This window comes from Bacillus sp. T17B1, from assembly GCF_026796395.1.
Classification (GTDB): Bacteria; Bacillota; Bacilli; order Bacillales; family Bacillaceae; genus Bacillus; species Bacillus spizizenii_A.
Genome location: NZ_JALAYA010000008.1, coordinates 1 through 115,343, shown reverse-complemented (window position 1 = coordinate 115,343; position 115,343 = coordinate 1). Strand labels below are relative to the sequence as shown.

Here is a 115,343-nt window from a genome sequence, read left to right as displayed (position 1 = left end):
AGGGCGTTTGGCAAATACTTTGGCAGTGATCGTTTTGATAAAAAATTGCATTTTGGCGGTTCCTATAAAAATAACCGCGGACATTACGACCTGATTTCAAGCAATGGCAATGATTATATCATGCTGTACATGGGGTGGGGCATTACCAATGAAGACATCGCGTGGATGAATCAGGTACTGAAGAAGCACCCTGACCGGATGGCTGTTTTAGCTTTTCATGAGTATTTGCTGGTTAGTGGAAACAGAAGCCCGATTGGAGAGAAAATATTTAAAAAAATCGTGAAGCCGAATCCAAATGTCGTGATGGTGTTAAGCGGACATTATCATAGTGCGATGAGAAAAACTGATGAGCTTGATGATGATGGTGATGGAAAACCGGATCGCCTCGTGCATCAAATGCTGGCCGATTATCAGGGGGGGCCAGAAGGCGGGCAAGGGTATTTGCGTTTGCTGCAATTTGACCAGGCGAATGATATGGTGCATGTGTCGACGTACTCTCCACATTTACAAGATAAAAACTATTATGATACTGATACCTATGGCAACAAGGATGAGTTTACCCTTTCGCTTGATTTGAAGCCGAGGATCAAAAAGGTGGAAACCGATTATTTTGAGTGTAATGTATATACCAATGAAGAGCTTGGAAAACGGGAGCAAGTGAAGAGCGGGGATACTGCTGAATTCCGCTGGGATCATCTTGAGCCGCATTCGGTTTATTATTGGTATATCTTTGTAGAAGACAGTTTTAACGGCAAAACGAAATCACCGATCTGGAAGTTCAAGACGAGAAAAGAAACATATCGTCCTGCGCCAGACCAGTTAGATTTTCGCCATGTCTCCAATCCTTAAAAAAGGTTGGAGATTTTTTTATGAAAGCCGATCCATATAATGGACAAATGTATAACGATCGCCTCTGTATACAGATTTGGCGTGTTCAAAAGCAGTTCCGTTCTGTAAATATGTTGTTCGTTTGATTAATAGGACAGGCGCCTCCTTTTGAATGCCGAGAATACTTGCTTCTTCAGATGTCGCAACGCTTGGTTCAAGCTCCTGTTTTGCACTGGAAATCGGTATGCTGTTATACCTTTCAATATGCTCGTAAATCGAAGACTGAAAATGCGATTCGTTTAATTCACCTGCAAGCTCAAACGGAATGTGCGATGATTCGATCGCCATCGGAATATCATTTGCCAGTCTCACCCGAGTGATTTTATGGATTGGGGAGGGGTGCCCGCAACCTAATATAGCGGCAAGCTCCTCCGTTGAATCAATAAGCTGGTAATCAATGAGCCTGCTGCCCGGTGTCATCCCGCGGCTTTTCATATCCTCGGTAAAGCTTGTCAGCCCTTGGAGTGCTTGTTCCATTCTTGGCTTGCTGACAAAGGTGCCCCTCCCTTTTAAGCGATAGAGAAAGCCTTCATTGACTAAATTAGAAAGAGCCTGGCGAACCGTCATCCGGCTAATCCCAAATTGTTCGGCATATTCACGCTCAGAGGGAAGAGGCATATCCGGCAGCAGCTCTCCGCTCTTCATTTGAGCTTTTAATTGTTCCATAATCTGATAATAAATCGGAATAGGTGATTGTTTATCGATCTTCATAAGTCAGCATGTTCCTTTCAAGGTCTTAATGTCGCTGCTTCACGATCAATCAAAACCGTTACATCGGAATGCAGGTGCAAAGCAGATGCAGGGAAATCTTCACTTATGTCTCCTTCTAACAGCTTTTTCACAGCTTCTGCCTTGCTTCTTCCGGAGATAAGCAGCAGAATGCGCTTGCTTGAGAGAATCGACTGGATTCCCATTGTGAGCGCTTGTTTAGGCACACTGTCTATTGAAGGAAAATATCTGGCATTCGCCTGCCGGGTTTGTTCATTTAAGGTCACAACGTGTGTTCGCGACTTGAAAGGCGTTCCCGGTTCGTTAAAGCCGATATGTCCATTTCGGCCGATGCCAAGAAGCTGAATGTCAGTGCCGCCGAGGGATTCGATTACTTGTTCATACCGTCTGCATTCGGCGTCCAGGTTGTCTGCATTACCATTCGGGATAAAATGCCGGCTTGGCTGGCTATCGATATGCTGAAAAAAACGATGATTCATATAGAAGTGATAGCTGTTCGGGTCATTGCTTGAAAGTCCGGCGTATTCATCCAAATTAACCGTGGTGACGTTTTGAAATGAGAGATTCTCAGTTTGGTGCAGGCGGATCAGCTCGCGATACGTGCCTTCCGGTGTGCCGCCTGTCGCTAAACCGAGAACGGCGTCAGGTTTTTCCTTGATTGTGTCTGCCACTATTCTGGCTGCTTGTTTGCTTAGCTCTTCATATGTTCGACATTCCATTACTTTCATATCTGGTCAGCCTCCTTGGATATAAATGCAATGTTTCCGCGGCAAATGGTGAGAATCACCTCGCAATCACTGCTGACAATGACAAGGTCCGCATCTTTTCCTTCTGTCACACTGCCTTTTCGGTCAAAGATGCCCAGCTGTTTGGCCGCGTTTGCAGAAGTTATATTAGCTATATCCGTCCAAGAACAGTTTGTAAACTCACGCATATGCCGTGCACCTTCGTTCATTTTGAGGATCGAACCGGCAAGTGTTCCGTCTGAAAGAAGAGCTGTTTCTCCTCTTACCGTCACACTTTGGCCGCCGAACTCATATACGCCGTCTTTCAGGCCTTTTGCCCTCATGGAATCGGTAATTAAAATGAGTCTGCTGCTGCCTTTTGCCAGAAAAGCTAGCTTTGCCGCTAAAGGGTGGGAGTGGATGCCGTCGGCGATAAGCTCTGTCACAAACCCATCATGGGCCAGCGCTGTTCCGATTACCCCGGGCTCTCGGTGATGAAACGGGCTCATCGCGTTGTAAAGATGGGTCATATGGCTCGCGCCTGCTTTCGCGGCCTCCGATAGTAATGCGGAGTCAGCATCTGAATGCCCCATCGACGCAATAATCGATTCGTCTTTCAAATAGCGGATCAGTTCAAAATGCCTGTCCTCTTCCGGCGCGAGAGTGACAATTTTGATCAGTCCGCCCGCCTCCTTCTGCCACTTTTTGAAAAGCGCAACATCCGAAGGCCTGATCCATTCCTTTGGCTGCGCCCCGGCTCTTTTAGGTGAAACAAAGGGGCCCTCTAAATGGATGCCGAGCAGTTCCGCGCCTAAAGAGGATTCCTCAGCTGCTTTCCAATCTCTTGTATTCACCAAAGCTTGAGAAATGTGCCCATGTTCCTGAGTAATCGTTGTTGCTAAAAAGCTCGTCGTGCCTTCTTCGGGCAGCCTTGACGACATGGTGTCAAGGGCTGAAAAGCTTGAATCCATTGTATCTGCGCCATAGCCGCCGTGAATATGAATGTCAATCATCCCGGGAAGCAAAACGGAATCTGCCGGTGCTTGAATCTCTTTTGAATAAGGCTCTTTAGGCCGTTCTGTTGAGACTGTGCTGATTTTTCCTTCGTTGATTCCGACATAACCATTTTGGATTACTTCATTTTCTGTCACGACCGCGATGCCTTTAATAAGAAGACTTTCTGCCATACATGATCCGCCTTTCTGGAATATGAATACATTTATTTTACTCCTTTTCAGACTAGTGATCTAGACCAGCTAAGGCATTTTCCAGTCTTTTATAAAATCTGTTTTAGGTTCAAGCGCGAAAGTGATAAAATGAAATTATTGTGAGCAAGCTCGGGGAAGCCCGGAACAGGAGGAACATATCGTGGCAAAGGTTCGCACAAAAGACGTAATGGAACAGTTCAATTTGGAATTAATCAGCGGAGAAGAAGGAGTTAACCGCCCGATTACAATGAGTGACTTATCTAGGCCAGGCATTGAAATTGCCGGTTATTTTACATATTACCCGAGAGAGCGCGTGCAGCTTCTCGGAAAAACAGAGCTTTCTTTCTTTGAACAGCTGCCGGAAGAGGATAAAAAGCAGCGAATGGATTCTCTGTGCACGGATGTAACACCAGCTATTATTCTTTCTAGAGATATGCCTATCCCGCAGGAGCTGATTGACGCTTCTGAGAAAAACGGCGTGCCTGTCCTCAGATCGCCGCTGAAAACGACAAGGCTGTCAAGCCGGCTGACCAACTTCCTTGAGAGCAGGCTTGCGCCAACCACAGCCATTCACGGTGTGCTTGTGGATATATACGGCGTCGGCGTACTGATCACAGGAAAGAGCGGCGTCGGAAAAAGTGAAACTGCGCTGGAGCTTGTGAAAAGGGGGCACCGTCTTGTTGCCGATGATTGCGTTGAAATTCGGCAGGAGGATCAGGATACCCTTGTCGGAAACGCTCCTGAATTAATTGAGCATCTCCTTGAAATCAGAGGGCTTGGCATTATCAACGTAATGACACTGTTTGGTGCCGGCGCGGTCAGAAGCAATAAACGAATTACGATTGTCATGAATCTTGAACTTTGGGAGCAGGGCAAGCAATACGACCGTCTCGGGCTTGAGGAAGAAACCATGAAAATCATTGATACAGAAATTACAAAACTGACGATTCCTGTCCGTCCGGGCCGAAATCTCGCAGTCATTATCGAAGTGGCAGCAATGAACTTCAGATTGAAGCGGATGGGGCTGAACGCCGCTGAGCAATTTACCAATAAGCTGGCGGATGTCATTGAGGACAGTGAACAAGACGAATAGGAGTTGGCGTTAAATGAATGAAGCGATAGAACCACTCAATCCGATAGCGTTTCAGCTAGGGCCGTTGGCTGTCCATTGGTACGGAATCATTATCGGTCTCGGCGCTTTGCTTGGGCTTTGGATTGCGATGAGGGAAAGTGAGAAACGGGGGCTGCAGAAAGATACGTTTATCGATCTTGTCTTGTTTGCCATTCCGATTGCGATTATTTGCGCACGAATTTATTACGTTGCATTTGAATGGGATTATTATGCGGCACATCCCGGAGAAATCATTAAGATTTGGAAGGGCGGCATTGCCATTCACGGCGGATTGATCGGCGCCATTTTAACAGGCTATGTATTTTCAAAAGTGAAAAACCTTTCGTTCTGGAAGCTTGCGGATATTGCCGCGCCAAGCATTTTACTCGGCCAGGCGATCGGCCGCTGGGGAAACTTCATGAATCAGGAAGCGCACGGTGAAGCAGTCAGAAGAGCCTTTTTAGAAAGCCTGCACCTGCCTGAATTTATCATCAATCAAATGTACATTGATGGACAATATTATCACCCTACCTTTTTATATGAATCACTATGGAGCTTAGTCGGCGTCATCATTTTGCTATTTTTGCGTAAAGCAAATTTGCGTAGAGGCGAGATGTTCTTGATCTATATCATTTGGTATTCAATTGGACGATACTTTATTGAAGGAATGCGGACTGACAGCCTTATGCTGACAGATGCTCTTCGCATCGCTCAGGTGATTTCAATCGTATTGATTGTTTTGGCTGTGGCTGCCATCATCTTCAGACGCGTTAAGGGATACTCGAAGGAGCGATACGCGGAGTAGACGTCAACAAAGGGGGATGAGGGATGAAGAAGATCTTTCTGGCCGGTCTTTCGGCGGGTCTTCAAACAACATGGACACTCGGTAAAGTCATTTTCCCGGTAACACTATTGGTCACTTTGCTTCAGCATACGCCTGTCATGGATTGGCTGATACGTCTCATCACACCGGTTATGGGCTTTTTCGGGCTTTCAGGTGAGGCAGCTATTCCGCTTGTATTGGGAAATATGCTGAATCTGTATGCCGGAATTGCCGGAATTTTGACATTGGATTTATCTGTGAAGGAAGTCTTTATTTTAGCTGTCATGCTTTCATTCTGTCATAACTTGATTGTCGAATCGACAGTTGCCGCGAAGGTCGGCATCAGAATTGGCGTTATTTTGGCGGTGCGTATCGGTTTGGCTGCTGTGTCAGCGATTGTCATCAACCTCATCTGGCACGGCGGACAGGAAACGGCACAGTACGGTTTTATCACCGCGAAGAGTGCGGCGCCTGACGGCTGGCTGGCAATGTTGGCCGAAGCTTTAACGAAAGCTGGACTTGGTGTTTTGCAGCTGGCGGCAATAGTGATCCCGCTAATGATCATCATTCAGTATTTAAGAGATTTAGGCTGGCTGCATCGGTTTTCGAGATGGCTGTCCCCGTTTACGCAGCTGCTCGGCATGAATAAGAATACATCCATGACGATGGTGGCGGGACTGACGATCGGTCTGGCCTATGGAGCGGGTGTCATGATCAAAGCTGTCGAGGATGACGGCGTGAGCAGACGGGATATGACATTGGCATTTATTTTTCTCGTTGCCTGCCACGCGGTCGTAGAAGATACACTTGTCTTTATTCCGCTCGGTATACCGGTCTGGCCTCTTCTTCTCATACGTGTCACCACCGCAGTGCTGCTGACAATGGCTATTGCGCATACATGGAAAAAATGGAAACCCTCAGCGGTTGGAAAGGAAGCAATATGAGTGACAAACAAATAACGACGATTCTGTTTGATTTAGACGGAACTCTTATTAATACGAATGAATTAATTATCGCGTCCTTTTTGCATACACTGGAGCATTATTATCCGAGCAAGTATAAACGAGAAGACGTTCTAGCGTTTATCGGGCCGTCCCTTTTTGACACATTCTCCTCCATGGACGCTGATAAATGCGATGATATGATCGCCATGTACAGAGCGTACAATCATGACATGCATGACACACTTGTGACTGAATATGAAACGGTGTATGAAACCCTGGATGCATTAAAAAAGGCCGGCTTTAAATTAGGGATTGTGACAACGAAATTAAGAGATACTGTCAATATGGGCCTCAAGCTGACTGGAATCGGCGAATTCTTTGAAACGGTCGTTACCCTTGATGATGTGACGATGGCAAAGCCTGATCCCGAGCCTGTGCTATTAGCGCTGAAACAGCTAGGAAGCGAGCCGGCGGAAGCCATTATGGTCGGAGATAATTACCATGATGTGCTGGCAGGGAAAAACGCCGGAACAAAAACGGCCGGAGTCGCATGGACGATTAAAGGGTCGGAAACACTGGCGAAGCATGAGCCAGATTATATGCTAGAGAAAATGAGTGATCTACTACAAATCGTTGGAGTGAAGTAATCTGTGAGAAAAACAGATCGTCATCCGGTCTCGGGGGCTAACTCACTATGGCATGTCTATCAAACGGTGCCTTTTTCAAAGGTTGTCAAAAATTTCATTGTCATTCAAATGGCGAGATATACACCGTTTATAGGGATGAAAAACTGGCTGTACCGTACATTTCTGCGGATGAAGGTTGGAAAGCAGACTTCCTTTGCCCTCATGGTGATGCCGGATATTATGTTTCCGGAAAAGATCTCAGTCGGAACAAATACAATCATCGGGTACAATACGACCATTTTGGCCCATGAGTATTTGATTCACGAATACCGGATCGGCAAAGTCCTGATCGGAGACGAAGTGATGATCGGTGCCAACACGACCATTCTGCCCGGTGTGGAAATAGGGGATGGTGCAGTTGTGTCCGCCGGAACACTTGTCCATAAAGATGTGCCTGCCGGGGCTTTTGTCGGCGGAAATCCGATGAGGATCATCTATACGAAGGAAGAAATGCAAGAAAGATTGAAAAAGCCCGCTGAATAAATATCAGCGGGCTTTTTTATTGTTAAAATTGAGTATTATTGTTTTCGTAAATATGCTGAACGCCAACCCATTTTTGGCCGACATTTGAGTAGCGTGTATTTGTCATTCGAACCGTGCTTGTTTTGCTGTCTGTCCGGAATATCGCTTCTTTCATATTCGTGATGGTGCACTTGTCAATGATCACATCGACGTGGAAGGTTGAACCGCCAAGCTGTCTAATGAACTTTCCGCCATTGTCCGCCGTGAAGTTTTTCACTGTGAATGTGCTGGCTTTATTGATTTGGAAAATTTTATCTGACGCTTTTTGGGCTGAGCCGCCGTCAATGGTCACTTTTCCTTCCTTCTTCACCGTTAACGCATCCTCGCCAACATCTTCCCACTTCACATTCTGAATGTTAACGTTACCATAAGTGTGCACGCCATCAGCAGCAGGTGTGCCGAGCACCACATTTTTTAGTGTTGCTCCATCCTCCACACGGAAAACAGGTTTCTGGTTCTCGGACTGGCTTCCGTCACCTAGTTCTTGCCCTGCTACAAACCGCTGTCCCTTCCCGTCATATGTTGTGTTTTTTGGTACGATAATTGTTTCGTGCACCACATTGTCAGCTGCAAAAGCAGTTGATGACTGAAACTGGCTGAAACCCATAACCAAACTGAACATAAATAGGATAGACACGATTTTTTTCAATGATAAATCCCCCCCGGATCGCTTTAATTTTTGCAAGAGAAGCTTCAGCGTCCTGCACCGGCTTCTCTCACATAGATCGGGGCAAGGCTGAATCTGCTTCAATCATAAAAACAGACAGCCTGAAAGTAAAGATAATTTTGGATGATAACTGGAAAATGAATCGATATTACCGATTGAAACAAAAAGCGTGAATATTGTCGTATTTGCTCAGGATAGAGCATACGTATTGTCAAAACGAACGGTTGTCAGCTGTTTATTTTTGAATCACAACGGCCTGGCTGCCCATCTGTTCCCACGCTTTTTCAAAGCTGGTTCTGTCGGTTTTTCTGTTTTTATATCCATACGGATCATTGAGATAGACATAGGTTTCATCATATCCCGTAACGGCGACGCTGTGTTCACTGTACGTAATATTAATGGTTCCGTTTGGTGTTTTCCAGGTCTGCATGTTGTCAACTGGCGTAAAGTTGGAGGTTGTAATGACCCAAACAGGATTGCCTTTTTCAAGCTGTTCATAAACAGCAGAAATGCTTTTTCCAGTCAGATCAGACACTTTGTCTCCGGCATAGGTTTTCGCCAGCTGATAGATTGGTCCATGGTAGACACCGAGACCCGGTCCATTCTCCATATCTCCGACAAATCCGTCATTCGGATCACCTTTTAATCCGCTGCTGTAAGTCAAAGGCACTGTGGCTATCTGGTTAGCCAGTGTGTTTTTTGTCACGTTGTATCCCGCGAAATTCAGCACCATCGCAAGGCTTGTTACTTCACAGCCGTTATAGAGCCGAGGCGCGTCCATCTGATTGTAAAGGACGACATCAAGTGGTTCTGCGTTTCCTTTCAGCTCCTTTTTGCTGTTCGCAGCTGTTTCTGATTCGTTCTCAGCCTCTTTTTTATCTTGATTGAAAAAAGGAATATCTATATCTTTTGCATATATTTTAAGCCCGAAAAAAATGACGCCTGAAAGAATGATCAGTACACATAGAGTTCGCAGTGTTTTCATCTTTATCTCCTTGTTCTCTATTTGATTTGTATTATAGCATGCCAAACATAAAGAATTTGAGATATTAAGTACCTTTAATCATTTATTCATGATTTTTTCATAATTTGGAGGAGGACATCCGAACTAAAAATATCCTGACTGAAGTTAAGCATTGATTTTCACTCTTTCATCTGCTAACATATTATCATATTAGCGAACTAAAGGATTCGGAATTTTCCTTCTAACAATGCAATGGAGGTGCTCGGGTTAATGTTTATGTTTGAGAAACCGCACGGTATGAGAGATACACTGCCCGGTTTATATGAAACGAAAAAAAAGGTGAGGCAATCGTTAACCGATTTGATAGATAAATGGGGATACCGATTTATGGAAACGCCGACATTGGAGTTTTACGATACCGTTGGCGTACAGTCAGCGATTGAAGAGCAGCAGCTGTTTAAGCTTCTTGATCAGGACGGCAATACGTTGGTGCTTCGCCCGGATATGACAGGACCGATTGCAAGGGTTGCGGCATCAAAACTTCTGAAACACGATCATCCTCTCAGGGTAGGCTATGCGGCAAATGTATTCAGGGCTCAGGAACGCGAAGGCGGACGTCCCGCCGAATTCGAGCAGGTCGGAGTGGAATTAATTGGTGACGGCACGACGAGCGCGGATGCAGAGGTTATTGCATTAGTAATAGGCGCGTTAAAAAGCGCCGGACTTGCTTCCTTTAAAATTGCCATCGGACACGCTGGCATTGCGGATGCCCTGTTTGTTGACGTACTCGGAAACGTTGAACGCGCTGATGTGCTGCGGAGGTTTTTATTCGAGAAGAACTACGTCGGCTACAGAGAACATGTCAAGTCTCTCCCGCTTTCTTCCATTGATAAAAGCAGGCTGCTTGAGCTTCTTGAACTGCGGGGCGGCATAGAAGTTTGCGGACGTGCTGAGGAAATCGTCGATTCTGCACAAGGAAAAAGCGTGGTTGATGAGCTGAAGGCGCTGTGGGACATTCTTGAGGATTACGGATGTACGGAAAATGTGCGTCTTGATCTGAATATGGTCAGCCACATGAGCTATTACACAGGGATTTTATTTGAGGTGTACGCCCAGGATGTCGGCTTTGTCATTGGAAGCGGCGGCCGTTATAACAAGCTTCTGGGTCATTTTAATTCACCTGCACCTGCGACTGGCTTCGGGCTTCGGGTCGACCGGCTGATTGAAGCGCTTCATATGAAGGATAAACCTTGTAAGATTTACGCTGTTATTTTCAGCAAAGAGCAACGGGCGCAAGCCATCGCTTATGCGAATGAAGAACGTATGAAAGGGAATAAAGTGGTTCTTCAAGATTTATCAGGTATTGACAATATCGATCAGATGACAAAATCTTTTGCAAATGTCACCTATTTCATCGGTGCCAGAAAGGAAGAGCAAAATGGGTAAGTTACTCACAATGGCGATGCCAAAGGGCCGGATATTTGAAGAGGCGGCAGGGCTGCTGCGGCAGGCTGGCTACAAGCTCCCTGAGGAGTTTGAAGATTCGAGAAAACTGATCATCGATGTGCCGGAGGAAAATCTGCGTTTTATATTAGCTAAGCCGATGGACGTGACCACATATGTGGAGCATGGCGTGGCAGACGTCGGAATTGCTGGCAAGGATGTCATGCTGGAGGAGGAACGCGATGTATATGAAGTACTGGATTTGAAAATCAGCAAATGCCACTTGGCAGTAGCCGGGCTTCCGAATACAGACTGGAGCGGCGTGGCGCCAAGGATTGCGACAAAGTATCCGAATGTGGCTTCTAGTTATTTTAGAGAACAGGGAGAACAAGTCGAAATCATTAAGCTCAACGGTTCAATTGAGCTGGCACCGCTTATTGGGCTTGCAGACCGGATTGTGGACATCGTTTCCACTGGACAGACGCTGAAAGAAAACGGGCTTGTTGAAACAGAGCACATTTGCGACATTACTTCCCGATTTATCGTCAACCCGGTAAGCTATCGCATGAAAGACGATGTGATTGACGAAATGGCATCCCGCTTATCTCTCGTTGTGGAAGGAGAAACGGCAAAATGAAGATCAAAACCATCAGCGGCGCTGAACGGCTTTCTCTGAAGAGGTCTATAGATGCTGGCACGGAAGAGCAAAGAAAAACAGTCCGATCCATTATTGAAGATGTCAAAGCAAACGGTGATCAGGCGGTTCGGACCTATACGGCGAGATTTGACGGCATCGAAATAGACAGCCCGCTCGTCACAAAAGAAGAAATTGAGGAAGCATACACCTTACTGGATTCACAGCTGCTTCAGGTGATTAGGCAGGCCATCGAAAATATTAGAGAATATCATGAAAGACAGCTGCAATCCTCATGGTTTTATCACAGAAAGGACGGCACAATGCTGGGGCAGAAAGTGACAGCGCTTGATTCCGCCGGCGTATATGTGCCAGGGGGAACGGCTGCATATCCTTCATCTGTTTTGATGAATGTCATTCCGGCGCTGACAGCGGGTGTGGATAGAATCGTTCTTGTGACGCCTCCGGGAAGAGACGGTCAGCTGTCTCCAGGGGTTTTAGTCGCTGCAGCTGAGCTCGGCATAAAAGCTATTTACAAAATGGGCGGCGCTCAGGCGATTGCGGCGCTGGCGTACGGAACCGAGACCATTGAGCCGGTAGATAAAATCACAGGTCCGGGAAACATGTATGTTGCGCTTGCTAAACGAGAGGTGTTCGGCGATGTCGATATTGATATGATTGCCGGACCGAGTGAAATTGTCGTACTGGCTGATGAAACAGCGATTCCGAGCGAAATTGCAGCCGACCTGCTGTCACAGGCGGAACACGATAAGCTCAGCTCGTGTGTGCTTGTCACAAATTCCATGGTGCTGGCCGAGGCGGTTTCAGCTGAGGTGAACGAGCAGCTGAAAACCTTGCCGCGAAGAGAAATAGCGGGCGCTTCAGTGAGTGATTACGGTTGTATCTATGTGGCGGATACAATGGATGAAGCGATTGATACTGTCAATACGCTTGCACCGGAGCATTTAGAAATCATCACACAGTCTCCCGAAGCTTTGCTTGGCAGAATCAAACATGCGGGTGCCATTTTCTTAGGCAGATACAGCCCTGAGCCTGTTGGAGATTATTTTGCCGGACCGAATCACGTGCTTCCGACAAATGGGACAGCGAGATTTTCAAGTCCATTAAACGTAACGGATTTTCAAAAGAAATCGAGCATTATTTCTTACAGCCAATCAGCCTTTGAAGAACATGCCGATAGCATCGCGGCTTTTGCCAGACTTGAAGGATTAGAAGCCCATGCCAGATCAATCGAAGCGAGAGAACGGAGGAGTTCAAGATGAGAATAGCGGAACGCGCCAGAAAAACAAACGAAACAGATATTGAGCTGGCATTTACAATAGACGGCGAGGGACAAGCGGATATCAAAACAGACGTACCGTTTATGACGCACATGCTGGATTTATTCACGAAACACGGGCAATTCGATCTTTCGATTAACGCAAAGGGCGATGTTGATATAGATGATCACCACACGACCGAAGACATCGGCATCTGCTTAGGGCAGGCGCTGCTCGAAGCCTTGGGTGATAAAAAGGGAATCAAACGCTACGGATCGGCGTTTGTACCGATGGATGAGGCGCTTGCTCAAGTCGTCATAGATTTAAGCAATCGGCCGCACTTGGAAATGCGTGCGGACTTCCCTGCGGCTAAAGTCGGCACATTCGATACGGAGCTTGTACATGAATTTTTGTGGAAGCTGGCGCTTGAAGCACGGATGAATCTGCACGTTATCGTTCATTACGGAACAAACACCCACCACATCATTGAAGCTGTTTTTAAAGCGCTGGGGCGTGCGCTTGATGAAGCGACTACGATTGATCCGCGTGTTAAAGGGATACCATCAACGAAAGGGATGCTGTAAATGATCGGCGTGATAGATTACGGAATGGGCAATTTATACAGCGTCTCAAAGGCGCTTGAGCGTGTCGGCGTGCCGTATTTTGTTTCTGAAAAGCCGGAGGAGCTGAAAGAAGCTGATGCCTTCATTCTGCCGGGAGTCGGTTCATTTGGAGACGCGATGGACAATTTGCGCAACGCGAGGCTCGATCAATTGATTCACGATATGGTTTCAGAGGGAAGACTGCTTCTCGGGATCTGCCTCGGTATGCAGCTTTTATTTGATGAAAGCGGAGAAAACGGGATCGCGTCAGGCCTCGGGCTGTTAAAAGGGAAAGCAGTCAGGCTGAAAGCAGAAGATGAAAAAGGAAACAAGTTGAAGGTTCCGCATATGGGCTGGAATCGCCTTTCCTTTCATAACGAATCTCCGTTGCTGGCTGAAACAGAGGAAGGCTACGCTTATTTCGTGCATTCTTATTACATTGACGGGATAGAGGAGGACGCGCTTCTGGCAAGCGCTGATTATGGAGTGCGGGTGCCTGCAGTAGTCGGAAAAGGGAACGTCTTCGGTGCCCAATTTCATCCGGAAAAGAGCAGCTCGGTCGGAATGTCCATCTTAACCCAGTTTACAAAAATGGCAGCAGAACAGAAGGTGAAAAAATGAGTGCTTTTACATTATATCCGGCAATTGACATGAGAAACGGCAAATGTGTCCGTCTTGTCCAAGGAGATTATAATAAGGAAACGATATACGGCGATTCACCGTACGACATGGCTTCGTTATTTGCAAGAGAGGGTGCCGAATGGATCCATCTTGTTGATCTCGACGGGGCCAAAGAAGGAAAAAGAGTAAATGACCGCCATGTGATCGAGATTGCCCAAAAGCTGGACCTGAAAGTCGAGATCGGAGGCGGAATCCGTTCCGAAAGTGACGTCTATGAATACTTATCAGCAGGAGTCGATCGGGTAATCCTGGGAAGCTCGGCTGTTTCTAACCCTCCGTTTGTCAAAAAAATGCTGAAACAATATGGCGAGAACATTGCAATCGGATTGGATGCGAGGAACGGATTTGTTTCAACAGAGGGATGGCTGGAAACATCAAGCCTGAAGGCAGCTGAACTCGGTAAAGAGCTTGCCAATGAAGGAGCGGAAGTCTTTATTTTTACTGACATCGCGACAGACGGAATGCTGTCTGGCCCAAATATTGAAAGCACGGTCGAGCTTGCAAAGGAAACGGGAAAATCTGTGATTGCTTCCGGCGGCGTCAGCTCCGTCGAGGATCTCGAAGCCCTCGCCTGCTATCAGGCGGACGGCGTTTCTGGTGTGATTGTAGGAAAAGCGCTGTATACCAATCAGTTTACGCTGAGCGAGGCGCTTGAAAGGGTGAAGCGCAGATGATCACAAAACGGATTATTCCATGCCTTGATGTCAAAGAAGGACGCGTTGTCAAAGGAATACAATTTCTTGAATTAAAGGATGCCGGTGACCCAGTTGAGCTCGCAGAAGTGTACGATCAGGAAGGCGCGGATGAACTCATTTTTCTTGATATTTCAGCCTCGCATGAAGGACGCAAAACGATGGTTGACGTGGTAGAGCAGGTTGCCGCGAAGCTTGCGATCCCGTTTACAGTCGGCGGCGGCATTAATCAGCTCAGTGATATGAAAACGATTCTGCGTGCCGGAGCGGACAAAGTGTCGGTGAACACGGCAGCTGTTCTCCGCCCTGAGCTGATTACAGAAGGAGCCGAGTTTTTCGGTTCTCAATGCATCGTGCTTGCCATCGATGCCAAGTATGACCAGGAATCTGGCACATATAAGGTCTACACGCACGGCGGCAGAAAGAAAACAGATTGGGAAGTCACAGCATGGGCAAAAGAAGGCGTCAAACGGGGCGCAGGAGAAATATTGCTGACAAGCATGGATTCTGACGGTGAGAAAAAAGGCTTTGATCACAGGCTGACAAAGCTTGTTTCTGAAACTGTCCCCGTACCTGTTATCGCCTCGGGAGGAGCGGGAAACGCGCAGCATATGCTCGAGGCTTTTACAAAAGGAGAAGCCGACGCCGCGCTGGCCGCCTCTATTTTTCATTATAAAGAAACGTCGATTAAAGAAGTGAAATCATACTTGAAAGAGCACGGGGTGAATATGAGATGAAACAGGCAGATGAACTGCGTTTTAACGAGGATGGGTTAATTCCCGCTATCGTGCAGGATGCGGCAAGCAAAGAAGTGCTGACTCTTGCCTATATGAACAAGGAATCGTATGAAAAAACACTGGAAACGAAAGAAACATGGTTTTACAGCCGATCGCGCCAAGCGTTATGGCATAAAGGAGAAACCTCAGGGAACACGCAATCCGTTAAGGGCATCCGGTATGACTGCGACCAAGACGCTTTGATCGTGCTCGTAGAACCGTCCGGTCCGGCATGCCATACTGGCAGCTACAGCTGTTTTACAAAGGAACAAACAGAAGAACAGGCTGCAGGCCGATTTGACATCCTGAACGAGCTGGAGCGCGTGATCGGGGAACGCCAAGCGGAAATGCCTGAAGGAGCTTACACCACCTACCTTTTCCGTGAAGGCGTCGATAAGATTTTGAAAAAAGTCGGTGAAGAAGCATCCGAAGTGATTATTGCCGCGAAAAACCGAGACCACGAGGAACTCAAATGGGAAGCGGCGGACCTGCTGTATCACCTGCTTGTCCTGCTCAGAGAACAAGCGCTGCCGCTGGATGATGTGCTTGACGTATTGAAAAAACGCCATTCTGAATAGTAAGAGTAAAGAGCCGAATGATAACGGCTCTTTTGTTTTGTGAAAAAAGTAATAGGTATTTAGATGTTCATGAGGTGTTTTGCATGATTAGTTAATAAAAGGAGATCAAAACCAAGTCGGATCTCCTATTTATCCAAATTCCGCCATGTTGTAACATGGAAAAGGATAAATGAATCACTCATTAACCAGGTCAATAGAATTATTTTCAGAATAAAAATAGAATACTATTCTCACAAAACCCGTGGAGGTTCGTAATGAAAAAGATTATCTTTATTTGCTTCAGCTTATTACTGGCCCTGACAGGAGGATGCAGTATGAACGACAATGATAAAAACAGCACAAATGACAATAAAACAGAAGCCGTAAAACCAAAAGACTTGGATCCAAAAGACCTGCCGCAGGTTCCGGCGTTTCAGGATGAGAAAATGAGAGAGTACATGGTGTCAACGAAAGAAGAGGAGCCTGGGTATTATTTGCTGGAGTCTAAGTTGAAAGGATTTAGGATGTTGTTTCCGAAGGACGGGGAGTATCTTCCTGATTATTCTACATCAAATGGAAAGAATAGCGAATCGATAGGGTTTCAAAGCTATAATGAAAAATCAAATATACTTTTAGATGCACAAATTAGTTACTATAACAAATCTTCTTTTATTAATAATCCAGAGACAATGCTGCACCAAATTAGTAATGAGAATGGTTACAAAGGAGATTTTAAGAAAGAAAAAGCTGATGGGAAAACACTCTATACAGCATCAAAAAAAAGCACTTTTAAAAACAGTGATCGTAAATACAATTATTCCTTTCGTTATTTTGGATATATAAAATCTAGTGATGAAGAGTACTTGGGAATAGTATATTCTTTTATAGTTCGTTGTAAAAAAGATGATAAACCCTGTACCTTGAATGAAGATCAAGCAAGAGAAAGAACTGATACTCTAATTAATTCTATCACCTTTTTAGGAAATAAGAAGGAGGGTAGAGATGGACAATAAGAATGTTTTCGGAAATGAGAATGTAAAGCTCCGTTTAATTAACTTAGAGTATGCCTATAAAGAAAAGTTTGCATCGGACAATCTAGAAAAAGTAAAAAAAGCCAAGGAAGAGTTTATAGCTGAAGTACGGAGGATTTATAAAGAAGAAACAAACTCTGAACTTCCGAAAGAAATAGATATATATACTTCATATGAACTTATTCAAGAAAATAAGAACATAGATAAACAGATTAAAGATTCTGGTTATGATGGTACAGCAATTTATATAAAAGATAAGAATAATGATATAGAGCAGCTTCATATTATTTCTGAAGGGAGTGCTGATAACGCAGATTGGTCTTATAATTTCTTTGGTTTGTTTTTAGGTATTGATGATAACCAATACAGAGCTACCAGAGAGTTTATACAGATCTCAAAGAAAAAAGCAGGTAATTCCGAGGAATTGAGAACATTTGCGTTAGGACATTCTCTTGCCAATAATAACCAAGTATTAGCCCAGTTAATTGATGGAGAATTTGATGAAGTATATGGCGTAAATGGAGCGCAAATAAATATCGACCAACTATTATTAGCTGATAGAAAATTGGTGGATTTTCTATTGAACAAATATGAACTTAGTCGTCAAGAACTTAAAGAGCTCCCACGTGAGCAGCTAAAAAAAGCAATCACCAAATACTACAGTGACAAAGGCGTCACAGCAAACATCACCCAACGCATCTCCAAAGATGACCCGCTTTATGGCGTTAGCGGAAAGGCTGATTTTATTACATTTGGCGATGTAAAGATGAAAGATACAAACACGGATGTCAAAGGAATCAGAAGCATTATTGATAATATTCCCGATGAGGAAGTCCGCTCTATCCAAACCTTTTTGCGAAAGTATTCGGATGACTATAAAAAAGGTGGGCTAAACGGATTTGTCTTGGCTTCAACCGGTATAGATGCAGAGCTTGTCGGCAGTATATTTAGTGCTGATGGAAATATGGAGAAAGGGAAAATAGTGAAAGACCGATTTGGTGATATACAGGTAATGGTTAAGAATATCGGGGAAAAAATGCCGGCCTTTATCAAATTCTTTCATACTATCTTGAATAATAGCGGGACATTTGTGGATCAGCTTAAAGAGAATGGTTATATTGATGAGACACAAAAGAAGAGTATTAAAAAACAGTTGAAAATTGTTAATAATAAGATAGGCGATATAGAAATTCAATATCAACAGTTAAAATACGCACTTTCTACTAATAATGTAGTTACAATTGTTTATTATGTCTGTGAGTTAGTAGGGAGTGTTAAAGAATTAAAGGCTGCACTAGAAACACTCGACACAGAAACAAAAGACGCATTAAAGCTCATCGTCGACGGCCACAGCATCGTTCAAATGCTGAACGCATTATCAAAGGAAAAAGGCTTTAGCTATAAAGGCTCCGATATTTACTTTTCAGGAAAGAGCGGATCGGGAGAAACGATTCAAGTCAATCTCTCATCAGCCGTCAGAATCTATCAAAACGGTATGAAGATCGTTGAAGATATGGAAGATGCGATTTCTAAGTACCAGAAGGTTTACAGTCAGGAAATTGATGAAGACTTCGCAGACAAAAAACAGGCGATCATCACGGCTATTCATCATATGGAAGAAAATCCTTCGCATTATGCCTTCGATCTTCAATTCCGGCTTGCAGCCAGTTACAATCACACATTCGATAAATTGGAGAAAATCTCAGTTCATGAATCGTTCCACACAGGTGCGCTCCCTGCTAATGATGGAATTGTTGCTGAATTAAAAAAACAGGCAACAGAAAAAAAAGATTTCATCAAAAACATCCGCGAGAGTATTGAAAAGCTGTTTGAAAAAGAAGAAATGATTTCCCAGTTATTTGATTTTCAGCCTTAGGAGGAATATGAAGAGTGACTTCCATATTTTCAGAAAGTGAAACAGAAATTGTATCAACCACCTATATGTTTCTTACCCAAGACGAAATGAAGGGGAAAGCATGCAGCCTCAATAAACCGATCAACGACATTCTCAGCCTGACAAAGAAATTTGAGTCTTCGCTAAAAGAGGAAATCAAAGGAAAAAAAGGGTTGATTGTCAAAAAAATAAAAGAAGAGCTTGAATCAAAAAGCGAAAAACGCAAGGCTGCACTTCAAATGATAAAAGAAGAACATACTGCAAAAGTTGACCGGTACAAAATGATGATTGAAGACCTGCGAAAGCAGGATGTGACATTGACTTACAGAAAAAAGAAGCCTGTTCAAGATGTCTAGTATAAAAAATCTCCTATTCAAACAGTGAGTAGGAGATTTTTATTTTTATCACGGCAAAAATATACTGAAAAAGTCTCTCTCCATTGATATGATTGAGAAAGAGTAAAAATCATCCTTTTGCTATGCCATTTCACCTTTCTGAACGCTGAAACAGGAGGAAACATATATGCCAACCAAGCAACAAAAATCTAAAAGTAAATTGAAACCCTTTTTTGCATTAGTAAAGAAGACCAATCCTTCTTATGGAAAGCTTGCCTTTGCGCTGGCCCTCAGTATTGTGACCACACTGGTCAGCCTGCTGATTCCATTATTAACGAAGCAGCTTGTCGACGGATTTTCCATGTCAAATCTGTCAGGCATGCAAATCGGGCTGATCGCGCTAGTTTTTTTCGTTCAGGCCGGTTTAAGCGCTTATGCCACCTATGCACTTAACTATAATGGGCAAAAAATTATCTCCGGACTGCGGGATTTATTATGGAAGAAATTAATTAAGCTTCCTGTCTCATATTTCGATACAAACGCTTCCGGAGAAACAGTCAGCCGTGTAACGAATGATACGATGGTGGTCAAAGAACTGATTACAACCCATATCAGCGGATTTATTACAGGGATCATTTCTGTTATTGGATCACTGACAATCTTGTTTATTATGAATTGGAAGCTGACACTGCTAGTGTTAGTTGTCGTTCCGCTGGCAGCTCTTATTTTAATACCGATTGGCCGGAAGATGTTCTCCATTTCACGGGAAACGCAAGATGAAACAGCCCGTTTCACTGGACTGCTGAACCAAATTCTTCCGGAAATCAGACTCGTCAAGGCTTCAAATGCGGAGGATGTCGAATATGGGCGCGGGAAGATGGGGATTTCTTCATTATTTAAACTTGGCGTGCGTGAAGCAAAGGTTCAGTCGCTTGTCGGCCCGCTCATCTCACTCGTGTTAATGGCGGCGCTTGTGGCAGTTATCGGATACGGCGGCATGCAGGTGTCATCAGGTGAGCTTACCGCCGGAGCGCTCGTGGCTTTTATTTTATATTTGTTTCAAATTATTATGCCGATGGGCCAGATTACCACGTTCTTCACACAACTCCAAAAATCAATCGGTGCAACAGAACGAATGATTGAGATTTTAGCTGAGGAAGAGGAAGATACAGTCACAGGAAAACAAATCGAAAACGCGCATTTGCCTATTCAGCTTGATCGTGTGTCTTTTGGATATAAGCCTGATCAGCTGATCTTGAAAGAGATCAGCGCCGTCATTGAAGCAGGGAAAGTCACAGCGATTGTCGGCCCGAGCGGCGGTGGGAAAACGACACTGTTTAAGCTGCTGGAGCGTTTCTATACTCCGACTGCAGGGACCATCCGGCTGGGGGACGATCCAGTTGATACTTACTCGCTTGAATCGTGGCGGGAGCACATTGGGTATGTATCGCAGGAAAGCCCGTTAATGGCAGGAACAATCAGAGAAAATATTTGCTACGGGTTAGAACGTGATGTTACGGATGCCGAGATCGAAAAAGCCGCGGAGATGGCATATGCGCTCAATTTTATAAAGGAACTGCCGAATCAGCTTGATACAGAGGTGGGCGAACGCGGCATTATGCTGTCAGGAGGACAAAGACAGAGAATCGCAATTGCGAGAGCGCTTCTTCGAGATCCGAGCATTCTTATGCTCGATGAAGCCACCTCAAGCCTCGACAGCCAGTCTGAAAGATCAGTTCAGCAGGCGCTGGAGGTGCTGATGGAGGGCCGCACAACGATTGTCATCGCCCACCGCTTATCTACTGTTGTAGACGCGGACCAGCTTTTGTTTGTTGAAAAAGGAGAAATTACCGGACGTGGTACACATCACGAATTAATGGCTTCCCATGATCTTTATAGGGATTTTGCTGAACAACAGCTGAAAATGAACGCGGATTTAGAAAACAAAGCCGGGTAAATCTTGGTCGAATCAGCCAGTAAAAAGCGGAGGGATTTTCCCAATCCTTCCTTTTGAACTATTGAGGGGCTTATGATTTATGGTATACTACTGACGGTAATATTGTATAAAACGGAGGGTAGTTGTGGGAAAACACACTTCTGAACATAAAAATCACGCACAAATTGTCCAGCTGCTTCAAGATGGACAATATTTTTTTCATAAAGGCTTGAAAGCGTATAAAGAGCGCAATTTGAAGCGGGCAAGCAAACTGATTCAGCGCGCGGTTCATTTGGAGCCGGATGATTCTGAGATGCTATCGCAGCTTGCGGTCATTTATTCAGAAATGGGCCAGTATCAAGAGTCGAACGATCTTCTTGATTATATCATGGCAAATCTGGAGGACGAAATGCCGGAGTGCCATTACTTTAAAGCGAATAACTTTGCCCATCTGGGACTCTTTCAAGAAGCTTATAAAGAAGCGGCCGCTTATTCAGATGCGGATCCGGACGGTGAATTCGCCGAGGAAAACGATAGTCTGCTTGAATTGCTCGATTTAGGAGACGGCGGCTTTGAGGATTCGTTGTATGATCAGGATGAACTGCTGATGAAACAGGATCGGGCAAAGTCATTGCTGGAAAGCGGCCAGCTTGCTGAAGCGGTTGCGGCGCTTGAGGAAATCACAGCAGAATATCCAGAGCTTTGGTCAGCATACAACAATCTGGCGCTTGCCTACTTCTATTCAGGCAACATCGTAAAAGCGAAGCAAACTGCTTATCAAGTGCTCCGTCATAATGAAGGAAATCTTCACGCTTTATGCAATCTTCTCGTTTTCTACTATTATGAAAGAGAAGACGAAAAAGTGGCGGAATTGAGTGACCAGATTTCTAATGTATATCCGATGCTATTGGAACAGCGCTATAAACTGGGAGCCACTTTGGCGCTTGTCGGCCGTTACGAGATCGGATATAAATGGCTCAAATCATTATATAAAACCAGCTTTGAAGGTGACGATACATTCTTTTACTGGCTCTCGTGCTCCGCTTATTTTACGGGACATACTGAATTTGCCGAGACGATTTGGAGAAAAGTCGAGTCGCAATATCCCGGTGAAGACCGCCCTGCTCCATGGATTGAGCGGAGGGAAGCTCTTCCTTCATCCGTGGAACAGCGTCTCGCTGCCTATTATATCAGCAGCACAAAGGGAGAAACGGAGCATCTTGAAGCGGTGATACGCTCGAAGAGAATTACCGCTCCATTCGAAAATCATTTTGTTAAGCTGCTTTTGAATGGAGATTCCGCGGCGGCTGACGTTTCAGAGGATGCACGTTTCGCCTATCAAACCGTCAAATTACTGGAGCAAGCTGAACAAGAAGAGATGAAAACAGAAGTCATGAGCTGCTGGGTGTTCCATGTCATCCAGCAAATCCGTGCAGCTGCTCCTTTGAAGAATGAGAGAGGCTTGGCAGCGGCGATCTGTTATATTTGGAAAGAAGCCCACGGCAAGCATGACACGAAAAAAGACACAGCGGCCCGATTTGGCATCTCTCCGGCAACTTTGACGAAATATGTGAAATATATTGATGATATTCTAGAATAGAATATTTTGAAGAGTCGATTATACAAATCGACTCTTTTTTGTTTGATAGATTATATTAAGAAAATAATATCGACAGTTTTTTTACTCGTTTAAGAAAAATGACAAATGATGTGCGACTTGACATCTGTTTGAAACACAAATGTAATAAAATTTATCGCTAATTTGTCGAAACTTGATGGTATAATGATTCTCGTACATAAGGAATTAGTGTTTTTTACATATGATGTGAAATAAACGCTATACAACCAGAATAAGAGATGCGCAGAATAATTAACCATAAACGACCATCATTCCTCGTAGAGTATGAGGAACGAAACTTGATGTTCAAAATACAATTCCAAATGAGAACAGGTTCACAGTAAAAGGGAGGATATAAAAAGTGAGAAAGAGTTTATTGACACTTGGTTTGGCTTCCGTCATCGGGACAAGCAGTTTTTTGATCCCATTTACAAGTAAAACTGCATCGGCGGAAACATTAGATGAAAAGAAACAAAAAATCGAAAGCAAGCAATCTGAGGTTGCTTCCAGCATTGAAGCAAAGGAAAAAGAATTAACTGAGCTTCAGGAAAACCAATCAAAGATTGAAAAAGAACTGAAAGACATTAACGCTAAGGCGCTTGATACAAGCAACAAGATCGAAGATAAAAAAGAAGAAAACGATAAAACAAAAGAAGAAATCAAAAAGCTGAAAAAAGAGATTAAAGAGACAGAAGCCCGCATTGAAAAACGCAATGAAATCCTGAAAAAACGCGTTCGTTCTTTACAGGAAAGCGGCGGATCTCAAGGGTACATAGATGTCCTTTTAGGATCAACAAGCTTTGGTGATTTTATCTCTCGCGCCACTGCGGTTTCATCTATTGTTGATGCAGACAAAGATTTAATCAAGCAGCAAGAGCAGGATAAAGCGAAGCTTGAAGATTCTGAAGCGGATTTGAATAAGAAGCTGAAAGAAGTTCAAGCTGCATTGGCTAAATTAGAAACAATGCAAAAAGACCTTGATAAACAGCTTGATGAAAAAGACAAGCTTTTCGACGAAGCAAAAGCAAGCCAGAAGAAAACGGCTGCCGCGATTTCTGAATTAAGATCAGAAGCGTCTGAGCTTGCAAACCAAAAAGCAGATACTGAAGCTGAACAAGCACGCATCAAAAAAGAACAAGAAGCTGCGGCTGCTTTGATCAAAAAGCAGGAAGAAGCCCAAAAAGCATCTGATGAGACACAAACTGCTACAACTGAAACAGCGACAGCAAGCTCATCTCATGATGATTCTTCAAACAATTCTTCTAAGAGTTCATCAAACAGCTCGTCTAACAGCTCATCTTCTAAGAAGAGCAACAGTTCAAACAGCAATTCAGGCGGCACTGTTATCAGCAACTCAGGCGGAATTGAAGGTGCGATCAGCGTTGGTTCGAGCATTGTAGGACAATCTCCGTACCAATTTGGCGGCGGACGCACTCAGTCTGATATCAACAACCGTATTTTTGACTGCTCATCATTCGTACGCTGGGCATACGCTTCTGCAGGTGTCAACCTTGGACCTGTCGGCGGAACAACAACTGACACTTTGATCAATAAAGGAAGAGCTGTCAGCGCGTCTGAAATGAAGCGAGGAGACTTAGTTTTCTTTGACACATACAAAACAAACGGTCACGTTGGAATTTATTTAGGAAATGGAACATTCCTTAACGACAATTCTTCACATGGTGTCTCAATTGATTCTATGAGTAACCCTTACTGGAAAAAATATTTCAATGGCAATGTAAGACGTGTTGTTCAATAATAAATAAGACAAGGGCCTTCTTTAACAGAAGGCTCTTTCTTTATTAATACATATACCCTTTTAAAAAACATTTAATCATGATCAGAAAAAAATGAGCAAAAAAATAGCGTATCACCCTGAGATTTTATAGGATATGGGTAAGGTATACGTTAGATGGGGACTCTTATCATATAAAGAAGCGCCCCAACTTGAAAAAGACGTGTTAAGGAGTGGATAGTGTGTCAGAAGAAAAAGTATATGACGTGATTATTATCGGCGCGGGTCCTGCTGGGATGACGGCCGCTGTATACACATCAAGAGCAAATTTATCGACATTAATGATTGAAAGAGGTATTCCAGGCGGGCAAATGGCCAATACGGAAGATGTAGAAAACTATCCTGGATTCGAAAGCATCCTTGGGCCTGAGCTTTCCAATAAAATGTTCGAACACGCGAAAAAATTTGGTGCTGAATATGCTTATGGCGATATTAAAGAAGTTGTTGACGGCAAAGAGTACAAAGTGGTTAAAGCTGGTTCAAAAGAATACAAAGCACGTGCAGTCATCATTGCCGCAGGTGCGGAGTATAAGAAAATCGGCGTGCCTGGCGAAAAAGAATTGGGCGGCCGCGGTGTATCTTATTGTGCGGTATGTGACGGTGCTTTCTTTAAAGGCAAAGAGCTTGTCGTTGTCGGCGGCGGTGATTCCGCAGTTGAAGAAGGCGTGTACCTAACTCGTTTTGCTTCAAAAGTAACGATCGTTCACAGACGTGACAAACTCCGTGCGCAAAGCATTCTTCAAGCGAGAGCATTTGATAATGAAAAAGTTGACTTCCTATGGAACAAAACGGTGAAGGAAATTCATGAGGAAAACGGCAAAGTCGGTAATGTAACGCTTGTCGATACGGTAACCGGTGAAGAAAGTGAATTCAAAACAGACGGCGTATTCATTTACATCGGCATGCTTCCTCTGTCTAAACCGTTTGAAAATCTTGGCATTACGAATGAAGAAGGCTATATCGAAACAAACGACCGCATGGAAACTAAGGTTGAAGGGATTTTCGCTGCCGGAGACATTCGCGAAAAATCACTGCGCCAAATCGTAACGGCTACAGGAGACGGAAGTATTGCGGCACAAAGCGTTCAGCATTATGTCGAAGAGCTCCAAGAAACGCTGAAAACATTAAAATAAAAAGGCTGTCATACGAGCTTCACATAACGTTACTGGGTTTTAATTCCGCTGTAACAGTTGTGTAATGCATTTCGGTTATGATTAATAAAGTAATTGACCCCCTTTTTATAATGAATACACTTTTTTGGCACGGATTCTCCAGTTATCCGTGTCCTTTTTTTGTCCAAAAATAAAAGACGGATGCCTATTACAGCAAATTACCTGAACTCAGAGATGAATATGCTGTAAAATAGAAGAAAAGATTGTCAATGTCTCTTCATTGTGGGAGACATCTTGAAGCGGTATAATAAAGAGACGATGACAGGACGAGAAGGTTAGGTGAACGTACTTGCAAAGAGTGACAAATTGTGTGCTTCAGACGGATGACAAAGTCCTTCTGCTTCAAAAGCCTAGACGCGGCTGGTGGGTCGCGCCGGGAGGCAAGATGGAGAGCGGAGAATCAGTCAGAGACTCCGTCATCAGAGAGTACAGAGAAGAGACGGGTATCTATATCATAAATCCTCAGTTAAAAGGTGTTTTTACCTTTATTATTAAAGATGGTGACCACGTTGTCTCTGAGTGGATGATGTTTACGTTTGTCGCTGACTCTTATACTGGACAAAATGTAGCTGAATCAGAGGAAGGCAAGCTGCAGTGGCACGATGTCAATGACATTCAAAACCTGCCTATGGCCCCGGGAGACGGCCACATCCTAGACTTTATGATGAAGGGAAAAGGGCTGCTGCACGGCACATTTACGTATACACCGGATTTTGAGCTGCTCAGTTATCGGTTAGACCCGCAGCATATCAAATAGAAAGACAAGTCAGGGGGGAGAAAGATGAGTGTTAGTGAATCACATGATATTCAGCTTGTCATTATAACCGGAATGTCGGGAGCGGGGAAAACTGTCGCTATTCAAAGCTTTGAAGATCTCGGCTATTTCTGCGTTGATAATCTTCCGCCTTCATTGCTTCCGAAATTTTTAGAACTGATGAAGGAATCAAATTCGAAAATGAGCAAGGTTGCGCTCGTAATGGACTTGCGCGGCCGTGAATTTTTTGACCGGTTGATCGAAGCACTGGATGAAATGGCGGAACATCCGTGGATTACACCGCGAATTTTATTCTTGGACGCGAAAGATTCCATTCTCGTCACGAGATATAAAGAAACGAGACGTTCGCATCCTCTGGCAGCGACGGGCCTGCCGCTTGAGGGCATCGCGCTGGAACGTGAGTTGCTTGAGGAATTAAAAGGCCGCTCTCAAATGATTTATGACACATCAGACATGAAGCCGCGCGATCTGCGCGAGAAAATCGTAAAGCATTTTGCGACAAACCAAGGAGAGACATTTACGGTAAATGTCATGTCATTTGGTTTTAAATACGGTATTCCGATTGATGCCGATCTCGTCTTTGATGTCAGATTTTTGCCGAACCCATATTATATCGAAAGCATGAGGCCGCTGACCGGAAAAGATGAAGAGGTATCCTCTTACGTCATGAAGTGGAATGAAACACAAAAGTTCAATGAAAAATTAATCGATTTACTCAGCTTCATGCTGCCGTCCTACAAAAGAGAAGGAAAGAGTCAGCTCGTCATTGCGATCGGCTGCACAGGGGGCCAGCACCGCTCTGTGACACTTGCCGAGAATTTAGCTGATTATTTCAAAAAGGATTACTATACTCATGTCACTCACCGGGACATTGAAAAGAGAAGCCGGAAATAAGATGGGACAAAAGCCGAAAATTGCAATCTTTGGCGGCGGTACGGGTCTTTCTGTATTGCTTCGGGGCTTAAAGCATAAACCTGTTGACATTACGGCCATTGTGACAGTTGCCGACGACGGAGGAAGCTCTGGCCGTCTGCGGAATGAGCTGAAAATTCCGCCTCCCGGAGACATCAGAAATGTGCTTGCCGCTTTATCTGATGTGGAGCCGCTTGTTGAAGATCTCTTTCAGCATCGCTTCAATAAGGGGAATGACTTAACAGGGCATTCTTTAGGGAATTTGATTTTGGCAGCGATGACAAATATAACCGGTGATTTTTTTCACGCTGTCACAGAAATGAGCAAGGTGCTGAATGTAAGAGGAAAGGTTTTGCCGGCAGCCAATGCCAGTGTTGTTCTGCATGCCGAAATGGAGGACGGCCGCGTGGTCTCAGGCGAGTCCACTATTCCGGAGTACGGACAGCGCATTAAGCGTGTGTTTCTTACGCCTGAACATATTGATCCGCTGCCGGAAACGATAGACGTAATCAGGGAAGCGGATTTGATTATTATCGGTCCGGGAAGCCTCTATACAAGCATTCTTCCCAATTTGCTCGTCCCGAAAATTGGGGAAGAAGTAGTGAAGGCGCCGGCGAAAAAAGTATACATTTGCAACGTGATGACTCAGCCCGGCGAAACACTACATTACACCGCAGCTGATCATGTGAAAGCGCTCAATCAGCATATGGGCTGCGGTTTTATTGATACGATATTAGTGAACAGCGAAGACATTCCCGACGAAATAAAACGTAAGTACGAAATGGAATCGGCGCGTCCTGTTGATTTTGATATCGAAGAGCTGAAAGCAATGGGGCTTGAAGTCATCAGAGATCAAATCGTAACGTATAAAAATGACGTAATTCGTCACGATACACATAAAGTGGCCTCTCTTCTTGTCGATTTACTAAAAGAATGAAGCCAGAAATGAGGTGGCTATATGTCATTTGCATCTGAAACAAAAAAAGAATTAACGAATCTGGAAGTGAAAGACTGCTGCATTAACGCAGAGCTGTCTGCGCTTATCCGGATGAATGGAGCATTATCATTTACAAACCGCCATCTCGTGCTTGATGTTCAAACCGAAAATGCGGCGATTGCCCGCCGCATTTATACATTACTGAAAAAACAATATGATGTGTCGGTCGAGCTGCTGGTCAGAAAGAAAATGCGGCTGAAAAAGAATAACGTCTATATTGTGCGTTTTTCAGAAAATGCAAAAGCGATTTTAGAGGATTTAAAAATACTCGGGGAGAATTTTGTGTTTGAACGAAGTATTTCGAAAGAGCTGGTCAAAAAGAGATGCTGCAAGCGTTCTTATATGAGAGGGGCATTTTTGGCAGGAGGTTCGGTCAATAACCCGGAAACCTCCTCGTATCATTTAGAAATCTTCTCTCTTTATAAGGAACATAACGATTCATTATGTGATCTGTTAAATGAGTTTCAGTTAAACAGTAAAACGCTCGAACGGAAAAAAGGCTATATCACCTATCTAAAAGAGGCGGAAAAAATTACTGAGTTTCTGAACGTGATCGGCGCCCACAATTCGCTTCTGCGATTTGAGGATGTCAGAATCGTAAGGGATATGAGAAATTCGGTCAACCGCCTCGTCAATTGTGAAACAGCCAATTTAAACAAAACGATCGGCGCTTCGCTCAGACAGGTGGAGAATATTAAATACATCGATGAAAGAATCGGCTTGGATGCGCTTCCTGAAAAACTTCGGGAAATTGCGCAGCTGCGGATTGATTATCAGGAAGTGACGCTGAAAGAGCTGGGGGAAATGGTAGCAAGCGGGAAAATCAGCAAATCAGGGATCAATCACAGGCTGAGAAAACTTGACGAAATCGCAGAACAGCTGCGGACAGGGCAAACCGTCACTTTAAAATAACCGTAAAGAAAAGGGGAGATCTTATGGTTCAACAGAAAGTGGAAGTTCGATTAAAGACAGGACTGCAGGCGCGTCCTGCTGCTTTGTTTGTACAAGAGGCAAACCGGTTTACGTCAGATGTGTTTCTTGAGAAGGATGGGAAAAAAGTAAATGCAAAAAGCATCATGGGGCTGATGAGTCTTGCGGTAAGCACAGGCACTGAGGTTACCTTGATTGCCCAGGGAGAAGACGAACAAGAGGCGCTGGAAAAGTTGGCTGCTTATGTTCAAGAAGAAGTTTAGGTGATAAGATGAGTGATTTTTTAAAAGACTGCTTTCAGAAAATCGGCTGGGAGAAAGACCATGTCAGCTTCGGTGATCTCCCCCTTTTTCTCAAAGCAATGGCATACCGTTTTCCATTTGAAAACCGTGCCGTGCTCGCAAAAGAGAGTTATAAGGTAACAAAAGAAAATTTATGGCGCCGCCTGGTCAAAGAACAGCACGGCGGCCTGTGCTACGATTTAAATGGTCTCCTTTATTTTGTCCTGATTGAGGCCGGGTTTCATGTGAAGCTCGTTCGGGGAACGGTTTATGCAGGAAAAGAAGAAGAGTGGGCTTTAGACGGAACGCATGCTGCTGTAATGCTGTCTGCGGAAAAAGGTGATTACATCGTTGATATCGGCTTCGGCATCAATCTGGCGCTCCAGCCAATACCGCTTTCCGGAGAAACGGTACAATCACCTGTCGGGTCATTCCGAATCAAAGAAGAAGAGACAGAAAAGGGCAGCCACGTTCTGTTGATGGACAAAGGAGAAGGCTGGCAAATCGGTTACGCCTTTACCCTTGAAGAAAGCGATGCCGGTGATTTAGATGACATGAAGGACATGATTCACTCTCATGAAAAATCTCCTTTTAACAAATCACTGCTCGCCTCAAAGCTGACGCCGAACGGACGGATGGTTATGTCAGACCGCCATTTCACGATTCATGAAAACGGCGGAGAAGGGCAAAAAAGTGACATCGGTCCAACAGAGTTTGAAAAGAAATTAAATACTCATTTTTTGTAACGTGAAAAGCTTGCAGCATGTCTGCAAGCTTTTTCTTATGAACAAGTATTGATTACTACATCAAATGCATCATCTGGAACATACAGTTTTCCCTTTTTATATTGATAAGGGGTTTGATGCTCTTTAAAGCACTCTTTTGTGTATTCAGTTAGTGAATCCCCTATTTCTATGTATTTCCCGGTATAGTTGGGCTGACATGCTGAAAGAATTGACGTTATTGCGAGAAGCAGCATGATTTTCTTCATCACGACACCTGCCTATTATGAAATTTTTACCTTTATCATTCTATCATAACGAAAAGAAAAAGACCGATTTACTATTCCGCACATGCTATAATAATTTTGGAATCTTCTAGAAAAAATCATCATGATGTACATATAAGGGGGATAAGCGTGTATCGGATTTTGCTTGTGGAAGATGATGAGCGGATTGCTTCTTTGCTGGGCGGCCATCTTCAAAAATACGGATATGAAGTGAAAATGGCTGAACAGCTCCATGATATTAAATTGGAATTTGCGGAAATGAAGCCGGATCTGGTGCTGCTTGATATCAACCTGCCTTTTTTTGACGGGTTTTATTGGTGCAGGCAAATCCGTACTATTTCTAATGCGCCGATTATCTTTATATCGGCACGGACCGATGAGCTGAATCAGGTGATGGCGATTGAAAATGGCGGTGATGATTATATCACCAAGCCGTTCCATTTAGAGGTAGTGATGGCCAAAATCAAAAGCGTCCTGCGCCGCACATATGGTGAATATTCGCCCTCTTTATCGCAGGAATCTAGAATAGTGGAGGTTGGCGGGTTGACGATTTATCCTGACCAGAATGAGGCCGAGTGGAACAGCACCCGCATCTTGTTTTCACAAAAAGTATTTCAGCTCTTATCTATTTTCGTGAAAAAGCATAAAAAAATCGTTTCCCGTGATGAATTATTGGAGGCGTTATGGGATGACGTCGATTTTGTCGATGATAATACGCTAACGGTCAATGTCAATCGCCTGCGGAAAAAACTGGAGAATGCCGGACTAAAAGATTGCATTTCAACGATAAGAGGACAAGGCTATCAATTTCAAGTCAATCGGAAGGATGAACCAGAGTGTTAAAGACTTATCTCATCGACCGCTTTGCAATTATTCTATTTTCATTATTAGGGATAGGAGCCGCAACGCTGATTGCGTATTTAAGCATCATAGAGAGCGGCGCAAAACCTCCCGCAGAAAATATGATGTACATATGGATTTTGCCCGATGCTCTTTTAGCTGCCGGTTTTGCTGCTGATTACGTTCGGCAATCTTCCTTTCTGACTTATATCAAAAAACTTGCGGAACAAGCGCCTTTTTCGAATGACATTGGCCAATCTTTGAAAGCCCGAAAGCCAAGAACACGAGAGCAGGTGCTTTGGACGAAAATGGTCAACATGCTCGAGCAGCAATACGAAGGCAGGCTCTTACAATATATCAATCAGCAAAAACAGCATTATATCTTCACCAATCAATGGGTCCACCATATGAAAACACCGGTATCTGTCATTTCCTTAATGATTCAAGAAGGAAAAAACGGAACTTCTTCTTCTTTTCCAACGTTTTTAGAGGAGCTGGAGGATGAAAATGAGAGGTTTCGCCATGGTCTTGATATGATGCTGCAAACGGCCCGGCTGGAGGAATTTGCGTTTGATGTAAGACCGCAAACCTTTGATTTAACCGAGCTTGTCCGTTCACTTATCAATCAGGAAAAACGGCAGTTTATCAAACGGCGTATTTTCCCAACACTACATGTGCCGCCAAACGCCGTTCAGGTTTCAAGTGATCAAAAATGGCTTTCCTTTGTTGTCGAGCAAATCCTTTTCAATGCCTTAAAATATTCAAAGCAAGGTGAGGGAGACCATATTACCATTCGAATTGTAGCAGAGGGACATGAAACGTGCTTGTCGATTGCTGATGAAGGCATGGGCATACCGCCGCAGGATCTGCCGCGGATTTTTGATGCGTTTTTTACCGGGGAAACGGGCGAAGCATGACAGAGGCAACGGGAATGGGTCTTTATTTAGCAAAACAGGTGTGCACCCGGCTGGGCCATCAGCTGTATGCGGAATCAAAAGAAGGGGCTGGCACTGTGATGACCATCGTGTTTTCAAGTGACACCCTAGTGAATGTGACAGCTTTGTAAGGTTGGAGAGCGGAATTGCAAGAAAGTTCGATGGGAGGCTGCAGACTTCCTTTTTATAATAAAGAAAAAGGAGGAGCAGAACATGATTGTGCTACAAACAACAAACCTGTCGAAAACGTACTATTCAAATAAAGGAACGTTATCATATCAAGCGCTCAGCGACTTTGACCTTAGTGTGGCGAAAGGAGAATTTGTCGGAATTATGGGCCCGTCGGGAAGCGGAAAAACCACGCTCCTGAATTTGCTGGCTACCATTGATATGCCGACGCAGGGTGAGATGATGATCAACGGCATCCAGCCGAAAACGTTAAAGGATCAAGAGCTGGCTCTTTTTCGCAGAAGAGAACTCGGCTTCGTCTTTCAGGATTTTAATTTGCTTGATACGCTGACGATTCGGGAAAATATTCTGCTGCCGCTCGCACTGGATAAGGTAAAGCTGAGAGAAATGGAAGCCCGTCTGGATGAATTGGCCGATGCATTGCAAATCAAGCATATTCTTGACCACCGGACATACGAGGTGTCGGGCGGGCAGCAGCAGCGCGCAGCTTGTGCCAGAGCCATTATTCACAATCCGGCGCTCATTCTTGCCGATGAACCGACGGGAAACCTTGATTCAAAATCGGCTAAGCAAGTGATGAACACGCTGGCTCAGCTGAATGAAGAAAAGGACGCGACGATTCTATTGGTCACACATGATGCGACAGCGGCAAGCTTCTGTAAACGGATTGTGTTTATTAAAGACGGACGTTTCTTTTCAGAGATTCACAGAGGGTCAAACCAGCAGGTGTTTTATCAAAGTATATTAGATACCTTGAGTGTGTTGGGAGGCGATTTTCATCATGAATTTGAGAACCATCGCCCGTAAAAACATTCTTGGGAATCTGCAACGTTATGTCGCCTACTTTTTAAGCTGTGTGTTTGCCGTTTCGGTGTTTTTTGTCTTCATATCTTTTATTTTTCATCCGGATGTACATGAAGATAATGTATATGGAGGAAGGCTTGTTAAAACGTGCTTGAGCGCAGCCCTTGTCGTCATCATTGTCTGTTGTATATTTTTTATTTCCTATTCGAATTCGGCATTTTTGCAGGCGAGAAAGAAAGAGTTTGGGCTGCTGACGCTATTCGGAACATCAAAGCAGCAGCTCCGCAAGATGATTTATTATGAGCAGTCACTCATTTCTCTAGCGGCGATTGCTGCCGGCATTGGTGCAGGCCTGTTATTTTCAAAACTGTTTTTTATGATCATGACTTGGATGCTCAGCCTGAAGGTGCCGATCTCATTTGTCATTGTGCCGAAAGCGTTTGTGATGACAGCTGCGGGCTTTCTCATCCTGTTTCAGACGCTGCTCGTTATATCGCTGGCACGGATTCGCAAGCTGGAAATCATTGAGCTGATTAAAGCAGCCCAAAAGCCGAAAAGTTTGCCGGCCTATTCAAAATGGCTCACTGTGCTGTCTTTACTGTGTCTGGCTGGCGGTTATTATCTGTCTGCCACAGCGAATGCGGTTGATATGGTATTTCGTGTCTTTCCGATTTTGATTTTAGTGTTAATCGGGACGTATTTCTTTTTTACACAAAGCAGTGTGGCGTTTTTCCGCATGCTGTACAGAAAGAAACACAGCTTTTATAAAGGCACGAATATCATTGTCCGTTCCAACATGATATTCAGGCTGAAGGATCACGCACGCATGCTGTTTTTAACCTCTGTCATTACAGCAGTCATTTTAACCGCTACAGGTGTTATCTATATGTTTTATGCTGATTTAGAAAAACAGGAGGAGCAAAGCATTCCTCAATCTGTTTCCTGGGTAGAAAAAGACGCTTCCAGCTTTCAGGTTATGAAACCTGAGACGGCTGAGAATACATTGAAAAAAGCTGATGCTGACATCAAGTATAAGGTAAATGCCACAGGAATTCCTGTCACTTTTCAATCAGACTCGCCGTATGGGAACAGAAAAGAGATAGCCTTGCTGATTTCAGAGAAAACCTATAATCAAGTCGCAAAGGAAAAAGGTTTTCCTGTTATTCATTTACAGGAGAATGAAGCGTTTATTAATGTTCCGTTTCAAATGATGGTAAAAGATACATTTGGCGAAGGGGAAAAAGCGGCATTTCATATGAAGTCAGGACAAACACTGTTCTATATCATGAAAAAGCAGCAAAACAAAGGGATATTGATGTCAGTCGAAGGAGTCAGCAGTTTATTGGTCGTCAGCAAAAAAAGCTTTGACAGCCTCACTCAGGAAGTGCCGCTGAAGGATCAGATGAGAGTTGTAGGATATGAGCTTGAGCATTGGCAGGAGACGGTAGATGTCTCTGAAAAGTTTGGAAATATGGTGCCGAAGGAACATATATCTGATTTTCAAACGCGTGCTCCTAGCTATCAAATTGTGAAGCAGGGAGTCGCATTAATGCTGTTTATCGGTCTGTTTGTCAGCGTGCTGTTTTTTGTCGTTCAAGGAAGCATGCTGTACTTGCGGATGTTTACTGAAATAGAAGATACGAGAGTGCAAGTTTTAGCATTAAAGAGAATGGGGATTACGGACAAAGAGATTCATTCCATCCTTGGTAGACAAATTGGATTTTTGTTCTTCATCCCATTTATCGCGGGCACAATTCACGCCGGCTTTGCGTATGCGGCGTTAAGCAACATGCTGAATTCTAACTTATTTCTTGAGGCCGTGATTGTCATCTTCATTTATTTTGTGTTCCAGGCTGTTTATTATATCGTCACTCGCCATATGTATAATCGTGCTGTTCTCCAGCATATGTAATAAGAAATCCGGTCTGGATCAGACCGGATTTTTATTTATTGAAATTCTCTTGTAAGATTTTTCGGTGTTTGTCCTTGAATGGCTGCCATCATGTTTTCGGCAGCCTGTTTACACATATTAAAGCGCACTTTCGCTGTTGCTGAGCCGATATGCGGCAGTAAAGTAACATTTTCGAGCTGCAAGAGCGGATTGTTTTTTGCGATAGGTTCTTCATTGTACACGTCCAAGCCGGCACCACGAATCCATCCTTCTTGAAGGGCATGGATGAGGGCCTTTTCATCAACTGTCTTTCCCCGGGAAATATTGACGAAAATTGCTGAATCCTTCATCTTTTTAAATTCGCGTTCTCCTATCATGTGATACGTTTCATCAGTCAGCGGCGTAATGAGCAGAATAAAATCAGATTGTTCGAGCAATGTATCAAGCTCAGCATACTTGACGCCGATGCTTTCTTCCGTTTCTTGTTTCCGATGACGGTTATGATAAAGCACTTCCATATCGAAGCCGAATTTGGCGCGTCTCGCTGCTTGTTCGCCGATTCTGCCCATGCCGATAATGCCTAACGTCTGATGATGAACGTCAACGCCGAAAAGCGCTTCTTCTTCAACTGTTCCCCATTTTCCTGCTCTGACGAAACGGTCCAGTTCAGCAACACGTCTGGCGGAAGATAGAATCAGAGAAAAGGCCAGATCCGCGACCGTGTCATCCAGTGTATAAGGTGTATGAGTGCCGACGATACCTCTTTCTCTCATGGCTTCTATATCGAAGTTGTCATAGCCTACAGATTGGTTGCTGACCACTTTGAGCTTAGGCGCGTGTTCCAGCAATTCACGATTGATTGACGGTCCGGACGTTCCTGAAGTTAAAAGCCCTTCTGCCTCTTTTAATTTCTCAAATAGTACGTCATTCGGAAGCGTGTCCTCCTGCCATATTTCATAACGGCAATGTTCACCGATGAATGATTCAATCTCTTGAGGAATCGGTTTTGTGATAAATACAAATGGTTTCAACAAGGCTCCCCCTTTATGGCTGTTGTCTATATTATTATATCGGAAATAAATAGATGTTAAAAATATAGCTGCGTTCAATTAAATTTCTGGTTCTTTTGAACTTAAAATGGATATTGAAATTGGTTGAACAGCTAAATCTGCTTTAAAAAGTTTTTTAATTATCTGAATTCGCCTATATTTTATGTCAGACAAATCATTGATATACGAGTTAAAGCCAGGTTATAGGATTCAATAAATATAAATTTTATTATCTTTGAAAGATATAAATTTTTAAGTTTTTATTCTACAGTCCAATTATAGTGTCTTTTTTTGAAAGCCTTTTCGCGGTGGCTTCCTATGCTATAATTCCTTATTGTAAGCTGGGCAAGAAGGCTTGCAAAATCATATGGATGGGAGATGAATCAAATGGTTTCTTTAACATCAATTTTGGACCACAATCAGCGGTTTGTCAGAGAGAGGAAGTATGAACCGTACAAAACGACAAAATTTCCTTCAAAAAAGCTCGTCATTGTCACCTGTATGGATACACGGCTCACCGAACTTCTTCCGCAAGCAATGGGACTGAAAAACGGCGATGCTAAAATTGTAAAAAACGCGGGAGCCATCGTTTCTCACCCATTTGGAAGCGTGACGCGCAGCATACTGGTCGCGATTTATGAATTGCAGGCTGAAGAGGTATGTATTGTCGGCCACCATGAATGCGGGATGTCTGGACTGAATGCGCCCTCGATTCTCGAGAAAGCAAAGGAACGCGGAGTGGAAGAAAGCTGCTTGAATTTGCTGACGAGCGCCGGACTTGATTTGAAAACATGGCTGACCGGTTTTCACAGCGTAGAAGAAAGCGTTTCCCACAGTGTGAATTTGATCAAGAACCATCCGTTGCTGCCGAAAAACGTTCCGGTTCACGGACTTGTCATTCACCCTGAAACAGGAAAACTTGATGTGATCATTAACGGTTATGAAACTGAGCTCATAAACACTCAATTATAAAGGAGGTTATAGCAAAATATGCGGTTCTCAGGGAGATTCAAGGAATATAATTTGCAGAAATTTCAGAAAGACTTGATTGCAGGTATCGTAGTAGGTGTTGTGGCAATTCCTTTAGGGATGGCGTTTGCCATTGCCTCGGGAGTTCAGCCTGAATACGGGCTGTACACTGTTGTTGTGGCGGGGATTTGTATTTCTTTGTTTGGGGGCTCCAAATATCAAATCGGCGGTCCGACAGGCGCCTTTGTCCCAATTCTATTTGGCATTGTAATGCAGTACGGCTTGGAGAACCTCCTGATTGCAGGGTTTATGGCAGGGGTGATGCTGGTGCTGTTCGGGCTATTTAAGCTCGGAAAAATAATGAAATTCGTTCCGAAACCTGTTATCGTCGGTTTTACAGCCGGAATTGCCGTGCTGATCTTTACTGAGCAAATTGCTAATTTTCTCGGTTTAAGAAATGTTGAAAAACATGAGAACTTTCATCACAACATGTTTGAAATCGCACAGAAGCTCGGCACATTTAACGTGTATGCCATTTTGACAGCAGTGATCGGGCTTGTCATTTTGCTTGTATCCGCCAGAGTGATGCCTAAAATACCGGGCGCTTTATTGGCGCTTCTGATTTCCACACTGGTCGCGGTTGTGTTTTTCCCTGACCGTATGGCAACGATCGGATCAACTTATGGAGAAATACCTCGCCATTTGCCGGAATTTCAGTTCCCTGAGCTCACATTGGATAAAATGGTTATGTTGTTTCCGGCAGCGCTTGTCATCGCGCTTCTTGGCGGCCTAGAGTCCATTTTGTCCGCAATGGTCGCTGATAACATGAAGGGCTCAAAGCATGACAGCAATAAGGAACTTGTCGGCCAGGGGATTGCGAATATGGCTGCGCCGCTGTTTGGCGGAATTCCGGCTACGGGAGCAATCGCGAGGACGGCGACCAATATTAAGAACGGAGCGGTTTCTCCTGTTTCCGGTGTCGTTCACGGTGTAGTCGTTCTTCTTGTCTTGCTCGTATTTGCGCCTTATGCATCCCATGTGCCGCTTGCCAGTATGGCCCCGATTCTCATGGTTGTCGCATGGAATATGAGTGAGCGTAAGGAAGTCGCAAACATGCTGAGACTGAAAAATGCCGATTCCTTTATTTTGGCGGCGACCTTTGCGCTAACGGTTCTGTTTGACTTAATCGTCGGTGTGGCAACAGGCTTGCTGCTCGCATTTGTGTTCTTTATCAGAAGAATGAGCGAAGCGACCCGCATCCACACTCAGGAATCGCATCCTGTTTTGGAGAAGACGGCAAAGAGAGAAGACCCATCCGTGAGTATGTATTCCATAGAAGGGCCACTGTTTTTCGGATCAATTGATTCGCTTGAATCTTCACTGCTGGAGCATGTACAGAAAAAGCCGAAGACCCTTATTCTGCTCATGAATAAGGTGCACTACATGGATACGTCGGCTGAAGCAGTGCTCGGGAACATTATGAACCGGATTAAACGCCACAACGGAAAGCTGATGATTGTAGGACTGCAATCGCAGCCGAAGGAGCTGCTGCATAAAACAGGCCTTTTTCACAAAATAGGGAAGCAGCATTTCTTTGATCACCATGATGAAATCACAGGTTAGAAAAAGCGGCCATTGCGGCCGCTTTTTTATGCATGCTCAAAACGTTTGGTCAGTTTATCTTGATGGGCTTTCATCACGTCTTCTAAAGAGACTCCGTACATATCAGCAAGAATAGCGATATTTCCGATGACATCTCCCATTTCTTCAATCAATTCTTGTTTTTGCTCAGCTCGTGTCGATTCTTTCTCATCAGGCCGGTCTCTGCCGATTTCATACGCCCTGACAGCCCGGGCCAGTTCTCCGGCTTCCTCCATTAAAAAGCCGACCCGAATAAACGGCCCGTATTCTGTCCAGCCTCTTTTTTCGTAAAACTCTTTCATCCATTTTTCTGCATCAGCCAGCTGCACCATCATCACTCCTGCATTCTTTATGTATTTCATATTGATATTATCACATGAAGGTGGGACAATATATAGTGTGTTTTTGAATGTTTGATACGATATATAGATGCGGAGATGACAAAGATGAAAACCATTTGTGTATTTGCGGGCTCAAACCCGGGGGGAAACGAAGCGTATAAACGAAAAGCGGCAGAGCTTGGCGCGTATATGGCTGAGCAGGGAATTGGCCTTGTCTATGGGGGTTCCCGCGTAGGCTTGATGGGCGCGATTGCTGACGCGATTATGGAAAACGGCGGAACTGCAATCGGGGTCATGCCGAGCGGTTTGTTCAGCGGGGAGGTTGTCCATCAGAACCTGACTGAGCTGATTGAAGTAAACGGGATGCATGAACGAAAAGCCAAAATGAGCGAGCTTGCGGACGGCTTTATCTCCATGCCGGGCGGCTTCGGTACATATGAAGAATTATTTGAAGTGCTTTGTTGGGCGCAGATCGGCATTCACCAAAAGCCAATCGGTCTGTACAATGTCAACGGATATTTTGAACCAATGATGAAAATGGTCAAATACAGCATTCAAGAAGGATTTTCTAACGACTCTCATCTAAAACTGATCCACAGCTCGTCGCGGCCGGATGAGTTAATTGAACAAATGCAGAACTACTCTTATCCGATTTTAGAGAAAAAGTGGACAGAAATCTAAAAAAGAGCCTTCTTCAGGGAAGGCTCTTCTCGTATTACTTTTGCTCTTCTGTGTTGCGAGTCAGAATTTTGTCAATCAGGCCGTATTCAAGCGCTTCTTCAGCAGACTTAAAGTTATCACGGTCTGTGTCCCGTTCGATTACTTCAAGCGGCTGGCCAGTACGTTCAGCAAGCACTTTGTTTAATTTGTCGCGAAGCAAGAGAATACGTTTCGCGGCAATTTCAATTTCTGTCGCTTGACCTTGAGCTCCGCCAAGAGGCTGGTGAATCATAACTTCACTGTTTGGAAGCGCATAGCGTTTGCCTTTTTCTCCGGCAGCAAGCAAGAATGCGCCCATTGATGCAGCCATACCGATACAAATGGTAGATACCTTCGGCTTGATAAACTGCATGGTGTCATAGATCGCCATACCGGCTGTGATAGAGCCGCCCGGGCTGTTGATGTAAATAGAAATATCTTTTTCAGGGTCTTCCGCTTCTAAGAATAAAAGCTGTGACACGATGGAGTTCGCAACGTTGTCATCAATCGCAGATCCAAGCATGATGATACGATCCTTTAATAGACGAGAATAAATGTCATACGCTCTTTCCCCGCGGTTCGTTTGTTCAATGACTGTAGGTATTAAATTCATAATGCTCCTCCTTCACCTTTTAGGTAAGTATGTAGTTACATGATACATTTTTGGTCAATAAAGGTCAAACAAAAAGCTGGCTTGACAAGCAAACTCTTCTCTTTTCCCCATTTTCCCCAAAAATAAAGGGGTTCAAACCAATGTATGTCAGATTGCCAAATAAGATGATATGTCTGATCTGAAAAGCGCCCTCTTGAAATAGAGGGTTGTTATTTCGATGGAATTATCGTATAATTAGTTGTGCTGACGTTCTCATAACGCAGTCTATATGCGCTCGTAGCTCAGTTGGATAGAGCGGTGGTTTCCGGTACCACGTCTGTCGGGGGTTCGAATCCCTCCGAGCGCGTCCAATAGAACAACAGGAAAGACAAGGGTTTGGCATTTTGCCGCTCTTGTCTTTTTTGTTTTGTTTGAAAAATCTTTCTCAACGGAACATAAATTTTCCTCCACTCGGGCACGTTAAAATGTGTGATATTGAATTTGCGAGGAGGATGAATATGGGTATTTTAAGCGGAAATCCGCAGGATGAACCGATGCATTACGGTGAGGTATACAGCTTGTGGAGTTATGTGATGGCGGGCAATAAAATGGTCGGCAATTACCAGATGTTATTGCATCATGTCGGTGATGACGACTTGAAGAAGCTGCTTCGTGAATCCATTGAGAAGTGCCAAGATGAAGTGAAACAGATCAGTGCGATCCTGAAAGAAAACGGGGTGGCGCTCCCTCCGGCTTCTCCTGAACCGCCGGCTGCAGATCTTAAAGATATTCCGCCGGGTGCGCGGTTTCTTGATCCGGATGTCGCGGCCTCTGCTGCAGCGCAAAATGCTGCGGGCCTTGTGACATGCAGCAAAATTATGGGACAGTCAATTCGTGAGGATATTGCCATGATGTTTGGGCAATTCCATGTATCGAAAGCCGCAACCGGCGCAAAATACTTAAGATTGCTAAAAAACAAAGGCTGGCTCATCCCGCCGCCGCTTCATCTACAACAACATCAAGACGATTAATGGCAAGGGCATATACAGCTGTATATGCCCTTTTCTTATGTTTAAGCCGTAAGACGCAGGCCGATGACGCCGGTGAAGATTAGGCAAAGAGAAATCACCTGTGAAAGCTGAAAACGCTCCTTAAACCAGAAGAACCCGACCGCCGAAACACCAATACTGCCAATGCCGGTCCAAACGGCATAAGCGACTCCGGCAGGCAGAATCCGCATCGCTAGTGATAGGCAGTAAAAGGATAAGCCAAATCCAACAGTCATCACAATGATCGGCCATTTTTTTCTTGTTCCGTCTATATATTTCATTGCAACGGCAGCTATAATTTCTTCTATGCCGGCAATCACTAATAAAAACCAAGCCATTATTTTTCACCTCCTGGCTGTGAATTGCTTTCTTTTGTAAAGAGCTTCATTCCTAAAATACCGGCTAGCAGCAGCATCAAGAAGAAGATTTGCGCTGCTGAGAAGGGTTCGCCTAAGAATATCCCGGTCATATAGGTTCCGACCGTCCCAATACCGACAAATACGGTATACGCCGCGGCCATAGGGATTTTTCGATAAGAGCGGATTAATAGGATAAAGCTTATCGCTATTAATAAAAAAACGACGGTCCAATCCAATAGCGAATCGGCATGTTTGAGGGAAGAGGCCCAAACAACTTCCAAAAGCCCTGCAATTAAAACAAGCACCCAATTCAAATGAAACACCTCTTTCGTTTATGAATGAACGTCAGTCATTTTTTAGCCATTAAAAAATGAGTGGTGTTACCCAGTCATTTTTTAAGCGGTATCTAAGCTTCTTTTTAAGAAAGTAAAGATTTCTTTTTTATACACTCCGACATTTTCATCTTGTTCGAACCCGATATAGAATCGTTCTGCAGTGTTCTCGACCAAGTTAATAATCGTTCTCGCTGTCCACTTCGCATTGATTCCTTTCGTTACCTCAAGGTTTTCAATGGCCTTATTGATGATTTTTTCAAGCCAAGAATAATAAGGCTGATAGATCGTCTCCCATTTTTCCATGGAGTGGTCGATCGCAAGCCCAGAGTAACAGAGGACGATGATATCCTTATGGCGTTCTGTAATGAGAAATGTCTCATCAATTAATATATCTAAAACGGTCCAAAAATCCTCGTCTCCATTCAGTCTTCCTTTGATTTTGTCCAGCGTATGTGTGAGAAGATTTTCTGCAATTGCCGGAATGAGGGCATTTTTAGATGAGAAATACAAGTAGAACGTTCCTTGGGCGGTGCCGGCCTTTTTGACAATATCAGAAATAGAGGCCTTGTCGAGACCTTTTTCAGAAATAACTTCAATGGCAGCCTGAAGAATTTTTTCATATTTGTCCGATGTTTGTTTTGGCATGAGGAGCACCTCCTTTAATGACTGACTATCATTCATTTTATAGCGGGTATGGATGTTTGTAAAGAATAAAGAAGCAAGAAAAATTCTTGCTTCTTTATTTATCATAATCAATAGCGGCTTTCGGGAGCCCGGTATGCTTCGCCCAGTAGTAAATAGCAAGTGAGCCGATGGCGACCAGAATGAGGTCGACGGGATTGCTGATGATGCCTAAACCGTGTCCGAAAGAACCGATGTAGGAAAAGATCAGCATCATGATATAAAACCCGACAAGCCACCACGCTGATTTCAGCTGCTGGGCAAAGCTGACTTCGTCTTGAGGCGCATATTTTCTAAAGCAGAGATAGATGAAAAACATCACGAGCTGTGAACCGAGCAGCCAGGAAACGGTTTTCCATCCTGACCAGTAGACAATAAACGCCGTGAAGATAAAGGAAAGCGGCCCGATAATGCTCATTCCTTTTAAATAAAACGGCCTGTTTAAGTCCTTCGCATTCACCCTCAGCGCTGCCGAACAAATAGGTGCAATCGCATAAGAAAGGATGAGTGCGACAGAACACACGTTGACAAGCGCGTTCCACGAAGGGAAGGGGAGCGTCCAGAAAATCGACATGGCAAACGAAAGCCAGAGTGAAGCACGGGGTGTTCCCGTTTCTTTATTCACTTTTGAGAATATGCTAAATAATGTGCCGTTACGCGCCCAGGCGTAAACGAGGCGAGACGTCGTGTTCATGAAAATATTCCCGTTTCCTCCGGGAGACAGGATGGCGTCTAAAATAACAAGCGTTGCAAGCCAGCCTAAACCGAGCATGACTGCAATGTCTTTAAACGGCAATGAGAACTCCCGCCCGATTGCCGGCCAGCCATTTTTAAGCGTTTCTGTCGGGATTGCGCCAATAAAGGTGACCTGCAAAACAGTGTAAATGATGGTTGAAACGATGATGCAAATGATTAAAGCGATTGGGATGTTGCGTTTTGGATTGCGCACTTCTCCTGCAACAGCGACAATCGGGTGCAGGCCGAGATATGCAAACATTACGCCACCAGTCGAAATTGCAGCCTGAATACCTGTAAAACCAAACGGCGCAAATCCCTCAACAGATAAATTCTGCGATTTAAAATGAAAGATCAGCACGATAATGATGGTAATCGGTACAATATATTTAAAAATCGATATAATGAAATTTGCCTTAGCGAAGGTTTTGACACTCCAATAATTCAGCAAGAAAAACAAGCATAGCAAGGCAAACTGCAAAATCCAGCCTGCAATGGTCGGCGAATCAGATCCTTTTATGGTCAGGCCGGGAAACCAATAGGCCACATACTGACGCACGGCCGTCACTTCAATTGAAATCAGGCTTGTGTAAGCGACAATCGTGACAAATGATATTAAGTAGCCGACAAGGTGGCCATGTGAATAAACGGGGTATCGAATGATGCCTCCGGTACGGGGCAGAGCGGCTCCAAGCTCCGCGTACACGAGCCCGATTAACAGAATGATGGCTCCGCCGATGATCCAGGAAAAAGCGCCCGAGGGTCCTGCTTTTGAAGCGACATTACTGACAGCGAACAGCCATGCTGATCCAAAAATGGCACCCATCCCAATCAAAATCAGATCAAACAGCGACATTGATTTTTGAAAATTTCCTTGTTTAGACATCCGCTTCCTCCTTAGAAACCAGCCTTATATTTTACAATGCCCAATATGTAACAGAGAATACCGCTCTAATAAAAAAACAGGTGCAGCAATGGCTGCACCTGTTTTTTATTCATGAACCGTATCAAAATGTTTCACCGTTATATTTTTGAATGAGGCTGTGCCGCCTTCAGAATAAAGAGTAATGCCTTTATCTTCAGGCTTTGGGAACACTTCATTTGAAAAAACGGTTTTCCCGTCATCGACAAATACTTCAATCGTTGTACTATCAACGAGAATTTTCAAATGCGCCTTCTGTTTGCTTACATCGTAAGGAGCCTGGCTTTCAACATAAGTATTGCTTTTGTCAGGCTGATTTGTGGCCGCTCTGTTGACATATGCATAACCGCCTTCTGCAAAAATGCCGACATCAATATGGCGTTTTTGGTCTTCTGACTCTCTCAGTTTGACGCCTGCATTCTTCAGCTCTGACCAAGAAAGATCCATATCAAGCTGGTACGTATCACCTGTGATCGACAGTGTTTTTGATCCGTTCACATGTTGATCCTCTACTTTGTCAGTTGAAACGGTCAGCTGCTCCAAAGCTTCGGTTGGCTGTGAGACGAGGCTGTATGTGCCATCTTGCTCTTGCAGCCGGAGTTCGCGTATGACAGAATCTGTGCCGTTAAAACCGTTTTCCATTGTCGGTGTGTTGTTGGCATAATCCCAATTATTCATCCAAGCAAGCGCATAACGCTTTTCTAATGGATCTGTGCTTTTACCGTCTTCGAACGTCACGCCGCCGTACCAGTCAAAGCCGTAGTCAAGCCATTGCGGTACGGTTTGATCCGCTGTAAATTCTTTTCCGTCGAAGCTTCCGGTCCAGTAGGCGTACGTATTTGGTTTGCCCCATGGTTTACCGTTCGCGCTGACGCCGAGAACCCACTTAGTCGTTCCATCGCTTGCCCGCATCATGTAGAGGTCAGGGCATTCCACAATTCCCGCCTGCTCTGCGAAGAATCCCCTTGTGTAACGCCAGTCCTTTAGATTATCGGATTCGTAAAAGCCGATTTTTGTTCCTTCAGCCATGACCATTACCCATTTGTTGTCCTGGTCATCCCATATGACTTTCGGGTCTCTGAAATCGTCTGTGCCCGGATTGGGCATAATAGGGTTATCACTGTAGGGCTTGAATGATTTTCCTTTGTCTGTGCTGTACCACAAATGTTGCTCCTGCTTTTTGTCTATGGCTGAAGGCTGTGTCACAATCGCGACAAGCACGTTTTTCCCGAATCCGGCTGTGTTTTCTTTATCAATCACGACAGAACCGGTCCAAATGTCGCCGGCTGGGTTTGTGTATTTCGGAATGGCCACGCCTTCATCAGTCCAATGCACCAAATCCTCTGATACGGCATGGCGCCATTCTGTGCCGTTACCTTTTGGGTAATCACGGTTATACAGATAGAAATAATGGTATTGTCCATCTAAATAAATCGGTTTTTGGGGATCGTTTTTCCATTTATCCGGCGTCGTAAAGTGATATGCCGCCCGATAGTCAGTCTTATGATTTGATTTTGTTTTTTTGACAGGTTCTTCGTTTGGCAATAAATCGATAAACAGCAGTATTCCTGCGAAGGTGAGGAATACGGTTAGCCATTTGCCTGTTTTTTTATAGTTCATATGGGATTCACCTTTATGATGTTGATCAGAAATAAAAGAAAATGCCAATTGGATATCGGCATTTTCTTTTTCGTTGTTATTTGTTGACTGTTAATTGTCCTTGTTCAAGGATGCTGTCTTTTACAACAGACGTTTTCTTGCCTTTGATGTTTAACAGGAAGCTTGGCGCAAACGTTGATTGTTTGTCTGCATAGAAGCCTCTGTTTGTCATGTAGCTTGTAATCACGACATTGTTTCCTTCAGCTTGAGGCACAGCAAAGTGTGAATAAGTAAAGGTCACATCGTTAGGATCAAGATCCATTTTTAACACAAGGCCTGTTTTGTTCAGCGGCTTGTATGGGCCAGTTAAGGAATCAGAAACATAACCAAGCATGTAAATGTCATTAGATGTGATGCCGTCGATTGTCATTTTTGAACCGCGAGAGTCAGTGAACAGGTACCATTTTCCATTCATTTTAAATACATTCGGGCGTTCAATTTCATCTGTAACTGTGTTAGATGCAATCAGCGGTTTCATCACTTTTTTCATTGTGTAGTCATCATTTAACTCAATGATGCCGAGTGCGCCGTTTGCTAATTCTGCCGTGCGTTTTTTATCGCTTTGCAGAAGTTTTTGACTTTCTTGACGGAAGAATGATGTGCTTTTTCCATAGTACGCTTTGTTAAATAAAGATTCTTCGCCTTGGTAGCCATTTTCAGTTCCAGTGTTTGCTTCAAATACTAAGTATTTGCGGCCGTTATCTTCAACGTAGTGAGGATCTCTCAGTGTGTGGTTATCACCGGAGCTGTAGTTGCCTTCATCAATGAACTGCTGTACATGCTGATACGTTTTGCCGTCACCGTCAAAGATTGATTTATGATCCTCTACACCATCAATGTTCAGAGAGTTTTCAGACGTTGATACATTAACCTGTGCAGTTGTCAGTGTTTGTTTACCGTAATGTTTGCCGGAGAAATCAGTGTAGAACAAACGAATTTTTCCATCAGATGTAAATGTGGCTGAACCAGACCATTCTTGTGTTTGGTCTTTCAGGATTGGATCATTTGCATCGAATTTGTCACTGTCTTTAAAGACGCGGCCAGCGTTTTTCCAGCTGTCAATAGAAGTTTCGCCGACTTTTTGATAGAACATGTAAATTGATGTATCATCCGCATTTTTAGGGTCTCCGGCTAATGCAAAGACGATGTGGTAGCCGTGATAATTTGCGACTGTGCCGTCAGCGTTTTGTAATGGCCAGCTGTCCCAAACGTCCAGGCCTTTTGCAGAAGAGATATTTTTAATTGTGGATGGATCGAATTCAGGCACCTGATATTTTTCGTTTTTTTGCTGTTCTGGGATTTGCAGCATATCATGGCGTGTAATATGGGTAATGCCGTACGTTTCATTAGACGGCTTTTGGTTCGTTTCTTTCGCAAACGCTTGGGTTGCGCCTCCTGCCAGCAGTGCAGTAGTAAAGGTTAATACGGTTGCTTGTTTTGCAAACTTTTTGATGTTCATCGTTCATGTCTCCTTTTTTATGTACTGTGTGAGCGGTCTGCTTCTTCCAGCCCTCCTGTTTGAAGATAGCAAGTCAGTTACGCACAATAAAAAAAGACCTAAAATATGTAAGGGGTGACGCCAAAGAATACACTTTGCCCTTTACACATTTTAGGTCTTGCCTGCTTTATCAGTAACAAACCTGCGTGATTTACTTTTCGACATCATTCTATTAGACTCTCGATTGGATTGCAACTGGTCTATTTTCCTCTTTTGTTTGATAGAAATTCATAAAAGGATGTAAAGATTACGGGTCTAAAGAACTAACATGCTTGCCTATTTCTTTTCATTCTCTGTATTTTTTATAACGCCTGATGTATGGGCATAAAGTTACCTATTTCATCATGATTTAAAAAATGATCATTTAGATATGATTCACAATATCTCATTTCATTAAACGTTAGTGAATGGCTGTATGACATGCAGTAAGAATGTTGATCGATATAAAGGATGAGGTCTTTTTTATTCATATCATATATTTACTTATAAGAGCTGAAGCCTTGGTGTACCATGGCTTGAAAGTAAAGCAGTTTCTCTGACTTTGTAAAAAAGATTATTTAATTCATGCCGTTCGAAGCGCTCTATAATAAAGTTGATTTTTTCCTGTGTTTAGGATGACTAGATTTTTTTAGTATTCAATATAATTGAAACGTTTATCGTTTAGTAACGTACAGAGAAAAGGGAGGTGGAGGAATGAAGCAGAAGAAAAGGAAGCATCTTAAGACGTTATTTGAGACTTTAGGCGAAAACTATCATTTCAACGGGACGATTCTGGCTGCGGAGGATGGCGAAATCTTATATCAACACTCTTCCGGTTATGCAGAATGGACGGAAAAGCGTCCCTTGCAGACCAACTCTTTGTTTGAGTTAGCGTCTCTGTCAAAGCCTTTTACAGCTTTGGGAATCATATTGCTTGAGGAGAAAGGGATTCTTGGATATGTAGACAAAGTGGAGCGGTGGCTGCCGGGTTTTCCGTATCAGGGCATAACGATACGGCATTTATTGAACCATACGTCAGGACTTCCTGATTATATGGGCTGGTTTGTTAGCAATTGGGATCAAAACAAGATTGCGCAGAATCAGGATATTGTCGATATGCTGATGAATGAGGGGCTGCCTGTTTATTTTGAACCGAATGAAGGCTGGCTGTACAGCAATACGGGTTATGTGCTGCTGGCGGTTATTATTGAAAAAGCATCTGGCATGAGCTATGCGGATTTTATGAAGACCAGTATTTTTTCACCGGTCGGCATGTATGAAACGAGAGTGTATAACAGGCGGCTTCGGCCTGAGCGGATTGATCACTATGCATATGGATATGTGTATGATGTACATTCCGAAACGTACGTCCTTCCTGATGATCTGGAGGAAACAAGCTATGTCGTTTACCTCGATGGCATACAGGGAGACGGAACGGTGAACTCTGTCACAAGCGATTTGTTTCAATTTGATCAGGCTTTATATCAGGACGATTTCATCAGTAATGCTTCTAAGGAAGCCGCGTTTTCGCCTGTACGCCTGAACAATGGGGGAACGTTTGATTACGGCTTTGGCTGGGTGCTGCAAAACAGTCCTGAAAAAGGACGGATTGTCAGCCATAGCGGAGGGTGGCCCGGCTATTCGACGACAATGATCCGATATATCGATCATCGTAAAACGCTGATTTATTTGAGTAATAAGGAAGAGGAGTCTGAATATGAACAAGCGATTCTGAAGGCTGCGGAACATATTCTATTTGGCCAGCCATATGAGATCCCAGAGCGCCCTGCTGATAAAAAGAAAAAAGCAATAGATCCGACGATATACAGCCGCTATGCTGGCAGCTACTCGTTTAAGGATGGGACGGCTGCACGGGTGACAGCCGAGAATGAACGTCTTTATTTGGAGATCACTGGGCAGCTGAGACTGGAATTATTTCCTTCCTCGGAAACCCGTTTCTTCCTGCGATCATTGTCTGTTGAAGTCGAATTTATGTTAGGGGAGAATGCTGCGAAAAGCTTTATCCTCTATGAGGATGGTTCAGAAGAAGAAGCGGTCCGCACGAATTAGAAAGGAATGAAAGGTATGATCGGAATATTAGCCGGGATGGGGCCGAAATCGACCTCGCCGTTTATCGATAAGGTGATTGATTACTGTCAGAAGCTGTATGGGGCTTCAAACGATGCTGACTATCCGCACATGATGATTTATTCATGCCCGACACCCTTCTATGCAGATCGTCCCATTGACCATGATGAGATGAAAAGAGCGATTATCGCCGGGGCGGTAAAGCTCGAGAAAACAGGCGTTGATTTCATTGCTCTGCCTTGTAATACGGCACATGTGTACTATGAAGAGATTCAGCAGGCATTGTCGGTTCCTTTGTTGCATATCATTGAGGAAACGATAAAGGAGATTCCGCATCCTGCAAAAAAAGCGGCGGTTTTGGGAACAGATTCAACCATCCAATCTGCCATCTATCAAAAAGGGCTGAAGGCAAACGGACAAGAAATTGTTCATAAGGATCATTGGCAGCAGGCTGTAAATCAGCTTATCGCCGCAATTAAACACCCGAATCATATACAGCATACACAAGTATTGTGGCAGAAGTTATATGAAGAAATCAGTCAGCATGCAGACATCATTATTTCAGCCTGCACGGATTTAAATGTGGTGTTAGACCATATTCAAAGTGAGATTCCGATTATTGATTCCTCTGACTGTCTTGCAAAAAGCACTGTCAGCACATATCTTGCCTATCAAAGCTAGTTTCAGACAAGGACTGTCTTCAAACAGTCCTTGTTTTTTTGCTCCTATTGTTTGACAGCTGTTTGCAATGGTGTTAAAGTAAACATGTAAATAGTTACATGATTTTTTTCTTGAAGGTGAGGTGGTGCTCATGAAGAAGCCGGTTTTAAAACCATTCGCCTCTTTAGAAATCAAGGTTGATCCGCCTATTACCATTGGTAAGACAGGCTTGGGACTGAGACGATTCATTCCGATTCGTTCGGGAACAATAACCGGGGAAATAAAGGGGCGTATTTTGCCGGGCGGCGCTGATTCACAAATCATTCGCGCTGACGGCAGAACAGATTTATCTGCCAGGTATGTGATTGAAACAGCAGATCATGAACTGATTTACATTGAAAACAATGGAATACGGCAAGTCAGCGATCTGTTTCGAAAACAAGCTGCGGCCGGGGAAATCATTAATCCGGAGCATGTTTATTTCCGTACGGTGCCGACATTTGAAACAGGCAGTGAAGTCTATCAATGGCTGCATGACCGCTTGTTTATCGGTTCCGCAGAAAGAACCCCTGATTACGTTCGACTAGACATTTATCAAGTACAGTAAAGACTAAGGAGAGTGTGAAAGATGGAAAACTTTATCGGAAGCCACATGATTTATACTTATGAAAATGGATGGGAATACGAGATCTATATTAAAAACGACCATACAATCGATTATAGAATTCATAGCGGAATGGTTGCCGGACGCTGGGTTCGGGATCAGGAAGTGAATATAGTCAAACTGACTGAAGGCGTATATAAAGTGTCTTGGACAGAGCCGACAGGCACAGATGTTTCATTAAACTTTATGCCGAATGAAAAACGCATGCACGGTATTATTTTCTTCCCGAAATGGGTGCATGAACATCCTGAAATTACGGTTTGCTACCAAAATGACCACATTGATCTGATGAAAGAATCCCGCGAAAAATATGAAACATATCCAAAATACGTTGTACCTGAATTTGCAGATATTACCTTTCTGAAAAATGAGGGAGTCGACAATGAAGAAGTGATTTCAAAAGCTCCTTATGAAGGAATGACAGATGATATTCGCGCAGGAAAATTATCATAAACAACATAAAAACCCGGAAAAGAGAATCACTTCTCTTTCCCGGGTTTTCTTTTTGCTGAATATGCGGGAACCATCGTAATTCCCGCGAAAAACAGTATGATGCCAGTCCAGCGCATCAGCTGGTAATAGGCTGTGTCCCGTAAACATAACACGGCCGACAAAATAATGATACAAGCTGCCACGACGATGACAGCACCAATGTATCCTATTTTCCCCATGTTTATTCTCCTTGTGAAGGGAATAGTTTCTGCCTTTTTTCAGATTCAGGATCGTTTTCGATCGTAATCTCTGAATCTAAAATCAGCGTCTGTCTTGTTTCTTCATGATACGCCGGCCATTTTACATCTTCGGTGCTTGGGTTTCCTGTTTTGGCGAATGTGATCCATGCTGATTGTATGGTGTGAGAAAGCTGTTTCACCTCATCCGTAACCTCTGCTTTTGCCATTCGTTCTAACCCGTCCAGATGTCCGAAAACAAAAGGAAGCTCTAATGCGTGAAACGCTTTATTGTACGGCGGCTTATCAGAGTGCCAGTCGAAGCGGTACATCCATACAGGCGCGTAATGAGACTGAGCGGAGGCATAGGCGACGGCCGGGCGCCAAAATAATAAATCAGTCATCATATGAATTTGGCTTTCCAGCGAGCGCGGATAAAGATCGGCGGCTTTCTTTGCCAGTGGCTGCCCTAATAAATACTCAAGCGCGGCATTAAACGTTTCTTGAGGATGAACGTCTGAGTCCGGGGTGAAAAATAAATATCCTTCATCTCGGTTTGTTCCGATTAACAGGGGGATGCCGGCAGCGGCACCTTCTGCGATTGCTTGTTCTGGTTCAGCAGGCAACGTTTTCGGATCAAGGGCTGGCTGGAAGAACAACTGAAAGATATTTTCATTTTCTGCTTTCCGAAGCTGATCGGCCGCTTTAAGCAAATCTTCCGCAGATACAGTGTGCAATCTGTCCAATTGGCTCTCGTTTATCCCAAGGACCTTTAAAAAGGCTGCGGCGGTGCTAGCCGCTTTTTCTTTTGTCATTGTTCTAGAAGCGCCGCTTTCCATGATTGCTTTCTGGAACAGGCCTTTTGCCGCAGGCATTGCGAGCAGCGCGGCAATGCTCATGCCGCCTGCGGATTCTCCAAATACCGTTACGTTATCCGGATCACCGCCAAATGCAGAGATATTGTCTCGCACCCATTTCAGTGCGGCGGCTTGGTCCAGCAATCCGAGGTTATCGGAATACGCTTCATCAAACGAAGACAAATGTAAAAATCCAAACGGACCCAGGCGGTAGTTCAGTGTAACAACAATAACTTCTCCCTGTGCTGCAAGTCTTGATCCATCATATAATGGCTCACTTCCTGCACCGAGATAAAAAGCGCCGCCGTGAATCCACACCATGACAGGCAGGTTTTGACTTGGAGTATCAGGCGCAAATACATTGAGATACAGGCAATCCTCAGACTGGCGGGGCAGCTCATTATACGAAAGTGACACCAAATCAGACGGCTGCGGGCAAATCGGGCCGTACGCTGTTGCGTCCAGTTCGTTCTCCCACGCTTCCGGAGGTTCCGGTGCTTTAAAACGCATTGATCTGACAGGCGGGTTGGCATAGGGGATGCCTTTCCATTTATGTACGCCATGTTCTATTATGCCTCTTACTTTGCCGTATTGAGTTGTTATTGTTTTATGAGTCATTGCACTCTCTCCCTTTTTCCCCCATTATAAACAGATTTGTCCTGCAAATGCGAACATCAGCCCTTAGCCGATTTTCATCTTTCCGCTGTTTTGAAAAAGGATTTGACTTCCTGAACGGTTAAACCGATTTCTCTTGCTTCCGCCATCAGCGCTTTCCATTCTTCTACATTAGATTCTGTCAGTTTACGGTTACGGTAGAAAGCGGTTTCAGGCTGCTCTTTCTTCAGTATGTTCGTAAAAGTGAACAACTCTTCCTTTTCCATTCCGGCTTGGACGGCTTGCACAAGATGCACGCGCCATTCTTCTTCACCGCCGCTGATCTTTTCATACATCATTGTTTCTGCGTCGAATAATTCTGTTAATTCTACTTCTAGTGTGGCGGAAATTTTCTTTAAAAATTGAACGGACGGATTTGTATGAACGCCTCTTTCAATCTTGCTTAAATAGGATTTAGATACACCTGACTCGACAGCCACTTGATTAATAGAATAGCCTTTTCTTTTACGGTACAAACGGATAATTCTTCCAATCATGATATGAAATTCTCCTCTATTCCTGTCGTTATTTCGTTCATTATAAGAAATTATTTGTTCTTTATAAAATTTAAAATAATAAGGGAAGTGCAGTAAATTAGAGGAAAATCATGATTTTGTTCTCTAAAGAGAACCTATTGGCTTATTTTGCAATTTTTAAATAATAAAGTTTTCTTTTATAATCCAATCATTAACAGAAAGGGGCGCAGGAAGCCAGCCGCGGGAAGGCTGAAGGCTTTGAATACATGAATGAGAATATGAGTTTTAAAGAACTATATGCGATTGTCAGACACAGATTCGTGCTGATTCTGCTCCTCACTATCGGCGTCACCCTTATTACGGGCTTTGTGCAATTTAAGGTCATTTCACCGACCTATCAAGCATCGACGCAAGTGCTGGTTCATGAATCAGACGGTGAAGAAAACTCGAATCTCAGTGACATCCAGCGAAATCTTCAGTACAGCAGCACGTTCCAATCGATTATGAAAAGCACTGTCTTGATGGAAGAGGTCAAGGCGGAATTGCATCTTTCTGAATCGGCTTCCTCGCTGAAAGGAAAAGTAATTACCAGCAGTGAAAATGAATCAGAAATTATCACCGTTGCCGTCCAGGATCACGATCCGGCGAAAGCGGCTGAGATTGCGAACACATTAGTGCACAAGTTTGAAAAAGAAGTAGATGAAAGAATGAATGTACAAGGCGTGCATATTTTATCAGAGGCGAAGGCTTCTGAAAGCCCAATGATCAAGCCGGCCAGGCTGCGAAATATGGTTATGGCTTTTGCCGCTGCTGTCATGGGGGGCATTACACTGGCATTTTTTCTACATTTTCTCGATGATACGTGCAAAAGCGCACGGCAGCTCAGTGAGAGAACCGGATTGCCATGCTTAGGCTCCGTTCCTGATGTCCAAAAAGGGCGGAAACACGGGATAAAACATTTCGGGGAGTGAAGCGAGTGGTCTTTAGAAAGAAGAAAGCAAGGCGAGGTTTGGCTCAAATATCTGTTTTACACAATAAATCAATTGTGGCGGAACAATATCGCACCATTCGGACGAATATTGAGTTTTCATCCGTCCAGACCAACTTGCGGTCTATCCTCGTCACTTCCTCTGTGCCTGGTGAAGGTAAATCGTTCAGTGCAGCAAATCTTGCGGCTGTCTTTGCGCAGCAGCAGGAAAAGAAAGTGCTGCTGGTGGATGCTGATTTAAGAAAGCCGACCATCAATCAGACGTTTCAGGTTGAGAATGTAACCGGGCTGACAAATGTGCTGGTCGGGAATGCTTCACTCAGAGAGACGGTGCAAAAGACGCCGATCAATAACTTGTATGTGTTGACAAGCGGACCGACCCCGCCGAATCCGGCTGAACTGCTGTCTTCAAAAGCGATGGGAGATTTAATATCTGACATCTATGAACAATTCAGCCTCGTCATCTTTGATTCTCCTCCGCTTTTGGCTGTTGCGGATGCTCAAATTCTAGCAAATCAGACAGATGGCAGCGTGCTCGTTGTTAGAAGCGGAAAAACAAAAACCGATACCATCTTGAAAGCAAAGGATGCACTGGAACAATCCAATGCGAAGCTGTTAGGCGCTCTTTTAAACAAAAAGAAATTGAAAAAATCGGAACACTATTCCTACTAAGTAGATAGTAAAGGTGATGTCTCCTGACCTGTATCAATGGAGGCACTCGGCTCTGCTGTGGGCAGTTGAAGTTGCTGCCTTAGATGCTGGTCGTCGGTGGCGGGGCGTGAGGACGGGTTAAATGCCCACTTATCTGATATATACATAGGATGTATTGTCGGTTTAGCTGCTGCCGATGTTTTGGTGGACGAAAACCGCCGCAGCTAAACCGATAAAAGAATTAGGGGGGAAAAGGTTGAGTTACCGGAGAAGACTGTCAATGATTATTGCGCTGGATACTTATCTCGTTTTAAATTCAGTTATTGCAGGATATCAATTCACAAAAGATTCCTATCAATTTTATGACTCCGGAGCATTATTGCTTACCGCTGTCAGCTTGCTCCTCAGCTATCATGTATGTGCTTTCCTGTTCCGTCAGTATAAACAGGTGTGGACATACACCGGTCTCGGCGAGCTGATTGTCCTGCTTAAGGGCATTACGCTTTCAGCCGCTGTGACAGGCGCCATTCAGTATGCTGTGTATCATACGATGTTCTTCCGTCTGTTAACCGCATGCTGGGTGCTTCAGCTTTTGTCTATCGGAGGAACCCGTGTTTTATCCAGAGTGTTAAAAGAAAGCATCAGAAAAAACCGCAGCGCCTCATCTCGCGCGCTGATTATCGGGGCGGGTTCAGGCGGGACTTTGATGGTCAGGCAGCTGCTTTCAAAAGATAATCCTGACATCATACCTGTCGCTTTTATTGACGACGACCAAACGAAGCATAAATTAGAAATTATGGGGCTGCCCGTGATCGGCGGAAAAGAAAGTATCATGCCTGCGGTGCAAAAGCTCAAAATTAACTATATTATTATTGCCATTCCTTCACTCCGCACGCATGAGCTTCAGGTGTTATATAAAGAATGTGTGCAAACTGGAGTCAACATTAAAATTATGCCTCATTTTGATGAGATGCTGCTCGGCACACGAACTGCCGGACAAATCAGAGATGTAAAAGCTGAGGATTTGCTCGGCAGAAAGCCGGTAACCCTCGATACAAGCGAAATTTCGAACCGCATCAAAGGAAAAACAGTTCTCGTCACGGGAGCGGGCGGATCAATCGGCTCAGAAATCTGCCGGCAAATCAGCGTGTTTCAGCCTAAGGAAATCATACTGCTCGGCCATGGGGAAAACAGCATTCATTCGATTTATACAGAGCTGAACGGACGATTCGGCAAACACATTGTGTTCCACACAGAAATTGCGGATGTGCAAGACCGCGATAAAATGTTTACCTTGATGAAAAAGTACGAGCCGCACGTTGTCTACCATGCAGCTGCCCATAAGCATGTGCCTTTAATGGAGCATAATCCTGAGGAGGCTGTTAAAAACAATATCATCGGAACAAAAAACGTCGCGGAAGCTGCCGATATGTCAGGGACAGAGACGTTTGTGCTGATTTCATCAGACAAAGCGGTGAACCCGACCAATGTAATGGGGGCAACAAAACGATTTGCCGAGATGATTATTATGAATCTTGGAAAAATCAGCAGAACCAAATTTGTCGCTGTCCGCTTTGGTAATGTACTCGGGAGCCGCGGGAGCGTCATTCCGATTTTTAAAAAACAGATTGAAAAAGGCGGACCTGTGACGGTAACACATCCAGCCATGACCCGTTATTTCATGACGATACCCGAGGCCTCAAGGCTTGTCATCCAGGCAGGGGCACTTGCGAAAGGGCGCCAGATTTTCGTTCTCGATATGGGAGAACCCGTAAAGATTGTGGACCTTGCGAAAAATCTCATTCATCTGTCCGGCTATACAACTGAGCAAATTCCAATCGAATTCACAGGCATTCGTCCCGGCGAAAAAATGTATGAGGAATTGCTGAATCAAAATGAAATACACGCTGAACAAATCTTTCCGAAAATTCATATCGGCAAAGCAGTGGACGGCGATTGGCAGGTGCTGATGCGTTTTATTGAGGATTTTCATGATCTGCCGGAAGCCGACCTGAGAGCGAGGCTGTTTGCGGCAATCAATACATCAAACAAAATGACGGCTGCCAGTGTTCATTAGGGGGAGTGAAGATGACGAAAAAGATCTTGTTTTGTGCGACTGTTGATTATCATTTTAAGGCCTTTCATCTTCCCTACTTTAAATGGTTTAAACGAATGGGGTGGGAGGTTCATGTCGCGGCGAGCGGACAAACCAAACTGCCGTATGTGGATGAAAAACTCTCCATTCCGTTTCGCAGGTCACCCTTTCATCCTCAGAATCTAGCCGTTTACAGACAGCTGAAGGAAGTGATCGACACCAATCAATACGACATTGTCCATTGCCATACGCCGGTCGGCGGCGTTCTTGCCAGGCTAGCAGCGAGGCAGGCGAGGCGGCAGGGAACAAAGGTGCTGTACACTGCGCACGGATTTCACTTTTGCAGCGGAGCGCCAATAAAAAATTGGCTTCTTTACTATCCGGTTGAGAAATGGCTCTCGGCCTATACAGACTGCCTGATTACGATCAATGAAGAGGATTACATACGGGCGAAAGGACTGCAACGACCGGGCGGCATGACGAAGAAAATTCACGGCATCGGGGTGAATACAGAGCGGTTTCGGCCTGTCAGCTTGCAAGAGAAGCGAAGCCTCAGAGAAAAACATGGATTCCGTGAAGACGATTTTATATTGGTTTATCCGGCTGAGCTTAATCTCAACAAAAATCAGAAGCTCTTAATTGAAGCCGCAGCCCTGCTGAAAGAAAACATTCCGTCGCTCCGCCTTGTTTTTGCCGGAGAAGGGGCGATGGAACAAGCGTATCGAACGTTGGCTGAAAAGCTTGGTGCTTCCGGCAATGTCCGCTTTTACGGCTTTTGCCGCGACATTCATGAGCTGATTCAGCTTGCAGATGTATCTGTCGCATCAAGCATCAGAGAGGGCCTCGGCATGAATGTGCTTGAGGGGATGGCAGCGGAAAAACCGGCGATTGCCACGGATAACCGCGGACATCGGGAAATCATCCGGGACGGAGAAAACGGTTTTCTGATCAAAATCGGTGACAGTGCCGCTTTTGCCTGCCGGATTGAACAGCTTTACCATAAGCCGGAACTCTGCAGAAAGCTGGGACAGGAAGGCCGAAAAACAGCCTTGCGCTTTTCGGAGTTGCGAACGGTGGAAGAAATGGCAGATATTTATTCCGCATACATGGATATGGATACAAAGGAGAAAAGCGTATGAACTCAGGACCGAAAGTTTCTGTCATTATGGGCATTTATAATTGTGAACGCACTTTGGCGGAAAGCATTGAATCCATACTCAGCCAATCCTATAAAAATTGGGAGCTGATTATGTGCGATGATGCGTCAACAGACGGCACGCTCCGTATCGCGAAGCAGTATGCCGCTCATTACAGCGACCGCATTAAGCTGATTCAAAACAAAACAAACAAGCGGCTTGCCGCTTCATTAAATCATTGTCTTTCGCATGTGACAGGCGAGTATATCGCACGTCAGGATGGAGACGATCTTTCATTCCCGCAGCGTCTGGAAAAGCAGGTCGCGTTTTTAGAAAAGCACCGCCACTATCAGGTGGTTGGCACCGGCATGCTCGTGTTTGATGAATGTGGCGTAAGAGGCACACGCATCCTGCCGTCTGTTCCGGAGCCGGCCATTATGGCTAAAGGGACGCCGTTTTGCCATGGGACAATTATGATGAGAGCCAGTGCCTACCGTACGCTGAAAGGCTATCGTTCGGTGCGGCGGACGAGACGGATGGAGGATATTGATTTGTGGCTTCGCTTTTTTGAAGAGGGCTTCAGGGGCTACAATCTCCAAGAAGCCTTGTATAAAGTAAGGGAAGACAGCGATGCATTCAAGCGGAGGTCATTTACGTATTCCGTAGACAATGCCATCCTTGTCTATCAGGCATGCAGACGCTTGAAGCTTCCTATATCTGATTACATATATATTGCCAAACCGTTAATCCGCGCTTTTATGCCTCCAGCCGTGATGAATCGGTACCACAAAAAAAGAGTAATGAACCAAAAGGAAGGGCTTGTCAAGCATGAGTAGCAGCCAAAGACGCGTGCTTCATGTTCTCAGCGGCATGAACAGGGGCGGCGCGGAAACCATGGTAATGAATTTATATCGGAAAATGGACAGAAGCAAAGTACAATTTGATTTTTTAACGTATCGAAATGATCCGTGCGCTTACGATGACGAGATTTTATCTTTAGGCGGGCGGCTTTTTTATGTCCCGAGCATTGGGCAAAGCAATCCCCTCTCATTTGTGAGGAATGTAAGAAACATAATAAAAGAAAACGGGCCGTTCAGCGCCGTTCATGCACACACAGATTTTCAAACGGGCTTTATCGCCCTTGCGGCAAGGCTTGCCGGAGTGCCGGTCAGGGTGTGCCATTCCCACAATACGTCGTGGAAGACTGAATTTAATTGGAAGGATCGCCTGCAGCTGATGGTGTTTAGGCGGCTTATTTTGGCGAATGCGACAGCACTGTGTGCCTGCGGAGAGGATGCGGGCAGGTTTTTATTCGGGCAGTCCAACATGGAGAGGGAGCGTGTTCATCTCTTTCCGAACGGAATTGATCTTGATTTGTTTGCTCCAAATGGGCAAAGGGCTGATGAAGAAAAAAGAGCACGCGGCATTGCAGCTGACCGTCTCATCATTGGCCACGTGGCCCGGTTTCATGAAGTGAAAAACCACGCGTTTCTGCTGAAGCTTGCCGCGCATCTCAAAGAACGAGGGGTTCGCTTTCAGCTCGTTCTCGCAGGAGACGGGCCGCTGCGCGAAAAAATGGAAGAGGAGGCGCGGCGGCAGAATCTGCTTTCAGAAGTCCTATTTTTAGGCACTGAAGAACGCATTCATGAGCTGATGCGCACATTTGACGTGTTTGTCATGCCGTCTCTGTACGAGGGCTTGCCGGTTGTGCTTGTGGAAGCACAGGCGTCGGGGCTCCCATGCATCATTTCAGACAACATTACAGATAAAGTCGACGCCGGGCTTGGGCTTGTGACGAGATTAAGTCTTTCTGAGCCAATCGGCATCTGGGCTGAAACCATTGCAAGAGCGGCCGCCGCAGGCAGGCCGAAGCAGGAGATCATCAAAGGTACACTCGCAAAACGTGGCTACGATGCACAGCAGAACGTAGGAGCGCTGCTGAACATATATAACATTACTAGCGGAAAAGGACAATAAACGATGATTGTATATACCGTCAATATGGGAATTGTATATATTTGGTCCTGGTTTGCCAAAATGTGCGGCGGCCGTGACGATTCACTCGCCACGGGGTATCGGCCGAATAAGCTTCTGATCTGGATTCCGCTCACGTCACTAGTGCTGGTGTCGGGTCTTCGCTACAAAGTCGGTACGGATTTTCAGACGTACACGCTGCTGTACGAATTGGCGGGCGATTACCAAAACCTATGGCAGATATTCGGTTTCGGTACTGCGAAAACGGCGACAGATCCGGGTTTTACCGCACTGCTTTGGCTTATGAATTACATCACGAAGGATCCGCAAATCATGTATATAACAGTTGCGGCCGTGACCTACAGCTTTATCATGAAGACACTTGCCGACTACGGAAGGCCGTTTGAGCTGAGTGTCTTTTTATTTTTGGGAACCTTTCATTATTACGCGTCTTTCAATGGCATCAGGCAATACATGGTGGCAGCCGTTTTGTTTTGGGCGATCCGCTATATTATCAGCGGGAACTGGAAGCGATATTTTCTAATCGTGCTCATCAGCTCGCTCTTTCATTCCTCGGCGCTGATTATGATTCCAGTGTACTTTATTGTCAGGAGAAAAGCCTGGTCACCGGCGATATTCGGCTTATCTGCTTTATTTCTCGGCATGACGTTTTTATATCAAAAATTTGTTTCTGTGTTTGTCGTTGTGCTTGAAAACAGCTCATACAGCCATTATGAAAAATGGCTCATGACAAACACAAATGGAATGAATGTGATCAAAATCGCTGTCTTGATTCTGCCGCTGTTTCTCGCCTTTTGCTACAGAGCGCGTCTGCGGAAGCTGTGGCCGCAAATTGATATCGTCGTTAATTTGTGCCTGCTCGGTTTTTTGTTCGGGCTTTTGGCCACACAGGACGTGATCTTTGCCAGATTCAATATTTATTTCGGCCTTTATCAAATGATCCTAGTCCCTTATTTCGTCAGGATATTTGATGAAAAATCGAATGCCCTGATCTATATTGCTATTGTTGTTTGTTATTTTCTTTATAGTTATTTGCTTATGCCGGTTGATTCGTCCGTTCTGCCTTACAGAACGATTTTTTCCCGGTAATTTATGCAAGAGGAGCCGGTCATAATGGAAACACCTGCGGTTAGTCTGTTAGTCGCTGTTTATAACACAGAAACATATATCAGAACGTGTCTCGAATCACTGCGGAACCAGACTGTGGACAACATTGAAATCATCATCGTCAATGACGGTTCAGCAGACGCCAGCCCGGATATCGCGGAGGAATACGCCAAAAAGGATCACAGATTCAGGGTGATTCATCAGGAGAACCAGGGTCTCGGCGCGGTTCGGAATAAAGGTATCGAGGCGGCACGCGGCGAGTTTATCGCGTTTATAGATTCAGACGATTGGATTGAACCTGATTATTGCGAGCGAATGCTCCAGACAGCAGACGATAAAACGGATCTGGTCATTTGCAATTACGCCGCGGAGTTTGAGGACACGGGACAAACCATGATCTCTGACATTGCTGAAACTTACCAAAATCAGCCGAAGGAGCAGTATATCAAGGCGTTATTTGAAGGAAAGGTCAGAGGGTTTTCATGGAACAAACTGTACAGAAGAAGCATGGTTGAAGCACATCGGCTATCGTTCCCGCTCCGCGGCGAGCTGGAGCATGTCGAGGATCAGTTTTTCAGTTTCCGGACTCATTTTTTCGCCCGCTCGGTATCCTATGTGAAAGCGCCGCTCTATCATTACCGCATTCACCTTTCCTCCATTGTGCAAAGCTATCAGAAAAAACTGTTTGAATCAGGGCTCGCACTGTATGAGGCAAATACGGCGTTTTTACAGGAGAACAACACACTGGAGCAGTACCAAAAGGAGCTTGATACTTTTATGGTGCTTCACAGCAGCATTTGTATGCTGAATGAATGGAAAACAAGCGGCAGCCGCAGGCTGCTCGAAAAGCTTAGAAATGTCGGCGTGATTTGCGCGGACCCAGTGTTTCGGGAGAGCCTCTCAAAAACGGGTACTGCGTCCTTTGACGCAAAACGATCATGCCTGCTTCTGATGGCGAAATACAGAATGATTCCGTTCGTCGCTATGGCCTCGGCCGTGTATCAGCGGGCGATCGAGTACAAAATGAGAAACAGAGGGTGAGGACATGTCGTTACAATCGTTGAAAATCAATCTTGCAGAATGGCTGCTGCTTAAGGTCAAATACCCGTCCCAATATTGGCTGGGTACGGCCAATCAGCCGGTAAAGACCGCAGCACATCAGAAAAAAATCATACTGACCCTGCTGCCGTCCCATGACAATTTGGGAGATCACGCGATCGCTTATGCCAGCAAGGTATTTCTTGAAGAGGAATACCCGGATTTTGACATCATCGAGATTGATATGAAGGACATTTACAAATCAGCAAAAGCGCTGCTCCGCTCGCGCCATCCGGAGGATATGGTCTTTATCATCGGCGGAGGAAATATGGGTGATTTATACCGTTATGAGGAGTGGACGCGCCGCTTCATCATTAAAACATTTCACGACTATCGAGTGGTCCAGCTGCCGGCCACGGCTCATTTTTCTGACACGAAAAAAGGGCGCAAAGAGCTGAAACGGGCACAGAAAATTTATAACGCGCATCCCGGTTTATTGCTGATGGCTCGGGATGAAACAACGTATCAGTTTATGAAAAGGCATTTTCAAGAAAAAACGATTTTGAAGCAGCCGGACATGGTGCTGTATTTAGATAGAAGCAAGACCCCCGCAGAACGTGAAGGGGTTTATATGTGTTTGCGCGAGGATCAGGAAAGCGTGCTTCAGGAGGATGAGAGAAACCGGGTAAAGGCTGCGCTATTTGAAGAATTCGGCGACATAAAATCCTTTACGACAACGATCGGGCGCCGGGTCAGCCGCGATACACGGGAACAAGAACTTGAAGCGCTGTGGTCTAAGCTGCAAAGCGCAGAAGCTGTTGTTACTGACAGGCTTCATGGCATGATTTTTTGCGCGCTGACAGGAACGCCGTGTGTCGTCATCCGCTCCTTTGACCACAAGGTGTTGGAGGGCTATCAATGGATCAAAGACATCCCTTCCATGAAGCTGATTGAATATCCAGACCCGGAGCGTGTGACAGCCGCAGTAAAAGAGCTGTTAACAAGGGAGACACCCCGTGCCGGCTTTCCGAGAGACGTGTATTTTAAAGGGCTGCGAGACAAAATCAGCGGTGAAGCGCAATGATCCCGCTCGTCAGTATTATTGTCCCGATGTACAACGTTGAGCCATTTATAAAAGAGTGCATTGACTCTCTGCGCCGTCAAACGCTTTCTGATATTGAAATCATTCTCGTGAATGATGGGAGCCCGGATCGTTCAGGCGAGATTGCAGAGGACTATGCAAAACGGGATTCGAGAATCCGGGTTATTCATCAGGCAAACGGCGGGCTGAGCTCAGCACGAAATGCGGGAATAAAGGCCGCGCGGGGGACTTACATCGGATTTGTTGACGGAGACGATTATGTATCTTCCGCCATGTTCCAGAGGCTGATTGAAGAAGCAGAGCAAAATCGGCTCGACATCGCTGGGTGCGGTTTTTATAAGCAGTTAGCGGACAGGCGGGTGTATGTGCCGCCGCAGCTTGACATAAACCGCGTGCTGACAAAATCGGAAATGGCTGAAAGGCTCAAGCATGCACATGAAACGAGATTTATCTGGTATGTATGGCGTTATGTTTATCGCCGTGAGCTTTTGGATAGAGCCAATCTGATGTTCGATGAAGACATCCGTTTTGCTGAAGATTCTCCCTTCAATTTGTCTGCTTTTTGCGAAGCGGAGCGGGTGAAAATGCTGGATGAAGGCTTGTACATCTATCGTGAAAATCCGAACAGCCTGACAGAAATTCCTTATAAGCCGGCGATGGATGAACAGATTCAAAAGCAATATCAGGCGAAAATTGCATTCTATCAGCATTACGGTTTAGCAGGTGCATGCAAAGAAGATTTGAATGTATACATTTGCAAGCACCAGCTTCCAATGCTTCTCGCAAACGCCTGTGCTTCTCCGAATCCGGCGAAAGACATCAAAAAACAGATTAGGCACATTTTATCCTATGATATGGTGCAGCAGGCTGTCAGGCATACACCGGTTCAGCATGAGAAATTATTAAGAGGCGAGCGCTTGGTATTAGGGCTGTGCAAATTACGGCTCATATTTCTCATCAAGCTGTTTTTTGAGCAGCGGGCAACGATGAAAGGCAGTGCAAAGCAGGCATGAAATTCACGATAAACTTCAGCGCAAATCTCACAGCTTTTCTCTTGTCCGTTTTCCTGTCGGTCTGGATGACGCCTTTTATTGTCAAAACACTTGGTGTGGAAGCGTTCGGCTTTGTTCATTTGACACAAAATGTGATTAATTATTTTTCGATTATCACCGTGGCGCTCAGTTCGGTTGTTGTGCGGTTCTTTTCTGTCGCCGCCCACAGGGGAGAGCGTGATAAAGCAAATGCGTATATCAGCAATTATTTAGCAGCGTCTGTTCTGATTTCATTGCTTCTTTTGCTGCCTCTAGCGGGTTCGGCTTTCTTTATTGACCGTGTCATGAACGTGCCGCCAGCGCTTTTGGCTGATGTGCGTCTGTCAATTTTAATCGGCAGTCTGCTCTTCATTTTAACGTTTCTGATGGCGGGTTTCGGCGCTGCACCATTTTATGCCAACCGCCTTTACATCACCAGTTCAATTCAGGCGGTGCAAATGCTTGTGCGCGTGCTGTCTGTGCTGCTCTTGTTTGCATGTTTTGCGCCAAAAATCTGGCAGATCCAGCTTGCCGCTTTAACTGGTGCTGTCATCGCGTCTGTGCTGTCTTTCTATTTCTTCAAAAAACTGATTCCGTGGTTTTCGTTTCGGATGAAGGATCTTTCATTCCGCATAAGCATGGAGCTGTTTCAGGCGGGCGCATGGAGCTCCGTCAATCAAATTGGCGTCCTGCTTTTTTTGCAGATTGATTTATTAACTGCCAATTTGGTGCTGGGGGCGTCTGCAGCTGGGAAATACGCGGCGATTATCCAGTTTCCGCTGCTGCTGCGCAGCTTGGCTGGAACGGTCGCATCCCTGTTTGCGCCTTTGATTACTTCGTATTATTCAAAAGGCGATCTGGACGGATTGGTGAATTACGCCAACAAGGCAGTGAGGCTGAACGGTCTTTTGCTTGCGCTTCCTGCTGCCTTATTGGGCGGATTGGCGGGGCCTTTTCTGACGATCTGGCTTGGACCGTCCTTTTCGTCTATAGCACCGCTTTTATATATTCATGCCGGATACTTGGTGGTCAGCCTCGCCTTTATGCCGCTGTTTTATATATGGACCGCCTTTAATAAACAAAAAACACCGGCGATCGTGACCCTGCTGTTAGGCGCGGTGAATGTGGTGCTGGCTGTCACGCTGAGCGGGCCGGCTCATCTCGGTCTGTACGGTATTACATTAGCCGGGGCAGTTTCGCTTATTTTGAAAAATGCCATCTTTACGCCGCTTTATGTATCCCGTATTACCGGCTACAAAAAGCACGTATTCTTTAAAGGCATAATCGGGCCTCTTTCAGCGGCTGTGTTTGCCTGGGCGGTCTGTGAGGCAATCCGGTTCGCTGTGAAGATTGACGGCTGGACATCACTGCTAGCGGCGGGAATGACAGTCAGCTGCTGCTACGCGGTTTTCGCCTTTATGCTCGTTTGTACGAAAGAGGAAAGACAGCTGGTACTAAAACAGTTACGAAAAACGAAAGGAGCTGTGAATCTTTGATCCTGAAACGACTTTTTGATCTGACGGCCGCCATTTTTTTATTGTGCTGTACGAGTGTCATTATTCTATTCACCATAGCCGTTGTCAGGCTGAAAATAGGATCACCTGTCTTCTTTAAGCAAGTAAGGCCGGGCCTGCACGGCAAGCCGTTCACCCTTTATAAATTCCGAACGATGACGGATGAACGGGACAGTGAAGGGAATCTGCTGCCTGATGAAGTCCGGCTGACGAAAACGGGCAGGCTGATCAGAAAGCTGAGCATCGATGAGCTTCCGCAGCTGCTGAACGTCCTAAAAGGAGATCTCAGTCTAGTCGGCCCGCGGCCGCTTTTGATGGACTATCTGCCCCTTTATACAGAAAACCAGGCACGGCGTCATGAGGTGAAGCCGGGTATCACAGGATGGGCACAAATCAACGGCAGAAACACGATTTCCTGGGAAAAAAAATTTGAATTAGATGTTTGGTACGTTGACAACCGATCATTTTTTCTCGATATGAAAATTTTATGTTTGACGGTGCGAAAAGTACTTGTTTCAGAAGGGGTTCAGCAAACCAATCACGTGACCGCGGAACGGTTTACAGGAAGCGGAGATGTGTCCTCATGAGAAAAGTGGCCATTGTGGGTGACGGCGGACATGGAAAGGTGATCAGAGAGCTGATAAACGCCCGGTCAGACACACGCTTAACCGCGGTGCTTGATGATAAATTCCGAACATTTGAAGCCGGAAAAGAGTGGTACACAGGCCCGCCGGAAGCCGTTGCTGAATTGCGCAGGCTTTTTCCCGATGTGTTGTTTCTGATCGCCATCGGAAACAACAGTGTCAGAAAACAGCTGGCGGAGCGGCTGGGACTGAAAAAAGAAGATTTCATTACATTGATTCACCCGTCAGCCATCGTCAGCGAGTCGGCTGTCATCGGGGAAGGGACCGTAATTATGGCTGGCGCGATCATTCAGGCGGATGCGCGTATCGGTGCTCACTGCATAATCAATACGGGCGCAGTGGCAGAGCACGACAATCAAATCAGTGATTATGTTCATCTCTCTCCGCGTGTCACGCTGTCAGGAGCGGTTGCCGTTCAGGAAGGCGCTCACGTGGGAACCGGCGCGGCCGTCATCCCGCAGCTTACAATCGGATCTTGGAGCATTGTCGGCGCCGGTTCTGCGGTGATCCGTTCTATACCGGACAGGGTAACGGCTGCCGGTGCCCCGGCGCGCATTATTTCTTCCATTCAAACATCAAACAAAGGATGATTATATGCAAAAAAGAATTTATTTATCTCCCCCTCATATGAGCGGAAGAGAGCAGCATTATATTTCAGAAGCCTTTCGCTCTAACTGGATTGCGCCGCTTGGGCCGCTCGTGAATTCATTTGAAGAACAGCTGGCTGAACGCGTCGGTGTAAAAGCAGCAGCGGCGGTCAGCTCTGGAACGGCAGCGATTCACCTGGCGCTGCGTTTGCTTGAAGTAAAAGAAGGAGACACTGTGTTTTGCCAGTCCTTCACATTTGTAGCAACCGCCAACCCGATTTTGTATGAAAAAGCGGTGCCCGTCTTTATTGATTCTGAGCCTGATACGTGGAATATGTCGCCGAAAGCCCTTGAAAGAGCGCTGGAGGATGCGAAAAGAAACGGAACCCTGCCAAAAGCAGTTATAGCCGTCAATCTATATGGGCAGAGCGCGAAAATGGATGACATCATAAGCCTGTGTGATGCATATGGAGTTCCTGTCATTGAGGACGCAGCCGAATCTCTCGGCACAGTTTATAAAGGAAAGCAAAGCGGGACATTCGGGCGCTTCGGGATTTTTTCATTTAACGGAAACAAAATTATCACCACATCAGGCGGCGGGATGCTCGTTTCAGATGATGAAGCCGCCATTGAAAAAGCACGATTTCTCGCTTCGCAGGCACGAGAACCGGCTGTTCATTATCAGCACAGCGAAGTCGGACACAATTACAGACTGAGCAATATCCTCGCCGGCGTAGGTATTGCCCAGCTTGAGGTGCTGGATGAGCGGGTGGAGAAAAGGAGGGCCATTTTCACAAGATACAAAAACGCGCTTGGTCATATAAGCGGTGTCCGCTTTATGCCGGAGCATGCAGCAGGTGTATCCAATCGCTGGCTGACCACGCTCACACTAGAAAACGGACTGAGCCCATATGCCGTGGTTCAACGCCTTGCGAAAGAAAACATTGAAGCACGGCCGCTTTGGAAGCCGCTCCATACCCAGCCGCTGTTTGAGCCGTCTTTATTCTATCCTCATGACGATACAGGAAGCATATGCGAAGACCTTTTCAAACGAGGCATCTGTCTCCCCTCAGGATCAAATCTGACGGAAGAAGAGCAAGACCGAGTCATTGATGTGCTAGCACACTTATTCCAAACTGGCGAGGTGAAGAAATGGACAGCAAGCATTCGATGATCAGCCTGAAACAGAAACTGTCCGGGCTGCTCGACGTCATTCCGAAACAATCCGAAATCATATATGCCGACTATCCTCTATATGGAAATGTAGGGGATTTATTTATTATGAAGGGAACAGAAGCCTTCTTCAAAGAACATGGGATCCGGGTCAGAAAACGCTGGAATCCTGACAACTTTCCGCTTGGGCGAAAGCTGGATCCGAATCTCATCATCGTCTGCCAGGGAGGCGGCAACTTCGGGGATTTGTATCCGTATTATCAAGGCTTTAGAGAGAAAATCGTCCAAACCTATCCGAACCACAAAATTGTGATCCTCCCGCAATCGATTTATTTCCAAAACGAAGATAATCTCAAACGGACGGCGGAGATATTTTCTAAGCATGCGAATCTCCATATCATCACAAGGGAAAAAACCTCCTACGCAACGGCTCAGGCTTATTTTACAAGGAATCAGATTAAGCTTCTGCCTGATATGGCCCATCAGCTGTTTCCAGTCGCTCCAATGCAGCAGCCGTTCAATCAAAAGCTGAGATTTTTCAGAACAGACCATGAAGCAAACAAGGCGCTTCAGGAACACGCAAAAGCGGAAAGCCACGACTGGCGCACAGTGCTGTCAGCTTCAGACCGCCGGACGATCGCTTTTCTGCAAACGCTGAATGTCCTGAATAAAAAAGCGGGCAATCCTCTGCCCATCGCGTATATATGGGAAAAATACTCGGATTATATCGTCAAAAAAGCAATTCGGTTTTTCAGCTGTTACGAATCGGTGGAAACATCGAGGCTGCACGGCCACATCCTGTCCTCTCTTCTTCAAAAAGAAAACACGGTTATTGATAATTCCTACGGGAAAAACGCCAATTACTATCATACCTGGATGGAAGGAGTGCCAAGGACCCGACTCATCCAAAACGCCTCAAAGAAGGAAAACCTTCCTGCTCACATGTGAGCGGAAGGTTTATTTTGTTTCTCCCCGTTTGACTTTGTTGTATGCTTCATCTAAATGCTGAATCCGTTTCAAGACGACTGCGTTCTTCGTCAGCTGGTCCTGCACAAGCGTTGAGACGACGGAACGGTAGTAGCTGTTCATCGCGTGAATTTTATCCTCAGACTGATTCATTTCAATATGCTGTTTTAAATTCTCAATAAAATAAGGGACGGAAAAAAGTTCAGACATTTCTTTGGCAGCTCCTTTTTCATAAATGTATACGGTGTGATCTCAATCATGTACAATGAAGAAAGGGGAGTGAGCAAGATGGATATGAAACTTCAGCAAGTACAAGTATTAAAGCCTCAACTGACACAGGAGCTCAGGCAGGCTATCACGCTTCTTGGCTATCATTCGGCAGAACTCGCCGAATACATTGATGAGCTCTCGCTGGAAAACCCTCTTATTGAACGAAAGGAAACAGACACACCGCCACTATCTTACCATAAAACAAATAAAAACAGGATGAATCCACAGGAAGCAGGCCTTCAATTAAGTGAACCGCAAAAAACATTGCAGGATGTGTTAAAACAGCAGTCACTCGATATGAATCTGACAAACTCTGAAAAAAAGATTTTCAATTATCTGATTCATTCGCTGGATTCAAACGGGTACTTGGAAGATGATATGGAGGAGGCAGCACGGCGACTATCTGTTTCGACCAAGGAAGCGGAAGCAGTTTTGGCAAAGCTTCAGTCGTTAGAGCCAGCTGGAGTTGGCGCAAGATCTCTGCAGGAATGTATTCTTCTCCAATTACAGCGGCTGCCGAACAGAAATGAACAAGCGGAAATGCTTGTTTCAGCTCATTTTGGTGCTTTTGCGCAAAAGAACTGGAAAGCGCTTTCAAAGGAAACAGGGATTCCGCTTCATACCATTCAAGATATCTCTGATGACATCGCAGCTCTCCATCCAAGACCGGGCCTTCTGTTTGCCCAGCCGGAGCAAGATGTGTATATCGAGCCTGACATTTTTATTACCGTGAAAAACGGGCATATCGCAGCGGAGCTGAATACCCGCTCATTTCCAGAGATCGACCTGCATCCGCAGTACAGACCGCTTTTATCTTCCGGCTCCTGTCAGGATACCGCCTCTTATTTATCTGAGAAATACCAGGAATGGCGCTGGCTGAGCCGCGCGCTGCGACAGCGAAAACAGACGATTACGAGGATTGTCAATGAGCTGATCACACGGCAAAAGGAATTCTTTTTGAAAGGGCGAAGCGCAATGAAGCCGCTGACTCTCAGAGAGGTAGCGGATTGCCTAAGCCTCCATGAGTCAACTGTGAGCCGGGCGATTAAAGGGAAAACGATACAAACGCCGTACGGGCTGTTTGAGATGAAGCTCTTTTTCTCAGCAAAAGCCGAGGCTTCAGGAGATGGAGAAGCGTCTAACTATGCAGTCAAAACGTATCTTGAAGACCTGATCAATCAAGAGGACAAAACAAAACCGCTCTCAGATCAAAAGCTTGCCGATGTGCTCTATGAACAGCACGGCATCCAAATTTCAAGACGCACAGTCGCTAAATACCGCGACCAAATGAACATTCCGTCGTCCGCAGCGAGAAAACGGTATAAATGAAAACCTCCCTTGAAAGGAGGTTTTTTATTGTAGTGCTAACTTCACAAATTGTAAAGCATGCTTTACGTTAAAATGATTTCATTGTATAATTAATGGAAAAAGAGGTAACTCCTTTGAAAAATAGGTTGGTAGAATACAGAAAGAAATATGGATATTCACAAGATAGATTAGCTGAACTGCTAAATGTCAGCAGACAAACGATTATATCAATTGAAAAAGGTAAATATAATCCTTCTTTGCCACTAGCATTCGCAATCGCGAAAACGTTTCATACAATTGTCGAGAACATTTTTTACGAAGAAGAGAACGAGAGGTGAAAATGATGGTATTACGAAAGGTTTACTTCATAATCGGCGTTTTATTCGCAATGGTTTTCCTTACTAAAACGTTTTTTCAAATATTAACACATTCTGTTTCCCTTACTGAATTGTTAATGTGGGGAGCTCTGTCTTATTTAAGTTTTGCTGCAGGCTATATTTATCCACAATTCAAAGAAAAAGATGAAAGAGCAAACTTTATTAAGCAAAAAGGAATGCAGTACACACTTTATTCTGTATTAATTTATTGCGCAATGATCATGTTCAGTATTCAGTTCAGCGTAGTGACGTTACCTGCAGTTGAAATCATAAGGATTTTAATATCCTTAACAATCATTACTACCTTCTCTTCGTGGGTGATATTATCAAAAAAATATTAGTAAATAGAACTGGCACAGCACTTCAATCTGCCAGTTCCATTTATTTTTCGGTAAACTTGACTGTTGATATCTGCATTAGCCTGCTGGAATCATCCAGCTGAACACATGATGCTGCAAAAAGGTGATGATACAAATGAGCAGCAGCAAAAACAGGCTGTGCTTAATGGTAAAGCGGAAAAGATCTGACTCCTTTCCGGCGAGTCCTACCGCGGCGCACGCCACCGCAATCGACTGCGGCGAAATCATTTTTCCTGTGACACCGCCCGAAGAGTTGGCGGCGACAGAGAGAACAGGCTCCATGCCTACCGATAACGCGGTGACTTTTTGCAGGTTGCCGAACAGCAGGTTGGCAGAAGTATCCGAACCGGTAATGAAGACACCGAGCCAGCCGAGAACAGGCGAAAAGAAGGTAAACATCGAACCCGTCAGCGCGAGTGTCATTCCGAGTGTCGTACTCATTCCCGAGGAGTTGGTGACATAGGCAAAACCGACGACAGAAGCGATGGTCAAAATCGGAAACTTCAACTCTTGGATCGTTTCTTTAAAAACAGCTCCCCAGTCTTTCCACGGAATGGCGGTGATGAACTTTGACAGCACAGCGGCAATCAATATCGCGGTGCCGGCTGAACCAAGTACCTCTAGCTTGTAAACTGCTTCAATCGGCGCACCATCGGCATTGACAATTTGATTGTCCAACAAAGGCACACCAGGGGCAAAAGTCAGTTTTTCGCCAACTGCGTTCAGCCACTTCAAGAAAACAGCAGCGCCTTCATAATGTCCGGTCAGCGCGGATTTGACAGTTGGAATGCCCCACACAGAAATCATCACCGTCAGCAGCAGAAATGGTGACCAGGCTTTAAAAACCTGTCCGCCGCTGTACGCAGGTGCTGCCGGATTCGATTTCGCCGTTTCAATTGCGGCGGCAGATTCCTGTTCACCGGCAAACCGGAATGTTGTTTTCGGCTTCCACCATTTCAAAAACAAAGCAAGCGCAGCCATCGAAACAAGCGCCGACAAAACATCCGGCAGCTCAGGCCCTAAGAAATTGGAACTGAGATATTGAACAACAGCAAAGGAAACACCGGAAACGAGAATCGCCGGCCAGACCTCCAAGGCTTTCCTGAACCCGCTCATGATGATGATTAAATAAAGAGGAATAAATACGGATAAAAACGGCAGCTGCCGCCCAACCATTTGCGAAATCTCCATCGCCGGAATCCCCGTCGGCCCTTCAACGGCTGTAATCGGAATCCCAATCGCGCCAAAGGCGACCGGCGCCGTATTGGCGATCAAACAGATTCCTGCTGCATAAAGAGGGTTGAAGCCGAGGCCGACCAGCAGTGCAGCAGAAATGGCGACCGGCGCTCCAAAGCCGGCAGCTCCTTCTAAAAAAGCCCCGAATGAGAAAGCGATCAGGAGCGCCTGAAGCCGGCGGTCATCCGTAATCGAAAGAACAGAACTGCGAATGATATCAAACTGTCCCGTTTTCACGGTGATCTTATACAAGAAAACAGACGTCACAATGATCCAGCCGATCGGCAAAATCCCGTATACGGCTCCTTGTGTCGCGGACATCAGCGCTTTTTCCGCCGGCATCCGATAAACCAATACAGCAATGATGAGTGCGATTCCCAATGTGGACAAGCCCGCTGTATACCCCTTCATCCGTTTGATCGCGAGCGCCCAAAAAAAGAAAATAATCGGTACAAGTGCAGCAAGCGCTGATAAAAGCAAATGTCCCCCTATAGGCGTATATGCCTGTGTCCATTGCATCCCAAACCCCTCCTTAAAACATAAACTGGCGTTATGTGTAAGCGGTTTCTAAAAATGATATGATCATCAGATGACTGGGTAATAAGACCAGTTACCTAGCATTATATTTTGAAAAAAACCAAAGTACAAGACTTTTTGACAAAATTGTCTAAATCTTTTGGCGGCCCCAAAAACAGAGTATAATAGATCGTAACCAGCCAGGTCTACAAGTTACGGGGTGAATTGCATTGAAATACAAACAGATTAAAACAAAGAAAATATATGAAGAAGTAGCGGATGCACTATTAGATATGATCAAAAACGGCGAATTGAAGCCAGGAGATAAATTAGACTCTGTTCAGGCGCTTTCCGAAAGCTTTCAAGTCAGCCGCTCAGCAGTTCGCGAAGCACTATCAGCGCTCAAGGCGATGGGACTTGTCGAAATGAAACAGGGAGAAGGCACATACCTGAAGGAATTTGAGCTCAATCAAATTTCACAGCCGCTCTCAGCCGCCCTTCTCATGAAAAAAGAGGACGTCAAGCAGCTGCTTGAGGTCAGAAAACTGCTTGAAATCGGTGTGGTGTCATTAGCTGCTGAAAAAAGGACGGAAGCTGATCTCGAAAGAATTCATGCTGCGTTAAAGGAAATGGGCAGCATTGAAACGGACGGGGAGCTGGGTGAAAAAGCAGACTTCGCATTTCATCTCGCGTTAGCTGATGCTTCCCAAAATGAACTTCTTAAACACTTGATGAACCATGTGTCATCATTGCTGCTGGAAACGATGAGAGAAACACGGAAAATCTGGCTGTTTTCTAAGAAGACCTCAGTTCAGCGGCTGTATGAGGAGCATGAGCGGATATACGAGGCCGTGGCATCTCGGGATGGAGTGCAGGCAGAAGCCGCCATGCTGGCGCATTTAACGAATGTGGAAGATGTTCTTTCGGGATATTTCGAGGAAAATGTGCAATAACCAACTCATTTCCCGGGCAATTCCGCAAGTGCCGCATGAGACGAACAACCGAGACTGAGCCGCAAATGGTTCAGTCTTTTTACTTATAGCAGCACTTAACATTTGTGAAAAACAAAGTGAAATATTGTAGTGAAATGAAAGTGAGCGAATAATGGAGGCTGATGCCATGGCGACAATTAAAGATATCGCACAGGTAGCGATTTTCGATTCAGCTCCTGATCCCGATCAATTTGACTCGGTCAAGCCCGATTTAGCTCAAATGACAAGGAAGACAGTAAATATCCTCAGCGGGAAAGGGCATAAGAGTATCGGTAACATCAGCTTCGCAAAGTATGTCTCGCCAACTCTGACGACGCTTCATATTGTTATACATGAATTATGCAAATATGCTGTTGAAATGCGCTTGAACAAATGCAGGACAAAAGGAGATTGGTAAGAACATAATATGTGGGCGCGGAATTCATCGTCAGAAAGAGTATGAATTAAGAATGGCTTAGGAGACTAAGTCTTTTTTAGGTGAAAAATTTTGGGTCATCGGAATATATAGTGGAATTTCCTTTCTAATAGTTAAATAACAATCAGTATATAAATCGGATTATTTGGTGGTAATAGATCAAACAATAGTTTTATTAAGGCATCAATCTAATACGGTTGATACGTTGTCAAGAATGTAGAGATAGGCGTGGGCTTATCTCTTATTAAGAATTTAATTCTTGGTAAAAGTGTATATAGTTCATCAGTTCTACAATTCCTTTTAATTGAAGAAATAGTTGATTGTTCAGATTTTCCAATGCTAACTGAAAGGAATGTTCAATTTTATCATAGTTTTGTGTGTCTAAATCGTTTAATAATTTCTTCATATTTTCTATATAATAAACGGTTTTTCTCAAACTGCTTATGATCAGTATTTTACGTAGTTCAGGTATCGAATATATTCTATAACCGTTTTCATTATTTCTTTCTGAATTGACTAATCCTTCATTTTCCCAATGGCGGATAGCTGAAGTATTTACTCCTGCTATTTTTGCGGCCTCTCCAATACTCATACATTCATTTAATTTTACATTTTTATATTGAGTAAATTCAGCATTTTGAATCATAGTCAGGATTTCTTCCACTCGCTGTTTCTCCACTTGTATTTGGAATTGCTGTTCATTCACTAACCAAAGGGCTTCTTCAAACCTTGAACTTTTAATCATTCTCATTACTTCATAAACAACGGGTATATCATATCCTTTTAACAAGGCTCTAATGGTAGTAAAAGCTTGGAAGTGAATTGATTTATAAAAACGGTGATTACTATTCGTTCTTGGTACAACAGGAATGAGGTCTTGTTCTTCATATCTCCTCAAAGTTGTTGTGCTAACATTTAAGGCGTTTGCAATTTGTTTAGGGGTATATGTCTGCATTTATTTACTCCTTATTAAAGTAAAACCTTTAAGTGCTACAATAATATATTTCAAATGAAATCCCAATATATAAAGGGAGAAAGACGGAAAACCGAAATATTGCATGAATGTTATATGATATATATTAGAAACAATTTAGGAGGGATAAATATGGAAATGAACATAAAACTTATGGATGAATCAGAATTAAAGGTTGGTTTAGTTGGGAATCCCAACTATCCAACAATCATGCTTCCAGTTGCTAAAGAATCTGTATGTGGACAAGAAGCTGAAAACTTAAAGTTGTGGGGAGTAGACCCCGAATTAGGAAAACATTTTATTGAGGGACTCGTGGACACGTTTCAGATTCTATATTTCGACTATGAAGGACACCGTTTGCAACATCCGAACCCTGAGAATCTTACACCTGAAAATTTAGTAAAAGATTTGTTAACAATTGCCGATGAAATGAACGTTAAGAAGTTTAGCTATTACGGATATTCTTGGTTAGCTTTAGTTGGATTACAATTAGCCATTCGAACGGATAGATTAGAAAGCTTAATCATGGGTGGTTTTCCACCAATAAATGGTCCATATAAAGAAATGATGGTGGTAACAAATAAAACATACGAGCAAGCTTTGTATAATCAGAATTCTCCTGTAATTAAGGAACATGATCATATTAATCCAGAAAAGGTTGATTGGGATAACATACAGGTAAAGATCGACACGAATCAAACTAAACAATTCGTTACAATGTACAAAAATTTGATGGAATTTGATGATCGTGAAATCCAGCATAAATTAGTTATTCCAAGATTGGCATTTGCCGGGGAAAAAGACACTATTGTTTATAGGGAAAACTTTGGCAGTGTAACAGTAGATATTATCGGTATACTTCAAAAAAATAAACAAGAGTTAGAACACCTTGGATGGGATATAGAAATCATTAAAGGAAATGATATGGATCACACTAAAGCTATGCAGCCTGTAACGGTGCTGTCATTGATAAAGCACTGGTTGATCAAAAGTTTGAATATAACTCGTTAAATATAGTAATCGATACTCTAATTTCACAGAATCGCCACAAGAAAATGAAACTGACATGATGTTTAAAGTGGAAGCAATCGAACCACCTGAACGGTGTCCTGAATGCGGTTTTGACAAACTGTACAGACATGGTTCAAGAAAGCAACTAATTATGGACTTGCCCTTTCGTTTAAAGCGAGTGGGTTTACAATTAAATCGAAGAAGATATAAGTGTCGTAAATGTGATTCTACCTTTTGGGAACGTCTTATATCTTTAGATGAAAAGCGTAGCATGACTAGGAGACTGATAAAGTCAATTGAAGAACAGTCAATGTCTAAAACTTTTGTGGAAGTAGCTGAAAACGTTGGTGTAGACGAAAAGACTGTTAGAAATGTATTTAAGGATCATGTGGCATTCAAAGAACGAGAATACCAATTTGAAACTCCTAAATGGCTTGGGATTGATGAAATACACATTATCCGTAAACCTCGTCTTGTACTGACTAATATTGAGCGTAAAACTATCTTTGATATTAAGCATAATCGTAATAAAGAAACGGTTATACAACGTCTTATAGAGATAGATGATAGGCATCACATTGAATACGTCACAATGGATATGTGGAAGCCATACAAAGATGCAGTTAATACTGTCTTACCAGAAGCTAAGGTAGTCGTAGATAAGTTTCATGTAGTTCGAATGGCTAATCAAGCCTTAGATAGCGTCAGAAAGTCCCTGAAAGACAAAATGACTCCAAAAGAAAGACGTACACTTATGCGTGAGAGATATATTCTTCTCAAACGCAAACATGACTTAAACGAACGAGACGTATTCCTTTTAGAGACTTGGTTAGGTAATATTTCCGACCTAAAAGAAGCCCATGAACTCAAAGAAGAGTTTTACGGGGTATGGGACACAAATGACTCCGACGAAGGTAGAGAGCGTTATAAGTATTGGAGACAACTGTATAACCAGTAACTCTAAAGATGCTTCTAAAGACCTTGTGAGAGCAGTAGACAACTGGCAGGATGAAATCTTCAACTACTTTGATCAGAAACTTACTAACGCTTATACTGAGTCCATAAACAGCATTATTAGGCAAGTAGAACGAATGGGTAGAGGTTACTCGTTTGAAGCCTTACGAGCAAAGATTCTGTTTAATGAGAAGCTCCTTAAAAATCGTAAGCCACGATTTAATTTGAGTGCTTTTAGCAAGGCTATGTTATACGATACTTTCAACTGGAATGAAGTGATAGACCATCACACAACAGGCAACTACGGTGTCGATTTTTCCACACTTATTAAGAAATTGGAGAAGGGTAACTTATAGACCCTTTTCACCATAAAATCCGAATACCCAAAATTTTATTTATAGAGGTAAATAGTTTGTTTGCTCATTTTTCCAGTCGTGCTATATTATTTTTGAAGCGCTTTCATACCTAGCGAAAGGGTGACAGTAAGTGTAAATGGCGAAAAAGTATTTCTCACTCTTGCTCTGCGCGGCTGTCAGTTTATCCTTGGTGGCTTGCGGCCTAAAGGAAAGCAGCAGCGCCGTATCTAGTTCAAAAGAGGTCGGAGCTTGTCGTGTGGGAGGATAAAGAAAAAAGAGCATCGGCATGAAAGACGCCGTTGCCGCGTTTGAAACAGAGCATGATGTGAAAGTCAAAGTGGTTGAAAAACCGTATGCTCAGCAGTTTGAAGATTTGCGTATGGACGGTCCGGCTGGGAATGATCAATAGCCACTGGTTATTAAACTTGCTTTGTATCGGAGACCTGATCCCGATGAATACGTATTTGATGAAAAGGTACATGGATTCCATTCCGATGGATTTAGACGAAAGCGCCAAGATTGACGGGGCCAGCAGCACAAGAATTTTCTTCCAGATCATTCTGCCATTATCAAAACCGATGGCGGCAGTGGTCGCTATGAACGGCTTTACCGGCCCGCTCGGAGATTTTGTGCTGTCCTCAACGATATTGAGAACGCCTGCATCATATACATTGCCCATAGGTCTATTCAATTTAGTGAATGATGTCATGGGGGCCAGCTATACGACCTTTGCAGCCGGAGCCCTGCTTATCAGCATACCGGTTGCCGTCATCTTTATCATGCTGCAGAAAAATCTTGTGTCCGGATTAACCGCAGGGGGAACAAAAGGTTAAGAGAATAAGGAGGAGAATGTGATGTCAAAGCTTGAAAAAACGCACGTAACAGGGGCAAAATTTATGCTCCATGGAGGAGACTACAATCCTGATCAGTGGCTGGATCGTCCTGATATTTTAGCTGATGATATCAAGCTGATGAAGCTTTCTCATACGAATACGTTTTCTGTCGGCATTTTTGCATGGAGCGCGCTTGAGCCCGAGGAGGGCGTGTATCAATTTGAATGGCTTGATGATATTTTTGAACGGATTCACAGTATAGGCGGGAGGGTCATATTAGCAACACCAAGCGGGGCGCGTCCTGCCTGGCTGTCGCAAACGTATCCTGAGGTTTTGCGTGTCAATGCCTCCCGCGTCAAACAGCTGCACGGCGGAAGGCACAACCACTGCCTCACATCTAAAGTCTACCGTGAAAAAACGCGACACACCAATCGGTTACTAGCAGAACGATATGGCAATCATCCTGCGCTATTAATGTGGCATATTTCAAATGAATACGGTGGAGAGTGCCATTGCGAACAATGCCAGCATGCTTTCAGGGAGTGGCTGCAATCGAAATATGACAACAGCCTCAAGGCATTGAATCACGCGTGGTGGACTCCTTTTTGGAGCCATACATTCAATGACTGGTCACAAATTGAAAGCCCTTCGCCGATCGGTGAAAATGGCTTGCACGGCCTCAACTTAGACTGGCGACGGTTCGTCACCGATCAAACGATTTCGTTTTATGAAAATGAAATCGTTCCCCTGAAAGAACTGACACCTGATATTCCTATCACAACGAACTTTATGGCTGACACACCGGATTTGATTCCGTATCAGGGCCTCGATTACAGCAAATTTGCGAAGCATGTCGATGTCATCAGCTGGGACGCTTACCCGGTCTGGCACAATGACTGGGAAAGTACAGCTGATTTGGCGATGAAGGTCGGCTTTATCAATGACCTGTACCGAAGCTTGAAGCAGCAGCCTTTCTTACTAATGGAGTGTACGCCAAGCGCGGTCAATTGGCATAACGTTAACAAGGCGAAGCGCCCTGGCATGAATCTGCTGTCGTCCATGCAGATGATTGCCCACGGCTCGGACAGCGTTCTCTATTTCCAATACCGCAAATCGCGCGGGTCATCAGAAAAATTACACGGGGCAATCGTGGATCATGACAATAGCCCAAAGAACCGGGTCTTTCAAGAAGTGGCCGAAGTTGGTGAAACATTGGAACGGCTATCAGAAGTTGTCGGGACGAAGAGGCCGGCTGAAACGGCTATTTTATATGACTGGGAAAATCATTGGGCGCTCGAGGATGCTCAGGGGTTTGCGAAAGCGACAAAACGTTATGCGCAAACGCTTCAGCAGCATTACCGCACGTTCTGGGAACACGATATCCCTGTTGACGTCATTACAAAAGAACAAGATTTTTCACCATATAAACTGTTGATCGTCCCGATGCTATATTTAATCAGCGAAGACACCATTTCCCGTTTAAAAACGTTTACGGCTAACGGCGGCACCTTAGTCATGACATATATCAGCGGGATTGTAAATGAGCATGATTTAACGTACACAGGCGGTTGGCATCCGGATTTGCAAGCTATTTTCGGAATTGAGCCTCTTGAAACCGACACGCTGTATCCGAAGGATCGAAATGCTGTAAGCTATCGCAGCCAAACATATGAAATGAAGGACTATGCAACCGTGATCGATGTAAAGACCGCATCAGCTGAAGCGGTGTATCAAGAAGATTTTTACGCGCGTACGCCAGCGGTGACAAGCCATCAATATCAACAGGGCAAGGCGTATTTTATCGGTGCGCGTTTGGAGGATCAATTTCACCGGGATTTTTATGAAGGACTCATCTCAGACCTGTCTCTTTCTCCTGTTTTCCCGGTTCAGCATGGAAAAGGTGTCTCCGTACAAGCGAGGCAGGACAAAAACAATGATTATATTTTTGTCATGAATTTTACCGAAAAGAAGCAGCTCGTCACATTCGGTCAGAGCGTGAAGGATATGATGACAGGAGAAATATTATCAGGCGACCTGACGATGGAAAAGTATGAAGTGAGAATCGTCGTACACACACATTAGGCTGATGCTCCGCTCGATATGGGCGGATTCTTTTTCTAGCATATTTAGAAAAGCGCTTACTTTAGAGTGGGGGTGGAATCATGAGGAGCAGAGTGAAATTGTTCTTTACGGCTGCCATCGTGTGGGGTGCATTCAATTCAACGGGATATGCCTCTGCCATTGAGGGGGAGAAACATGTGCCAGAGCCTCGGACAAATGATCTTTTCGTTAAAAAAGTAGAGGGCATGAACAAGGGCTTTATCAAAGGGGCAGATGTGTCCAGTGTTATTGCTCTAGAAAACAGTGGAGTCACCTTTTACAATACAAGCGGAAAACGCCAGGACATTTTTACAACCTTAAAACATGCTGGCATCAACTATGTTCGCGTCCGCATCTGGAATGACCCGTATGATTCAAATGGCAATGGGTATGGAGGGGGAAACAATGATGTTCAAAAAGCCATCGAAATCGGAAAAAGGGCCACAGCAAATGGAATGAAGGTGCTGGCAGACTTTCATTATTCTGATTTTTGGGCCGATCCTGCAAAACAGAAGGTACCCAAAGCTTGGGCGACTCTCAGCTTTGAAGCTAAAAAAACAAAGCTCTATGAGTATACGAAACAAAGCCTGCAAAAGATGATCAAGGAAGGTGTCGACATCGGCATGGTTCAAGTCGGAAATGAAACGACAGGGGCATTTGCAGGTGAAACCGATTGGGCGAAAATGAGCCAATTGTTTAATGAAGGAAGCCGAGCGGTCAGAGAGACAGACCCAGGCATTTTCATCGCACTGCATTTTACCAATCCTGAAACGGCAGGAAGGTATTCATTTATTGCAGAAACACTCAGCAAAAACAAAGTGGATTATGATGTGTTTGCCAGTTCGTATTATCCTTTCTGGCACGGCACATTACAGAATTTGACCTCTGTGCTGAAGGCAGTCGCCGATACATACGGCAAAAAAGTCATGGTGGCGGAGACATCATACACCTATACCGCTGAGGATGGCGATGGGCATGAAAATACAGCGCCAAAAAGCGGGCAAACACTGCCATATCCAAATTTCGTTCAAGGGCAGGCGAATGCACTACGAGATGTGATGCAGGCCGTAGCGAATACAGGCACGGCAGGACTTGGCGTTTTCTATTGGGAGCCGGCGTGGATTCCAGTCGGGCCAAAAACACAAGTAGAGAAAAACAAAGTGCTGTGGGAAACATACGGGTCAGGCTGGGCCTCCAGCTTTGCTGCTGAATATGATCCTGAAGATGCCGGGAAGTGGTATGGGGGAAGTGCTGTGGATAACCAAGCTTTGTTTGATGTTAACGGACACCCGCTGCCTTCCTTGCAGGTGTTTCATTATGCGGAGTCAGGCCATACCCCCGAAGAAGCGCTGAAACATAAAAATCCATGAGATGTACCTATCTCATGGATCATTTTATTTTAAATCAACTAGTATAAAACATTCGTCATCACTTTTATGATGGGCTTCCTTATGATGATGCAGTGATGTAAGGATTTTCTCTTTCAGATCAGTAATAGGCAAATCGGGATGATCCTTTAATAAATCAAATAAATAACATGAAGCCGTAGGGTCCATCACGCCATCCGTATACAAAAGGAGCCTTCCCCCCTCAGTGTATGGAAGGCTGCTAGAATGAAACACCGTGTCTTCAAACATCCCGATCGGAGGCGCGGTAGCGTATAGCGGATTTTGGGTTCCGCTGGCGCCCTGCCATAATGCCGGCGGATGTCCTGCGTTGACATAATCAATTTTTTGCCGGGCTGTATCAATCTCAAGATAAATGGCCGTGCAATAATGTCTAGCTTCCTCATCATTTTGAAACAAGCTGTGGATGTGGCGGTCTAATTCCTTCATGACTTTGACGGGACTGAGACCTTGCGTGATCTGGCGCTGGAACAAAGGATGAAGAGACATCGTAATCATAGCAGATGAAATCCCATGGCCCATTACGTCAAGGATAATAATGCCGTAGCGAGTGGCATCGATTTGATAGAATCCGTATAAATCCCCCGATAACTCACTGGATGCTTTGTAATAAGCGTCAATCTGAATTTGATCGTTTACAATCGATTCAGTCAACGAGTTTTCTTGGATCTTTCTGGCGAGCTCAAGCTCTCTTTTGGTATTTAATTTAAATTGCTGATTTTGTTTGTTGGTCTCAAGAAGTTCTTCTTGTTTGGCCTTCAGCGTGCCCAAGGCAATTTCTAACTCCGCATTGGCTTTCTGCTTGGCAAGCAAAGCTTCCTGGGCCGCGTTTTTGGCCATCAGCAGCTCATTTTCATATTCATTTCGCTTCCGCATCGGAATCAGAACACACTCGGTCATAGTTGCTCCGTGATCAGCTCGCACAACGGCATTGACAAGAACTGGGATTTCTTCTCCGTCTCTTGTATTCAAGGACATGTACATTTCTTCGATGCTGTGCTCCAGCTTTAAAAGCGGAACAAAATAAAGCTGGTAGAAAAGCTGTGCGGAAACGGTCAAAATTGTATCTATATGCTGGCCGATAACCTGTTCATGCTCATAGTTCAAAATGTTGAGCAGGGTACGGTTGACTGCTACTATCGAACCCTCTTCTGACAAAGTGAGAAAACCACATGGTGCATTATTCAATTGTTTGTCCATTTAGAGGGTCACCTCTATCCCTTTCGTTCCTCTATATCACACGTGTACTTTCAAATAATCGTGGATCAGTTGTATTGTTTCTTCAGGATGGCTCATGTGAGGGCAATGTCCGCGAGCTTCCATTTGTTTCAGACTGCTATTAGGCAGATGTTTATGCATATACTCACCTACTGTTGCAGGAGCAATGATATCATCTGCGCATTGAAGAATAAAAGAGGGAACTGCTACCTTCGAAAGATCCTCCCGATGATCTGAAAAAAATGCGGCTTTCGCGAATTGGCGGGCAATTACAGGATCAGTGGAACAAAAACGGCTTTCAAGCTCTTCCTTGATTTCAGGCCGATCTGGCTGATTCAGAATGGTAGCTGCAAATACAGTAGCCCAGCCTATATAATTTTTCTCCATCATCTCCAGCAAACCAAGAAGCTGCTCCTCCTCAAATCCTCCGTAATACTCAGGCGGATCATTTAAATAGCAAGGAGAAGGTCCCACCATCACGATATGTGAGAACAGCTCCGGGCGGCGGATGGAAGCCAGCATGCCAATGACAGCCTCAACAGAGTGCCCCACAAACACTGCCTTTTCCAGATCTAAAGCTTCACAAACATCAAGAACATCTTGGGCATAGCCATCAAGTGTCCTGTAACGATTCGGGTCATATGCGCGTAAATCCGAATTCCCCGAACCGACATAATCAAATAAAATAACCCGATACTCTTCTTCGAAGGCTGGTGCCACGGCATTCCACACACTTTGATCACACCCAAAACCAGGTGCGAAAATGATAGATGCTTTGCCGTTACCACTCACCTTCACATGATTTCGAGACAAAATCGCTTTGTTCATGATTGGCTCCTTTCAGCCGGAAAATAAAGTTCAATATGTATATCATACCACTCATAGGTTGTAATAGTGTGTTTTTCAATAAAAGTTAGTTTAAAAGAAAAAGACGGCATAGGCAAGCTAGCTGAATTGAAAGATGGAGAGAGGATGGATTGTCTAGAACACGGCGGTAAGAAAGAATATGACATATGTCACTTTGATATCATGACACCCTATACTAACGCCATCTTCTCCGTCATTTTACAATCAATGTAAGTAATCAGGAGGTGCTCATGTGATGAATGAGGCAGTATCAGTAAGCAATGTGACGAAACATTTTCAGCAAAAAACAGCTGTAAACAACATCAGCTTCAGCATTGAAAAAGGAGAAATTGCAGCCATTCTCGGGCCGAATGGGGCAGGGAAGACGACCGTTATCTCTATGATATTAGGATTGCTGAAACCAAGCGAGGGAGATATCAAACTATTTAACCGCGTACCCAATGATCAACAGGTGAGGGAAAAGATGGGCGCGATGCTTCAGGACGTGAGTGTCATGCCGGGTCTAAAGGTGAATGAAATCCTCGAACTCTTCCGAAGCTATTATCCGCATCCATTATCTATGAAAGAACTCGTTGCGTTAACAGCACTCACAAAAGATGATTTGAAAACAAGAGCAGAAAAATTATCAGGCGGACAGAAACGTCGTTTGAGCTTTGCTTTGGCTCTTGCCGGGAACCCGGAGCTGCTTATATTCGATGAACCTACAGTCGGAATGGACACATCTTCAAGACATCGATTCTGGCAGACCATTCATGGACTGGCGGACCAAGGAAAAACGATTATTTTTTCAACTCATTACTTACAGGAAGCGGATGATGCCGCTCAACGAATCTTATTTTTTGCTGACGGGCGCCTTGTAGCAGACGACTCGCCAATACAAATCCGCTCAAGGATTCAAAAACAGTCTGTTTCTTTTACGCTCCATTCAGATGAATCATTGGAAAGGCTGTCCCGTCACCCGGAAGTAGAGCAAGTAATCCAAAAGCATAAGAGAACCATCATCCACACATCAAATACAGATAAAGTGTTAGCGCTGATCTTTCAAGAAAACATACATGCACGCGATATCCAGGTTGAGCAAGGAACGCTCGATGAGGCATTTCGCCAGCTGGCTGACGGAAGCAGGGAGGGAATCTGAGTGAACATGCTGCAAAAGCAAAGCATCGCTGAAATGAAAAGGGTGCTGAGGAATAAGTACTTTGTGCTTTGGTCCCTGATCATGCCGATTGCTTTTTATTATCTTTTTACAAATGTAGTAAATACCAACGTACCTGATCAACGCGCATGGGACGCCCATTACTTAATGTCGATGACAGTCTTCAGTGTGATGGGATCCTCTATCATGACGCTTGGCATCCGTATGGTTCAAGAACGGTCACAAGGCTGGACAGCTTTTGTCCGCATTACGCCTCTTCCGGATCATATCTATTTATCAGCTCAGATGATCGGCCAAAGTGTGATTCACGTTTTATCCATTACCGTCATTTTTCTGTTCGGCGCAATTATCAATGATATTGCCTTGTCACCGTTTGAATGGTTTATGAGCGGATTATGGATTTTGTTGGGCGCATTGCCGTTTTTAGCGTTAGGCACACTCATCGGCCTCATGAGAAAAGTAGAAACAGCAGCCGGAATCAGTAACGTGCTTTACATGCTGCTCGCTTTAGGCGGGGGCATGTGGATGCCGTTTGAGGTTATGCCTGATATGATGCAGAACATTGGCCGCTGGCTTCCGTCTTATCATTTCGGGAGCGGGGCGTGGGAACTTGTCCGAGGCGGGAGCCCAACCTGGAAGAATATTCTGGTATTGATCGCTTATTTGACGATCTTTATGCTACTATCTAAATATATAAGAAGAAAACAAGAAGCGGTGTAATATATGAAAAAGGCAATATCCATTTTCCCGAAGCAATTCGGGTTTTTCCCTTATATCTTTCTGGTGTACACGGCTATGCCGTTCCTCTCTTTATTGAAAGAATCAGGCATCAAACAGGTGATGGGATATGTCATGCTGATCTTTTTTGTCATGGCATATCGCCAGTTGTTCTGCAGTGTGGACAGAGCTTCGTTTACGTATTGGCTTATCGTGCAAATGGCGGTTATCTTAATCTATAGTGTGTTTTACAATATCACCTATATCTATTTAGGTTTTTTCCCGGCAAACTTTGTTGGTTATTACAAAGAGAAAACAAAGTTTAACCGTGCGTTCTGCGGTTTACTCTTTATGCTGCTATTTCCATGTTGTTATCAATTACTTGCGAATTCGGCCTCGCTCCGGGAGCTTTTTTCTGTTCTCCCGTTTCTTGTCATCATGCTCATTTCTCCATTCGGGATCCGTTCTTTGTTTCGGAGAATTGAACTCGAAACCAAGCTTGCCCAAGCCAACGAACAGATAAAAGAACTCTCTAAAAGGGAGGAGCGCGTCCGAATCGCCCGTGATCTTCACGATACCCTCGGCCATACTTTGTCGCTGCTTACATTAAAAAGCCAGCTGATTCAGCGGCTGGCAACATCTGATTCAGAACGGACCCGGCTTGAAGCAAAAGAAATGGAAACAAGTTCACGAGCCGCACTCAAGCAGGTTCGTGAGCTTGTTTCTGATATGCGAACAGTTACCATGACGGAGGAGCTCGCCAACATTCAGCACATATTAAGAGCGGGAAACATTACCTTTCAATACGAAGGGGACGAAGACTTTTCAGCAATATCTCCCGTCACGCAAAATATTATTAGCATGTGTATGCGGGAAGCCGTGACCAATATCATCAAGCACAGCAATGCCACCCACTGCGCCATCACCATTGCCCGGTTTGCTGACAAAATGCGGATTGTCATACGGGATGACGGAAAGGGAGCGGCAAAGGTGAAAACGTTTGGGAATGGCCTGTGGGGAATGGAAGAACGGCTCATGCTCATTGAAGGGGGATTAACGCTTTCAGCTCATAACGGAACGGTTGTGACACTGACAGTTCCCCTTATTAAAAAAGCAGAATGATAGGAGGGCGAAGGAAATGATTCGTCTGTTTATTGCTGAGGACCAGCGAATGCTTTTAGGCGCTTTGGGATCTCTGCTTGATTTAGAAGAGGATATGACAGTCATCGGACAAGCATTAAACGGGGAAGAGGCGCTAAAAGCCATTTTGAAGCTGGAGCCTGATGTATGCATCATGGACATTGAAATGCCGGTTCGAAGCGGGCTGGATGTGGCGGAGGAATTAATGCAAAAAGGCTGCGGCAGCAAGGTTATTATTTTAACCACTTTTGCCCGCCCCGGATATTTTGAACGCGCCGTCAAAGCCGGCGTACATGGCTACCTGCTGAAAGACGGCGAAATTGACGATCTGGCCGACGCCATCCGAAAGTGTATAAAGGGAAAACGAGCCTTCAGCCCGGAGCTGACGTTTAATATGATGCGAGACGAAAATCCGCTTACAGTAAGGGAGCAAGAAATTCTGCGGCTGGCGGCTTTAGGCAAGACAACAAAAGATATTACACTGGAACTCTATTTATCTCAAGGCACAGTCCGAAACTATATATCAGAAATCATCCACAAGCTCGATGCGAAAAATCGAACAGAAGCAGCCAGCATTGCTGAGGAAAAGGGCTGGATTTAATGGACACCTGGTTATTAATAGCCAGGTTTTTTGTGTTCATCTGGTCATGTATGGTTGCAATATTCAGTATAACTGTATATGATAAAATTATACAGTTATACTGAATATTGGAGGCTGCTGCATGAAAGAAAATAAGCATTTGCCGCTGACTGAGACTGTTTACTATGTTCTTTTGTCTTTGTTACATCCTGCTCACGGTTACATCATTATGCAAAATATTGAAAAGCTTAGCGGCGGAAGAGTGAAAATGGCGCCTGGAACTCTTTATGGAGCAATTGAAAACTTATTGAAGCATCAATTGATCGAGCCTTATCCAAGTGAAGATCGCCGCAGAAAAACATATATCATCACTGAACTTGGAAGAAATGTGTTGTGGAAGGACATGGAGAGAATGGAGCAGTTGGTTGACATAACGAGGCAAGAAGTAAATAAAAAGGGGGAGACCAAATGAAAAAATACAGATATTTTATGGACATAGACAGTGAGGAAAAATGGCTAAATAAGATGGCAGATAAGGGGTGTGAATTAAAAGGGAAATGTTTTTTATCCTATTGTTTTTCAGATGAAGCATCCTCAGACAACTCTACCATCAAAATAGACTATCGCACCTTTAAACATCCGGGAGATTTTACTGATTATCGAACTCTTTTTGAAGACAGCGGATGGAAGCATCTTTTCAGTTCACAGGGCCTGCATTATTTTAGAAAAGAGAACGCCAGTGCATCAGACGATATTTTTTCTGATACAGAATCCAGAGCTGGAAAATATAAACGCCTGTTGCAATCGTACTTTGCACTTTATTTTATATTCTTATCCTTCATCCCGATTCTCTTTACTACCAATGCTTTGACAGCTGACTTATTTATCCGTCCCCAGAGTTTGTATTATACGCCGGGCCTGTGGGATAAGACGGGAGTAGCTTTTATCAGCGCCTTTTTGTTTGAAACACCTTTTGCACTGATGAGAGGGGGAGCGGGCTGGATTGTACTTCTAAGCACGCTTAGCTTCTTTTATTTATTTGTGAAAACATATACAAGATACAGAAAGTTCCTGTATAGCCGTTAAAAAGTGTATAGTGCTATGAACGTCTGTCCAGTAAAACAGGCGTTTTTTTATGCCGGAATGTTAAGAAAGCCCTTTCCTTCCATTGTCAGAATAGTGTACGATATTCATATAGTTATTTTAACTCAGGTCATCAGATGACCGGACCATATATTGGGGATGAGAGAGGGGTTCATCATGAAAGTCTCACTTTTTGTCACTTGTCTTGTTGATATGTTTCAAACAAATGTTGGAAAAGCAACGGTTGAGCTGCTCGAGCGGCTTGGATGTGAGGTTGATTTTCCAGAGGGGCAGATTTGCTGCGGGCAGCCGGCTTACAACAGCGGCTATGTGAATGATGCCAAAAAAGCAATGAAACGGATGATTGAAACGTTTCAGGATTCCGAATATGTCGTCAGCCCTTCCGGTTCCTGCACGACGATGTTCCGGGAGTATCCGCACCTCTTTCGGGATGACTCGAAATGGGCCGATAAAGCGCGAAAGCTTGCCGATAAAACGTATGAACTGACGGATTTTATCGTGAACGTCCTTGGGGTAGAGAATGTCGGCGCGGCCCTTCATACAAAAGCCACCTTACATACGTCGTGCCATATGACAAGGCTGCTCGGGGTTCAAGAGGAGCCAATGAAGCTTCTGAGTCATGTGAAGGGGCTAGAATTGACAGCGCTTCCGGGCAAACATAACTGCTGCGGATTCGGAGGAACGTTCTCCGTCAAAATGGCACAGATCTCTGAGCAGATGGTCGATGAAAAAGTCGCATGTGTGGAGGAAACGGGAGCAGAGGTGCTGATCGGTGCGGACTGCGGCTGCTTGATGAATATCGGGGGACGGCTTGATCGTAAAGACAAGAATGTCAAAGTGATGCACATCGCCGAAGTGCTCAACAGCAGATAAAACTGGATTCAGAGGGGGAAAGGATCATGGCGATGAAAATCGGTACTGACGCTTTTAAAGAGCGGGTATCACAGGGGATCGATAATGAATTTATGAGAGGCGCTGTTTCGGGGGCGCAGGAGCGTTTGCGGACACGGCGCCTTGAAGCAGCCGAAGAGTTGGGAAACTGGGAAGAGTGGCGTTCGCTATCAGAGGAAATTAGGCAGCATGTTCTTGAAAACCTCGATTTCTATCTCGGCCAGCTAGCCGAAAATGTGGCGAAAAGAGGGGGGCATGTCTATTTCGCGGAAACAGCGGAAGAGGCGTCTTCTTATATTCGCGATGTCATTCAAAAGAAGAACGGGAAGAAAATCGTAAAATCAAAATCAATGGTCACAGAGGAAATCAATCTGAATGAGGTGTTGGAACAGGAAGGCTGCGAAGTCGTTGAAACCGACCTCGGCGAGTATATTCTGCAGATTGATGATCATGATCCGCCATCACATATCGTAGCGCCAGCCCTTCATAAAAATAAAGAACAGATACGTGATGTATTTAAAGAAAGACTGGACTATCAACATACAGAAAAACCGGAAGAGCTAGTGATGCATGCGCGCGCCATCCTCCGGGAGAAGTTTCTGGAAGCGGATATCGGCATTACCGGCTGTAACTTCGCCATTACTGATACGGGTTCTGTCAGCCTTGTGACCAATGAAGGAAATGGGCGGCTTGTGAGCACCTTGCCGAAAACACAAATCACCGTGATGGGAATGGAGCGGATTGTTCCGTCATTTTCAGAATTTGAAGTGCTTGTCAGCATGCTGACAAGAAGCGCTGTCGGACAGCGGCTGACAAGTTACATTACGGCTTTAACAGGCCCTAAGCTGGAAGGGGAAGTGGACGGGCCCGAGGAATTCCATCTTGTCATTGTGGACAATGGCCGGTCCAATATTCTTGGAACGGAATTCCAGTCTGTGCTGCAATGTATCCGCTGTGCCGCCTGTATCAATGTTTGTCCTGTGTACCGCCATGTCGGCGGACACTCATACGGCTCTATCTATTCGGGGCCGATCGGAGCGGTTTTATCACCGTTGCTCGGCGGTTATGACGATTTTAAGGAGCTGCCGTACGCGTCTACATTGTGCGCGGCTTGTTCAGAAGCCTGTCCGGTCAAAATTCCGCTTCATGAGCTGCTTCTCAAGCATCGCCAGAACATCGTTGAAAAAGAAGGCAGAGCGCCGATCAGTGAAAAGCTTGCGATGAAAGCGTTCGGACTTGGCGCGTCATCTTTACCGCTCTATAAAATGGGCTCAAAATGGGCACCAGCCGCCATGACGCCTTTTACAGAGGACGAAAAAATTTCGAAAGGGCCCGGCCCACTCAAAAGCTGGACACAGATCCGTGACTTCCCAGCACCGCATAAATCGAGATTCAGAGATTGGTTTACAGACAGAGAAACAAGTGAACGCACGAAGGAGGAGCAGTGATGACGAAGGGAACCGTTCAGAATCAGGAGAGCTTTTTAAACCGGATCGCATCACGTCTGGGCCGTGAAAGAAGAACAGGAGGCGTGGCAGTTCCTGAGTGGGCGCATCAACCGCAGTATCAAACACTTAAAGGGTATTCAACGGATGACTTAGTCACAGTCCTCAAAAACCATTGTGTCAAAATCCATACAGAGCTTATTGAAACGGATTCAACCAGCCTATACGATGCCCTCCGCGAGCAGGTCAGCAGGTTTTCCGGAGGCCCTGTCATTATTCCAAAGGACCCCCGCTTTGACGCATACGGACTAAAAAGCCTTCTCGCCAAAGACTGGCCGAACGATGGAACGCCGGTCTGGGAGTGGGATGCTGCTAAAGGCGAAGAAAATATCAAAAAAGCGGAGCAAGCCAATGTAGGTATAACATTCAGTGAGATCACACTGGCAGAGTCGGGGACGGTTGTTCTCTTTTCCTCAAAAGACATCGGCCGGTCTGTCAGCCTTCTGCCGACGACCTATATTGCGATTGTCCCGAAATCAAGCATCGTGCCGAGAATGACGCAAGCCAGTGATATTATCCGCCAAAACATTGCGGACGGCGTCACTGTTCCCTCATGCATCAACTATATTACTGGACCGAGCAACTCAGCCGATATTGAAATGGATTTGGTTGTCGGGGTGCACGGACCAGTAAAAGCCGCATACATTCTCGTCTCGGACCGCTGATTATAAAAGCCCGGCAGCATATGCCGGGCTTTTAGCATGTCGACAAACCCTCGCATTCGTTGTGCCTCCAATACCCCAAAAAACTTCAATTATCCGATTTTTTGGCCGATGAGAAGAGTATGACTTGAAAAAGGAGGAAATACGATGAAAAAATGGCTGATTATAGCTGTTTCACTGGCAATTGCGATCGTGCTGTTTATGTATACAAAAAATGAAGCGAAGGCAGCCGGCGTGACATTAAATTACACGACTGGGGATACGGCCTCATACAATTCTCTTACGAAATATCATACATACATGAATTCCATCGCTACAGATACGTTTGCGTTTGAAAAAAACGGACATGTTATTGGCGAAGCCCCAGGCAAGCAGCTAACATATGCGAACAAGAAAAAAATCAAAACATGGGCTGTCATTTCAAACTATAATGACGCCATTTACGATTTTGACGGTGATTTAGCCAAGCGGGTCATGAGTAATAAAACACAGCGAAAAAACGATTCACAGATCAGCTAATAGCACTTGCCAAAAAGCACTTATACTACGGTATCAATATCGATTTTGAAGCAGTGAATCCAGCAGACCGATCCAAATACTCACGCTTCATCAAAGATGTCTCGCAGGCCCTGAAAAAGAAACATATTAAAACAATGGTTTCTGTTCCCGCCAAAAGCGCCGATGATCAAAAGGATGACTGGAGCTGGCCGTATGATTATGCCAAAATCGGTAAATATGCGGATTGCGTGCAGGTGATGACTTACGATGAACACGGGATTTGGGGCGATCCGGGATCAGTGGCGAGCACAAGCTTTATCAAAAGCTCTCTACAGTTTTCAGTCAAAAAAATCAAAGACAATAAAGTCATCATGGGAATCCCGGCTTACGGCTATGACTGGGATGTGTAAGACGGAAGCGGCAGCACAATGTGGGAATGGAATGAACTCAAGTCCCTTATCAAAAAACAGAAAGCAGAGCCGGCATTCAACAAAAATTAGGTTCGATGACGTTTTCTTACGTTGACAAAAAAAGCATAAACATGTCGTGTGGTATGAAAACGAAAAAACCGTTCAAACGAAAAGCCACCTGGCAAAGCAATATAAAATAGCAGGTGTCTCAGTCTATGCATTAGGAAACGAGTCAGAATCCTTTTGGAAAGCCATTCAAAAAGGGATAAAATAACAATTTCTTTTTTTCTGAAGTTATTGACAGGGAAAAGAGAAGCACGTATATTATGTTAATATATTTAGATCATAAAATTTAATTTTTTCAGAAAACGAAAACACATAGATTGGGAGCAGTAAAAGAAAGGTATCAGAACAGAGAGCTGCGGGATGGTGCGACGCAGCCTGATTCTTCTTTGACCTCGCCCGGGAGTGGTAAGACGAAACGGAATAGATTGAATATTCCCCATGTTTTAACGGATAACCTTCGTTACAGGTCAAAAGCTGGATTCTTCATGAAGAATCAACAAGAGTGGTACCGCGGTCAGCCGAAGGCTCGTCGTCTCTTTATCTATTAGATTAGATAGGAGACGGCGGGCTTTTTTGTTTTTGAAAATGAGAAGGAGAGGTACAAAAGGATGAAAAAGGACAATCAGACGTTAAAACGCACGATGACGTCCCGCCATATTATGATGATGGCGCTGGGCGGAGCAATCGGTGCAGGTTTATTTAAAGGGAGCAGCTCAGCGATCGATATGGCAGGGCCATCTGTCATTATCGCTTACCTGCTCGGCGGCATTATTTTGCTGTTTATTATGCAGGGGCTCGCGGAAATGGCTGTGCGCAACCGAAACGCCAGAACCTTCCGGGATCTTGTTCAGCAGGTGTTGGGAAATTACCCTGCTTATTTCTTGGATTGGATATACTGGATAATGTGGGTGCTTAACATTGCGGCTGAAGCTGTTGTGGCTGCGATTTTTATTCAATATTGGCTGCCGGGCTGCCCGATCTGGGTTTTGGCATTAGGGATTTCTTTTATTGTCACGATTGTGAACTTGCTTTCTGTTAAAATCTTCGCCGAAACCGAATATTGGCTGGCAATGATCAAGATTACTGTTATTATTGTCTTTATTCTATTAGGGTTGTTGCTCTTATTTGTATCATTCGGTGATCATACAGCTGCCGGGTTTTCAAACCTGACAGAGCACGGCGGATTTTTCCCGCACGGCGGCACAGGGCTGATTACGGCGATGCTTGTTGTGATCTACTCTTACGGCGGTACAGAAATTATCGGTGTGACGCTTGCTGAGACAAAGAACCCGGAAAAGGTTGTCCCGAAAGCTGTCCGAAGCACACTGACACGGATTGTCGCGTTCTACCTGCTGCCGTTTTTCATCATCGTCAGCCTGATTCCATGGAATCAAGTGAATTCCGTTCCGGAAAGTCCTTTCGTCATGGTCTTTAAAATGGTAGGTATTCCGGGCGCGGATCATATCATGAACGCAGTCATTTTGCTGGCGATCATTTCTTCTATGAATTCAGGTTTATACGGATCATCACGCATTTTATATACACAGGCTACTGACGGAAGGCTTCCGAAGATCTTTTCGAAGCTTTCATCGAAAAATGTACCGATGTTTGCGATTCTGATGTGCACTTCCTCTCTATATATTGGCGTATTGATTTCTCTGTTCGCAGGAAGCCAAACGTTTAATTACTTAATGGGATCATTGGGGTATACCGTTTTATTCATTTGGCTGATCATCGGATTCGCTCATTTGAAATCGAGAAAAGAACAAACAGAAACACCGGCTTATTATGTAAAATGGTTCCCGTACACCACATGGTTTGCGATACTGGCGTTACTTGCCATTCTGATCGGCGTCATCCTGACAACGTCAATTGTCATTACCAGCATTACTGCGGCGATCTACCTTTTGATTACAGTTGCATATGTGGTCAAAGGGCGCAAGCATCAGTAAATAAGGAACCCTCTTGTCACATTCGACGACAAGAGGGTTTTTATTATTGTGCAGCTTTATTATTTACACAGATCGCCAGAGCGTGTGGTGACGCGGGATTTGGACACGCAGGTGTACCGTGATGTACAGCTTGCAGTTCCGTCGCTAAAGGAGGCTTCTCTGGCGGCTAAACTATTTATTGATATGGCTCAGGAATTGTTTGCTGCAGAATAAGGTAGCAATCCGTTCGTTTTATATTGTTCGAATTTCATCGAATCAAATTCTTTTATTCCTGATTGCAGTTATGTTATGGTGTGAGAGAAGTCCTTTCGATCATGACTTGACAGCTTGAGGCTGTTTACTGATATCACAATTGCAAAGGAGAAAAACATGTCTACTCAACAACGCAAAGATACCTTGCTTTCTGTCTTGAATTTATCTCCGGTTGTTCAGGGAGGGACGGTTGCAGAATCATTCCAAAACAGCATGGACTTGGCGCGCCGTGCGGAGGAGTGGGGCTATCACCGCTACTGGCTCGCTGAGCATCATAATATAGAAGGTGTCGCAAGCTCTGCCACCGCTGTTCTGATCGGTCATATTGCCGGCGGCACAAAAAAAATTCGCGTCGGCTCCGGCGGCATTATGCTTCCGAATCACTCTTCATTAGTGATTGCTGAGCAATTCGGCACACTTGAAACGCTGTATCCCGGACGGATTGATCTGGGGCTCGGACGTGCGCCGGGAACAGACCAATTGACAGCAAGAGCGCTCCGCAGAAACATCAGCAGCGGTGAAGATTTTCCAGAACAATTAGAGGAACTGCGCAATTACTTTAAACCGTCCGGAAATGTGCGCAATCAAGTTCGCGCCATTCCGGGAGAGGGCATAGATGTGCCGATTTGGCTGCTGGGATCAAGCGGCTTTAGCGCCCGTCTGGCAGGTGAACTGGGTCTTCCGTTTGCATTCGCTGCTCATTTCTCACCGGCCAATACCGTTCCCGCTCTGGAGCTGTACCGCAACTCCTTCAAGCCATCAGAAGTGCTTGATGAGCCGTATGCGATGGTCGGCGTCACCATTATCGCGGCAGATACAAACGAGAAAGCGCAACATCTTGCGACTTCGCATTATCAAAGATTTCTTGACCTTGTCCGCGGCACGCCGAACCAGCTTAAGCCGCCTGTTGAGGATATGGATCAAATCTGGAGCCCATATGAAAAAGCGATGGTCAATGAGCAGCTGAGCTCAACGATTGTCGGCGGCCCGGAAGAAGTGAAGGCGAAGCTCGAAGACTTCGTCAAAACGACACAGGCTGATGAAATTATGGTCAATTCAGAAACCTTTGAACACGCAGATAGAATGCGTTCGTTTGAAATCATTGCAGACGTTTGGAAAAACAGATAACAGCTATAAAAAAAGCAATGTAGAGGGGAGACCCATACATTGCTTTTTTATTCATTCAGTTTTCGCGCCGAATGGCGGATGATTAATTCAGGTTCAAAAGTGACATCTTCCTGATGTGGCCTTTTATGCTCCAGACAGTCAATGACATATTTCGCTGCTGCCTTTCCAAGCGCGGATTTCGGGTGCTTGACAGAGGTTAATTTGACCTCGGAAATTTGCGCAAAATGAGAATCATCATACCCGACGATAGACATATCCTCCGGCACTTTTATATCCATCTCCCGCAGCATATCAATCACCTTCAGCGCAATTTCATCGTTATAACAAAGAATGGCTGTCGGCATATGCCTGCTGTTTTTTTTCAATATGGCCTTCACTTTCTCCAGCAGCCTTGATTCTTTTTCTTCTGTCGTAAATGTCACGATCATATCCGGAGAAGGGAATAACTCACGCTCCCGGTGTGCCTGTATAAACCCGTTCATCCGCTTCACACCTTGTGTGTCATCAGCTTTAAAAATACCCATTATGTGCGTGTGGCCGAGAGAAAGGAGATGCTCCGCCGCCATCATGCCGCCTTTCACATCATTCAAGGTAAAACTCGGTGCGGCAAGCTCAGCATAGGACGCGTTAATCATTGCAAAAGGAATGCCGTTTTTCTCCAAATTCAGATAGTAGCCGATGTTTGGCGTTTGCAGGGCGCTTTTTGTCGGTTCCACGATGAGTCCGTCAATATGCTGGGACAGCAGGTTTTCTAACCCTCTTCTTTCATTGTCTGGGTTGTTGTTTGTGCTTGTCAGCAGCATGGAGTACCCCTGCTCGCTTAAATAAGACTCGATTCCTCTAATGATGCTCGGGAAAATATAGTCTGATATGTAAGTTGTCAGAACACCAATCGTTTTATTGGAGTGCAGCGCTGACTTGGCAGAGCGTGAAGCGACAAAGGTGCCCCCGCCTTGCACACTGTACAGCAGACCTTGTGATACGAGGTCTCCGATTGCTTTGCGAATCGTATGCCGGCTGACGCCAAATTGCTGCATTAATTCATTTTCGGTAGGGATCTTTTGATCAGGCAGTATTTTGCCTTGGTTAATCCATGAACTGATTTCTTCTTTTACTTGCGCGTATTTTGGTAACATATCCATTCCTCCAAAATGTATACGGACAAATTTTAGTATATCACAGCATTCTTTGTAATAAAACATTGACAGAAAATACAAACAGGATTATTCTATATTTGTACGTACTAATTAAATGAAATTTTCGTTAAATTTTAATATAAGTACGTACATTTGCATAGGGAAATGTAAACGCTTTACTCAACATTCGGGAGGGCAGAAAAATGAAGAATACTCCAACTCAATTAGAACCAAATGCTCCTGTAACAAGAAGTCATTCAATGGGATTTGTCATTTTGATCTCATGCGCGGCGGGACTTGGAGGTTTATTGTACGGCTATGACACGGCAGTGATTTCAGGCGCCATCGGCTTTCTGAAAGATTTATACAGCCTGACTCCGTTTATGGAAGGGCTTGTGATTTCCAGCATTATGATCGGAGGAGTGGCCGGCGTCGGAATATCCGGATTTTTAAGCGACAGGTTCGGACGGAGAAAAATTTTAATGACAGCTGCTTTGCTATTTGCGATATCAGCCATCGTTTCAGCGCTTTCTCAAGATGTGACAACTTTAATTATTGCAAGGATTATCGGAGGCCTCGGGATTGGGATGGGCTCATCACTCTCAGTCACGTACATTACAGAAGCCGCGCCGCCTGCCATACGGGGAAGCCTTTCTTCCTTATATCAGCTCTTTACGATATTGGGTATTTCCGCTACGTACTTTATTAATCTCGCTGTGCAGCGTTCCGGAACATATGAATGGGGTGTGCACACCGGCTGGAGATGGATGCTCGCTTATGGAATGGTGCCGTCTGTAATCTTTTTCCTCGTATTGCTCGTCGTGCCTGAAAGTCCGAGATGGCTGGCCAAAGCGGGCAAAACAACTGAAGCGCTAAAGATACTGACACGTATTAATGGAGAAACTGTTGCAAAAGAAGAATTAAAGAATATTGAGAACTCTTTAAAAATAGAACAAATGGGATCTCTCTCCCAGCTTTTCAAGCCGGGGCTCAGAAAGGCGCTTATCATTGGAATCCTGCTGGCGCTGTTTAACCAAGTCATCGGCATGAACGCGATCACTTACTATGGGCCGGAAATCTTTAAAATGATGGGATACGGGCAAAACGCCGGATTTGTGGCAACCTGTATCGTCGGTGTTGTAGAAGTTATTTTTACCGTTATTGCGGTGTTGTTGATTGATAAAGTCGGACGAAAAAAATTGATGTCCATCGGCTCTGCATTTATGGCCATTTTTATGATTTTAATCGGAACGTCGTTCTACTTTCAGTTAACAAACGGACTTATGCTGATCTTCTTTATTTTAGGATTTGTGGCGGCATTTTGTGTATCTGTAGGGCCGATCACATGGATTATGATTTCTGAAATCTTTCCGAATCATCTGCGTGCGCGGGCTGCCGGCATTGCGACCATCTTTTTATGGGGAGCAAACTGGGCGATCGGACAGTTTGTGCCAATGATGATTGACTCATTCGGGCTTGCCTATACATTCTGGATTTTTGCGGTGATTAACGTCCTTTGCTTCCTGTTTGTTGTTACGATCTGTCCGGAAACGAAGAACAAATCGCTCGAAGAGATTGAAAAGCTCTGGATAAAATGAAAACGCTTTAATGTAGAAGGCCCTTCTTTTGGAAGGGCTGTTTATGTTGGGATGCACCTTTTTTCGTTTTCTGTATAAGATATAGATATATAGGAAAAAATAGTGTTGGATAAAACGCTTCGGCATGAAAACTCTGCGAATATTGTCGATGAATTGACTCTTAACAGTTGAATAAACAATTCCACCCTGTTAAAATAATTTAAGAAAGCAGAAATAATTTTTTTTGGCTATGATGGGACGTTTTTTGTCATAGCGGGACATATAATGTCCAGCAAAAAAAGGAAGGAACGTTTGAGTCATGAACCAGTTACTACAAGCTCAAAAAAAATTATTGCCTGATCTTCTGCTCGTTATGCAAAAGAGGTTTGAAATCTTGCAGTATATCAGGCTGACAGAACCCATCGGGCGAAGAAGCCTGTCTGCCAGTCTTGAAATCAGCGAGCGTGTGCTGAGGGGCGAGGTTCAGTTTTTGAAGGAACAGAACCTGGTCGATATTAAAACTAATGGCATGACGTTGACAGAAGAGGGTTATGAACTGCTTTCCGTTCTGGAAGATACGATGAAAGATGTTTTAGGTTTGACTCTTTTGGAAAAGACATTAAAAGAACGTTTAAATCTAAGGGATGCCATTATCGTGTCCGGAGACAGCGATCAATCCCCATGGGTCAAAAAAGAAATGGGAAGAGCAGCTGTCGCATGTATGAAAAAAAGATTTTCAGGCAAAAATATCGTCGCTGTAACTGGCGGTACGACAATTGAAGCTGTCGCCGAAATGATGACGCCGGATTCTAAAAACCGCGAGCTTTTGTTTGTGCCTGCAAGAGGCGGTTTAGGCGAAGACGTGAAAAACCAGGCGAACACCATATGCGCACATATGGCGGAAAAGGCTTCAGGCACTTACCGGCTTTTGTTTGTTCCGGGACAGCTGTCACAAGGCGCCTATTCATCTATTATTGAAGAACCTTCTGTCAAAGAGGTGCTGAACACGATAAAATCAGCGAGTATGCTGGTTCACGGAATCGGCGAAGCTAAAACTATGGCTCAGCGGAGAAACACACCTTTAGAAGACTTAAAGAAGATAGATGATCACGGTGCGGTGACAGAAGCGTTTGGCTACTATTTTAATGTGGACGGCGAAGTGGTCCACAAAGTGCATTCTGTCGGAATGCAGCTGGATGACATAGACGCCATCCCCGATATTATTGCGGTAGCGGGCGGATCATCAAAAGCCGAGGCGATCGAGGCTTACTTTAAAAAGCCCCGAAACACGGTTCTCGTCACAGACGAAGGAGCCGCAAAGAAGTTATTAAGGGATGTATAATCCCTCAATATAAATATCTCTCACTTAATTAAAGGAGGAAACAATCATGGCAGTAAAAGTCGGTATTAACGGTTTTGGTCGTATTGGACGTAACGTATTCCGCGCAGCATTAAACAATCCTGAAGTTGAGGTAGTAGCGGTTAACGATTTAACAGATGCTAACATGCTGGCTCACCTTTTACAATATGATTCTGTACACGGAAAATTAGACGCTGAAGTTTCAGTTGACGGTAACAACCTTGTTGTTAACGGCAAAACAATTGAAGTTTCTGCAGAACGCGATCCTGCTAAACTTAGCTGGGGCAAACAAGGCGTTGAAATCGTAGTTGAATCTACTGGTTTCTTCACAAAACGCGCAGACGCTGCGAAACACTTAGAAGCTGGCGCGAAAAAAGTAATCATCTCTGCTCCTGCTAACGAAGAAGATATCACTATCGTTATGGGTGTTAACGAAGATAAATACGATGCGGCTAACCACGATGTTATCTCTAACGCATCTTGCACAACAAACTGCCTTGCGCCGTTTGCAAAAGTACTTAACGACAAATTCGGCATCAAACGCGGTATGATGACAACTGTTCACTCTTACACAAATGATCAGCAAATCCTTGATCTTCCGCACAAAGACTACCGTCGTGCGCGTGCAGCAGCTGAAAACATCATCCCAACTTCAACTGGTGCTGCTAAAGCAGTTTCTCTAGTTCTTCCTGAACTAAAAGGCAAACTGAACGGTGGAGCAATGCGTGTTCCAACTCCAAACGTTTCTCTAGTTGACTTGGTTGCTGAACTGAACCAAGAAGTAACAGCTGAAGAAGTAAACGCAGCTCTTAAAGAAGCAGCTGAAGGCGATCTTAAAGGAATCCTTGGCTACAGCGAAGAGCCATTAGTTTCTGGCGACTACAACGGAAACAAAAACTCTTCTACAATCGATGCTCTTTCTACAATGGTTATGGAAGGCAGCATGGTAAAAGTAATCTCTTGGTACGATAACGAAAGCGGCTACTCTAACCGCGTTGTTGACCTTGCAGCTTACATCGCAAAAAAAGGTCTTTAATTTATAGCTGAAAAAAGGACCTGGCTTGGTTCTTTCGAATAGAAGCGCTATAATGAAAGCGGACAAGGGAAGGGGACGGACTCCCTTTCCCTTTTTCCATGAAGACCGGCTTTCAGAAAACGTTCTGTGATAGAGAAACGGCCGCTTTTTTAGCAGCTTTGCCGGTGCTTTCGCCTAAGGCCGCTGCCCTGGCTTCAGACGAACTGCCCTGTGCCGAAAAAGACTGCTGATCTGCCCTAGCGGAGTTATCGCTTGACCAGACGGTTTCACGTTTTTCGTGCTGTATGCAAACCATTTTGAAGGAGGATCTCCTAGGCATGAATAAGAAAACTCTCAAAGACATCGACGTAAAAGGCAAAATTGTATTCTGCCGCGTTGACTTTAACGTTCCAATGAAAGACGGGGAAGTAACAGACGATACACGTATCTGTGCTGCGCTTCCAACAATCAAACACCTTGCAGAACAAGGCGCGAAAGTCCTTCTTGCGAGCCACTTAGGCCGCCCGAAAGGCGAAGTGGTTGAGGAGCTTCGTTTAACTCCTGTCGCTGCACGTCTCGGCGAACTGCTTGGCAAAGAAGTGAAAAAAGCAGATGAAGCTTACGGTGATGCTGTAAAAGCACAAATTTCTGACATGAAGGACGGAGACGTTCTTGTACTGGAAAACGTACGTTTCTACCCTGGTGAAGAGAAAAATGATTCTGAGCTTGCAAAAGCATTTGCTGAGCTTGCAGATGTATATGTAAATGACGCATTCGGTGCTGCCCACCGTGCTCACGCATCTACAGCTGGAATTGCCGAGCATCTGCCAGCAGTTGCAGGTTTCTTAATGGAAAAAGAGCTGGACGTACTCGGAAAAGCGGTTTCTAACCCTGACCGCCCGTTCACAGCGATCATCGGCGGAGCAAAAGTAAAGGACAAAATCGGTGTGATCGAAAGTCTTCTTGATAAAGTAGACAACCTGATCATCGGCGGAGGTCTTGCTTATACATTCGTAAAAGCGCTTGGTCATGAAGTCGGTAAATCTCTTCTTGAAGAGGATAAAATCGAGCTTGCGAAATCATTTATGGACCGCGCGAAAGAAAAAGGCGTTAACTTCTACATGCCTGAAGATGTACTCGTTGCAGATGATTTCTCTAACGATGCAAACGTGAAAATTGTGCCGATCTCTGAAATCCCTAGTGATTTAGAAGCAATCGACATTGGTACGAAAACACGCGAAACGTATGCTGACGTCATCAAAAACAGCAAGCTTGTCGTGTGGAACGGACCGATGGGCGTATTCGAAATCGACTTGTTCGCTCAAGGAACAAAAGCGGTAGCGGAAGCATTGGCAGAGGCGAAAGATACATACTCTGTCATCGGTGGAGGAGACTCTGCGGCAGCGGTTGAAAAATTCGGCCTTGCTGACAAAATGAGCCACATCTCAACAGGCGGTGGCGCATCCCTTGAGTTTATGGAAGGCAAAGAGCTTCCAGGGGTAGCTGCACTTAACGATAAATAATCTCAAAACTGCTATAAGGAAGTGGAACAGATGAGAAAACCAATTATCGCCGGTAACTGGAAAATGAACAAAACACTCGGCGAAGCTGTCAGCTTCGTTGAAGAAGTGAAATCTTCCATTCCAGCAGCAGACAAAGCGGAAGCTGTTGTTTGCGCGCCAGCACTTTTCTTAGAAAAGCTTACTTCTGCTGTTAAAGGCACTGACCTAAAAGTCGGCGCACAAAACATGCACTTCGAAGAAAGCGGCGCGTTCACAGGCGAAATCAGCCCGGTTGCTCTTAATGACCTTGGCGTCGACTACTGCGTCATCGGCCACTCTGAGCGCCGTGAAATGTTCGCTGAAACTGATGAAACAGTTAACAAAAAAGCACATGCTGCTTTCAAACACGGCATTGTGCCGATCATCTGTGTAGGTGAAACGCTTGAAGAGCGCGAAGCCGGCAAAACAAATGATCTTGTTGCTGACCAAGTGAAAAAAGGCCTTGCTGGTCTTTCTGAAGAACAAGTTGCTGCTTCTGTTATTGCGTATGAGCCAATCTGGGCAATCGGAACAGGCAAATCTTCTACAGCAAAAGATGCGAACGACGTGTGTGCGCATATCCGTAAAACCGTCGCTGAAAGCTTCAGCCAAGAAGCTGCAGATAAGCTTCGCATCCAATATGGCGGAAGCGTAAAGCCTGCAAACATTAAAGAATATATGGCAGAGTCCGATATTGACGGTGCTTTGGTCGGCGGCGCGAGCCTTGAGCCACAGTCATTCGTTCAATTATTGGAGGAAGGTCAATATGAGTAAAAAACCAGCTGCACTCATCATTCTTGATGGGTTCGGATTACGTAACGAAACAGTAGGAAACGCAGTCGCTTTAGCGAAAAAACCGAATTTTGACCGCTACTGGAACCAGTATCCTCATCAAACATTGACTGCTTCAGGCGAGGCTGTTGGTCTTCCTGACGGACAAATGGGGAACTCCGAAGTGGGTCACTTAAATATCGGTGCGGGACGTATTGTGTACCAAAGCTTAACACGCGTAAATGTTGCCATTCGTGAAGGAGAGTTCGAACGCAATCAAACATTCCTTGACGCGATTAACAACGCGAAAGAAAACAACAAAGCCCTGCACCTGTTCGGCCTTTTATCAGACGGCGGCGTGCACAGCCATATCAATCATTTGTTCGCATTGTTAAAGCTTGCGAAAAATGAAGGGCTGACAAAGGTTTACATTCATGGTTTCCTTGACGGCCGTGATGTAGGTCCGCAAACAGCGAAAACATACATCAACCAGCTGAACGAACAAATGGAGGAAATCGGTGTTGGAGAAATCGCCAGCATTTCCGGACGCTACTACTCAATGGACCGCGACAAACGCTGGGACCGTGTAGAAAAAGCGTACCGCGCAATGACGTACGGCGAAGGCCCAACATACCGCAGCGCAATGGATGTTGTTGATGATTCTTATGCGAACGGAATCTATGATGAATTCGTGATTCCGTCTGTAATCACAAAGGAAAACGGTGAGCCTGTTGCGACAATCCAAGACGGCGATTCTGTGATTTTCTATAATTTCAGACCAGACCGCGCGATTCAGATTTCCAACACGTTCACAAACAAAGATTTCCGTGATTTCGACCGCGGTGAAAATCATCCGGAAAACCTGCATTTCGTCTGCCTGACTCACTTCAGTGAAACAGTTGACGGCTATGTAGCGTTTAAACCGATAAATCTCGATAACACAGTCGGAGAAGTATTATCACAGCACGGATTAAAACAGCTTCGAATTGCAGAAACTGAAAAGTATCCGCACGTCACGTTCTTTATGAGCGGCGGCCGTGAAGCTGAATTCCCGGGTGAAGAGCGTATTCTCATCAACTCGCCGAAAGTTGCAACATATGACTTGAAGCCTGAAATGAGTGCGTATGAAGTAAAGGACGCGCTTGTCAAAGAAATTGAAGCTGACAAACATGACGCGATCATTCTTAACTTCGCAAACCCTGATATGGTCGGCCACTCCGGAATGGTTGAACCAACAATTAAAGCAATTGAAGCAGTGGACGAATGCTTAGGCGAAGTCGTTGACGCGATTCTCGCTAAAGGCGGACATGCTATCATTACCGCTGATCACGGTAATGCTGACATTCTGGTTACAGAATCAGGCGAACCGCACACTGCGCATACGACAAACCCAGTCCCTGTTATTGTTACGAAGGAAGGCATCACGTTGCGTGAAGGCGGAATCCTAGGCGACCTTGCACCAACGTTATTAGACCTTCTCGGTGTTGAAAAACCGAAAGAAATGACAGGAACATCGTTAATTCAAAAATAATTTGAAATCAAAAGGAGAGACAAAACTCATGCCATACATTGTTGATGTTTATGCACGCGAAGTACTAGACTCCCGCGGTAACCCAACAGTTGAAGTTGAAGTATATACAGAAACAGGAGCTTTCGGCCGCGCACTAGTGCCGAGCGGAGCTTCTACAGGTGAATACGAAGCAGTTGAGCTTCGTGACGGCGACAAAGACCGTTACCTTGGAAAAGGCGTGTTAACAGCTGTTAACAACGTAAATGAAATCATTGCCCCAGAGCTTCTTGGCTTTGATGTAACTGAACAAAACGCAATCGATCAGCTTTTAATCGAGCTTGATGGTACTGAAAACAAAGGCAAACTTGGTGCGAACGCAATTCTTGGCGTATCTATGGCTTGCGCGCGCGCAGCTGCTGATTTCTTACAGATTCCTCTTTACCAATACCTTGGAGGATTTAACTCAAAAACGCTTCCTGTACCGATGATGAACATCGTAAACGGCGGAGAGCATGCTGATAACAACGTAGATATTCAAGAATTCATGATCATGCCTGTAGGTGCTCCTAACTTCCGTGAAGCACTACGCATGGGCGCTCAAATCTTCCACAGCCTGAAATCAGTTCTTTCTGCTAAAGGAATGAACACAGCTGTAGGTGATGAAGGCGGATTCGCTCCAAACCTTGGTTCTAACGAAGAAGCGCTTCAAACAATCGTTGAAGCAATCGAAAAAGCCGGCTTCAAACCTGGCGAAGAAGTAAAACTTGCTATGGATGCTGCATCTTCTGAGTTCTACAACAAAGAAGACGGCAAATACCATCTGTCTGGTGAAGGCGTTGTGAAAACATCTGCTGAAATGGTTGACTGGTATGAAGAAATGGTTTCTAAATACCCAATCATCTCTATCGAAGATGGACTTGACGAAAACGACTGGGAAGGCCACAAGCTTCTTACTGAGCGTCTTGGCAAAAAAGTTCAGCTTGTTGGTGACGACCTCTTCGTTACAAACACGAAAAAACTTGCTGAAGGCATCAAAAACGGCGTAGGCAACTCTATCCTGATCAAAGTAAACCAAATCGGTACATTGACTGAAACATTCGATGCAATCGAAATGGCGAAACGCGCAGGCTACACAGCTGTTATCTCTCACCGTTCTGGTGAAACTGAAGACAGCACAATCGCTGACATCGCTGTGGCAACAAACGCAGGACAAATCAAAACAGGTGCTCCGTCTCGTACGGACCGTGTTGCGAAATACAACCAGCTTCTTCGCATCGAAGATCAGTTGGCTGAAACTGCTCAATACCACGGTATTAACTCTTTCTACAACTTAAACAAGTAATAAAATGACCGCCGAGGTTTTTCTCGGCGGTTTTTTGTTTTTAGAGATCCAAGTAAAGCCTCACCATATCACGGCATTGAATGCCATTTTCAAAGATCTCCTCATCATAGTGTCTAATGAAAAAATCATGGTCGATCGCCTGAAGGCGAAATCCGCATTTTTGATAAAGAGACAGCTGATGGATGCTGGAATTTCCAGTGCCAATCTCTATCACCTTTGCCCCCATTTGTTTCGCTTTTTCAATGGCGTTGCAGATAAGAAGTTTGCCAATGCCCTGTTTTTGCATTGTTTCTTTTACTGCTATGTTTACGATTTCTACAGTTTGCGGTCTAGTTGTGATGATTACGTATACACCGGCTAATTCGCCCGATAGATAAGCTGTGTAGCATTCTCCTCTGGCAATGTATTCATCAACAATTTCTTTCGACGGATCTGCGAGCAGCAGAAGCTCATACAGCGCTTGGTCATAGTTTGTAGCCTTTTGAATGGAGAGCTGTTGCAACATGATTCCACCTTTTCATATTTTATAGAGATATTTTCATGAATTCCTCCAATTCCATACCATTCTATTATAAAATATGTAATATAGGAAATATGTACAAAATAGTGGAAAACAAACAGGAGGAAAGTCACATGTTTTGTAAGGAATGCGGTCAAAAAAATAATAAAGGCGCCAATTTTTGTAAAGAATGCGGCACCCCGATAGGAGGGAGCAGCAAACAGGCAAATCAAGAAACAGCAAGCACTGCTGAAACGAGGCAGGCTCCGCGAAAGCCAATCCCTAAGAAAACCATCATTTTATGGAGCAGCATTGCCGCAGCGTGCGTTATATTATTTGCCGCATATAAAACCGGAGCGTACTTTACTTCAAAGGATAGGTTAATTGACAGGTTTGAACAAGCCGTAAATGATGAGGATAAGGACCAAGTCGCTTCTCTTCTCACACCGGTAAATGACAAGCTTAAGCTCACTAAAAACAATGTAAAACCGTTTCTTACATATTTGAAGGACCATCCAGACAAAAAAGATGAACTTTTTGCATCGCTGCGTGATGAAACAGCCCAGAAGGATATCGTATATGCGGAGAAAGACGGGAAAAGCTTGCTGGTATTTGACCATTACGACTTAAAGGTAGCACCGGTTTATTTTGAAGTGACCAGCAATTATAAAAATACTGATCTATATGTCAATAAAGAGGATGCCGGATCTGTAAGGAAAGCGGATCAAGCACAAACCCTCGGACCGTACATTCCCGGTGAATATACAGTCTCAGCCAAACTGAAAAACGATGTCGTCGATCTTGTGAAAAAGGAAGACATTCAGGCAGTTGGCGATAACAGCTTTCGTGTGGATCTTTCATTGGAAGCAGACGATGTGACATTCAGCTTAGCAGATGAAATCAAAAGCGGGAAGGGAGATTTGCTGATTAACGGCAAGTCGATTCATAAAGACCCGTTCAAAACTTTTACATACGGCCCTCTTTTGACTGATGGCAGTATGACGGCGACTGTGAAAACTGATTTTCCATGGGGAAAGCAAACGACTGAAGCAATGCCAATTACTGATAGCAACATGAAGATGAGATTAGTTCCTGATAAAGAAACAAAAGAAAACATCATAGAAACCATTAATAAGGCGACTGAGCAATACACGGCTGCTTTTTCTAATGGAAAAACTGAACAGATGACAAATGCCGTATCCGATGTTAAAGCTCAAACGAAAAAACAAATTTCAGAGATGAAGAGCAATCATATGTATTATAAGGATAAGTATATAGAAACAGATTATGATCTCGATTCATTTGCTATTTCACAGAGCGACAAGGGACAATGGATTGTTTCAGTGAACGGAAATGAACTTCACGAATCAGCTTATTTTGATGATTATACAGAACCTGAGATGACACAAGAACATACAGCTTATCGTTATTATTTGTCATATGATAAAAAACAAAAAGAATGGAAGCTTGAGAGCGCGGAGACCACTTCTGAAGCCATAGGAGACCATATAAAAACTCTAAAAAATGAAAACCCTAAAGTATACACCTCCGCTTGGGCATCATCAAATGAGTCCAAAGTGAATTCCGGCACACTTACAAAAGAGCAAGTGACATCATTTATGGTTGATTATCTGACAAATCAATCAAGCGCTGTGAATTTAAATAAATTTGCAGTGATGGAAGGCAATTTAGAAAAAGGAAGCACATTATATGCTGATCAGCAGAAACTAGTTAAGAAATTGTACAGCGAGGGGACGACTGAAGTATTTATTGATGTAGAGGTCAAAAACTTTAGTCAAAGCGGTTCGAATATCACAATTAAAACATACGAAGAATTCGAAATCACAAAATCAGGCGGCAGTCCAAAACTGAAAACCTATAACTGGACCTACACAGGCACAGTCAGGGACGGAAGAATTTACTTAACGTCTATTCAATAAAAAACAACCCCATCATCAGCAGGTGATGGGGTTGTTTTTTAAAAGAGCATATAACGGAAAATCTCCTTGACATAGTGTTCGATCATAAGCTGAAATGTTATGCATGTGATTAGATAAATCACTATCGTTGAGTAAATGACATCAACCTTTCCTTTATATGAATGCTGGTAATTGCTCAGCATCGCAGGAGGAATGGCAAAGAATGCTCCAATTAAACCAACAGCTAAAATAGTGAAGCAAATGTCTGTATGTAATAAAAAGAATAAAAGGGCAATAATCAAAATAGCCGTAAACGGAATGAGAAACGCACCAAATCTAGAAAATGAATCTTTGAAAGATACTGGGTTTCCCGCGATTTTCAAGGCGAAAAAGATTAATGCATGCAAACCGAAAATAAACAGGGCAAAGTAAATGGTTGGCTCTAAAAAGACTGCTGTAAAGCTTACGCTGCCGGGACCGTCTGAAAAAAGAATATAAAACATCAAAGGGGTCAGTAAACTGAACAGAACCATTGTAATAATCGCGCTAATCAGCTGTTCTCCGCCTGTTGTTTTACATTCCTGGTAAGGGCGTTTCAGGACGGCCAGGACAAATGAGCCAAACTGTTTTGCTGCTTGTTTTGCAGCAGCTCCGGCTTGCGCCGCCTGCGGTTGGCCTGATTGACCAGGAAGCGGTGATCCGCATTTCTCACAAAAATTTCCGCCATCTGTTTGATGGCCGCATTGAGGACAATACATAAAATAACTCCTTTATCTGTAATATAGGGATAATAGACTACTAGATTTATTATAAAAGAAAAAAAGTTGTAAAGTAACCAATATTCATACAAAAATACCACATAAAAAAGATACAAGCGCAATAGCAGCTGTGACTTTTTTATGCTAGTTATTCATATATTTCTCACATCCATCTCCAAAGTCCTTAAGTTGATACCGCACAGCGAACGGATGTCAGCCAAGTGAATCCGAAGATTGATTAAAATATCATTTTATAGATTGCTTCACCGATGTGTCTTTTAATACGTGAGGTGAACGTCATTACTAGACTGATGGAATTAATCTTGGCGGTCGTTGCGGTCGGAATGATTGGTGCCGGGCTAAAAGTATGTTTCCGATTTTTAAGGCCATATTGCAAAAGGCAGTTCCCTTTACTTCAGGGAGCTGCTTTCTTTTGTTTTCGGCACGTATTGAAAAACTTCCTCACTCTCAAAAAACACAATCAATCTGCTCAGCCAGTCATAGTAATGGAGCCATTCTCTTAATTCATTGAGCAGTTGATTGACTTTCTCTTCCGCTTCGGGGATAAGCCCGTCCCTTTGTAAAAGATCAGTCAGCTCCCGGTTTAATTTTTTATACAGCACTTTGTTTTTACTCACGACCTTTGTCCAGTTCGCCGCAAATAAAGAAATGAAGGTTTGATAATAATCCTGCTCAACGTCATAAAGGTCTTTTCGTACGCCTTTTTCAAACACCTTTTCGGCAATATTGGCATCAATCATTTCACGGACAACCTGGCTCATCCGTGTTTTGCTCATGCCTGTTGCCTCAGAGAGCTCGCTTAAGGTCATCGGTTTTCGATTCATATAAATAATTCCAAGCACACGCCCGACAGTTGAAGGCATCCCAAACGTATGCATATTATCGGCAATCTTCTCAATGAGATGCTCTTCAGCATGTTCAATGATGTCGAGAGCAGTTTTTTCCACAGCTGATCATCCCTTCAAATGGCAATTGATGGTGTCAATATATCATATTTCTGTCAGTTGTTGAAAACAGTTGTATGCGGAGGATGAGGGAGGTATCCGGCGTAATTGTAAGAACACCCTCTCCGTCTTGATCATAACAATAAATAACCTGTAAATAACATATAATTTGAACACATTGTAAACTTTTTATTTTATAAAGTTCAAACTATAATAAAGATTATACTTTTCAGAAAATTAAAGAGAACCTGCGGAGGTGCACGGATTGCTGAAATTGGAACAAGTGTCAAAAGTATATAAGGGCGGCAAAAAAGCTGTGAACAGCATCGATTTAGATATTGCCAAGGGTGAATTTATCTGTTTTATCGGCCCGAGCGGCTGCGGAAAAACGACAACGATGAAGATGATTAACAGACTGATCGAACCATCGTCGGGAAGGATCTTTATCGACGGAGAAAATATTATGGAGCAGGATCCGGTTGAACTGAGGAGAAAAATCGGCTATGTGATTCAGCAGATCGGTCTGTTCCCCCACATGACCATTCAGCAGAACATCTCACTTGTGCCGAAGCTGCTGAAATGGCCAGAAGAAAAACGGAAAGAACGGGCGAGAGAGCTGTTAAAGCTCGTGGATATGGGCCCGGAATATTTAGACCGTTATCCTCATGAGCTCAGCGGCGGACAGCAGCAAAGAATAGGCGTGCTGCGCGCACTGGCTGCGGAACCCCCTCTCATTTTAATGGATGAACCGTTCGGAGCGCTTGATCCGATTACGCGTGATTCCCTTCAGGAAGAATTTAAAAAACTGCAAAGAACACTAAACAAAACCATTGTGTTTGTCACCCACGATATGGATGAAGCGATTAAGCTCGCTGACCGGATCGTGATTTTGAAAGCGGGCGAAATCGTTCAAGTCGGCACACCTGATGAGATTCTCCGGAAACCGGCAAATGAATTTGTTGAAGAATTTATCGGAAAAGAACGCTTGATCCAGACTAGGCCTGAAATGGAGCGGGTTGAGCAAATGATGAACAGAACACCTGTAACTGTATCAGCGGATAAAACGCTTTCTCAGGCGATTCAACTGATGAGAGAAAGACGTGTCGACTCGCTGCTTGTTGTGGACCGGCAAAATGTGCTGAAGGGCTATGTTGATGTTGAAATGATTGATCAAAACCGCAAAAAAGCGAGCGTCGTTGGTGATGTATACCGCTCTGATATATATACCGTACAAAAAGGGGCACTTCTTCGCGATACGGTCCGAAAAATCTTGAAGCAGGGAATCAAGTATGTTCCTGTGGTGGATGAACAGAACCATTTAGCAGGAATTGTCACGAGAGCGAGCCTTGTTGATATCGTATACGATTCTATATGGGGCGAGGAAGACCAACTCATGACGATTTGACCAGGGGAGGAGCTCTTTTAAGATGAATCAAATGATGACTTTTTTGCAAACGAACGGCGGAGAGCTGCTGTATAAAACAGGAGAGCATTTATCTATTTCACTCATAGCCGTTGTATTAGGCATTATCGTAGCAGTGCCGCTTGGTGTCGCTCTCATTAGAATGAAAAAAGGCGCAGGTGCGATTATAGGTGCCGTCAATATTGTGCAAACCTTGCCGAGTCTGGCGATTTTAGCCTTTTTTATTCCGCTTCTCGGTGTAGGAAAAGTGCCTGCGATTGTCGCTTTATTTTTCTATTCGGTGCTGCCGATCCTGCGTAATACGTATACCGGCATCAAAGGTGTAAACAAAAATCTGCTGGAATCAGGCAAAGGGATAGGCATGACCGGGTGGGAGCAGATTCGGCTCGTCGAAATCCCGCTGGCGATTCCGATCATCATGGCGGGAATCCGTACGTCAACGATTTATTTAATCGGCTGGGCGACACTTGCGTCGTTTATCGGCGGCGGCGGTCTCGGTGACTACATTTTTATCGGCCTGAACCTGTATCAGCCTGAATATATCATTGGTGGCGCTGTGCCGGTCACGATCTTGGCCATTATCATTGATTATATGCTGGCTGTGACAGAAAGAAAGGTGACGCCGAAAGGATTGCAAGGGATGAAGGAAGTTTCGTAAGGGAGTTGGCTCTGTTGAAAACGAAAAAAATCAAATGGCTTGGCGCTCTCGCCTTTGTCCTGCTGCTGAGCGGCTGTTCTTTGCCGGGACTCGGCGGCGCTTCAGACGACACGATCAAAATCGGGGCGCAAAGCATGACAGAATCAGAAATTGTAGCGAATATGATCGCGCAGCTTATTGAACATGATACAGATTTGAATACCGCTTTAGTAAAAAACCTCGGGTCAAACTATGTACAGCACCAAGCAATGCTGGGCGGTGACATTGATATTGCTGCCACGCGCTATTCCGGAACCGATTTAACAAGCACCCTCGCCAAGGAAGCGGAAACGGATCCGAAAAAAGCGCTGAACATTGTGCAGAACGAGTTTAAAAAGCGCTTTTCCTATAAATGGTTTGATTCCTACGGGTTTGATAACACTTATGCCTTTACCGTGACAAAAAAATTTGCGGAAAAGGAGCAAATTCACACCGTGTCTGACCTGAAAAAAAACGCTTCTCAATACAAACTGGGCGTTGACAATGCCTGGCTGAAACGAAAAGGCGACGGATATAAAGGCTTTGTCAGCACATATGGCTTTGAGTTCGGCACCACTTATCCGATGCAGATCGGGCTTGTCTATGACGCCGTCAAAAATGGGAAAATGGATGCCGTTCTGGCTTATTCAACGGATGGACGGATTAAAGCCTATGATCTGAAAATCTTAAAAGACGATAAGCATTTCTTCCCGCCGTATGACTGTTCACCTGTGATTCCGGAAAAGGTGCTCAAGGAGCATCCAGAGCTTGAAGGTGTGATCAACAAGCTGATTGGGCAAATCGATACGGAAACGATGCAGGGGCTTAACTATGAGGTGGATGGCAAGCTGAAGGAGCCGTCTGTCGTAGCGAAGGAATTTTTAGAGAAACATCATTATTTTGACTAAGAAAAGAGGTGGACCATATGGAAGTACTACAGCAGCTTGGCACTTACTATTCGCAAAACGGCGGTTACGTGCTGCAGGAGTTTTACCGCCATTTTCTGATGTCGGTGTACGGCGTTTTATTTGCCGCCATTGTTGGAATTCCGCTCGGCATTCTGATCGCCAGATACAGAACATTAAGCGGATGGATTTTTGCGATCACGAACGTCATTCAGACCATCCCGGCTCTCGCCATGCTCGCCGTGCTGATGCTTGTCATGGGGCTGGGCGCTAATACGGTGATATTGTCATTATTTCTGTATTCTCTTCTGCCGATTATCAGAAATACGTATACAGGCATTATCAGCATTGAACACGCTTATCTTGAATCCGGTAAAGCGATGGGAATGACAACATTTCAAGTGCTGCGAATGGTCGAGCTTCCGCTTGCGCTTTCTGTTATTATGGCTGGCCTCCGTACCGCTCTTGTCATTGCGATCGGCATTACAGCGATCGGGACATTTGTCGGTGCAGGCGGTCTCGGAGATATCATCGTCAGGGGATCAAATGCAACAAATGGAACTGCGATTATTTTGGCGGGGGCAATCCCCACGGCTCTGATGGCAGTGATTGCCGATTTAATCATGGGCTGGCTTGAACGCTCGTTAAGCCCAATTAAAAAGAAGAAAAATCTGGCCGGCGCCGCATAGGAAAAAACGCCTTGTGAATGAAGTGCACCCCAAATTTTAGACACAGTCTAAAATTTGGAGGTGCTTTTTCTTTTGGCTAAATTTAAAAACGAAGAAAAAATCAACGCGGTCTTACGCTATATAAACG

At 44.6% G+C, this 115,343-nt stretch carries 110 protein-coding genes, 1 tRNA gene, 9 pseudogenes and 1 other annotated feature (1 of these 121 running past the window's edge); of the genes and pseudogenes, 92 read left to right on the top strand and 28 right to left on the bottom strand.

All coding sequences use genetic code 11. From position 1 onward, the window contains the following. On the top strand, window positions 1-849 hold the end of the coding sequence (locus tag MOF34_RS05555; protein ID WP_268399022.1) for a metallophosphoesterase. The gene continues 3,021 nt to the left of window position 1, outside the view; only the last 849 of its 3,870 coding nucleotides appear in the window; its start codon lies beyond the left edge, outside the window; it ends in the stop codon at window positions 847-849. 18 nt (window positions 850-867) lie between these two features. On the opposite strand, the gene MOF34_RS05550 is transcribed toward MOF34_RS05555, so the two are convergent. Genes MOF34_RS05550 through nagA form a run of 3 tightly spaced genes read right to left on the bottom strand, consistent with a single transcriptional unit; the run spans window position 868 to window position 3,529 of the window. Continuing rightward, on the bottom strand, window positions 868-1,599 hold the full coding sequence (locus tag MOF34_RS05550; RefSeq protein ID WP_268399019.1) for a GntR family transcriptional regulator: 732 nt from the start codon (window positions 1,597-1,599) through the stop codon (window positions 868-870). Between the two features lie 17 nt (window positions 1,600-1,616). Beyond that, window positions 1,617-2,345, bottom strand: a complete 729-nt coding sequence (gene nagB / locus MOF34_RS05545; RefSeq protein ID WP_268399017.1) for a glucosamine-6-phosphate deaminase — start codon at window positions 2,343-2,345, stop codon at window positions 1,617-1,619. After that, window positions 2,342-3,529, bottom strand: coding sequence for an N-acetylglucosamine-6-phosphate deacetylase (gene nagA / locus MOF34_RS05540; RefSeq protein ID WP_268399014.1), 1,188 nt, complete (start codon window positions 3,527-3,529; stop codon window positions 2,342-2,344). The genes nagB and nagA overlap by 4 nt, the downstream gene beginning before the upstream one ends. Window positions 3,530-3,710: 181 nt before the next feature. Between nagA and hprK the strand changes: the two genes are divergently transcribed. The 5 genes from hprK to hprF are packed head-to-tail and all read left to right on the top strand — an operon-like array spanning window position 3,711 to window position 7,597. Then, entirely contained in the window at window positions 3,711-4,643 is a 933-nt protein-coding gene (gene hprK / locus MOF34_RS05535) for an HPr(Ser) kinase/phosphatase (protein ID WP_014115306.1), read from the top strand. Window positions 4,644-4,656: 13 nt separating this feature from the next. Then, complete coding sequence (lgt, locus tag MOF34_RS05530; RefSeq protein WP_268399012.1) at window positions 4,657-5,466, top strand: prolipoprotein diacylglyceryl transferase; 810 nt, start codon at window positions 4,657-4,659, stop codon at window positions 5,464-5,466. 23 nt (window positions 5,467-5,489) lie between these two features. After that, window positions 5,490-6,428 (top strand): nucleoside recognition domain-containing protein, encoded by a 939-nt coding sequence (locus tag MOF34_RS05525; RefSeq protein WP_268399010.1) that lies wholly within the window; start codon window positions 5,490-5,492, stop codon window positions 6,426-6,428. Continuing rightward, window positions 6,425-7,075, top strand: a complete 651-nt coding sequence (gene ppaX, locus MOF34_RS05520; RefSeq protein WP_268399007.1) for a pyrophosphatase PpaX — start codon at window positions 6,425-6,427, stop codon at window positions 7,073-7,075. Before MOF34_RS05525 ends, ppaX begins: the two co-directional genes overlap by 4 nt. A gap of 3 nt (window positions 7,076-7,078) precedes the next feature. Continuing rightward, on the top strand, window positions 7,079-7,597 hold the full coding sequence (gene hprF / locus MOF34_RS05515; RefSeq protein ID WP_019715843.1) for a heptaprenylglyceryl phosphate O-acetyltransferase: 519 nt from the start codon (window positions 7,079-7,081) through the stop codon (window positions 7,595-7,597). Window positions 7,598-7,619: 22 nt separating this feature from the next. On the opposite strand, the gene pelC is transcribed toward hprF, so the two are convergent. Together pelC and MOF34_RS05505 are read right to left on the bottom strand one after the other, a co-directional pair. Then, window positions 7,620-8,285: a pectate/pectin lyase PelC gene (gene pelC, locus MOF34_RS05510; protein WP_019715842.1), complete on the bottom strand. Its 666-nt coding sequence runs from the start codon at window positions 8,283-8,285 to the stop codon at window positions 7,620-7,622. A gap of 253 nt (window positions 8,286-8,538) precedes the next feature. Further along, window positions 8,539-9,288 (bottom strand): C39 family peptidase, encoded by a 750-nt coding sequence (locus tag MOF34_RS05505; RefSeq protein ID WP_268399003.1) that lies wholly within the window; start codon window positions 9,286-9,288, stop codon window positions 8,539-8,541. A gap of 249 nt (window positions 9,289-9,537) precedes the next feature. On the opposite strand from MOF34_RS05505, the gene MOF34_RS05500 reads away from it, so the two are divergent. The 21 genes from MOF34_RS05500 (at window position 9,538) to MOF34_RS05400 (ending at window position 30,354) form a co-directional block, all read left to right on the top strand. After that, window positions 9,538-10,713 carry an ATP phosphoribosyltransferase regulatory subunit gene (locus tag MOF34_RS05500; protein WP_268399001.1) on the top strand — a complete coding sequence of 392 codons (1,176 nt, stop codon included), beginning with the start codon at window positions 9,538-9,540 and terminating at the stop codon, window positions 10,711-10,713. After that, the gene (gene hisG, locus MOF34_RS05495) at window positions 10,706-11,347 is read left to right on the top strand and encodes an ATP phosphoribosyltransferase (RefSeq protein ID WP_003219799.1); all 642 of its coding nucleotides are present in this window, start codon (window positions 10,706-10,708) and stop codon (window positions 11,345-11,347) included. Before MOF34_RS05500 ends, hisG begins: the two co-directional genes overlap by 8 nt. Beyond that, window positions 11,344-12,627, top strand: coding sequence for a histidinol dehydrogenase (gene hisD, locus MOF34_RS05490; protein WP_268398999.1), 1,284 nt, complete (start codon window positions 11,344-11,346; stop codon window positions 12,625-12,627). The genes hisG and hisD overlap by 4 nt, the downstream gene beginning before the upstream one ends. After that, window positions 12,624-13,208: an imidazoleglycerol-phosphate dehydratase HisB gene (hisB, locus tag MOF34_RS05485; RefSeq protein WP_268398996.1), complete on the top strand. Its 585-nt coding sequence runs from the start codon at window positions 12,624-12,626 to the stop codon at window positions 13,206-13,208. Before hisD ends, hisB begins: the two co-directional genes overlap by 4 nt. After that, complete coding sequence (gene hisH, locus MOF34_RS05480; protein WP_019715837.1) at window positions 13,209-13,847, top strand: imidazole glycerol phosphate synthase subunit HisH; 639 nt, start codon at window positions 13,209-13,211, stop codon at window positions 13,845-13,847. Continuing rightward, complete coding sequence (gene hisA, locus MOF34_RS05475; RefSeq protein WP_268398994.1) at window positions 13,844-14,581, top strand: 1-(5-phosphoribosyl)-5-[(5-phosphoribosylamino)methylideneamino]imidazole-4-carboxamide isomerase; 738 nt, start codon at window positions 13,844-13,846, stop codon at window positions 14,579-14,581. The genes hisH and hisA overlap by 4 nt, the downstream gene beginning before the upstream one ends. Beyond that, window positions 14,578-15,336, top strand: coding sequence for an imidazole glycerol phosphate synthase subunit HisF (gene hisF, locus MOF34_RS05470; protein ID WP_268398991.1), 759 nt, complete (start codon window positions 14,578-14,580; stop codon window positions 15,334-15,336). The genes hisA and hisF overlap by 4 nt, the downstream gene beginning before the upstream one ends. Beyond that, complete coding sequence (gene hisIE / locus MOF34_RS05465) at window positions 15,333-15,953, top strand: bifunctional phosphoribosyl-AMP cyclohydrolase/phosphoribosyl-ATP diphosphatase HisIE (RefSeq protein ID WP_019715834.1); 621 nt, start codon at window positions 15,333-15,335, stop codon at window positions 15,951-15,953. Before hisF ends, hisIE begins: the two co-directional genes overlap by 4 nt. Before the next feature lie 254 nt (window positions 15,954-16,207). Beyond that, window positions 16,208-16,945: a lipoprotein YvcA gene (locus MOF34_RS05460; RefSeq protein ID WP_268398987.1), complete on the top strand. Its 738-nt coding sequence runs from the start codon at window positions 16,208-16,210 to the stop codon at window positions 16,943-16,945. Further along, window positions 16,935-18,839 (top strand): DUF6792 domain-containing protein, encoded by a 1,905-nt coding sequence (locus MOF34_RS05455; protein ID WP_268398984.1) that lies wholly within the window; start codon window positions 16,935-16,937, stop codon window positions 18,837-18,839. The genes MOF34_RS05460 and MOF34_RS05455 overlap by 11 nt, the downstream gene beginning before the upstream one ends. Window positions 18,840-18,853: 14 nt before the next feature. Further along, on the top strand, window positions 18,854-19,213 hold the full coding sequence (locus MOF34_RS05450; protein WP_268398980.1) for a hypothetical protein: 360 nt from the start codon (window positions 18,854-18,856) through the stop codon (window positions 19,211-19,213). A 166-nt stretch (window positions 19,214-19,379) separates the two neighbouring features. Further along, window positions 19,380-21,149: a multidrug resistance ABC transporter ATP-binding protein/permease BmrA gene (bmrA, locus tag MOF34_RS05445; RefSeq protein WP_268398978.1), complete on the top strand. Its 1,770-nt coding sequence runs from the start codon at window positions 19,380-19,382 to the stop codon at window positions 21,147-21,149. Window positions 21,150-21,273: 124 nt separating this feature from the next. Beyond that, window positions 21,274-22,728 (top strand): tetratricopeptide repeat protein, encoded by a 1,455-nt coding sequence (locus tag MOF34_RS05440; RefSeq protein ID WP_268398977.1) that lies wholly within the window; start codon window positions 21,274-21,276, stop codon window positions 22,726-22,728. Between the two features lie 379 nt (window positions 22,729-23,107). Then, the gene (locus MOF34_RS05435; protein ID WP_268398973.1) at window positions 23,108-24,505 is read left to right on the top strand and encodes an NlpC/P60 family protein; all 1,398 of its coding nucleotides are present in this window, start codon (window positions 23,108-23,110) and stop codon (window positions 24,503-24,505) included. 218 nt (window positions 24,506-24,723) lie between these two features. Beyond that, a complete protein-coding gene (trxB, locus tag MOF34_RS05430; RefSeq protein WP_003219823.1) occupies window positions 24,724-25,674 on the top strand; it encodes a thioredoxin-disulfide reductase in 951 nt (316 codons plus the stop codon). Between the two features lie 328 nt (window positions 25,675-26,002). Next, window positions 26,003-26,470: an 8-oxo-dGTP diphosphatase gene (locus tag MOF34_RS05425; RefSeq protein WP_003219825.1), complete on the top strand. Its 468-nt coding sequence runs from the start codon at window positions 26,003-26,005 to the stop codon at window positions 26,468-26,470. 24 nt (window positions 26,471-26,494) lie between these two features. Next, window positions 26,495-27,382 carry an RNase adapter RapZ gene (rapZ, locus tag MOF34_RS05420; RefSeq protein ID WP_019715827.1) on the top strand — a complete coding sequence of 296 codons (888 nt, stop codon included), beginning with the start codon at window positions 26,495-26,497 and terminating at the stop codon, window positions 27,380-27,382. A 1-nt stretch (window position 27,383) separates the two neighbouring features. Further along, window positions 27,384-28,337 (top strand): gluconeogenesis morphogenetic factor, encoded by a 954-nt coding sequence (gene mgfK / locus MOF34_RS05415; protein WP_003219829.1) that lies wholly within the window; start codon window positions 27,384-27,386, stop codon window positions 28,335-28,337. 21 nt (window positions 28,338-28,358) lie between these two features. Further along, window positions 28,359-29,309 carry a DNA-binding protein WhiA gene (whiA, locus tag MOF34_RS05410; protein ID WP_003219831.1) on the top strand — a complete coding sequence of 317 codons (951 nt, stop codon included), beginning with the start codon at window positions 28,359-28,361 and terminating at the stop codon, window positions 29,307-29,309. A gap of 23 nt (window positions 29,310-29,332) precedes the next feature. Beyond that, complete coding sequence (locus tag MOF34_RS05405) at window positions 29,333-29,590, top strand: HPr family phosphocarrier protein (protein ID WP_003219835.1); 258 nt, start codon at window positions 29,333-29,335, stop codon at window positions 29,588-29,590. An 8-nt stretch (window positions 29,591-29,598) separates the two neighbouring features. Then, window positions 29,599-30,354, top strand: coding sequence for an arylamine N-acetyltransferase family protein (locus tag MOF34_RS05400; RefSeq protein WP_268398970.1), 756 nt, complete (start codon window positions 29,599-29,601; stop codon window positions 30,352-30,354). A 35-nt stretch (window positions 30,355-30,389) separates the two neighbouring features. Here the strand turns inward: MOF34_RS05400 and MOF34_RS05395 are convergent, their stop codons facing one another. Further along, the gene (locus MOF34_RS05395; protein WP_268398967.1) at window positions 30,390-30,599 is read right to left on the bottom strand and encodes a hypothetical protein; all 210 of its coding nucleotides are present in this window, start codon (window positions 30,597-30,599) and stop codon (window positions 30,390-30,392) included. Between the two features lie 147 nt (window positions 30,600-30,746). Here MOF34_RS05395 and psdR point away from each other — a divergent pair, with 147 nt between their 5' ends. The 4 genes and pseudogenes from psdR to MOF34_RS05375 all read left to right on the top strand — a co-directional run bounded on the left by psdR (window position 30,747) and on the right by MOF34_RS05375 (window position 35,297). After that, a complete protein-coding gene (gene psdR, locus MOF34_RS05390; protein ID WP_268398963.1) occupies window positions 30,747-31,460 on the top strand; it encodes a two-component system response regulator PsdR in 714 nt (237 codons plus the stop codon). Further along, a pseudogene (locus MOF34_RS05385) lies at window positions 31,454-32,523 on the top strand (HAMP domain-containing histidine kinase). The gene psdR and the pseudogene MOF34_RS05385 overlap by 7 nt, the downstream one beginning before the upstream one ends. An 82-nt stretch (window positions 32,524-32,605) precedes the next feature. After that, window positions 32,606-33,388, top strand: coding sequence for a lantibiotic ABC transporter ATP-binding protein PsdA (psdA, locus tag MOF34_RS05380; protein ID WP_268398958.1), 783 nt, complete (start codon window positions 32,606-32,608; stop codon window positions 33,386-33,388). Continuing rightward, complete coding sequence (locus MOF34_RS05375) at window positions 33,363-35,297, top strand: FtsX-like permease family protein (protein ID WP_268398956.1); 1,935 nt, start codon at window positions 33,363-33,365, stop codon at window positions 35,295-35,297. Before psdA ends, MOF34_RS05375 begins: the two co-directional genes overlap by 26 nt. 35 nt (window positions 35,298-35,332) lie before the next feature. Here the strand turns inward: MOF34_RS05375 and MOF34_RS05370 are convergent, their stop codons facing one another. Continuing rightward, the gene (locus MOF34_RS05370) at window positions 35,333-36,310 is read right to left on the bottom strand and encodes a 2-hydroxyacid dehydrogenase (RefSeq protein WP_268398954.1); all 978 of its coding nucleotides are present in this window, start codon (window positions 36,308-36,310) and stop codon (window positions 35,333-35,335) included. Window positions 36,311-36,703: 393 nt separating this feature from the next. On the opposite strand from MOF34_RS05370, the gene MOF34_RS05365 reads away from it, so the two are divergent. Both MOF34_RS05365 and MOF34_RS05360 read left to right on the top strand, forming a co-directional pair. Then, window positions 36,704-37,297, top strand: a complete 594-nt coding sequence (locus MOF34_RS05365; protein WP_268398952.1) for a beta-class carbonic anhydrase — start codon at window positions 36,704-36,706, stop codon at window positions 37,295-37,297. Window positions 37,298-37,315: 18 nt separating this feature from the next. After that, on the top strand, window positions 37,316-38,917 hold the full coding sequence (locus tag MOF34_RS05360; RefSeq protein ID WP_019715818.1) for a SulP family inorganic anion transporter: 1,602 nt from the start codon (window positions 37,316-37,318) through the stop codon (window positions 38,915-38,917). Between the two features lie 26 nt (window positions 38,918-38,943). Here the strand turns inward: MOF34_RS05360 and MOF34_RS05355 are convergent, their stop codons facing one another. Beyond that, a complete protein-coding gene (locus MOF34_RS05355) occupies window positions 38,944-39,264 on the bottom strand; it encodes a MazG-like family protein (RefSeq protein ID WP_268399176.1) in 321 nt (106 codons plus the stop codon). A gap of 117 nt (window positions 39,265-39,381) precedes the next feature. Between MOF34_RS05355 and MOF34_RS05350 the strand changes: the two genes are divergently transcribed. Next, on the top strand, window positions 39,382-39,957 hold the full coding sequence (locus MOF34_RS05350) for a TIGR00730 family Rossman fold protein (protein ID WP_268398951.1): 576 nt from the start codon (window positions 39,382-39,384) through the stop codon (window positions 39,955-39,957). A gap of 34 nt (window positions 39,958-39,991) precedes the next feature. Here MOF34_RS05350 and clpP read toward each other — a convergent pair whose 3' ends face one another. Next, a complete protein-coding gene (gene clpP, locus MOF34_RS05345) occupies window positions 39,992-40,588 on the bottom strand; it encodes an ATP-dependent Clp endopeptidase proteolytic subunit ClpP (RefSeq protein WP_003219849.1) in 597 nt (198 codons plus the stop codon). A 270-nt stretch (window positions 40,589-40,858) separates the two neighbouring features. Here clpP and MOF34_RS05340 point away from each other — a divergent pair. Together MOF34_RS05340 and MOF34_RS05335 are read left to right on the top strand one after the other, a co-directional pair. Continuing rightward, window positions 40,859-40,934, top strand: a tRNA-Arg gene (locus MOF34_RS05340). A gap of 151 nt (window positions 40,935-41,085) precedes the next feature. Continuing rightward, window positions 41,086-41,598 (top strand): DUF3231 family protein, encoded by a 513-nt coding sequence (locus tag MOF34_RS05335; RefSeq protein ID WP_268398949.1) that lies wholly within the window; start codon window positions 41,086-41,088, stop codon window positions 41,596-41,598. A gap of 41 nt (window positions 41,599-41,639) precedes the next feature. Here MOF34_RS05335 and MOF34_RS05330 read toward each other — a convergent pair whose 3' ends face one another. The 6 genes from MOF34_RS05330 to sacB all read right to left on the bottom strand — a co-directional run bounded on the left by MOF34_RS05330 (window position 41,640) and on the right by sacB (window position 47,766). Next, on the bottom strand, window positions 41,640-41,954 hold the full coding sequence (locus MOF34_RS05330; protein WP_019715814.1) for a DMT family transporter: 315 nt from the start codon (window positions 41,952-41,954) through the stop codon (window positions 41,640-41,642). Continuing rightward, window positions 41,954-42,289 carry a DMT family transporter gene (locus tag MOF34_RS05325; RefSeq protein ID WP_019715813.1) on the bottom strand — a complete coding sequence of 112 codons (336 nt, stop codon included), beginning with the start codon at window positions 42,287-42,289 and terminating at the stop codon, window positions 41,954-41,956. The genes MOF34_RS05330 and MOF34_RS05325 overlap by 1 nt, the downstream gene beginning before the upstream one ends. An 81-nt stretch (window positions 42,290-42,370) precedes the next feature. After that, window positions 42,371-42,955, bottom strand: coding sequence for a TetR family transcriptional regulator (locus tag MOF34_RS05320; protein ID WP_019715812.1), 585 nt, complete (start codon window positions 42,953-42,955; stop codon window positions 42,371-42,373). Between the two features lie 94 nt (window positions 42,956-43,049). Beyond that, window positions 43,050-44,612, bottom strand: coding sequence for an aspartate/proton symporter AspP (aspP, locus tag MOF34_RS05315; RefSeq protein WP_268398944.1), 1,563 nt, complete (start codon window positions 44,610-44,612; stop codon window positions 43,050-43,052). Between the two features lie 105 nt (window positions 44,613-44,717). After that, complete coding sequence (locus MOF34_RS05310; protein WP_268398940.1) at window positions 44,718-46,268, bottom strand: glycoside hydrolase family 32 protein; 1,551 nt, start codon at window positions 46,266-46,268, stop codon at window positions 44,718-44,720. A 76-nt stretch (window positions 46,269-46,344) separates the two neighbouring features. Then, the gene (gene sacB, locus MOF34_RS05305; RefSeq protein ID WP_268398937.1) at window positions 46,345-47,766 is read right to left on the bottom strand and encodes a levansucrase; all 1,422 of its coding nucleotides are present in this window, start codon (window positions 47,764-47,766) and stop codon (window positions 46,345-46,347) included. A gap of 732 nt (window positions 47,767-48,498) precedes the next feature. On the opposite strand from sacB, the gene MOF34_RS05300 reads away from it, so the two are divergent. The 4 genes from MOF34_RS05300 to padC all read left to right on the top strand — a co-directional run bounded on the left by MOF34_RS05300 (window position 48,499) and on the right by padC (window position 51,649). Next, window positions 48,499-49,854, top strand: a complete 1,356-nt coding sequence (locus tag MOF34_RS05300; RefSeq protein ID WP_019715808.1) for a serine hydrolase — start codon at window positions 48,499-48,501, stop codon at window positions 49,852-49,854. 15 nt (window positions 49,855-49,869) lie between these two features. Continuing rightward, window positions 49,870-50,553, top strand: coding sequence for an amino acid racemase (locus MOF34_RS05295; protein ID WP_268398933.1), 684 nt, complete (start codon window positions 49,870-49,872; stop codon window positions 50,551-50,553). Window positions 50,554-50,683: 130 nt separating this feature from the next. Next, entirely contained in the window at window positions 50,684-51,139 is a 456-nt protein-coding gene (locus MOF34_RS05290) for a DUF3237 domain-containing protein (RefSeq protein WP_268398931.1), read from the top strand. Window positions 51,140-51,160: 21 nt separating this feature from the next. After that, complete coding sequence (gene padC, locus MOF34_RS05285; protein WP_268398927.1) at window positions 51,161-51,649, top strand: phenolic acid decarboxylase; 489 nt, start codon at window positions 51,161-51,163, stop codon at window positions 51,647-51,649. Window positions 51,650-51,675: 26 nt separating this feature from the next. Here padC and MOF34_RS05280 read toward each other — a convergent pair whose 3' ends face one another. From MOF34_RS05280 to slrR, 3 genes are all read right to left on the bottom strand, one after another. Continuing rightward, window positions 51,676-51,867 (bottom strand): hypothetical protein, encoded by a 192-nt coding sequence (locus MOF34_RS05280; protein ID WP_019715804.1) that lies wholly within the window; start codon window positions 51,865-51,867, stop codon window positions 51,676-51,678. A 2-nt stretch (window positions 51,868-51,869) separates the two neighbouring features. Continuing rightward, entirely contained in the window at window positions 51,870-53,339 is a 1,470-nt protein-coding gene (locus MOF34_RS05275) for a carboxylesterase/lipase family protein (RefSeq protein WP_268398923.1), read from the bottom strand. A gap of 74 nt (window positions 53,340-53,413) precedes the next feature. Next, on the bottom strand, window positions 53,414-53,872 hold the full coding sequence (gene slrR / locus MOF34_RS05270) for an HTH-type transcriptional regulator SlrR (RefSeq protein ID WP_019715802.1): 459 nt from the start codon (window positions 53,870-53,872) through the stop codon (window positions 53,414-53,416). Window positions 53,873-54,117: 245 nt separating this feature from the next. On the opposite strand from slrR, the gene MOF34_RS05265 reads away from it, so the two are divergent. From MOF34_RS05265 to MOF34_RS05195, 15 genes and pseudogenes are all read left to right on the top strand, one after another. Beyond that, on the top strand, window positions 54,118-54,822 hold the full coding sequence (locus tag MOF34_RS05265; RefSeq protein WP_268398919.1) for a YveK family protein: 705 nt from the start codon (window positions 54,118-54,120) through the stop codon (window positions 54,820-54,822). 5 nt (window positions 54,823-54,827) lie between these two features. Then, window positions 54,828-55,511 carry a protein tyrosine kinase EpsB gene (epsB, locus tag MOF34_RS05260; RefSeq protein WP_019715800.1) on the top strand — a complete coding sequence of 228 codons (684 nt, stop codon included), beginning with the start codon at window positions 54,828-54,830 and terminating at the stop codon, window positions 55,509-55,511. 235 nt (window positions 55,512-55,746) lie between these two features. After that, the gene (locus tag MOF34_RS05255) at window positions 55,747-57,567 is read left to right on the top strand and encodes a nucleoside-diphosphate sugar epimerase/dehydratase (RefSeq protein ID WP_268398914.1); all 1,821 of its coding nucleotides are present in this window, start codon (window positions 55,747-55,749) and stop codon (window positions 57,565-57,567) included. Between the two features lie 11 nt (window positions 57,568-57,578). Then, window positions 57,579-58,724: a glycosyltransferase family 4 protein gene (locus MOF34_RS05250; protein ID WP_019715798.1), complete on the top strand. Its 1,146-nt coding sequence runs from the start codon at window positions 57,579-57,581 to the stop codon at window positions 58,722-58,724. Beyond that, entirely contained in the window at window positions 58,721-59,557 is an 837-nt protein-coding gene (gene epsE / locus MOF34_RS05245; RefSeq protein WP_019715797.1) for a glycosyltransferase EpsE, read from the top strand. Before MOF34_RS05250 ends, epsE begins: the two co-directional genes overlap by 4 nt. Next, window positions 59,550-60,705, top strand: a pseudogene (locus tag MOF34_RS05240) (glycosyltransferase family 1 protein). Before epsE ends, MOF34_RS05240 begins: the two are co-directional and overlap by 8 nt. Then, complete coding sequence (epsG, locus tag MOF34_RS05235; protein WP_268398909.1) at window positions 60,702-61,805, top strand: biofilm exopolysaccharide biosynthesis protein EpsG; 1,104 nt, start codon at window positions 60,702-60,704, stop codon at window positions 61,803-61,805. The pseudogene MOF34_RS05240 and the gene epsG overlap by 4 nt, the downstream one beginning before the upstream one ends. A 24-nt stretch (window positions 61,806-61,829) precedes the next feature. After that, window positions 61,830-62,864 (top strand): glycosyltransferase family 2 protein, encoded by a 1,035-nt coding sequence (locus MOF34_RS05230; RefSeq protein WP_268398908.1) that lies wholly within the window; start codon window positions 61,830-61,832, stop codon window positions 62,862-62,864. Window positions 62,865-62,868: 4 nt separating this feature from the next. Continuing rightward, window positions 62,869-63,945: a polysaccharide pyruvyl transferase family protein gene (locus MOF34_RS05225; RefSeq protein WP_019715793.1), complete on the top strand. Its 1,077-nt coding sequence runs from the start codon at window positions 62,869-62,871 to the stop codon at window positions 63,943-63,945. Beyond that, the gene (locus tag MOF34_RS05220; RefSeq protein ID WP_268398906.1) at window positions 63,942-64,976 is read left to right on the top strand and encodes a glycosyltransferase; all 1,035 of its coding nucleotides are present in this window, start codon (window positions 63,942-63,944) and stop codon (window positions 64,974-64,976) included. The genes MOF34_RS05225 and MOF34_RS05220 overlap by 4 nt, the downstream gene beginning before the upstream one ends. Further along, complete coding sequence (locus MOF34_RS05215) at window positions 64,973-66,490, top strand: MATE family efflux transporter (RefSeq protein ID WP_268398903.1); 1,518 nt, start codon at window positions 64,973-64,975, stop codon at window positions 66,488-66,490. The genes MOF34_RS05220 and MOF34_RS05215 overlap by 4 nt, the downstream gene beginning before the upstream one ends. Then, entirely contained in the window at window positions 66,487-67,095 is a 609-nt protein-coding gene (locus MOF34_RS05210; RefSeq protein WP_019715790.1) for a sugar transferase, read from the top strand. The genes MOF34_RS05215 and MOF34_RS05210 overlap by 4 nt, the downstream gene beginning before the upstream one ends. Beyond that, window positions 67,092-67,742 (top strand): acetyltransferase, encoded by a 651-nt coding sequence (locus tag MOF34_RS05205; RefSeq protein ID WP_019715789.1) that lies wholly within the window; start codon window positions 67,092-67,094, stop codon window positions 67,740-67,742. The genes MOF34_RS05210 and MOF34_RS05205 overlap by 4 nt, the downstream gene beginning before the upstream one ends. Window positions 67,743-67,746: 4 nt before the next feature. Continuing rightward, window positions 67,747-68,913 carry an aminotransferase class I/II-fold pyridoxal phosphate-dependent enzyme gene (locus tag MOF34_RS05200; protein WP_268398899.1) on the top strand — a complete coding sequence of 389 codons (1,167 nt, stop codon included), beginning with the start codon at window positions 67,747-67,749 and terminating at the stop codon, window positions 68,911-68,913. After that, window positions 68,892-69,860 carry a polysaccharide pyruvyl transferase family protein gene (locus tag MOF34_RS05195; protein ID WP_268398898.1) on the top strand — a complete coding sequence of 323 codons (969 nt, stop codon included), beginning with the start codon at window positions 68,892-68,894 and terminating at the stop codon, window positions 69,858-69,860. Before MOF34_RS05200 ends, MOF34_RS05195 begins: the two co-directional genes overlap by 22 nt. Before the next feature lie 9 nt (window positions 69,861-69,869). Here the strand turns inward: MOF34_RS05195 and yvfG are convergent, their stop codons facing one another. Continuing rightward, window positions 69,870-70,088, bottom strand: a complete 219-nt coding sequence (gene yvfG / locus MOF34_RS05190; RefSeq protein WP_019715786.1) for a protein YvfG — start codon at window positions 70,086-70,088, stop codon at window positions 69,870-69,872. Between the two features lie 78 nt (window positions 70,089-70,166). Here yvfG and rpoN point away from each other — a divergent pair, with 78 nt between their 5' ends. From rpoN to MOF34_RS05175, 3 genes are all read left to right on the top strand, one after another. After that, entirely contained in the window at window positions 70,167-71,477 is a 1,311-nt protein-coding gene (gene rpoN, locus MOF34_RS05185) for an RNA polymerase factor sigma-54 (RefSeq protein WP_268398897.1), read from the top strand. A 113-nt stretch (window positions 71,478-71,590) separates the two neighbouring features. Next, window positions 71,591-71,794 carry a helix-turn-helix transcriptional regulator gene (locus MOF34_RS05180; RefSeq protein WP_019715784.1) on the top strand — a complete coding sequence of 68 codons (204 nt, stop codon included), beginning with the start codon at window positions 71,591-71,593 and terminating at the stop codon, window positions 71,792-71,794. A 2-nt stretch (window positions 71,795-71,796) separates the two neighbouring features. Further along, window positions 71,797-72,174: a hypothetical protein gene (locus MOF34_RS05175; RefSeq protein ID WP_268399173.1), complete on the top strand. Its 378-nt coding sequence runs from the start codon at window positions 71,797-71,799 to the stop codon at window positions 72,172-72,174. Window positions 72,175-72,249: 75 nt separating this feature from the next. Here the strand turns inward: MOF34_RS05175 and lutP are convergent, their stop codons facing one another. Then, window positions 72,250-73,947 (bottom strand): L-lactate permease LutP, encoded by a 1,698-nt coding sequence (gene lutP, locus MOF34_RS05170; RefSeq protein WP_268398895.1) that lies wholly within the window; start codon window positions 73,945-73,947, stop codon window positions 72,250-72,252. Between the two features lie 227 nt (window positions 73,948-74,174). Here lutP and lutR point away from each other — a divergent pair, with 227 nt between their 5' ends. Next, entirely contained in the window at window positions 74,175-74,897 is a 723-nt protein-coding gene (lutR, locus tag MOF34_RS05165; protein WP_284439969.1) for an L-lactate utilization/bacilysin biosynthesis transcriptional regulator LutR, read from the top strand. A 160-nt stretch (window positions 74,898-75,057) separates the two neighbouring features. Continuing rightward, a pseudogene (locus MOF34_RS05160) lies at window positions 75,058-75,341 on the top strand (hypothetical protein); the annotation flags it as partial. A gap of 254 nt (window positions 75,342-75,595) precedes the next feature. Here the strand turns inward: MOF34_RS05160 and MOF34_RS05155 are convergent. After that, window positions 75,596-76,306: a MerR family DNA-binding transcriptional regulator gene (locus tag MOF34_RS05155; RefSeq protein ID WP_268398893.1), complete on the bottom strand. Its 711-nt coding sequence runs from the start codon at window positions 76,304-76,306 to the stop codon at window positions 75,596-75,598. Between the two features lie 150 nt (window positions 76,307-76,456). Here MOF34_RS05155 and MOF34_RS05150 point away from each other — a divergent pair, with 150 nt between their 5' ends. The 6 genes and pseudogenes from MOF34_RS05150 to MOF34_RS05125 all read left to right on the top strand — a co-directional run bounded on the left by MOF34_RS05150 (window position 76,457) and on the right by MOF34_RS05125 (window position 82,948). Then, a complete protein-coding gene (locus MOF34_RS05150; protein ID WP_268398892.1) occupies window positions 76,457-77,335 on the top strand; it encodes an alpha/beta hydrolase in 879 nt (292 codons plus the stop codon). 55 nt (window positions 77,336-77,390) lie between these two features. Next, a pseudogene (locus MOF34_RS05145) lies at window positions 77,391-78,645 on the top strand (ISL3 family transposase). A gap of 136 nt (window positions 78,646-78,781) precedes the next feature. Beyond that, a pseudogene (locus tag MOF34_RS05140) lies at window positions 78,782-79,042 on the top strand (cyclodextrin-binding protein); the annotation flags it as partial. Beyond that, window positions 79,038-79,478, top strand: a pseudogene (locus tag MOF34_RS05135) (ABC transporter permease subunit); the annotation flags it as partial. The pseudogenes MOF34_RS05140 and MOF34_RS05135, both read left to right, overlap by 5 nt. Window positions 79,479-79,496: 18 nt before the next feature. Then, window positions 79,497-81,560: a beta-galactosidase GanA gene (gene ganA / locus MOF34_RS05130; protein WP_268398890.1), complete on the top strand. Its 2,064-nt coding sequence runs from the start codon at window positions 79,497-79,499 to the stop codon at window positions 81,558-81,560. A gap of 80 nt (window positions 81,561-81,640) precedes the next feature. Continuing rightward, window positions 81,641-82,948 (top strand): glycoside hydrolase family 53 protein, encoded by a 1,308-nt coding sequence (locus MOF34_RS05125; protein ID WP_268398888.1) that lies wholly within the window; start codon window positions 81,641-81,643, stop codon window positions 82,946-82,948. 24 nt (window positions 82,949-82,972) lie between these two features. Here the strand turns inward: MOF34_RS05125 and MOF34_RS05120 are convergent, their stop codons facing one another. Continuing rightward, complete coding sequence (locus MOF34_RS05120) at window positions 82,973-84,184, bottom strand: SpoIIE family protein phosphatase (RefSeq protein WP_268398886.1); 1,212 nt, start codon at window positions 84,182-84,184, stop codon at window positions 82,973-82,975. Between the two features lie 36 nt (window positions 84,185-84,220). Beyond that, complete coding sequence (locus tag MOF34_RS05115) at window positions 84,221-85,030, bottom strand: alpha/beta fold hydrolase (protein WP_268398883.1); 810 nt, start codon at window positions 85,028-85,030, stop codon at window positions 84,221-84,223. A 271-nt stretch (window positions 85,031-85,301) separates the two neighbouring features. Here MOF34_RS05115 and MOF34_RS05110 point away from each other — a divergent pair, with 271 nt between their 5' ends. From MOF34_RS05110 to MOF34_RS05050, 13 genes and pseudogenes are all read left to right on the top strand, one after another. Beyond that, the gene (locus MOF34_RS05110) at window positions 85,302-86,207 is read left to right on the top strand and encodes an ABC transporter ATP-binding protein (RefSeq protein WP_268398881.1); all 906 of its coding nucleotides are present in this window, start codon (window positions 85,302-85,304) and stop codon (window positions 86,205-86,207) included. Beyond that, the gene (locus tag MOF34_RS05105; RefSeq protein WP_268398879.1) at window positions 86,208-86,945 is read left to right on the top strand and encodes an ABC transporter permease; all 738 of its coding nucleotides are present in this window, start codon (window positions 86,208-86,210) and stop codon (window positions 86,943-86,945) included. It abuts the gene before it with no gap. 3 nt (window positions 86,946-86,948) lie between these two features. Continuing rightward, window positions 86,949-88,064 carry a sensor histidine kinase gene (locus MOF34_RS05100; RefSeq protein ID WP_268398876.1) on the top strand — a complete coding sequence of 372 codons (1,116 nt, stop codon included), beginning with the start codon at window positions 86,949-86,951 and terminating at the stop codon, window positions 88,062-88,064. A 16-nt stretch (window positions 88,065-88,080) separates the two neighbouring features. Further along, window positions 88,081-88,683, top strand: coding sequence for a two-component system response regulator YvfU (yvfU, locus tag MOF34_RS05095; RefSeq protein ID WP_268398874.1), 603 nt, complete (start codon window positions 88,081-88,083; stop codon window positions 88,681-88,683). Window positions 88,684-88,804: 121 nt separating this feature from the next. Next, complete coding sequence (locus tag MOF34_RS05090; RefSeq protein ID WP_019715771.1) at window positions 88,805-89,134, top strand: PadR family transcriptional regulator; 330 nt, start codon at window positions 88,805-88,807, stop codon at window positions 89,132-89,134. Further along, window positions 89,131-89,748, top strand: a complete 618-nt coding sequence (locus MOF34_RS05085; protein WP_019715770.1) for a DUF2812 domain-containing protein — start codon at window positions 89,131-89,133, stop codon at window positions 89,746-89,748. The genes MOF34_RS05090 and MOF34_RS05085 overlap by 4 nt, the downstream gene beginning before the upstream one ends. A gap of 174 nt (window positions 89,749-89,922) precedes the next feature. Further along, window positions 89,923-90,639, top strand: coding sequence for a lactate utilization iron-sulfur protein LutA (lutA, locus tag MOF34_RS05080; protein ID WP_268398872.1), 717 nt, complete (start codon window positions 89,923-89,925; stop codon window positions 90,637-90,639). 26 nt (window positions 90,640-90,665) lie between these two features. Continuing rightward, a complete protein-coding gene (gene lutB, locus MOF34_RS05075; protein WP_268398870.1) occupies window positions 90,666-92,105 on the top strand; it encodes a lactate utilization iron-sulfur protein LutB in 1,440 nt (479 codons plus the stop codon). Continuing rightward, the gene (lutC, locus tag MOF34_RS05070) at window positions 92,105-92,827 is read left to right on the top strand and encodes a lactate utilization protein LutC (protein ID WP_268398868.1); all 723 of its coding nucleotides are present in this window, start codon (window positions 92,105-92,107) and stop codon (window positions 92,825-92,827) included. The genes lutB and lutC overlap by 1 nt, the downstream gene beginning before the upstream one ends. Window positions 92,828-92,971: 144 nt before the next feature. Beyond that, window positions 92,972-94,006: pseudogene (locus MOF34_RS05065) on the top strand (glycosyl hydrolase family 18 protein). 96 nt (window positions 94,007-94,102) lie between these two features. Continuing rightward, window positions 94,103-94,338: a binding site (T-box leader), on the top strand. A 68-nt stretch (window positions 94,339-94,406) separates the two neighbouring features. Continuing rightward, window positions 94,407-95,750: an amino acid permease gene (locus tag MOF34_RS05060; RefSeq protein WP_268398866.1), complete on the top strand. Its 1,344-nt coding sequence runs from the start codon at window positions 94,407-94,409 to the stop codon at window positions 95,748-95,750. Window positions 95,751-95,825: 75 nt separating this feature from the next. Next, window positions 95,826-95,963, top strand: a pseudogene (locus MOF34_RS05055) (LysR family transcriptional regulator); the annotation flags it as partial. Window positions 95,964-96,119: 156 nt separating this feature from the next. Further along, window positions 96,120-97,130 (top strand): LLM class flavin-dependent oxidoreductase, encoded by a 1,011-nt coding sequence (locus MOF34_RS05050; protein WP_019715764.1) that lies wholly within the window; start codon window positions 96,120-96,122, stop codon window positions 97,128-97,130. A gap of 47 nt (window positions 97,131-97,177) precedes the next feature. On the opposite strand, the gene araR is transcribed toward MOF34_RS05050, so the two are convergent. Then, the gene (araR, locus tag MOF34_RS05045) at window positions 97,178-98,266 is read right to left on the bottom strand and encodes an arabinose utilization transcriptional regulator AraR (protein WP_268398865.1); all 1,089 of its coding nucleotides are present in this window, start codon (window positions 98,264-98,266) and stop codon (window positions 97,178-97,180) included. A 203-nt stretch (window positions 98,267-98,469) separates the two neighbouring features. Here araR and araE point away from each other — a divergent pair, with 203 nt between their 5' ends. The 3 genes from araE to gap all read left to right on the top strand — a co-directional run bounded on the left by araE (window position 98,470) and on the right by gap (window position 102,239). After that, a complete protein-coding gene (gene araE, locus MOF34_RS05040; protein WP_019715762.1) occupies window positions 98,470-99,864 on the top strand; it encodes an arabinose-proton symporter AraE in 1,395 nt (464 codons plus the stop codon). 298 nt (window positions 99,865-100,162) lie between these two features. Then, a complete protein-coding gene (gene cggR, locus MOF34_RS05035; RefSeq protein WP_268398863.1) occupies window positions 100,163-101,185 on the top strand; it encodes a gapA transcriptional regulator CggR in 1,023 nt (340 codons plus the stop codon). 46 nt (window positions 101,186-101,231) lie between these two features. Then, complete coding sequence (gap, locus tag MOF34_RS05030; protein ID WP_003219957.1) at window positions 101,232-102,239, top strand: type I glyceraldehyde-3-phosphate dehydrogenase; 1,008 nt, start codon at window positions 101,232-101,234, stop codon at window positions 102,237-102,239. 112 nt (window positions 102,240-102,351) lie between these two features. On the opposite strand, the gene MOF34_RS05025 is transcribed toward gap, so the two are convergent. Further along, the gene (locus tag MOF34_RS05025; RefSeq protein WP_268398861.1) at window positions 102,352-102,534 is read right to left on the bottom strand and encodes a hypothetical protein; all 183 of its coding nucleotides are present in this window, start codon (window positions 102,532-102,534) and stop codon (window positions 102,352-102,354) included. Between the two features lie 22 nt (window positions 102,535-102,556). Between MOF34_RS05025 and MOF34_RS05020 the strand changes: the two genes are divergently transcribed. The 4 genes from MOF34_RS05020 to eno are packed head-to-tail and all read left to right on the top strand — an operon-like array spanning window position 102,557 to window position 107,382. Continuing rightward, window positions 102,557-103,741, top strand: a complete 1,185-nt coding sequence (locus tag MOF34_RS05020) for a phosphoglycerate kinase (protein ID WP_268398860.1) — start codon at window positions 102,557-102,559, stop codon at window positions 103,739-103,741. 30 nt (window positions 103,742-103,771) lie between these two features. After that, a complete protein-coding gene (gene tpiA, locus MOF34_RS05015; RefSeq protein WP_019715758.1) occupies window positions 103,772-104,533 on the top strand; it encodes a triose-phosphate isomerase in 762 nt (253 codons plus the stop codon). Then, a complete protein-coding gene (gene gpmI, locus MOF34_RS05010) occupies window positions 104,526-106,061 on the top strand; it encodes a 2,3-bisphosphoglycerate-independent phosphoglycerate mutase (RefSeq protein ID WP_268398858.1) in 1,536 nt (511 codons plus the stop codon). Before tpiA ends, gpmI begins: the two co-directional genes overlap by 8 nt. Window positions 106,062-106,089: 28 nt before the next feature. Further along, entirely contained in the window at window positions 106,090-107,382 is a 1,293-nt protein-coding gene (gene eno, locus MOF34_RS05005) for a phosphopyruvate hydratase (RefSeq protein WP_003151625.1), read from the top strand. Window positions 107,383-107,422: 40 nt separating this feature from the next. Here eno and MOF34_RS05000 read toward each other — a convergent pair whose 3' ends face one another. Beyond that, on the bottom strand, window positions 107,423-107,887 hold the full coding sequence (locus tag MOF34_RS05000; protein WP_268398857.1) for a GNAT family N-acetyltransferase: 465 nt from the start codon (window positions 107,885-107,887) through the stop codon (window positions 107,423-107,425). Window positions 107,888-108,015: 128 nt separating this feature from the next. On the opposite strand from MOF34_RS05000, the gene MOF34_RS04995 reads away from it, so the two are divergent. Then, window positions 108,016-109,821, top strand: a complete 1,806-nt coding sequence (locus MOF34_RS04995) for a TcaA NTF2-like domain-containing protein (RefSeq protein WP_268398855.1) — start codon at window positions 108,016-108,018, stop codon at window positions 109,819-109,821. 38 nt (window positions 109,822-109,859) lie between these two features. Here the strand turns inward: MOF34_RS04995 and MOF34_RS04990 are convergent, their stop codons facing one another. Then, complete coding sequence (locus tag MOF34_RS04990) at window positions 109,860-110,558, bottom strand: zinc ribbon domain-containing protein (RefSeq protein ID WP_268398853.1); 699 nt, start codon at window positions 110,556-110,558, stop codon at window positions 109,860-109,862. Between the two features lie 287 nt (window positions 110,559-110,845). On the opposite strand from MOF34_RS04990, the pseudogene MOF34_RS04985 reads away from it, so the two are divergent. Beyond that, window positions 110,846-110,941: pseudogene (locus MOF34_RS04985) on the top strand (hypothetical protein); the annotation flags it as partial. A 27-nt stretch (window positions 110,942-110,968) separates the two neighbouring features. Here MOF34_RS04985 and opcR read toward each other — a convergent pair. After that, entirely contained in the window at window positions 110,969-111,526 is a 558-nt protein-coding gene (gene opcR, locus MOF34_RS04980) for an opuC operon transcriptional regulator OpcR (protein WP_268398852.1), read from the bottom strand. Between the two features lie 262 nt (window positions 111,527-111,788). Here opcR and opuCA point away from each other — a divergent pair, with 262 nt between their 5' ends. From opuCA to opuCD, 4 genes are read left to right on the top strand one after another with little or no spacing between them, the layout of a single operon-like run. Then, complete coding sequence (gene opuCA, locus MOF34_RS04975; RefSeq protein ID WP_268398851.1) at window positions 111,789-112,928, top strand: osmoprotectant ABC transporter ATP-binding protein OpuCA; 1,140 nt, start codon at window positions 111,789-111,791, stop codon at window positions 112,926-112,928. 22 nt (window positions 112,929-112,950) lie between these two features. After that, complete coding sequence (gene opuCB / locus MOF34_RS04970) at window positions 112,951-113,604, top strand: glycine betaine/carnitine/choline/choline sulfate ABC transporter permease OpuCB (protein WP_268398850.1); 654 nt, start codon at window positions 112,951-112,953, stop codon at window positions 113,602-113,604. A 14-nt stretch (window positions 113,605-113,618) separates the two neighbouring features. Further along, entirely contained in the window at window positions 113,619-114,530 is a 912-nt protein-coding gene (gene opuCC / locus MOF34_RS04965) for an osmoprotectant ABC transporter substrate-binding lipoprotein OpuCC (RefSeq protein ID WP_268398849.1), read from the top strand. Window positions 114,531-114,547: 17 nt separating this feature from the next. Beyond that, window positions 114,548-115,216: a glycine betaine/carnitine/choline/choline sulfate ABC transporter permease OpuCD gene (gene opuCD / locus MOF34_RS04960; protein WP_268398848.1), complete on the top strand. Its 669-nt coding sequence runs from the start codon at window positions 114,548-114,550 to the stop codon at window positions 115,214-115,216. The last annotated feature ends 127 nt before the right edge of the window (window positions 115,217-115,343 follow it).

Bases quoted from the DNA above. Each gene is read 5' to 3' on its own strand.
- araE (WP_019715762.1), top strand. From the start codon at position 98,470: ATGAAGAATACTCCAACTCAATTAGAACCAAATGCTCCTGTAACAAGA.
- yvfU (WP_268398874.1), top strand. From the start codon at position 88,081: ATGATTCGTCTGTTTATTGCTGAGGACCAGCGAATGCTTTTAGGCGCT.
- opuCD (WP_268398848.1), top strand. From the start codon at position 114,548: ATGGAAGTACTACAGCAGCTTGGCACTTACTATTCGCAAAACGGCGGT.
- bmrA (WP_268398978.1), top strand. From the start codon at position 19,380: ATGCCAACCAAGCAACAAAAATCTAAAAGTAAATTGAAACCCTTTTTT.
- MOF34_RS05300 (WP_019715808.1), top strand. From the start codon at position 48,499: ATGAAGCAGAAGAAAAGGAAGCATCTTAAGACGTTATTTGAGACTTTA.
- lgt (WP_268399012.1), top strand. From the start codon at position 4,657: ATGAATGAAGCGATAGAACCACTCAATCCGATAGCGTTTCAGCTAGGG.
- MOF34_RS05230 (WP_268398908.1), top strand. From the start codon at position 61,830: ATGGAAACACCTGCGGTTAGTCTGTTAGTCGCTGTTTATAACACAGAA.
- aspP (WP_268398944.1), bottom strand. From the start codon at position 44,612: ATGTCTAAACAAGGAAATTTTCAAAAATCAATGTCGCTGTTTGATCTG.
- MOF34_RS05455 (WP_268398984.1), top strand. From the start codon at position 16,935: ATGGACAATAAGAATGTTTTCGGAAATGAGAATGTAAAGCTCCGTTTA.
- mgfK (WP_003219829.1), top strand. From the start codon at position 27,384: ATGGGACAAAAGCCGAAAATTGCAATCTTTGGCGGCGGTACGGGTCTT.
- MOF34_RS05225 (WP_019715793.1), top strand. From the start codon at position 62,869: ATGTCGTTACAATCGTTGAAAATCAATCTTGCAGAATGGCTGCTGCTT.
- yvfG (WP_019715786.1), bottom strand. From the start codon at position 70,088: ATGTCTGAACTTTTTTCCGTCCCTTATTTTATTGAGAATTTAAAACAG.
- MOF34_RS05505 (WP_268399003.1), bottom strand. From the start codon at position 9,288: ATGAAAACACTGCGAACTCTATGTGTACTGATCATTCTTTCAGGCGTC.
- MOF34_RS05375 (WP_268398956.1), top strand. From the start codon at position 33,363: ATGAATTTGAGAACCATCGCCCGTAAAAACATTCTTGGGAATCTGCAA.
- padC (WP_268398927.1), top strand. From the start codon at position 51,161: ATGGAAAACTTTATCGGAAGCCACATGATTTATACTTATGAAAATGGA.
- MOF34_RS05000 (WP_268398857.1), bottom strand. From the start codon at position 107,887: ATGTTGCAACAGCTCTCCATTCAAAAGGCTACAAACTATGACCAAGCG.
- MOF34_RS05060 (WP_268398866.1), top strand. From the start codon at position 94,407: ATGAAAAAGGACAATCAGACGTTAAAACGCACGATGACGTCCCGCCAT.
- hisH (WP_019715837.1), top strand. From the start codon at position 13,209: ATGATCGGCGTGATAGATTACGGAATGGGCAATTTATACAGCGTCTCA.
- MOF34_RS05200 (WP_268398899.1), top strand. From the start codon at position 67,747: ATGCAAAAAAGAATTTATTTATCTCCCCCTCATATGAGCGGAAGAGAG.
- clpP (WP_003219849.1), bottom strand. From the start codon at position 40,588: ATGAATTTAATACCTACAGTCATTGAACAAACGAACCGCGGGGAAAGA.
- ppaX (WP_268399007.1), top strand. From the start codon at position 6,425: ATGAGTGACAAACAAATAACGACGATTCTGTTTGATTTAGACGGAACT.
- MOF34_RS05120 (WP_268398886.1), bottom strand. From the start codon at position 84,184: ATGGACAAACAATTGAATAATGCACCATGTGGTTTTCTCACTTTGTCA.
- MOF34_RS05020 (WP_268398860.1), top strand. From the start codon at position 102,557: ATGAATAAGAAAACTCTCAAAGACATCGACGTAAAAGGCAAAATTGTA.
- MOF34_RS05295 (WP_268398933.1), top strand. From the start codon at position 49,870: ATGATCGGAATATTAGCCGGGATGGGGCCGAAATCGACCTCGCCGTTT.
- rpoN (WP_268398897.1), top strand. From the start codon at position 70,167: ATGGATATGAAACTTCAGCAAGTACAAGTATTAAAGCCTCAACTGACA.
- MOF34_RS05365 (WP_268398952.1), top strand. From the start codon at position 36,704: ATGAATCAAATGGTTTCTTTAACATCAATTTTGGACCACAATCAGCGG.
- hisIE (WP_019715834.1), top strand. From the start codon at position 15,333: ATGAAACAGGCAGATGAACTGCGTTTTAACGAGGATGGGTTAATTCCC.
- MOF34_RS05525 (WP_268399010.1), top strand. From the start codon at position 5,490: ATGAAGAAGATCTTTCTGGCCGGTCTTTCGGCGGGTCTTCAAACAACA.
- MOF34_RS05290 (WP_268398931.1), top strand. From the start codon at position 50,684: ATGAAGAAGCCGGTTTTAAAACCATTCGCCTCTTTAGAAATCAAGGTT.
- tpiA (WP_019715758.1), top strand. From the start codon at position 103,772: ATGAGAAAACCAATTATCGCCGGTAACTGGAAAATGAACAAAACACTC.
- MOF34_RS04990 (WP_268398853.1), bottom strand. From the start codon at position 110,558: ATGTATTGTCCTCAATGCGGCCATCAAACAGATGGCGGAAATTTTTGT.
- MOF34_RS05405 (WP_003219835.1), top strand. From the start codon at position 29,333: ATGGTTCAACAGAAAGTGGAAGTTCGATTAAAGACAGGACTGCAGGCG.
- MOF34_RS05125 (WP_268398888.1), top strand. From the start codon at position 81,641: ATGAGGAGCAGAGTGAAATTGTTCTTTACGGCTGCCATCGTGTGGGGT.
- MOF34_RS05195 (WP_268398898.1), top strand. From the start codon at position 68,892: ATGGACAGCAAGCATTCGATGATCAGCCTGAAACAGAAACTGTCCGGG.
- MOF34_RS05220 (WP_268398906.1), top strand. From the start codon at position 63,942: ATGATCCCGCTCGTCAGTATTATTGTCCCGATGTACAACGTTGAGCCA.
- MOF34_RS05115 (WP_268398883.1), bottom strand. From the start codon at position 85,030: ATGAACAAAGCGATTTTGTCTCGAAATCATGTGAAGGTGAGTGGTAAC.
- opuCB (WP_268398850.1), top strand. From the start codon at position 112,951: ATGAATCAAATGATGACTTTTTTGCAAACGAACGGCGGAGAGCTGCTG.
- rapZ (WP_019715827.1), top strand. From the start codon at position 26,495: ATGAGTGTTAGTGAATCACATGATATTCAGCTTGTCATTATAACCGGA.
- MOF34_RS05310 (WP_268398940.1), bottom strand. From the start codon at position 46,268: ATGAACTATAAAAAAACAGGCAAATGGCTAACCGTATTCCTCACCTTC.
- psdA (WP_268398958.1), top strand. From the start codon at position 32,606: ATGATTGTGCTACAAACAACAAACCTGTCGAAAACGTACTATTCAAAT.
- MOF34_RS05350 (WP_268398951.1), top strand. From the start codon at position 39,382: ATGAAAACCATTTGTGTATTTGCGGGCTCAAACCCGGGGGGAAACGAA.
- MOF34_RS05090 (WP_019715771.1), top strand. From the start codon at position 88,805: ATGAAAGAAAATAAGCATTTGCCGCTGACTGAGACTGTTTACTATGTT.
- MOF34_RS05085 (WP_019715770.1), top strand. From the start codon at position 89,131: ATGAAAAAATACAGATATTTTATGGACATAGACAGTGAGGAAAAATGG.
- MOF34_RS05330 (WP_019715814.1), bottom strand. From the start codon at position 41,954: ATGGCTTGGTTTTTATTAGTGATTGCCGGCATAGAAGAAATTATAGCT.
- lutB (WP_268398870.1), top strand. From the start codon at position 90,666: ATGGCGATGAAAATCGGTACTGACGCTTTTAAAGAGCGGGTATCACAG.
- epsE (WP_019715797.1), top strand. From the start codon at position 58,721: ATGAACTCAGGACCGAAAGTTTCTGTCATTATGGGCATTTATAATTGT.
- MOF34_RS04995 (WP_268398855.1), top strand. From the start codon at position 108,016: ATGTTTTGTAAGGAATGCGGTCAAAAAAATAATAAAGGCGCCAATTTT.
- MOF34_RS05100 (WP_268398876.1), top strand. From the start codon at position 86,949: ATGAAAAAGGCAATATCCATTTTCCCGAAGCAATTCGGGTTTTTCCCT.
- MOF34_RS05275 (WP_268398923.1), bottom strand. From the start codon at position 53,339: ATGACTCATAAAACAATAACAACTCAATACGGCAAAGTAAGAGGCATA.
- MOF34_RS05265 (WP_268398919.1), top strand. From the start codon at position 54,118: ATGAATGAGAATATGAGTTTTAAAGAACTATATGCGATTGTCAGACAC.
- gpmI (WP_268398858.1), top strand. From the start codon at position 104,526: ATGAGTAAAAAACCAGCTGCACTCATCATTCTTGATGGGTTCGGATTA.
- eno (WP_003151625.1), top strand. From the start codon at position 106,090: ATGCCATACATTGTTGATGTTTATGCACGCGAAGTACTAGACTCCCGC.
- hisG (WP_003219799.1), top strand. From the start codon at position 10,706: ATGGGTAAGTTACTCACAATGGCGATGCCAAAGGGCCGGATATTTGAA.
- hisB (WP_268398996.1), top strand. From the start codon at position 12,624: ATGAGAATAGCGGAACGCGCCAGAAAAACAAACGAAACAGATATTGAG.
- cggR (WP_268398863.1), top strand. From the start codon at position 100,163: ATGAACCAGTTACTACAAGCTCAAAAAAAATTATTGCCTGATCTTCTG.
- MOF34_RS05335 (WP_268398949.1), top strand. From the start codon at position 41,086: ATGGGTATTTTAAGCGGAAATCCGCAGGATGAACCGATGCATTACGGT.
- MOF34_RS05215 (WP_268398903.1), top strand. From the start codon at position 64,973: ATGAAATTCACGATAAACTTCAGCGCAAATCTCACAGCTTTTCTCTTG.
- MOF34_RS05050 (WP_019715764.1), top strand. From the start codon at position 96,120: ATGTCTACTCAACAACGCAAAGATACCTTGCTTTCTGTCTTGAATTTA.
- whiA (WP_003219831.1), top strand. From the start codon at position 28,359: ATGTCATTTGCATCTGAAACAAAAAAAGAATTAACGAATCTGGAAGTG.
- MOF34_RS05150 (WP_268398892.1), top strand. From the start codon at position 76,457: ATGGAAATGAACATAAAACTTATGGATGAATCAGAATTAAAGGTTGGT.
- MOF34_RS05320 (WP_019715812.1), bottom strand. From the start codon at position 42,955: ATGCCAAAACAAACATCGGACAAATATGAAAAAATTCTTCAGGCTGCC.
- sacB (WP_268398937.1), bottom strand. From the start codon at position 47,766: ATGAACATCAAAAAGTTTGCAAAACAAGCAACCGTATTAACCTTTACT.
- MOF34_RS05205 (WP_019715789.1), top strand. From the start codon at position 67,092: ATGAGAAAAGTGGCCATTGTGGGTGACGGCGGACATGGAAAGGTGATC.
- MOF34_RS05155 (WP_268398893.1), bottom strand. From the start codon at position 76,306: ATGCAGACATATACCCCTAAACAAATTGCAAACGCCTTAAATGTTAGC.
- lutC (WP_268398868.1), top strand. From the start codon at position 92,105: ATGACGAAGGGAACCGTTCAGAATCAGGAGAGCTTTTTAAACCGGATC.
- nagB (WP_268399017.1), bottom strand. From the start codon at position 2,345: ATGAAAGTAATGGAATGTCGAACATATGAAGAGCTAAGCAAACAAGCA.
- MOF34_RS05360 (WP_019715818.1), top strand. From the start codon at position 37,316: ATGCGGTTCTCAGGGAGATTCAAGGAATATAATTTGCAGAAATTTCAG.
- hisF (WP_268398991.1), top strand. From the start codon at position 14,578: ATGATCACAAAACGGATTATTCCATGCCTTGATGTCAAAGAAGGACGC.
- MOF34_RS05550 (WP_268399019.1), bottom strand. From the start codon at position 1,599: ATGAAGATCGATAAACAATCACCTATTCCGATTTATTATCAGATTATG.
- lutA (WP_268398872.1), top strand. From the start codon at position 89,923: ATGAAAGTCTCACTTTTTGTCACTTGTCTTGTTGATATGTTTCAAACA.
- MOF34_RS05460 (WP_268398987.1), top strand. From the start codon at position 16,208: ATGAAAAAGATTATCTTTATTTGCTTCAGCTTATTACTGGCCCTGACA.
- MOF34_RS05280 (WP_019715804.1), bottom strand. From the start codon at position 51,867: ATGGGGAAAATAGGATACATTGGTGCTGTCATCGTCGTGGCAGCTTGT.
- lutP (WP_268398895.1), bottom strand. From the start codon at position 73,947: ATGCAATGGACACAGGCATATACGCCTATAGGGGGACATTTGCTTTTA.
- slrR (WP_019715802.1), bottom strand. From the start codon at position 53,872: ATGATTGGAAGAATTATCCGTTTGTACCGTAAAAGAAAAGGCTATTCT.
- araR (WP_268398865.1), bottom strand. From the start codon at position 98,266: ATGTTACCAAAATACGCGCAAGTAAAAGAAGAAATCAGTTCATGGATT.
- hisD (WP_268398999.1), top strand. From the start codon at position 11,344: ATGAAGATCAAAACCATCAGCGGCGCTGAACGGCTTTCTCTGAAGAGG.
- nagA (WP_268399014.1), bottom strand. From the start codon at position 3,529: ATGGCAGAAAGTCTTCTTATTAAAGGCATCGCGGTCGTGACAGAAAAT.
- epsG (WP_268398909.1), top strand. From the start codon at position 60,702: ATGATTGTATATACCGTCAATATGGGAATTGTATATATTTGGTCCTGG.
- MOF34_RS05175 (WP_268399173.1), top strand. From the start codon at position 71,797: ATGATGGTATTACGAAAGGTTTACTTCATAATCGGCGTTTTATTCGCA.
- MOF34_RS05395 (WP_268398967.1), bottom strand. From the start codon at position 30,599: ATGAAGAAAATCATGCTGCTTCTCGCAATAACGTCAATTCTTTCAGCA.
- gap (WP_003219957.1), top strand. From the start codon at position 101,232: ATGGCAGTAAAAGTCGGTATTAACGGTTTTGGTCGTATTGGACGTAAC.
- MOF34_RS05400 (WP_268398970.1), top strand. From the start codon at position 29,599: ATGAGTGATTTTTTAAAAGACTGCTTTCAGAAAATCGGCTGGGAGAAA.
- hisA (WP_268398994.1), top strand. From the start codon at position 13,844: ATGAGTGCTTTTACATTATATCCGGCAATTGACATGAGAAACGGCAAA.
- MOF34_RS05500 (WP_268399001.1), top strand. From the start codon at position 9,538: ATGTTTATGTTTGAGAAACCGCACGGTATGAGAGATACACTGCCCGGT.
- MOF34_RS05250 (WP_019715798.1), top strand. From the start codon at position 57,579: ATGACGAAAAAGATCTTGTTTTGTGCGACTGTTGATTATCATTTTAAG.
- MOF34_RS05025 (WP_268398861.1), bottom strand. From the start codon at position 102,534: ATGGTTTGCATACAGCACGAAAAACGTGAAACCGTCTGGTCAAGCGAT.